Origin of the sequence: Rhizobacter sp. SG703 (genome assembly GCF_012275445.1) — a bacterium.
GTDB lineage: Bacteria > Pseudomonadota > Gammaproteobacteria > Burkholderiales > Burkholderiaceae_C > Rhizobacter.
In genome coordinates this window covers 457,200-570,897 of the sequence record NZ_JAAZQK010000003.1, presented here as the reverse complement: position 1 = coordinate 570,897, position 113,698 = coordinate 457,200, and the positions used below count along the sequence as shown (strand labels likewise).

The following is a 113,698-nucleotide window of genomic DNA, read 5'->3' as shown; positions in this document are numbered from 1 at the left end:
TCTCCCCATACAGGAGGTGAACCGGCGCGCTGGCCGCGCGGTAGCGGGAACGTGCCGCGATGAGGCTGGGCAGGCTCGCGTACACGGCTCGCGCGACGATCGGGTAGCCGGGTCGGTGCCCGACCTTCAGCAGTTCATCCAGGTAATCGTCCCGCAGCGCCGTCGTGTCGACCAGGCCGCCCTTGAGAACGGCGCGCATGATCGGTCTGGGTTCCAGTCCTGCGAGCAACGGGCCGATGCCGGGCGCAAGAACGCCGGTCACGATGAAGCGCGCCAGGACGCTGGACCTCGCGATGCCGCCGGCGTAGTCGTAGGGATTGATGGCCACGACGCGCCGAACCCGTTCGGGCAGATCGGCCGCGGTCGTGAGGGCGAGCACCGCACCCATCGACTCGCCGAGCAGGCTTACGTCGCGCAGGTCGAGTCGCGTGATCAGGCTCTTCACGGCGGCGCGCATCACGGGCTCCTGGTACGACGCGCCGGGCACGATCTCCGAATGGCCCATTCCCGGCAGGTCGAGCGCGTACACGGTGTAGCGCTGCTGGACCAGCGGAATGAGGTGGCGGAAGTGCTCCGCCTGCGTGCGCACGGTGTGCAGCAGCACCAGCGGTGCACCCGTGCCGCCTTTGAGGTAGCGCAGCCGGCCCTGGCCCGGTTCGCGCGGCTCGAGAACATGGCTGCCGAAGCCGGCAATCGAGATGCCGGAAGGGTTGTCAATCGTTGCGGACATGGGGGTCTCCTTGGGGCTGGGCCAGGCCTTCGAGCACGAACTCGAGGTGGCGGGTGAAGAGATCGGGGGCGTTCATCAGCGCGTCATCGGGCACGCACGGGCCGATGGCATGCCGGTGCAGGCACATGAAAAGAACGGGCAGCACCAGCGCGTGCACCACCAGGTCGGGATCCACCGGGCGGAACTCGCCGCGCTCGATCCCCCGGACGACGATGCGCGTCACGCAGCGGCGTGCCGGCTCCATCACCTCGCGCGACCAGAACGCCGCCAGGCTGGGGAAGCTGCGCACTTCGGTGAGCACCAGCTTGAAGATGCCACCGGCCTGGCTTTTCATCAGCGCCGAGCGCCAGCGGGTCAGGACCTCGCGCAGCAGCTCCGGGCTGGCCCGGGCATCGGAGGGCTCCTGCGCGCCGATCGCGATGCCCGATGCGAAGCGCTCCGCCAGCAGCGCCATCAGCAGGTCTTCCTTGCTGCCGAAGTAGAGGTACAGCGTGGCCTTCGAGACGCCGGCCCGCGCCGCAATGTCTTCGGCACGCGCCGCCGCGAAGCCCCTCTCGACGAACAAGGCCAGTGCCGCGTCGAGCAGTTCGCGCGGCCGCGTCTGCTTGCGCCGGTGGCACGCGGCGCCCACGCGCTCAGGCATGGGCCCCCTCCCCCGCCGGCTGCGCGCCGACCGCCTGCGGCGCAGCGGCGGCGGCCTGCGCCGGGCTGTCGCGCCGGATGCGGAACCAGGCGGCGTACAGCGCCGGCACGAAGACCAGCGTGAGCGCCGTCGCCACCACCAGGCCGCCCATGATCGAGATCGCCATCGGGCCCCAGAAGACGCTGTGCGTCAGCGGGATCATCGCCAGCACCGCGGCCGCCGCCGTCAGCACCACCGGGCGCGAGCGCCGCACCGTGGCGTCGACGATCGCGGTCCAGGGCGCCACGCCGCGTGCGATGTCCTGGTCGATCTGGTCGACCAGGATGATCGAGTTGCGCATGATCATGCCGCTCAGCGCGATCACGCCGAGCAGCGCGACGAAGCCGAACGGCGCGTGGAACAGCAGCAGCGCCGGCACCACGCCGATCAAGGCCAGCGGCGCCGTCATGAACACCATGAACAGGCGCGAGAAGCTCTGCAGCTGGATCATCAACAGCGTCAGCATCACCGCGAACATCGCCGGGAACACCGCGAACAGCGCCTTGTTGGCCTTGTCGCTCTCCTCGATGGCGCCGCCGTCCTCGATGCGGTAGCCGGTGGGCAGGCTGTCGACGATGGGCTGCAGCGACGGGCGGATCTGCGCCGTGGCGTACGGGCCCTGCACGCCGTCGACGACGTCGCTGCGCACGGTGAGCGCCATGTCGCGGTTGCGCCGCCACAGCACCGGCTCCTCGAAGCCGGGCTCGATACGCGCGATCTGCGACAGCGGCACCGTCACGCCGCTGCGCGTGAACACCTGCAGGTCGCCGAGCTGGCCGATGCCCTTGCGCTCTTCCGAGGTGGCCCGCACGACGACGTCCACGAGTTCCTCGCCGCGGCGGATCTGCGTCACGTTGGCGCCCGCCAGCGTGGTCTGCACCAGGCTCTGCACGTCGGCGCTCGTCAGGCCGAGCAGCCGGGCCTTGTCCTGGTCGACGTGCACCTGCATCGAGCGGACCTGTTCGTTCCAGTCGAGTTGCGTGTCGCGCACCAGCGCGCTCTGGCGCACCGCGTCGCGCACCCGGTAGGCGATCTCGCGCACCTGCGCCTTGTCGGGGCCGATGACGCGGAACTGCACCGGGAAGCCCACCGGCGGGCCGAACTCCAGGCGCGTGACGCGGGCCGTGACGTCGGGCAAGGCCTCGTCCTTGGCGAACAACTCCATCAGGCGGGCACGCACGCGCTCGCGCTGCTCGATGCCTGCCGTCTTGACGACGAACTGGGCGAAGCCCGGGTTCGGCAGTTCGGGCTGGATCGACAGGTAGAAGCGCGGCGTGCCGCCGCCGGTGTAGGCGGTGAAGAACTCGATGTCCGGGTCCTTCGCGAGCCGCGTCTCGAGCAACTTCACCTGACGCTCGGTGGCCGCGAACGACGCCCCTTCGCGCAGCCGCAGGTCCACCAGCAGCTCCGGCCGCGACGCGGTCGGGAAGAACTGCTGCTGCACGAGCAGCATGCCGGCGCCGGCGACGCCGAAGACCAGCACCGTGATGCCCAGCACCCACGCGCGGTGGTGCACCGCCCGATCGATGACGCCGCGCAGCCAGCGGTAGACCGGCCGGTCGTAGGGGTCGTGGTGCCCACCGCTGTGATGAGGGGCCGACAGGTTCTTCGGCAGCAGCAGCACACCGAGGTACGGCGTGAACACCACGGCCACCAGCCACGACAGGATCAGCGCCGCGCCGACCACCCAGAAGATGCCGCCCGCGTACTGGCCGGCGATCGACTTGGCGAAGCCCACCGGCATGAAGCCGGCGGCCGTGACCAGCGTGCCGGTCAGCATCGGAAACGCGGTGGAGGTGTAGGCGTAGGTGGCCGCGCGCAGGCGGTCCCAGCCCTCCTCCAGCTTCACCACCATCATCTCGACGGCGATGATGGCGTCGTCCACCAACAGGCCGAGCGCGATGATCAGCGCCCCCAGCGAGATGCGGTCGAGGTTCCAGCCGGCGGCATACATCACCCCGGCCACCAGGCCCAGCACCAGCGGCACCGAAGCGGCCACCACGATGCCGGTGCGCCAGCCGAGGAACAGGAAGGACACGGCCAGCACGATGGCCAGCGCTTCGAGGAACGAGCGCTCGAATTCCCAGACCGACTCCACCACCACGCGCGGCTGGTCGGCGTACTGCTGGACCTCGACGCCCGCCGGCAGTTGCTGCCGCACCTGCGCCATCTTCTGCTCCAGCGCCCGCCCGAAGTCCAGCACGTTGCCGTTGGGCTGCATGGTCACGCCGATGCTCAGCACCGGCACGCCGTTGTGGCGGATGGTCAGGCTCGGCGGGTCTTCATAGCCGGTGCGCACGGTGGCGATGTCGGCCAGTCGCAGCAGGCGGCCTCCCACTTCCAGCGTCACGCCGGACACGTCCGCGGCGCTGCGCAGACCGCCATCCACGCGCACCTGCACGCGGTCGTGCGCGGCATCGGCCGAACCGGCCGGGGCCACCAGGTTCTGGCGCGCCAGCGCGTCGAACACCGCCGTCGGCGCGAGGCCGAGTGCGGCCAGCCGCCGCGTCGACACCTCCACGTACACGCGCTCGGCCTGCTTGCCCAGCACGTCGACCTTGCCGACGCCGTCCACCGCCTGGATGCGCCGCTTCACGTCTTCGGTGACCGCCAGCAACTCGGCCATCGACAGATCGGGCGCGCTCAGCGCGTAGAGCACGCTGTAGCGGTCGTTGTACTCGTCGTTGAAGAACGGTCCGCGCACGCCTTCGGGAAACTCCTGGCGCACGTCGCCGATCTTCTTGCGCACCTGGTACCAGGCATTGTCCAGTTCCGCCTTGCTGCTGCCGCCCTTCATCCACAGCGTGATGCCGCCATAGCCCTGGCGCGCGAAGCTGCGCACGTACTCGAAGTGCTCCAGCTCCTGCAGCCGGCGCTCGATGCGGTTGAGCACCTGGTCCTGCACGTCCTGCGCGGTGGCGCCGGGCCACACGACGATGGCCGTCATCTGCGGCACGTCGAAGTTGGGGTCCTCCAGGCGGCCCAGCCGGCTGAACGACAGCACGCCGACGATGAGCGTCGCGATGATCAGGAACAGCACCATCGGCTGGTGCGTGACGGCCCATTCGGAGAGATTGAAGCGTTTCATGAACTGCTCTTGGCAAGAGGGGCCGACCCGGCTTCGGGCATGCGTTCGACAGCCCGCACCTTGAGGCCGGCATCGAGCTTCTGGGCACCGACGCTGACCACCCGGCTGCCGGCGGCCAGGCCGGTGACCTGCACCGACGCGTCGTCCATGCCGACCACCTGCACCGGCTGGAACACCAGGCCGGAGCCCGTGGCATCCACCAGCCAGACGCCGGCCGAGCCGCTGGCCTTCACCAGCGCGGTGACCGGCAGCGCGGCCGTCGCCGTGCCCGCGCCCGGGCTGGACAGGTTCAGCTGCATCGTGCTGCCCAGCGGCAGCGCCGCGACCTGCGCGCGCGATTCGGGAGACGCGGCATAGCGCACGCGGAAGGTCCGGCCCTGCGCACTGGCCAGCGGCGAGAGTTCGCGCAGCACCAGCCGCAGCGGCACTTTGGCGTCAGCGCCGGCGTCCTGCCACGGCGTGGCCACCGCGCTCAGGGTGCGCGCCCGGCCCACCCATTCCTCCGGCAGGTCGGCAACGATCTCGCGTTCGCCGTCACGGGCCAGCGACAGCACGGGCTGGCCTTCGGTGACCACCTGGCCGCGCTCGAAGCGCAGCGCCGTCACGACGCCGGCATAGGGTGCCACCAGCGTGGCGTAGCCCTCGCGGTTGCGCGCCAGGTCGAGCTGGCGACGCGCCTGGTCGAGGCGGGCCGCGGCCGCATCGGCGCGCGCCTTCTGGCGTTCGTGGTCGGCGCTGCCCACCGAGCCGTCGGCCAGCAGGCGGCGCATGCGCGCCTCGTCGGACGCGGCCTGCTGCGCATCGACGGACGCCGCCTGCACCTGGGCGGCTGCGGCATCTACAGCCAGCCGGTAGTCGCCCGGGTCCAGGCCGGCGAGCGCCTGGCCGGCCTTCACGGCATCGCCGACCTCGACCCACCGCTCGACCACCTTGCCGCCGGTGCGAAAACCCAGCTCGGTCTCGACGCGGGCATGGACCACGGCGGTGAAGGCACGCGCCTGTCCGGACGCGGACGGGGTGACGGTGGTCACGAAGACCGGCTTGACGGCGGCGGCAGGGGCTGGCGGGGCGCTGCAGCCGGCGAGCGTGAGCGCGGCGATGGCCGCTGCGGCGACGGCCGACACGGCGGGAAGGGTCTTGTTCACAGGGTGGTCCTCTCGGCAACGGAAGGGGTGGCAGCACCGGTCCGGGCCGGCGCGAAGCCCCCGCCCAGTGCCTTGTAGAGTTGAACGTCGGCCAGCGCCTGCTGAAGGCGGCTGTCCGACAGGGCGAGTTCGCTGGCCAGCACCGAACGCTGCACGTCCAGCAGCACCAGCAGGTCGATCTGGCCTTCGCGTTGCAGCGACTCGGCGCGCTGCAGCGAGCGGCGGCGGTGGTCGGCCGTGCGGGCCAGCGCGGCGGCGCGTTCGGTCTCTTCGGCGCGCACGAGCAGGCTGTCCTCGACCTCCTGCACCGCCACCAGCACCGCCTTCTGCCAGGCCAGCAAGGCCTCCTCGGCCCGTGCCGACTGCGCGCGGATGCCGGCATCGATGCGACCGGCATTGAAGATCGGCGTGGCAAAGGCCAGCGCGACGTTCGAGAAGTGCACCGGCGCGAGATCCATCGCGTTCAGCCGCAGGTCTTCGCGGCCGAACAGCGCGCTCACGAAGAGCTTGGGCCACCACTGGGCGCGCGCCTCGGCGCCGCGCAGCGTCTCGGCCGCGACGCGCGATTCGGCGGCGATCAGGTCGGGGCGGCGCCGCAGCAGGTCGCTCGGCTGGCCGCTGCCGATCTCGCGCAAGGCAGGCCACGCGAACGCCGTGCCCTCGCCGACGACGCGCGCGGACGGGTTGCGTCCGAGCAGCACGGCCAGCCGGGTCTGCGTGACGCCGGCCAGCATGCGCAACGGCGGCACCTGCGCATCGAGCGCATCGGCCTCGGCACGCGCGCGGTCCAGGTCGAAGGCGCTGGCCTCGCCTTCGCGCTGGCGGCTGGCCACGCGGTTGGCGGTCTCGCGCTGGGCCTCGGCCAGTGCCTGCACGATGCGCAGCCGCTCCTCGGCGCCGCGCAGCACGAAGTACTGCCGGGCCACCTCGCTGGCCACCAGCAAGCGCGCGCCGCCCACGCCGGCTTCGGCGGCTGCGGCATCGGCCTGCGCCGCGTCGCGCGCAGCCCGCACGCCGCCGGCCAGGTCGATCTCCCATGCCACGTCGACACCGGCGCGCAGCGCACGCGTGTCGGGCTGGCCGCCTTGCTTGACCGCGTCGGGCAGGCCGCTCTCGCTGCGCGAGGCCGAGGCCTGCAGGCCCACCGTCGGCCACAGGCGCGAGCCCTGGGCCTCGTGGCCGGCCCGCGCCTGGGCGACGCGTTGCAGCGCGATGGCGACATCCTGGTTGGCCGCCAGCGCCGCTTCGACCAGCGCCGTCAGCGCCGGGTCGCCGTAGCCGGCCCACCAGGCGCCGTCGAGGGCTTGGCCGGCCACGGGCTCCGGCGCGCCGTGCGCAAAGGCGGAAGTCAGCGGCACCGACGGCACCGGCAGCTGCACCGGCGCCACCGAACAGGCCGGCAGCAGGACCGCCGAGAGGACCGATGCCGCCAGCGCCACCGGGCGGATCGCCCGGGCGCCGGGGACGAGGCTGCGATGCAAGGGAGGTGTCATGGGGGCCTTCACTTACTGTACGATTGAGTACAGTAAGTGTACGCGACTATACTAGACTGTCAAGTACATTAAATAAGATGCCCAACAACGAAACCGACCCCGAAGCCGCGCCGAAGCCGCGCGGCAGGCCACGCGACCCGGAGCGCTACCGGCGCATCCTGGAAGCGGCGCGCCGCCACTTCTATGCACACGGCCTGGAGCGCGCCAGCGTGGACGCAATCGCCGCCGAGGCCGGCGTCTCGAAGATGACCGTCTACAGCCACTTCGGGTCGAAGGAGGGGCTGTTCGAGGCGGAGGTCCGCGACCGCACCGAGCGCGTGGTGGGCGGCGTCGCCGGCGCCGAAGCGCTGGACCCGCAGCAGCCGAAGAAGGCGCTGCTGGCCATCGGCGAGCAGTTCCTGGTGCTGGCGCGCGAGGACGAGGCGCTGGGCCAGTTCCGCTCGCTGTACGGCGCCGCGGGCGTGCAGCCCGAGGCCTGCCGGGCCTTCTACCGGCAGGGGGCCGACCGGCTGATCGGCGACGTGGCGGCCTACCTGCGCCGCGCCGACGCGGCCGGCACGCTGAAGGTGCGGCACCCGCGGCAGGCCGCGGACCTGTTCCTCGCGATGTTCCTCGGCGACGGCCACATCCGCGGGCTGCTGATGCTGGAGATGCCCGATGCCGCGGAGAACAAGGCGCTGCTGCGGGAGGCGGTGCGGGTGTTCATGGCGGGCTACGCGACAGGTTCCTGACCTGCGGTCTGCACAACCGTCTTCGCGTCCTCATCCCGCCGGGGCCCTTGCCGCCTCGATGAACAAGCGCTTGATCGTCGGGTAGGCCGCCCGCACCTGCCCTTGCAGCACGGCGGTCGCCGCGGCCGCATCCGCCGCGCTGACCCCCGGCGCGAAATCCAGGTCCATCGTCACCAGCACGTCGTCCGGCCCGATGTACATCGACAGGATCCGCCCGACGCCGCTGACGCCGGGGTGCGCCAGCGCCAGCTTGCGGATCGCCCGCGCCGTCTCCGGGCGGATGCCCTCGCCGATCAGCAGACCTCGCGATTCCGCGATCAACAGCACCGCCACGCCGGCCAGCAGCACGCCGATCAGCATCGACGCCACGCCGTCGAGCGCCGGCATGTCCAGCCGGTGGCTCAGCGCGATGCCGGCCGCCGCGATCAGCAGGCCGATCAGCGCGGCCGAATCCTCGGCCAGCACGGTGTAGGTGGTCGGGTCCTTGCTGCGGTGCAAGGCCTCCCAGAACGGCGTCTTGCCCGCCGCCTTCAGGAACTGCCGCAGCGCCACCAGGAAGCTCGCGCCTTCGAAGACGAAGGCCAGCGCCAGCACCCCGTAGTTCCAGCCCGCGTCCTTCAGCGGCACCGGCTCGCGCACATGCTGCACGCCCTCGTAGAACGAGAGGCCGCCGCCCAGCCCGAAGACCAGCACCGCGACGATCAGGCTCCAGAAGTACAGCTCCTTGCCATGGCCGAACGGATGCTCCTCGGTGGCCGGCCGGCGACTCAGGCGCAGGCCGACGAGCAACAGCACGCCATTGAAGCTGTCGACCCCCGAGTGGATGCCCTCCGACAGCATCGCCGAGCTGCCGGTGATGCCGGCCACGGTGAACTTGGTGATCGCGATCGCCACGTTGGCGGCGATCGCACCGTAGATCGCGACGCGGGACTCGGCCACGGGCCCTCCTTCCGCAGGTTGTTTGCAGTCGCCGGGCAATCTGCATTCCTGCAACGGTGGCCACCGTGGATTCCGTGTCCGAAACCGGCCAGCCTCCACACCGCCAGACGGCGACGATGGCGGCCCTCCCATCACCGGACGCCCCCATGCCCCACTTCCAACTGGCCGCCCTGCCCGCCGCCCCGTTTGCGCCGCTCTTCGAGCTGTCCGACCAGGCACTCGCCCAACGCGGCGCGCAGCGCTGCATCGCCACCGAAAGCACCGGCTACCCGTGCCGCATCAGCCTCGAAGACGCCGCGCAAGGCGACGAGCTGCTCCTGCTGCCGTTCGAGCACCAGCCTGCCGCCTCGCCCTACCGCGCGTCGGGGCCGATCTTCGTGCGGCGGGGCGCGTTGCAGCGCGTGCTGCCGCCCGACCACGTGCCGCCCTACCTGAGCACGCGGCTGCTGTCGGCGCGCGCGTACGACGGCGCCGACATGATCGTCGACGCCAGCGTGCGCGAAGGTGCCGAGATCGCCGAAGAGATCGAACGCTTCTTCGGCCATGCCGCGGTCGCCTACATCCACCTGCATTTCGCGAAGCGCGGCTGCTTCGCGTGCCGGGTCGACCGCGCCGTCGGTCCTTGACGAAACCGCGGTCGCCATACCGACGGCGGATCGCGTCGAGCGGCGCTCACAGCAACGGATCCAGCACCGCGCGCCACGCCGCCGCCAGCTTCCTGTAGCCCTCGCGCGTCGGGTGGATCTCGTTCTGCCAGTCGCCCGAGACGCCGTCGGCCGTCGGGTCCGCGAGCACCAGCCCGGCCGCTTGCGTGTCGACGACAACCAGCGTGTCGGCCGGATCCGCCGCCCGGTGCGCATCCACCAGCTGGCGCAGCAGCCGGTCGAGCCGCCGCATCAGTTCGGCCGACACGCTGCCCCAGTCGCCGAGCGGAATGTCGAAGGCCGCGAACGCCGGCTGCAGCCACGGCCCGCTGATCAGCCCCGCACCCGCCGCCCGCGGCACCAGCGGCGCGTAGTTGTGCAGCAGCGTCGGCGTGTGCCAGTTCTGGCCCGACGCGCGTTCGTCGATGAAGTGCGCGAAGACCTCGCCCAGGTGCTGCTCGAAGGTGTGCCAGCCGTCGCCGCTGAGGTAGCCCGCCGCATCCGCCGGCAGGGCCGCGCGCTCGTCGGCGCGCAACAGCAGGCGCCGGTCGCGCGGCGCATCGGGGCCGACCGATGCGGCATCGATCAGGTCGTTGCCGCCGCCGGACAGCAGGATCGCATCCCAGCGGAACGACGACGGGCCGCGCAGCAGCCGCAGGAACATCGTCTCCGACAAGGTGTCGGCCATGTGCGCGAGCGTCTTGCCAGGCCGGGCGCAGTTGACGATCACCGCCGCGTGCGACAGCCACAGCTCGGCCAGCACGTTGCTCGTCAGGCCCGGCGGAATCGAGCCGATCGAGAACCACGAATCGCCCTGCGCCAGGCACTGGCGGTCGAACAGGTCGAACGGGAACAGCCCGGTGTCGCCCTGCCCGTAGGCCGCAGCGGGGGCGACGACCTGGGCGCGAAAGTCGGTGCTCATGGAGGCTCCTTGCTGGCACGGCAGCCTCCTGTGTACTCCAGGCCGGGCCGCTTGAACCTCCCCCGACTCGGGGCGCTACAGGGAGCCGCCCAGGTAATCCAGCAAGGCCCGGATCTTCGGCGCCACATGCGGCCCCGCCGCATAGATCAAGTAGGCCGACCGCTGGTAGGTGTCGACGAGTTCCCACCCGGGCAGCACACGCACCAGCGTCCCGTCGGCCAGGCCCCGCGCGGCACTGAACTCGGGCACCAGCCCGATGCCTGCACCGCCCGCCACGGCCGTGGCCAGCGCCAGGCTGTTGCCGATCGAATAGCGGCCGGAGACCGTCACCGCCAGGGTTTCATCGCCACGCTGGAATGGCCAGGCCGGGCCGAAGGCACCGAACCCCAGGTGAAGGCAGCGGTGGGCCGTCAGCTCTTGCGGCTGCTGCGGCGCGCCATGCGCGGTGAGGTAAACAGGGGACGCGATCAGCACATACGGCGCAGCACACAGCCGCAGCGCGGCGAAGCCGGGCGGCGGCGCCGTCGCGATGCGCAGCGCCACGTCGACCCGTTCGTCGATCAGGTCGATCGGGCGATCGTCGAGCACCACCTGCAGGTCGACGTCCGGATACGCCTCGATGAAGCCCGCCAACCGGGGGGCCAGCCAGACCTGCCCGAAGGCGACCGGCGCTGAAACCTTCAGCAGGCCGGCGGCGCTGTTGCCATAGTGGCCGGCCAGGTCCTGCACGTTGTGCGCAGCGGCGAGCAGCTTCTCGCATTCCGCGTAGATGTGGCTGCCCATCTCGGTCAAGGCCAGCGCCCGGGTGTTGCGCACCAGCAGCCGCGCGCCGAGCGATTTCTCGAGGCGCGCCACGCTGCGGCTCACCGACGACGGCTCGACGCCCAGCACGCGGGCGGCCTGCGAGAAGCCGCCGCAACGCACCACGTGCGCGAAGGCGGCCATTTCATTGAACAACTGCATCGTCAGGGCATTCTCCGCCCGATGCAGCACAAGCGGCTTCAGCGCGGATGGCGGGTGAAGAACTCGCTCGCGATCTTCCAGCGGCCATCGACCTTCAGCAGGTGCATGACCTTCCAGCCCTTCCCGTCGTAGGCAGCATCCTTCAACGCCGTCTCGTAGTCGAGCGAGACCTGCGCCACGCTGCCGACCTGCTCGATCCGGATGTTGCTGAAGCGCTGCTTGAACCGCTTGCCGCTCTCGAAGATGGACTTCCTGAAGCCGGCATAGTCCTGCACCGTGCCCAGGTTCGCCGGCGCGGCCAGGTCGTTCCAGACCCCGGCGAACGGGATCTTCAAGTCCAGCAATTGCGATTCGAAGCGTTGTGCGTCCCCGTCCGAGACGCTGCTGGTGTAGGTCTCGAGCACGGCGTCGATGCGCTGCCGCTCGTCGGCAGAAGGGGAATTGCAGCAGTCCGGTGTCATGAAGGCGCTCGTTCGGGATGAATGAAGGGCGACGAGCACCGCGACGCACAGCAAGGCCTTGCGCCAAGGCTGGCGGCCAGAGGAGAGGGTTGCAAGACGGGTCATGCGCGTGGTGAGGTCGGCGGGCCTGATTCTTGGTGCGGGCCCGCCGGCTGGCAACATCGCCAGCGCAAAGGCGCTGTGCGCCCGGCGCAAAGGCCCGTCAGTCCTTGAAGAACGCCAGCAGGTCCGGGTTGATCACGTCGGCATGCGTCGTGCACATGCCGTGCGGCAGCCCCGGGTAGACCTTCAGCGTGCCCTTCTTCAGCAACTTGATCGCGAGCAGCGCCGAATCGGCGATCGGCACGATCTGGTCGTCGTCGCCGTGCATCACGAGCGTCGGCACGTCGATCTTCTTCAGGTCGTCGGTGAAGTCGGTCTCGGAGAAGGCCTTCACGCAGTCGTGGTGGGCCTTGATGCCGCCGGCCATGCCCTGCAGCCACCAGTGCTGGCGAATGCCTTCGGAGACCTTCGCATCCGGCCGGTTGTAGCCGTAGAACGGCAGCGTGATGTCGCGGTAGAACTCGGCCCGGTTGCCGGCCACGCCGGCGCGGATGCCGTCGAACACCTCCATCGGCAGGCCTTGCGGGTTGCTCGCGCTCTTCAGCATCACCGGCGGCACCGCGCCGATCAGCACCGCCTTGGCGACGCGCTTGCTGCCGTGGCGGCCCAGGTAGCGCGCCACCTCGCCGCCGCCGGTGGAGTGGCCGACGTGGATCGCGTGGCGCAGGTCCAGCGCGTCGGTCAGCGCGGCCAGGTCGTCGGCATAGTGGTCCATGTCGTTGCCCTCCCAGGTCTGGGTCGAGCGGCCGTGGCCCCGGCGGTCGTGCGCGATCACGCGGTAGCCCTTCGAGAGGAAGTACAGCATCTGCGTGTCCCAGTCGTCGGAGCTCAGCGGCCAGCCGTGCGAGAAGACGATCGGCTGGCCGGTACCCCAGTCCTTGTAGAAGATCTGGACGCCGTCCTTCGTGGTGATGGTGCTGCTGCCTTTGGTATGCGAAGTCATCGTGTTGTCCTTCCTGTGGGTAGAGTGCCGGCGCCGTGGATCACCGAACGGGATGGCGGACACCGGCCGCTGATTGCAGCACCCGAAGATGACAGTGGCAACGATTTCTCGAAAGAGATACACGCACCAAGGGCGTGCGCGCTGGGTGGCGCTGCTCTGAAGTCGTTCTCATGCGCGCGCCACAGCGCGCGAACGGTTTCAGGTTCTAGAGTCGCCGGCCTCATCACAGGGAGACGCGAATGACCCAGCTGAAATTCGAGACGCTCTGGCGCAACTACCCTCGGTTCAATCCTTGCGTGGATCCGAGTACCGGCAACCTGCCTGCAGGCTTCGACAACCAGTGCGCGATGCGGGTCGGCCGCGCACTTGAGCTGTCGGGCGTGTCGTTCGCATCGTTTCGCGGCAAACGTTGCCCGTTCGGTCCAAAGCAAGGTGGATTGGTGGCTGGGGCCCAGGAGCTGGCAAATTGGCTCGGTCCTTCATGTTTCGCCGGCTGCTCCACCTGCGAGTCATCCACCGGTGCCGAGGTGTTCGAGAAGATCTCCGGTCGCAGCGGCATCATCTTCCTGGCCAACTGCTGGCGGCGCCCCGGCGAGTCCGGCACGGCCCGGACCAGCGACCACATCGACCTTTGGAACGGCTCCCGCATGACTGAATATTCCAGCTGGCTGCGTGTTCACTTCGGGGTGTCGTGGGAGGGTCACTGGTCAGACTACCGGCTGGCACCGCGGACCTTGTTCTGGGCGGTTGCATGAAGAAGATGCTGGCCTCCTTCGCTTCCGGCCTGGCGGGTCTTGCCCTCTGCCTGCTGGTCGTCAGGCTGTCCGACGCCACGCAGCTGGCGCCACACTTTTCCGCCCCGGGCGGCGAAGACGATTTCTCTGTCCGCGCCAGTTGGTTCTTCTCCGCTGTCTGCCCGGCCTTCGCCACGCATGCCACGCTGGGTTTCTTCGTGGCATGGGTCGTCGCCACCGCGCTCGGCGCGTTGCTCAGCGCAAGCCGAGCCGCGTCAGTTTCTTGATCAGCCCGACGCGCGAGATCCCGAGCCGCCGCGCCGCTTCGGACTGGTTGCCGCCGACCGCCGTCATCGCGTCGCGCACCAGGCGCAGTTCCAGCTCGGTCAGCGCCGCGTCCAGCGGGCCGGCGGTGTCGCTGCCCGGCGGCGCGTGCTGCGCGCCGGCCACCTCGGCCGGGTCGCCGCTGGCCAGCCGCAGCAGGTCGGCATCGACCTCGCGCTGGTCGGGCAACAGCAGCGCGCCGGCCGATTCGACCACCGCCTTCAGCTCGCGCACGTTGCCCGGCCACTCGCGCGCCGTGAGCCAGGCCAGCGCGCCCGCCGACAGCCCGGCCTTCGGCGCCACGCGGTGCAGGAAGCGCGTCGCGAGCACCGGCACGTCGGCCGGCCGCTCGGCCAGCGACGGCGTGCGCAGCACCACGCCCTTCAGGCGGTAGAACAGGTCTTCGCGAAACGAGCCGTCGCGCACCATCGCTTCGAGGTCGCGGTGGGTCGCAGCCACCACCCGCGCCTCGGCCTTCTTCTGCACCCGCCCGCCGACCGGCACGAAGCTGCCCTCCTGCAGGAAACGCAACAGCTTCACCTGCATCGGCGGCGGCATCTCGCCGACCTCGTCGAGGAACAGCGTGCCGCCATGCGCCGCCTCCACCAACCCGGGCTGGTCGCGGTAGGCGCCGGTGAAGCTGCCTTTCATGTGGCCGAACAGCTCGCTCTCCAGCAGTTCGGCCGACAACGCGCCGCAGTGGATCGCGACGAACGGCCCGTCGCGCCGCGTGCTGCAGGCATGCAGCGCGCGCGCCACCAGCTCCTTGCCGGTGCCGGTCGGGCCGAGCACCAGCACGCTGACGCCGGTCTGCGCGACGCGTCGCACCATCGCCCGCAGCTGCGCGGTGGCCGGCGCCTGGCCGACGATGCCGAGGTCGTCGACCGCTTGCACGGTGCGCAGCGCGGCCACCTCGGCATCGAGCCGCGCCTTGCGCAGCGCGCGTGCGACGACGAAGCGCAGCATGTCGGGGTCGATCGGCTTGGTGAGGAAATCCCACGCGCCGAGTTCGGTCGCCCGCAGCGCGAGCTCGTGCTCGCCGTGGCCGGTCAGCACGACGACCGGCACGCGCGCGAAGCGCGGGATCAGTTCGAGGCCGATCTCGGGATCCATGTGCGGCGGCATCGCGAGGTCCAGCAGCACCAGCTCGGGCCGCTGCCGCGCAAAGGCGTCGAGCGCCTGTTCGCCATCGCCGGCGAGCGTCACTTCGTGGCCGAGCCCGCGCAGGAAGCCGCCGCCCAGCCGCTGGAATGCGGCCTCGTCGTCGACCAGCAGCACGCGACCGGTGTCGGTCAGGGCCTCGGAGGGCTCGGGGATTTCGGGGATCTCGCTCATGTCGTCGTCCTGGGAAAACTCAGCGTGAAGCAGGTGCGCCATGGCGCCCGCTCGGTCAGCGCGACGCTGCCGCCGTGCGCGCTCATCACGCGCGCGACGATCGCGAGGCCGAGCCCGGTGCCGCCGGGGCTGCGCGACGCGAACGGCTCGAACAACCGCTCGCGCACCTCGGCCGGCACGCCCGGGCCGTTGTCGCAGACGTGCAGCAGCAGCGCATCGCCGGTGGCCTCGGCGTCGATGTGGACCCCGGCGCCCTCCTGCTGCGCATCGGCGGCCGCGGTGCGGGCGTTCTCGACCAGGTTGGTCAGCGCCTGGTCGACGCGCCGCGCATCGGCCTCGACGATCAGCTCGCCGTCGAGCCCCGGGCCGAGGCTCAGCGCCGGCAGGCGACGCGCCGCGGTGCGCACGTGGGCTGCCAGGTCGATCGGCGCCGTGCTCAACTTCCAGGGCTTCGCGTAGTCGAGCAGGTCGCGCGTCAGGTGCGAGATGCGCGCGACCTGGTCGGCCACCTCGCGCCGGGTCTCGGCCGGTGCCAGCGCCACCGCCATCGAGATGATGTTCAACGGGTTGCGGATGTCGTGCGCGACGGTGGCCGCCAGCGAGCCCAGCTCGGCGAGCCGCGCCTGCAACTGGCGCTCGCGCTCGCGCTCGGCGATCTGGCGCGCCTGTTCGACACGGGCCGCCGCATCGGCGACGACGCTGCCGAACAGCTCGGCCACCTGGCGCGGGCCGGGCGGCGCGGCCTCCCAGCCGTGCAGCGTGGTGGTCCAGCCGGCGCCGGCCTCGCCCCGAAGGCACACCAGCGACGGCGCCTGCGCCGGCAGCGCCGGGGCTTCACCGACATGCACCTCCACCCGCGTGCCGATGCGCTGGCTCAGCAGCGCCGCGGCGCGCTCGGCCAGCGCCTGCGGCGTCTCGGGGGCCTGCAGCGCGCGCCGCCAGGCGCCCAGGTCGTCCACCGACACCTCGCCGCCGGGGTACACCAGCCGCTCGGCAAAGCGCCGCACCGGCCCGTTCAGCGCAAGGCAGCTGGCCGCGACCGCGAGCCCGCCGATCCAGCGCGACTCGATCGGCAGCAACGGCGTCAGCGCGACGATCGCCGCGCCGAGCGCCAGCAGCAGCGCCCACACCAGCGCTCGGCGCGCCCAGGCGTTCGCGACGAACACGCCGTAGCGCAGGATGCCGTAGACGAGGATCAGCGGATAGAACGGCAGCCCAAGCAGCGGGAACGGGTAGACCGGCCAGTCGAGCACCGCGATGCCGTAGCCGGTGAGGCACAGCATGCCCCACAGGCACGATGCGGTGACGGCGGCGATCTGGTTGAAGGACTGGTCGAATTGCAGACCGACGCCGGGGCGGCGCGCGCGCATCAGCGAATGCAGCAGCACCGAGACGCCGCCGATGCCGAGGATCACCCAGGCCATGCTGGCGATCCAGCCGCTGAGGTCGGCGATCGCGATCCAGCCGATGTCGCGGTGCGCGACCAGGTGGCCCGGCACCAGGATCTCGGCCGCGATGGTCGCGATGGCGCCCAGCGCATACGCCGCCGCGACGCCGGCCCGGCCGACCTCGACGCGGCAGAACACCAGGCAGAAGTGGAAGAAGAACGACGAGGTCAGCGGCGCGGTCGCGAGCAAGGCCATCGTCAGCCGTTCGACGCCGGGGCCGAACCAGTTCGGCAGCTCGTTGCCGGTGATCCAGACCGCGATGCCGGTCAGGAAGGCGGCCAGCAGCCGCGCCCCCGCGACCCGGTCGGCCCACCACAGCAGCACGCCGGCCAGCGCCAGGGTTTCGAACAACGCAAAGGCCAGGGTGGCGTGGATCAGCATGCGGGTGGGACCTGTCAACCAGGTTGACGACCGGGGGTCCGCGCACTGTATACGAAGTATGCAGGCCGAAACACAAAACCCAATCGAATCAATGGCTTGCGTTCGGCAACCGGGGTGGTCCGCTTCTCGCGATAGAGGTGTGTCAGCCACCTTCGATTGCCACCATGCTTGCCCTGCCCTCGCTGCTTGCCACCCGCCTGCATCGCGCCTCGTCCGAGGCCTCGACCTCCGCCCCTGCACCGCTCGACCTGGCCGCACTGGTCGGCGCCGACGGCTGGAGCCGCTTGCCGGCCGCGGTGCAGCGCCGCTTCGGCCGCGCCCATGCCGACACCACCTACATCGGGCACATGGAACTGGGCTGCTCGCGCATCGGCGGGCTGTATGCACGGCTGGCCCGCCTGTTCGGCGGCCCGCTGACACGCATCCGGGCGAGCGGCGTGACGACCACCGTGCGCGTCGGCGCCGACGGCCGCGGCGGCGTCGTGTGGGAACGCGGCTTCCACCGCAGCGCGATGCTCGGCGCGCGCCATGTGCGCACCGTGCGCTCGACGAAGGAGCTCGGCCCGGACGGCCGCCTGATCGAGCGCACCGACGGCGGCCTGAGCATGGCGCTCGATGTCTTCGAGGAACGCGGCTCGCTGGTCTTCCGCAGCCGTGCCTTCTCGCTGGTGTGGGGCCGGCTGCGCGTGCCGGTGCCGGCGCTGCTGACGCCGGGCACCTGCCGCGTCGTGCACACCGACCTCGGCCACGGCTTCTTCCGCTTCACGCTGTCGATGGTGCATCCGCTGTGGGGCGAGACCTTCCACCAGTCCGGCGTGTTCGCCGATCCCTGCAGCGACGTTTGAGAGGACCCGCGATGACCACGATTTTTCTGCTGCTGTCCATCCAGGCCGTGATGGGCGCGTTCGACAACCTGTGGCACCACGAACTGCAGGCGCGGCTGCCGCAGCGCGCGTCGGCGCGCCGCGAGCTCGCGCTGCATGCGGCGCGCGAGGCGATCTACGGCATCGTCTTCATCGGGCTGGGCTGGTTCGAATGGCGCGGCGGGTTCGCCGTGGTGCTGGCCGGGCTGCTGGCGACCGAGGTGGCGATCACGCTCGCCGACTTCCTGGAAGAAGACCGCACGCGGGCGCTGCCGCCATTCGAGCGCCTGCTGCACACGCTGCTGACGATCAGCTATGGCGCCTTCGTCGCGCTGATCGCGCCGGTGCTGTGGGGCTGGTCGCAGCAGCCGGGCGCGCTGGTGGTCGCACCGCACAGCGCGTGGTCGTGGGTCTCGTGGCTGTTCACGCTGTACGGCATCGGCGTGCTGGCGTGGAGCGTGCGCAATGCGCTGGCGGTGCGGCGGCTCGGCCGGGTGCAGCCGGCGCCCGCCGTCACGCCGCAGCCGTCGCACCGCATCGAGCCGGCGGTGCTCGTCACCGGCGCGACCGGTTTCGTTGGCAGCGCGCTGGTGGCCTCGTTGCGGCGCCACGGCCGCCGCGTGATCGCGTTGTCGCGCGACCTGCGGCAGGCGCGTGCCGGCTTCGGGCCGGGCGTGTGGGTGGTCGACAGCCTGGACGCGATCCCGTCGGAGACGCGCATCGACGCGGTCGTCCACCTGGCCGGCGCGCGCGTCCTCGGCCTGCCGTGGACGGCCGCACGGCGGCGCGAGCTGCTGGCCAGCCGGGTCGGTGTGACGGCCGGGCTGCTCGGGCTGATGCGCCGCTTGCAGCAGGCGCCGCGCGTGATGGTGAGTGCGTCGGCCGTCGGCTTCTACGGGGCCTCGCCCGAGGGCGCGTTCGCGCCCCTCGACGAGGCCGGCCCGGCCCGCCCCGGCGAGTTCCAGTCCGACCTGTGCGCCGCGGTCGAGCACGAGGCACGGCGTGCCGAAGCGCTGGGCGTGCGGGTCGTGCGGATGCGTTTCGGCGTGGTGCTGGGGCGCGGCGATGGCGCCTACCCGATGCTGGCGCTGGCCGCGCGGCTCGGGCTGGGGGCAGTGCTCGGCAGCGGGCGGCAGGCGGCGCCGTGGATCCACCTGGACGATGCCGTCGGGCTGATCCGGTTCGCGATGGAGCGGGACGACGTCGACGGCGCGGTGAATGCGGTCGCGCCCGAGGTGCTGTCGCAAGCGAAGTTTGCCGCGGCGATGGCGGCGTCGTTCGGGCGCCGCGTGCGGCTGTGGATGCCGGCCGCGCCGATACGCGCGCTGGCGGGGGAGATGTCGACGCTGCTGCTCGACGGGCAGAACGCGGTGCCGCGCGCGGCGCTGGCGGCGGGGTACCGGTTCAGGTTTGCGGCGCTGGGCGGCGCGCTGGCGGCATTGCGGCACGGCGACCAGGGCTTCGACAGGCTCGGCCCGAACGGGGTCGGGCCCGTCACGCCAGCGGCGCCAGCAAGGCCTTCAAATCCGCCTCGCTGAACTTCACGCTCGCCTCGCCGTCGACGCCCAGCACGCCTTCGGCCAGCGCCTCCTTGCGGTCCTGCAGTGCCAGCATGCGCTCCTCGATGCTGCCCTCGACCACCAGCTTGTAGACGAACACCGGCTGGTCCTGGCCGATGCGGTGCGCGCGCGCGGTCGCCTGCTGCTCGACGGCCGGGTTCCACCACGGGTCGAGGTGGATCACGGTGTCGGCCGCCGTCAGGTTCAGCCCGACGCCGCCGGCCTTCAGGCTCAGCAGCATCAGCGGCAGCTCGCGCTGCTGGAAGCGCCGCACCACCTCGCCACGCTCGGCCGGCGGCGTCTCGCCGGTCAGCACCAGGTGCGGCAGGTTCAGCGCGCCCAGCTCGTCGGCCACCAGCCCGAGCATCTCGGTGAACTGCGAGAACACCAGGATGCGCCGCCCCTCCTCCAGCAGCTCGGGCAGCGTCGCGCGCAGCCACTCCAGCTTCGCGCGCTCCATCGTCGGCGCCATCGCGGTGCCCTTCAGCAGGTAGGGGTCGCAGCACACCTGCCGCAGCTTCAACAGCGCATCGAGGATGCTGATCTGCGCGCCGCCGAAGCCGGTGCGCTTCAGCAGCCGCCGCACCAGCTCGTCGGCGGCCACGCGCACGCTCTCGTACAGCGCTCGCTGCTGGCCTTCGAGCTGCACGCGGTGGACGATCTCCGTCAATGGCTGCAGCTCGGTCGCGACCTCGTCCTTGCGGCGGCGCAGGATGAACGGCCGCACGCGCTGCGCGAGCAGCTGCGCGCGCAAGGTCTCGCCCTGCGTCTCGATCGGCTTGCGCCAATTCCTTTGGAAAGAGCGCGTGTCGCCCAGGAACCCCGGCATCAGGAAATCGAAATGCGCCCACAGCTCGCCGAGGTGGTTCTCCAGCGGCGTGCCAGTCACGCACAGCCGGTGGCGCGACTGCAACCGGCGCAACGCGGTGGCGGCGCGGCTGCCGGCGTTCTTCACCATCTGCGCTTCGTCGAGCACCACCAGGTGCCATGGCTGTTGCGCTAGCGTGCCGATGTCGCGCCACAGCAGCGGGTAGGTGGTCAGCACCAGGTCGTGGCCGGCCGCATCGCCGAAGCGCTTCGCGCGGTCGGTGCCGTGCAGCGTCAGCACGCGCAGCGCCGGCGCGATGCGCGCGGCCTCGGCCTGCCAGTTCGCGATCAGCGTGGTCGGCAGCACCACCAGCGCCGGCAGGTCGAGCCGCCCGGCCTGCTGCTCGACCAGCAAATGGGCCAGCACCTGGGCCGTCTTGCCCAGACCCATGTCGTCGGCCAGGATGCCGGCCAGGTGCTGCTGGCGCAGGTACTGCAGCCAGGCCAGGCCGTGCCGCTGGTACGCGCGCAGTTCGAGACCGAGCCCCGCGGGCGGGACCACCGGCGGCGGCGTGCCGGCCGCACGCAGGCGCTTCGTCAGCTCGGTCAGGCCGGCGTCGCCCTGCAGCTGCCAGCGGCCGTGCTCGCCGGCGCGCGCGGCCTGCGTGTCCATCAGGCTCAGCCGCAGCGCCTCGATGCGCTGGGCCTCCCAGCTGGACAGCTTCATCGGGCCTTCCTGCCGCTTCGGATCGGTCAGCAGGTCCAGCATCGCGCTGACGATGGCCTTCAGCGGGCCGGCCGGCGTCTCGATGCCGCGCCCGCCCTGGCCGCGGCGCAGCATCACGATCTTGTCGTCGGGAATGTCGGCCACCTGCTGCGCATCGAGCCAGCGCGGTTCGCGCTTGAACAGCTCGACCAGCAGCGGCGCCAGGTCGACCGGCTCGCCGTCGACCTCGATCCCCAGGCTCACCATGAACGAGCCCCCGCGCTTCGGCTGGCCGAGCGCCGCCATCGGCTGCTGGTGGCGCGACGGCGCATCGACCAGCTCGCGCCCCTGCTCGGCGCCGGTGACCGGGTCGATCAGCAGGCGCCAGCGCTCGACCGGCGCGCTCATGTGCGCGAAGCCCGGCGCCACCACCACCGACCAGCCGAGGCCTTGCAGGCGCGGCACCTGGTCGAGCCAGAAGTCGCCGAACTGCACTTCTTCGGGCAGCGTCCACAGCTGCGGATGGCCCTCGCCCGCTTCGGCGCTGCGCCACTGCAGCGCCTGCATCGGCAACGGGCGCAGCTGGGTGGACCACAGCAGGTCCATCGCATCGGCCTCGGCGGCCAAATCGCGTTCGAGCACCACGCGCTCGTTCCAGGCGCCGCGCAGCAGCTCGGTCGGCGCGGGCCGCTTGCCGAGCACGCTGGTCGGCGCCGGCGTTTCCCAGTGCAGGCCGGGGGCGGCTTCGTAGGTCCACTCGATGCGTGCGACGCTGAGCTTCGGGCCGCGCGGGCCGAAGCCGTTCATCGCGCGCATGCCGAGCAGGCCGTCGCCGCGGGTCAGGGTCTGCAAGGTCAGCCGGGGGCGCAGCGGGACGGCGGCGGGCGGGTCGGAGGGCAAGGGCATGCGGGGATTGTCGGGGCGACCGGGACGACCAGCTCGCATGGACCGGATGCAATGCACTTGCCGGCGATTGGAACGGCATGCATCGCCTCGGGCACTCAAGGCCACCTTCATCATCGAGTCATGGCATGTCAGTCGGTAACACCTCACCCCAGTCCCGTCGCGCATTCGCTCCGATCGACATCTCCATCCCCTGTGCGCCGCCGAAGAGCTGCGCTCACTTGATACCTTCGACTCCCTGCACTCGAGAGGCATGGCACGACACCACGCTGAATTGCCTGCACACGGACGATCATGCGGGGCTGGACTGGCTCAGCCGCCATCGGCTTGGCGACGCATCGCCATCAGGCGCAAGGGTCGTCGAGGCCCGCATGCCGTGGGCGCGGGAAATCGACCTGCACGTGCCCGCGTCGCCTGTTCTGAATCGCGAGGCGTCGATCGGACTGCTCCGATGGTTGGCCATTGCCGGGTCGAACCCGGTTGCTGTCGATCTGTCGGGTCAGCAACTGGAACCTGCAATGACGGATGCACTGGCCGACATACTGAAAAAAACCGGCCGCTTGACTTCGCTGAAGTTGATCAACTGCAGGCTCACGGCCCCACAGATCCAGAACGTCTGCGCCGCAATGGCAGACAACAAAAGCGTGCTCGCGTTGCACTTGAGCGCCAACTCCTGCTCGCAATCCGCATCGACCATCGCACTGATGCTTCAGCAAAACTCGACCCTCAAAACCCTTGCACTGGAGGCGTGCGGGCTGGAGGAACCTGGCATCGAGATCATCGGCAGGGCGGCCTCCAACAACCGAATCCTGGAAGAACTGCATCTGAGCAGCAACGATTGGGGGGACAAGGGCTGGTCGGCGATGACAACTGTCCTGGAAAGCCCCGCCTTGCTCAACCTGCGAATGAGTCTGGTGGACCTACCGCAAGAAAAAGTATTTGCCGACTTCTGCCAGGCCCTGGAGAACAACACAACCCTCAAACGCCTCACGTTCGGAGACTCGGACGAGTTGAGCCGTGCTCAAGCCGACTGCCTGAACCAGGCGTTGGAAAAGAACCTTTCTCTTGACCACCTGGAAATGTTGTATCGCCCGTTCACCTCGCTGTCCGGCTCCAGCCAAGGGTCCGCGCACAGCGGCTGGATCAACAACTGCCGGCTGCGATCGGTGTCGCTGGTAGCACTCCGCTTCACGGAACCCGAGTGCGATGCGTTGATTTCTCTGTTGAAGCACAGCGGGAGCCGCTTGACTTCCTTGGCTCTCAGGGCCTCCTACGTCACGCGAGACGTTCGTCGCTCCCTCGTCGACGCGATCACCAAAAACCGGAATCTGAAGCATCTTGAAGTCGATCGCGAGACCGTTGGTCTCTCCGGCGATGAAAGTGACGCGATTGATCGCGCATTGGCGCGGAACCGAAGACTGCACGTGGCCGCAGGCAACGCCGTGCACCAGTTGTGGAACAGGTCTGGTCTGAGCTTGCCCACCGACATGGCCATTGAATTGGGCGAAGCGTTCGCAGACTGTACGACCGGCAGCACGATGACCGCGGTCGTGGAGGCGCTGTTCATCAAGGTTTGAACACGCACCGCCTTGTCACCCGCGCCAATCGTCAACGCGGCTTGTCCAGCTGCCATTGCAAATGCGCCCGCACCGCCGGCCACTCCGCCCGCGTGATGCTGTAGACGCAGGTGTCGCGCAGCAGCCCGTTGGGCATGCGCTGGTGGCTGCGCAGGATGCCGTCGAGCTTGGCGCCCAGTCGTTCGATCGCGCGGCGGCTCTGCTGGTTGAAGAAGTTGGTGCGGAACTCGACCGCGATGGCTTCCTCGGCGAACGCGTGCGTCAGCAGCAGCAGCTTGCATTCGGTGTTGAAGCCGCTGCGCTGCACGCTCGCGGCCGTCCAGGTGGAGCCGATCTCGGCCCGCTGGTTCGCCGCGTCGATGTTCATGAAGGTCGTCATGCCGACGACACGGCCGGCGGCGTCGCGCGTGGTGAACGGGACCATCGAGCCCTTGCGCTGCAGGTCCAGCCGGCGTTCGATCTCGGCCCGCATCGCCTGCGGCGCGGGGATCGCGGTGTACCAGAGGTTCCACAGTTCGCCGTCGCGCACCGCCGCGATCAGTTCCTGCTCGTGGTCGATGGAAAGCGGCTCCAGCGAACAGTGCGAGCCTTGCAGTCGGAGAGGGGTGAGCCAGGTCATCTCGTTCGTCCTTGCGGGGTGGCGGTCCAGGGCTCTACAGTAACGGCACGGTGGCACCTTGAAAAGCGCCACGCCATTTGATTCTGATGGTGCCACGATGACCCGTTCCGTCCCGCAAGCCCTGCTCGATGCGCCGCTCGCGCGCGGGCACGGGCGAGGACCCGGCTCGCTGCAGCGCCAGCTTCACGACCGGTTGAAGCAGGCGATCCTCGGTGCCCACCTGGCACCGGGCAGTCGCCTGCCGGGCAGCCGCGCGCTGGCCGACGCCCTGGGCATCTCTCGCAACACCGTGACCGCGGTGTACGACCTGCTCGCTGCCGAAGGCTACCTGCTGCCCGACCGGCAGGGCACGCGCGTCGCGGCGCTGACCCGCCCGGCGCGCGCGGCCGCACCCCGGGGCACCGGGCCACGCGCCGCGCCGGCGGTGCCTGCGGTGACGGCGCGGCGCCTGTCGCCGATCCAGTCCGAGCCTGCACAGGCCGATGGCGATGCCGCATGGCGCCCCGGCGTGCCGGCGCTGGCGCAGTTCCCGCTGGCCGAATGGCAGCGCGCGCTCGATCGCGCGATGCGCAGCGCCGGCCCGTCGACGCTGGGCTATGGCAACCCGCTCGGCGAACCCGCGCTGCGCCATGCGATCGCCGGCCACCTGGGCGTGGCCCGCGGCGTGCGCTGCGACGCGGCGCAGGTCGTCGTCACCGAAGGCGCGATGGAGGCACTGGCGCTGTGCGCGCGGCTGCTGACGAACCCCGGCGACACCGCGTGGGTCGAGGACCCGGGCTACCGCGGCGCGCGCACCGCGATGCACGCGGCCGACCTGCGGATCGTGCCGATGCGCGTCGATGCCGAAGGGCTGTGCGTGCGCGACAGCGACTGGACCGCACGGCCGCCGCGGCTCGTCTACGCGACCCCGTCGCACCAGTACCCGACAGGCGCGGTGATGAGCGCCGCGCGCCGGCTCGAACTGATCGCCAACGCCCAGCGCCACGGCGCGTGGATCATCGAGGACGACTACGACAGCGAGTTCCGCCACGCCGGCGAGCCGATCGGCGCGATGCAGGGCCTGGTGGCGCAGGCGCCGGTGCTGTATGTCGGCACCTTCAGCAAGACGATGTTCCCGTCGCTGCGGCTCGGCTTCCTGGTGCTGCCCGACGCGCTTGCGGCGCGCCTGCAGGCGCCGCTCGCGCACCTGCTGCGCGGCGGCCACCGACACGAACAGCTGGCGCTCGCCCGTTTCATCGAGGGCGGCGCCTTCGGCCGCCACCTGGGCCGCATGCGGCGGCTGTACCGGCAGCGCCAGGCCGCGTTGCGCGAGGCCTTGTCGCGCCACCTGCGCGTACCGCATGCGATCGACGGCGGGCATTGCGGGCTGCACCTGACGGTGCGCTTGCCGCGCCGCTACCCGGACGCCGCCATCGCCGCCGCCGCGCTGCGCCACGGCATGGCACCGGCGGCCTTGTCGAGCTTTGCGCTGCAGCCATCGGCCGACGACAACGGCCTGGTGCTCGGGTATGGCAACACGCCGGCCGAGCGCTTCGAAGCGCTGGTCAAGCGGCTGTCGCAGCTCGCGCGGGCGGCGGCGTAGCGGCACCGGGAGCCGCTGCGCGTCCGAAGCGATGCAGCACATCCTGGATTTGCAAGCGGTCCATGTGACCACTGCCGGTGCGGTGGAACGCTTTCTCTACTGCAGGCCCGCATCGCCTCGCCGCCTCGCCGCGACGCTCCTTCCGTGCCGACCCGAACCTCTCCTTCCTGCTCGCTGCAACGTGCCACGCTGCTCGTCACCCTCATCGCATCGTTGTGCAAACCGGCCGCCGTTCGTGCAGAGATCCAGGTGGCGGGCAGTGGCCTGGATCCGATCTTCGTCAACTGGATCGGCGACACGACGGGGCGCAGTTGCTGGATCGGGCCGGTGCGCATCGAGCGGTTTCCATGTTCCCTCGGAAGCCAGCGAATCCCCAGTCCGGAACGGCAGGCACCTTGGATCGACGGACCCCGTCACTGGTGAGATCTACAAACCCCCCGTCCCCGGCAGAAAGATTGACAAGCCATGAACACCCGAAACCTCCTGCGTGAACGCTTCGATGAGGAGCTTTCACAGGACCAGGTCTTCCTCGACGTCAAGGTTCTGGCGAGAAGCGCATCACGCGATCCGCGCGAGTACGTCCGGTGGGGGCTCGGAAACGCTGCCGCGGTGGACACGATCGAGGCGACATCGGATGCCGCTGTTGTCGAGACCCTTGAAGATTCTCTGACCTATGCTGGATCGGTACATGCGGGTCCTTCGCAAAGGACCCGCACAGCCATGAATTTCCACTTGGTCCTGGACCAGCTCGTCGGCGAAGTGCGCAAGATCTTCGTTGCGGTTCCAGTTCCGATTGATCGCCGAGCCCGCGGACTTGGCATTGGCTGTCCGAGCGATCACACCGGCGTGCGCAACCGCAGTTCCGGTGCCGGCACCGGCTTGTACGGCTGCGCCGCGTCATTGACGCGGAACCGTTCCTCCAGTTGCTCGATGCCCGCCAGCAAGGCCTGCAGCTGTTCGGCCTCGTCGTCGTGCAACGTGCGCGCCCCCCCATCGTGGCCACGCAGCGGCGGCACGTCGACGGCCGCGTCGATCGCCTGCCGCATCGGCACGGTGTGCGCCTGGCTCGCCGCCGCCGATGCCGCGCCCTTCAACCATCCGCGCAATCCCGCCAGCAGCGCCTGCAGCCGCACCCAGCGCTGCTCGCGCCACGCCGCCGTCGCATGCTCGCCCGGGGCCTCGGCATAGCGCTCGACGAACAGCCGCCCGCTGGCCGTACCGTAGCGCCGCGCCATCCGCAGGATGCGCTTGCGCGGCATGCCGATGTGCAGCTCGCCCTCGCCCGGCCGCAGCGCGAGCCGCGCGACCCGGTTGCGCGCGGTGGCCAGGCGCATCGCGCTGCGGTCCTGCCAGTCCTTCGCGGTCAGGCCGGCCGCGAGCAGGAAGCCCGCCAGGAACCCCAGCGGCTTGTCGGCACGCTCGCGCGCCTGCACCGGCGTGCCGGGGTCGCTCGGGTCGAAGCGCTGCCAGCTGTCGCGGCTGCCCTGCAGGTGTGTCTCCGGCAACCACACGAACACGTTGCGCCGGAACGGGTTGCGCTGGCCCAGCCACAGCCCGAAAGTCGGCCAGCGCGGCACGGCCGCATCGAACAGGTGGATCGGGAAGTTCGAGCACAGCCCGCCGTCGGAGAACCAGCAGCGCTTCAGCACCCGGTCCTCGCGCGGCATCTCGTGGTCGACCGCCCACAGCGGCACCGCCGAGAACAACAGCGGAAAGCTCAGGCTCATGCGCGCGGCCACGAGGATCGGCAGGTCGCCGCGCGGCAGTTCCCACAGGCCGAGGGTCTTGATGCCCGCGGGCGGGTCGAACGCGCTGGCCGGCGCATAGGGTTGCGCCACCGCCAGCATCGCCGCGACCACGCGCTCCGGAAAGAAGCGCCGCAGATCGTCCGGCCGGAAGTACAGCCGGTCGGTCTCGTCCTGCAGCGGCAGCCGGTACGGCCGGCCGTGCGTCACGTTGGTCGTGATCATCTCCAGGTTGATCGAGCGCAGCCGGCGCTCGTCGCCGTCGCGCACCGCCACCGGACGCGCGCCCGGCGAGGCCGGTGCCGACCACAGGTCGCGGAAGGTCAGCGGCGCGTCCTCGCGCCCGAGGCCCGCGGCCAGCTGGATGCCCTTGTCCAGCCATTCGACGAGGCCGGGATCGGTCTTCGGGTCGCGACCCTGCAGGGTCGTGCCATGGCACAGGCCGAGGTCGTTCTTCACCAGGCCCGCGATCAGGTCGGACCGCAGACCGAACCACACGACAGCGCCCACGACGCAGATCGGAATTGTCAGCACGAAGCCGAGCACGCTGCCCCAGCTGAAGGGCGGTATCAGCGCGCAGTCCGCCGCGAGCAGCAGGCCCAGCAGCCCACCCCACACCGCCGGCTTGCGATAACTGCGCAACACCGGCCACCCCAGCCGCAACCAGCGCGGCACGCGGCTGCGGCGCGTCTCGCCATAGATGTCCACCGCGCCGACGAACAGGTCGAACAGCCGCTGCCCCTGAGGCGCCGGCTGGAACAGCGACAGCATCAGCGTGCGCAGCCCGCGCGGCCCGGGCTTCGCGAGGTCGCCCGGCGCGCGCCGCAACACCTCGAAGCCGTCGTCGTAGCCGTTGCGCCGGCCATACTCCGCGGCCGCCGCCAATGCGGCCGCCATCGCACCGACCGAGGTGCCGCCAATGTTCTTGAAGCGGAACGACCGCGCGATCTCGAGGATCGCCCACGGGTAGACGACGCCGCTCGCGACGCCGCCGGTCAGCACCAGGTCGCAGAAGCGGTCGTCGGGCGGGCGTTCGGTCAGCGGGTCGGGCACGTCGACGACGTCTTCGCCGGTGTCCAGCGGCGCGGTCATTCGAAGGCTTCCCGGTCCACCTCGTCGACCCAGAAGTTGCCATCGTCCTCGGTCGCGAGCTGCTGCAGGCCGTCTCGCGTCGGGTACAGCAGGTAGGCGGTGCCGCGCGTGCGCACGAAGGGCTTCAGGCCGTCGAATTCCTTCAGGCCACCCGGTGCGCCGGCGCCGCCGGGCAGGTCGAAACGCGCGTCGGGCCGTTCATGGCGCGAGACCAGCGGGTCCTTCGCCTCGCCCACGTCGCGGTTGCCCATCGGCACCCGGTCGGCCCATTCGCCCAGCAGGTGCTCGAACTGGTTCTCGATGCTGCTGCAGAAGAACAGCCCGAGCAGGCCGCGCTCGACAGGCCCCGTCTCGTCGTCGCGCCAGCGCGGCCCGTACGGCGCACCGCGCCGCATCAGCGGGCGCCGCCGCAGCCGGTGGGCGATCTCGCCGTCGCGCGGGTTCATGCGCCGCATGTGCGCGCCGAACGGGCAGCCCTTGCCGTCGAGGTCGTCGCGGTAGTCGAAGTCGTGCTTCGGCTGGCCGAGCGGCGCCTGCGTCTGCGCATCGATGCGCCGCCCGTCGGGGAACCGGCCGCACAGCTTGGCCTGCACGAGGGCGGTCGCGGCCTGCCGGCTCATGGCGCCACCGCTGGCCGCAGCCATCTGCGCGGCGCGCTGCTCGACCCAGCCGCGGAACGCCGGCTCGTCCTGCTCCATCTGCCGCAGCACGCCGAAGCTGGCCTCGCAGAAGAACGAGCGCACCGCCCGCGACTGCGTGACCAGCGTCCACGGGTTCGCACCGCTGTCGTCCGGATGGCCGAGCAGGAACTCGCCGGGGCTGTGCGCCGAGATGTCCAGCGTCCTGTTCTCGTCGTCGGCGGCGTCCGGGCTGTGCGACCAGCCCTTGATGCGCACGCGCGACAAGCCGTCGCGGTAGCCGAAGTGCACCCAGCGCTCCGTGGGCCCGCCGAGGCTGAAGTTCTCGCCGCGCAGCGGCTGCGCGGACAACCGCACGCGGAACTCGGCGGCCAGTCCCTCGACCCGTGCCAGCTGCTTCCTGGCGCTGTCGCCGCCGTCGTTGTGAAGGCTGACGACACCATGCAAGGCCTCCAGCCGGAAGTCGCGGTCCCAGCGGTCCGGTGAACTCGCGCCGGTGTCGCCGAGCCGCGTGGCCGCCTGCACCGGCGCGCCGAGGTAGAACGACGGCGCGAGCTTCTGCAGCACCAGCCGCACCTGCAGCGGCACGCCCAGCGCTTCCAGGCCACGGTAGCTGAAGCCGATGCTCAATTGCGCCTCGGGGTCGGCGTACCGGCTCGGATGATGGGACACCTCCCGGCCCAGCGCCGCAAGAAAGCGGCGCGCCTGCGACTGCGTGCCGACGAACTGCAGCAGCAGGTGCTGCACCAGCGGCTGCCGCGGCGTGCACAGCACGATGCGCTGTACATGGTCGAACTGTTCCCCGCGCGGGGTGCGCGGCGCTGTCGGCCGGGCCGTCATGGCTTCACCCCCATCACGCGCCGGATCTGCGCCGTCTCGGCACCCGGGTAGGCGCTGAAGAAATAGCCGGCGGCCACCGGCCGGTCGTTGCGGCGGATCAGGTCGATGAAGGCGCCGGGGTACTTGTTCACCGGCATCGGCGGCGGGTCTTCGATGTGCTCGAAGATGCGGTCGAACAGCTCGCCCACCGCCAGCGCGAAATGCTCGATGTACGACTCGAACAGGCCGTCGAACACCGTGTGCAGCACCAGCCGGTTGTCGTTCTCGATGAACTCGAACCAGGCGAAGTGGATGTGCCGCGATTCGCGCAGCGCCCACTCGATGCGCGGCGCACCGGCGCGGATCACGGTCTTCAACGCCTCGGCATGCACCGCGATCGGCGCCTTCACGCGCATCGACACGTTCAGCGCATGCTGGCGGTCTAGCCGGCAGCTCAGCGGGTAGCGCTTGCAGGCGAAGCCCCAGCGCCGCTCCAGCCCGACCAGCGTGCCGTCCTCCGGATCGAGCGCCTCGGCCAGCCCGCGCAGCAGCAGCACGCGGCGCACGATCTCGCTGATCAGCGGGCGCGCCAGCAGGTTGCCGATGCATGAATGCAGGCCATGCGGCGACGCTCCACCGTCCAGGCCGAAGATCAGCGGATCGGCATCGGCCGGCGGCGGATTCGCGAAGACCGTTCCCTTGGCACGCAACGCCGCAACGATGGCCAGCACGCACTCGCTGTCCCTCTTCAGCGTCGTGCCACCCGGCAGCCTGACGTCTTCGACCACCCGGCGCGGCAGGTAGGCGGCCGGCGGGTTCAGCCGCAGCGCTTCGGCGATCCACGGCCACAGTTCGTCCAGCGGGCGCTGCGCGCTGCGCGCCCGGTCGCGCAGCGGCTCGACCAGCCCGTTCCTGAAGAACTCGTGCAGCGCCGAGCAGACGGCCGCCTGCACGTTGCCGACCACGCCGGCCAGCACGCCGACGACGATCACGCCGAGTTCTTCGCCGCTCAGGTCGCCCGCGTCGCAAGCCAGGCGGCGCATCGCCGGAACGAAGCCATGCACCAGATCGGTCCGCAGGTCCACGCCGGTCGGCAGGTTGTCGGCATCGTGCTGGTACTCGTCGATCAATTCGCAGCAGCGCGCGAACAGCGCGCCCATCGACTCCCGCGCCTTGGCGAGCGGCACCGGATCGCTGACGAAATGGCGGCCCAGGATCTGGTGCGTCAGCGCCTGGTAGGCGGCCCGCATCGCCGCTTCGAGCAGCGGATGGTCGCTGGTCGCGAAGCCGAACAGCCGGCTGCAGAAGCGCAGCGCCGCCTGCTCGGCCAGTTCGGCGAGGTCGAAGAACGGCGCACGCAGCGAGATCGGCGCCGCCTCGTCGAAGGCCAGCGCAGCCAGCTGCGCCACCGTCGACGCGTCGTAGTGCAATGCGTTCTGCGCCGCGCTGCGCTGGCGCCGGCGCAGCCTCTCGTCGTCCAGCCCGAGCAGGAAGGTGCCGGAGCCGAGCTTGTCGTACGGCTCGTTGCTGAAGGCCTTGGCTTCGTTGCGCAGCACGAACGCGATGTCCCTGGCGTCCAGCACCAGGTGCACATTCCGGTGCCCGAAGATCGGGTCTCGCCCCGCCGGGCTGCCTTCGGGCTCGAAGTCGTTCACGTGGTGAATCGCGCGGCTCGGAAATTCCAGCACGCCGAACAGGCCCGGTCGGTTCAGCAGCGCTGCGAACAGCGCGTCGCGCTGCGCAGGCAGGCTCTCGTCGTCGCCGAGCCGGTCGCTGCGCCAATCGCACAGCCAGTCGAACAGCATGCGGTTGCGCGCGTAGGCGGTCTTCGAGCCGTCGAACCAGGTCGGCAAGCCCTGGTCGACCCGTCCGGGCCGGAACTTCCTGTTGGTCGTCATCACCGCCTCCCCGCGTTGCCGCGTCAACTGCTCAACTGATCGTGCTCAACCCATCGAGCGCAGCAGCTCGCGCGCCTGCCGCAGGTCATGCGTCTGCAGGCCTTCGGTGAACGACGCGAAGGCCGGCTTCAGCAGCTGCAGCGCCTCGCGCGTGCGGCCGTCTTCGTGCCACAGCCGGGCCAGGCTGGTGGCACTGCGCAGCGCGAAGCCGCGCTTGTGCTGCTGCATCGCGAGCGCGTGCGCCGCCTGCAGGCCCTGCTCGGCCGCGCGGCGCGCCGCCGGCAGCAAAGGGCCGTCGCGCCGCAGCGTCAGCTCGGCGATCAGCCGACGCACCTCGGCCTCGTAGTAGCGCTCGCCATGCGCCTGCACGATGCCCATCGCCTCGTCGAGCCGCGCCAGGGCCTGCGCCAGGTCACCGCCGCGCGCGAGGCCCTCGGCCAGCAGCGTCAGGTACAGCGGGCGCGTGACGACGGCGCCGCTGCGCGCCCACAGCGCCAGGCCCTCGCGCATCTCGGCGACGCCTTCGTCGTGCAGCCCGCGCTCGCATTGCAGCCAGCCGCGCATCACGTGCGCATGCGCCAGCCACACCGCGAAGCCGCCTTCGTCGCAGATCGCGATGGCCTGCTCGGCACAGGCCAGCGCCTGCGCCTGCTCGCCGCGGTAGCGGTGCACGTTGGCCGCGAAGCCGAAGGCCTCGCCGAGGCTGAACTTGTGGTCGAGCGTGCGTGCGAGCTGCTGCACGCGTTCGATGCGCGCCAGCGCGTCGTCCGGATGGCCGAGTTCCCACTGGCCCCAGGCCGAGTAGCACAGGCACATCACGCCCGGGTCCTGCACCGCGGCGCGGCGGTGGTGCTCGGGCCGGTACACCGCCAGGCATTCGTCCATGCGCTGCACCGCGGCCAGCCCGTGGCCCTCGTGGAACAGGATGTTGGCGGTCGCCCAGCGCACCTGCAGCCGCGCCATCGTGTCGCCGCTCTGCTCGGCCAGCGCCTCGGCACGCCGCGCGATCTCGTGGGCGCGCGGGAAATCGGCGCGCATGAAGTGGTAGCCCTCGAGCCCGAGCTGCGCCTTCAGCCGCGCGCCCGGGTCGCCGAGCTCGTCGCCCAGCTGCTCGGCCCGCGCATAGGCGCGCTCGACCGGCGGCGCGCCGTAGCCTTCGGTGGCGATGTAGCGCGACGCGAGCAGCAGCTGCAGGCGCAGCTCGATGGCGCGGCGCTCGTGCGCCGGCGGCTGGCTGTCGAGCAGCGCGAGCGCGCGCTGCAGGTGCTGGATCGCTTCGTCGTGTGCCGATCGCGAAGCCGCCAGCCGCGCCGCGACCTCCCACTGCCCGAGCGCCTCGGCGGCGAGGCCGGCCTCGGTCTGGTGGTGGGCAAGCAGCTCGGGTTGGCGCTGCGCCAGCTCGGGCCACGAGTCGCGCAGCACCGCGGCGACCGCACGGTGCACCAGCTGGCGGTCGCGCGTCCACAGCGACTGGTAGGCGATGTCGCGCACGAGCGCGTGCTTGAAGGCGCAGCGCCGTTCGCCGCTGCCGTCGGTGCCCCCGACGCTGGCCAGCAGGCCGGACTGCTCGATCGCATCGAGCTGGGCCGTCAGCTCCTGCGGCGTCATCGGGCGCCCGCCGTGCGCCAGCACCTGCTGCAGCAGCGCGACCGGGAACTCGCGGCCGAGCACCGCGCCGAACTGCGCGATCGCGCGCGCCGGGCCGAGCCGGTCGAGGCGCGCCATCAGCAGGTCCTGCAGGCTGCCCGGCACGTCGAGCGACTGCGGCAGCATCTCGTCGAGCGTCGCGCTCTGCTCGACCATCATGCGGGCCGATTCCTCGAGGAACAACGGCACGCCGTCGGAGCGGCCGGCGAGCAGCCGCACCACGCCGGCCGGCAGCAGCGATTCGCCGCAGGCCTGCTTCAGCAGCCGGCGCGATTCGTCGGGGCGCAGGCCGTGCAGCTCGAGCGTCTCGTGCACGACCGGCGGCTGCCACGGCGCGGCGGCCTCGTCAGGGCCGGTGCGCTCGGTCAGCAGCACCAGCATCGGCACGTCGGCGCTGCCGGCCAGCAGCCGGCCGAGGAACTCGCGCGTCGACGGGTCGACCCAATGCAGGTCTTCGACCACCAGGCACAGCGGCCGCGCCCGCGCGCTGCGCTGGAACCACTCGACCAGCGTCGCCAGCGTGCGTTCGCGCAGCCGCTCCGGCGTGCCGGCCAGCGGCTCGCCTGGCAGCGACAGCAGCGCGGCCACCACCGGCAGCGCCTGCGCCGGGTCCATGCCGGGCGGCATCGCGTCGGCCAGCTTGCGCCGGCGCGTCGCCTCGTCGTCGTCGTCGCGCACGCCCATCCAGTGGTGCATCGCATCGATCACCGCATGGAAGGCACTGCTCGCATGGTCGGGCAGGCAGCGGCATTCGAACGACAGCGCACCGCGGGCCTTCAGCCCGTGGCGAAACTCGCGCACAAGCCGCGACTTGCCGATGCCGGCATCGCCGCGCAGCTGCACCACGCGCAACGCGCCGGCCTGCAGCGCGTCCCAGTGGTGCAGCAGCACCGCCAGCTCGGCGTCGCGGCCGACGAAGGGGGTGAGCCGCGGCAGCGCATCGAGCCGGTGCTCCTTGCGGTCGTGCAGCACCACGCCGGCACGCTGCGCGCCCTCGATGCCCTTCAGCGCCAGCGTGCTCTCGAGCGGCTGCACCGTGAAGCGGTGCTGCACCAGCGCAAGCGTCATGTCCGACACCATCACCGTGCCGGGGGCCGCCCGGCTCTGCAGCCGCGCGGCCAGGTGGATCGACACGCCGACCGGCTGGCCCGCCATCACCGAGACGCGCCCGGTCGCGATGCCGACGCGCACCTGCACCGGCGTCGACATGCCGGCCACCGACTGCACGATCGCCAGGCCCGCCGCCACCGCCTGCTCGGCGCTGCGCTCGCTGGCCGACGGGAAGCCGAAGTACGACATCACGCCGTCGTCGCCCTGCGGGTCGTCGGCGACGCCGCCGTGGCGCTCGATCTGCGCGATGGAACGCTGGTGGAACTCGGCCAGCAGGCTGGCGTAGCGCTCGCTGCCCAGGCGGTGCAGCCAGCCGGTGGAGTCGACGAAGTCGAACGACAGCGAGGTGACCTGGCGCGCGTCGTTGCCGGCCGACGCGCGCGCATCGGGCAGCACCAGCACCGCATCGCCGTCGCCGTACAGCTGGAGCCATGCGGCGCCGCGTTCGTCATGCAGGCCGCGCGCCGCGCGCACCGCCTCGGCGATCGGCTGGGCCTGCGCCAGCCGTTCGCACAGCGTGGCGAACCAGCCCGGTCCGTCGTCGCCGTGCTCCACGGCCACCGACGGCGCGACCAGCAGGCTCGCGCCGAGCACCGCCAGCCTCTGCGCGAGCCGCGCCACCTGCGACGCGGGCGCCGGGCCGACCACGAACAGCTTCGGCGGGCGCAACCAGCTCACGCCGGCCAGCAGCTCGTGCGGCACGCCGGCGGCCAGGCAGATCACGTCGTGCTCGGCCAGCAACCCGGGGACCGCGTCAGCCGCCACGGCGTCGCGCGCCAGCGTGGTCGACACGACGGTCGGGCTGTCGAGTGCCGGCAGCGCGGGAGCCGCCGCGCCGGCCGGCCCCGCCGCATCGCCCAGCCGCAGCACCCGCAGCGGGCCGCGCCGCGGCACGCGCCGCACGGTCGCGGCGAGGTCGATGTCGGTATCGAGGTCGGCCCCGCCGGCCGCCAGCCGGTCGTCGTCGACCAGCAGGTGGCGCGCGACGCGCCAGCGTTCGCCGAGCAGGCCGTGGCCGTCGCTGGCAAGTTCCCAGTGCAGGCCGTGCAAGGCCGCATCGAGCTGCAGGTTGATGCGGCGCGGCTCGCTGCCGCGCAGCGTGGCACCGACGACGCCCGGGAACAGCTGCGCGAACAACGTGAGGCTCGCGTGCAGGTCGCCGTCAGCGGCGACTTGCGACAGCCGGCGCAAGGCCGGCAGCTCGGGCCGCGATCGGGCGTGGCGGCCCACCGACCGCCCATCGGTCACGAAGACGTCGCATGACCCGGATTCGTCCAGGCGCGCCGTCACGTGGAACGGCGGCAGATCCTGTGCTCGCGCACTGCGCATTCAAACTTCCCCCTGCGGGAAATCTAACCGCAAACGCGCCTGTCTGACACACATTGCTACACGCCATGCGCGCGACTGTGGGGGAGTTGTCGCCGAGCTGTCATCCCCAAGGTGTCGGATGGGTTGGAACCGGTACCGGAATCGGCCGGCGGCGCATAACATGAGCCGCCTCACGCCCTGCCGGGGAGGTCTGGCACTTGCTGAATCCTGAGTTGGCATCGTCCGCCCGCACGGCCCAGCCGTGGTGGCGCAGCGCGCGCCCGGCGCTGGGGCTGATCCTGGCCGGCACCCTCGCGTTCGGCCTGGCGGCCGGTGCCGGTTGCCGCGGACTGCAGCAACTGGCGGCCCGTGCCCAGGAACGCCGGACCGACGAACAAGCGCTCGCGCTGCTCGACAAGGCGATGACGCTGCTGCTGGACATCGAGACCGGCCAGCGCGGCTACCTGCTGAGCGGCAGCCTCGACAGCCTGGCGCCCTACGAACGCGGCAAGGCGACCTTCCCCGACACCTATGCCGACCTGGTGCAGCACCTGTCCGGGCCGTCGGCCCGGAGCGGGGAGTTCCGCGCTGCCCGCCAGCGCATCGACGACCTGGTGCGGCGCCGCATCGCGATCGCCGACGCCCAGGTGCTGAAGCGCCGCAGCGGCGACGCGGATGCAGCCGCCGGCGACACCGACGTCGACGGCCAGCTCGCGATGGATGCGATCCGCGCCGAGTTCGACACGCTGGGCGCCGCGCAGCGGGAACACATCGCCGCGCGCGACGCCGACGCCGCGCGGCTGCAGGCGCGCAGCGCGGCGCTGATCGTCGCGCTGGCGGCCGGCGGCGGCGCGATGATGGCCGGCGCGGTGGGGCTGCTGGCCGGCGAGCGCCGCCGCTGCGACTGCGCCGAGGACTCGCTGCGGCGCTTCAGCCGGATGCTCGAGAGCATCGTCGACGACCGCACCGAAGAAGTGCGCTCCGAGCGCGACCGGCTGCAGTCGTTCGCGAAGCAGCTGGACGACGGCATCGAGGCCGAGCGCCGGCGGCTGGCACGCGAGGTGCACGACCAGTTCGGCCAGGTCGTCTCCGGCACCAGGCAGGTGGTTCAGCAGATGGCGCGCGACCACCCCGGGCTGCCGCCGGACCAGCTGGCCCGGCTGACCGGCCTGCTCGACGAATCGATCGGCACCGCGCGGCGCATCGCGGGCGCGCTGCGGCCGCCGCTGCTCGACGACCTGGGCTTCGGCGCGGCCGTGTCGCACTTCGCCGAACGGCTGAGCCTGCCGGGGCAGTTGGAGATCGGCGCCGAGATCGACGACGACGAGCAGCTGGAGAGCGACCGCGCGAACCAGCTGTTCCGCATCGTCCAGGAGGCGACGACCAACGCGCTGCGGCATGCGCAGGCCACGCGCGTCTCGATCACCGGCTGCGAGTTCCGCGGCCTCTACGTGCTGCGCATCGCCGACAACGGCATCGGCCCGCAGCCGGTGCGCGCCGATGCGAGCGGCCTGCGCAACATGCGCGAACGCGCGGCGATGGTCGGCGGTGCGTTCGAGTTCGGACCGGGGCCGGACGGCGGCTGCGAGGTCGTCGCCCGCATCCCGCTGCACCAGCCCGCCCGCACCGAGGAGCACGCCTGGCCGACATGAAGGGGCCGATCGTCGACACCCCTCGGCACGGCGTCAGAAGCTTTCCTTGACCTCGACGACGAACTGCGCCTTCTTGATCGAGCTGTCGCCGTCCAGCGGGAACGCGACGTCGATGTGGATCACATTGCCGAGCGAGGTGCGGCTGTTGCCCAGCCGCAGCCCGAAGCCGACGTCCTTCAGCAGCTTGTGCGACGAATCCGGCACCGCGCCCTGGCCCCAGGTGCGGCCCATGTCGTAGAACACCGCGCCGCCGACGTTGAAGAGCCGGAACGGATACCAGTTCGTGAACACCCGCTGCTCGGTCGTGAACAGCCAGCGGCCGTCGCCGCTCTGGTAGCGCAGCGGGTAGCCGCGCAGGCCGTTGTCGCCGCCCAGCAGCACCTGCTGGCCGTCGTCGAGCCGCACGCCGCGCTGCGCCGACAGCCCCATGAAGAAGGTGCGGCGGGCCGATTGCTTCAGGTAGTAGCGGCTCTCGGCCTTGACCAGCGTGTTCTGCAATTGCCCGTCCTCGACGTAGCCGACCGCCGAACCGGCGAGCAGCAGCGTCTGCCGCGGCGTCAGCGCATGCCCCACGGTGGCGTTGCCCGCGAAGACCGTCGCGCGGCGGTCCGCGCCGAGGCCGGGCAGCGAATAGCCGAGCTTGCCCATGATGTGCCAGCCGAGCGAGACGTCCTCGGTCTTGCCGATCTGGTCCTGGTTGCGCACCTCGCTGAAGGCGTCCTGGATCAGCTCGAAGCCGATCCACGGGTACACCAGCTTGCGTTCGGTGCCGGGCGGCACCGGCTCGTTCGGCGGCACCGCGAGCGTCGCGCGGTGCTCCTCGAGCGACAGCCCGGCGGTCCAGCGCGTCACCCAGCCGTCCTGCAGCCCGGCCGACCAGCCGCCGAAGGCCGACAGCGCCCGGTCGCGAACGTCGAGCTGGCGGATCACGTCGCCGCGGTCGTAGACGGAGTCGACGCGTTCCTCGTCGCGCACCTGCGCGCCGGCGGTCCACGGCGTGTCGAGCGCATAGAACGGCCGCTTGACGATCAGCTCATGCACGTGGCCGTCGCTGTTGTCGGAGTACTGCCCCTGCAGGTCCCACCAGCTGTCGAGCACGTGGTTGTCGTGGTAGCTGAGCGTCTTGCTGGTGCGGTCGACCTCGGACTTGAACGAGAAGCCGAGTTCCTTGCCGAGCCCGAGCAGGTTGGCATCCTCCAGGCTGAAGCCGCTGCTGTTCTTGCCGCCCGAGCGGCCGAGCGACACACCGGGGTTCAGCGTCCAGACGTCCTGCGTCACCACCTCGAGGTCGACGATGCCGTCGTGCAGCGCGACCGGCCGGATGTGCGCATCGCGGAAGTACGACTCGCTGCGCAGGATGCGCTCCGACTCGCGCAGCAGCCGCGGATCGTAGGGCTCGCCGGGCTTGAACAGCAGGTGCGATGCGACCACCGATTCATGCGTCAGCAGGTGCAGCTTGTTGGCCCAGCGGAACAGCAGCTTGTCTTCCTCCGGCAGGCGCGTGTCGAACAGGTTGAGCCGCTGGAAGCGGACCTCGCCGATGCGCGCACCGGCCGCAACCAGCGCCGCGTCGTCGGGCACCTCGGCGGGACGCGGCTTATCGAGTTCGGGCACCTTCGGACGCGGCGGGCCGTCGTCCGCCGCGGGCTCGGAGGCGGCTGCCGCCGGCGGATCGGCGGCGCGCGGCTCACCCGGGGTCGCGTCCTGGGCAGCCATGCAGGTCGGCACGAGGGCCGTCCCCAGCGCGAAGGTCCAGCCTGCCGCACACGAGCTCACACGCCATCCCATCGATTTCCTTTCGGTTGAACTGCTCGCCCGCGTCGTCCCGACCGTGCAGGCATGGTAGCCATCCTCAGGCAGGCGGCGTGCCCGCTCGATCCGACAGGCGCGCTGCTTCGTCGCCGGACGGCGCCGCCCCTCTGCAAGGCACACCGATTGCCACCTTCCGGTACCGCGCCTTTGGGTCTTCGGGCCAAAGAGCGGGACGCGACCGGCGGGGCCGGCGGGTCACCTCTTCCAACACCTGCAAAGGAGTCACACCATGACAAAGCTGTCCACCACCCTGACCCTCGTGTCCGCTGCTGCCCTGGCGGCCGTGGTTTCGCTGTCGTCGGCCCAGTCGAGCTCGAGCAACACCTCGGCGCCCAGCTCGGCCAGTGCCGACCAGAACCAGCCGAACGGCCCGACGACGTCGACCACTGAAAGCACGACGCCGACGAACCAGAACATGACCGCCCAGCCGACCAACATGGACACGCAGGTCAGCCCGAACAACTCGAACAACGCCAACCCGCCGACGACACTGGAGAACAAGACGACGCTGGACAACAGCGATTCGTCCAGCACGATCGCCAGCGATCCGCTGGCACCGCGTGCCGATCGCAACTGATCGTGCCCACGTCGGCCTGAAGGCCCGGCAGACACGCGTCTGCCGGGCCTTTTTCACGTCCGGTCCACTGTGTCGAAGGAGGTCGGTGGGTCAGTGGAAGACCGTCGCCTGCGCAACGCGCGTCGCGGAAGGCTGCACGGCAGGGACGCCGAACACCTCGGCCAGCGAGCGGCGGTCGGGCACGAGGTACACCATCGCGCGGCCGCGGCTGAACATCGGGCTGATCACGCCGTCGTAAAACGACGGCGGCAGGTTGATGCAGCCGTAGCTGATGCGGTTGTCGTCGACGCCCGGCGATGCGAGGCGTTGCGCGCGCCGCTCGCGCGGGTTGGTGGTGCGCACGCGGTGCATCGACACCGCGGCGTCGTAGTCGACCCAGACGATGTCCTCGCCGTTCGCGTTGTGGCCGGGCCGGCCGACGAAGCGCCCGGCCGGCGTGATGCGTTCGGACGGCTTGATGTCGGCGATCGCGCGCTCGCCGATGCCCGGCACCGAATCGTCGCCGCGTGCCGCGCCCAGCAGCGCGGGTGCCGAGCCGAGCAGGCGCCCGGCCGCATCGAACGCGAACACCTGCGCGCGCGGCTTGTCGATCAGCACGAACGGCAGGCCGCGGTTGTCGGCGCGGCTGACGACCCAGTCGCCGAGGCGCCGCACGTCGGCCGAGGCCGCCACGTTGCCGAAATTCAGCGACCTCGCCATGTGCACCGGCGCCGCGTGCCGCGCGTTGTGCGCCAACCGCTCCGGATGGCCCGGCGACAGCGGCTGCGCAATCAGGCTCAGCGCGATCGTCGCGACCCCCATCAGGCCCGCGTTCACCCACTCCAGCACCGGCGTTGGCTTCATGCCGATCGAAAGGCAATCGGCATGCCCGTAGTCGGCTGTGGGATAGCACGGGCTGGTGCACGGCGGGCTTCAACGCGCTCGGAACTGCGTCGACTTTGTCGCGCTTTTCGGCCGGCGGCCTGGCAGCGGCGTCCCTACGATGACGCATCTTCACGACAACGACCGACACCCCGGCCATGCGATTTGCAGGTAAAGCAGTGCGATCGGCAATCTTTGCCGGTCTGTGGGTCTGGGGCAGCATCGCCTGTGCGGCAGCTTCGACATCCGACACCTCCTCGGCGTCGCCCGACGCGCGGCTCGCCATTCATTGGATCGTCGAGCACCACGACAACCAGGACAAGCCGTTCGCGGTCGTCGACAAGAAGGCCGGCCAGTTGCACATCCACGCGGCAGACGGGCACCTGATCGGCAGCAGCCCGGCGCTGCTGGGCCTCGCGCCTGGCGACACCGCGATCCCCGACATCGCACGGCGCGCGCCCGCGAGCCTGCGCCCGTTCGAGCGCACGACGCCCGCCGGCCGCTTCGAATCGCAGCCGGGGCGCAACCTGCATGGCGAGGACATCGTCTGGCTCGACTATGCGGCCTCGCTCGCGATCCACCGGCTGCGCCCGGCCGCCGCGAGCGAGCGCCGTGCGCAGCGGCTCGCATCGGCCTCGCCGGCCGACAACCGGATCTCGCTCGGTTGCGTGGTCGTGCCGGTGGCCTTCTACGAACAGGTCGTGGCGCCGGTGCTCGGCCATGCGCGCGCGGTCGTCTACGTGCTGCCGGAAGACCAGCCGGTGCGCGGCTTCTTCGAGGCGCAGGGGCTCTGATCTAGCCTTTCAGATCGACCCCGATCTGGCGACGCATCTCGTCCGCCAGGGCATGGAGCGACTCGGCACGCCGGGTTCCGACGACGCCGTAGCCCAGGCCCTGGTCGGCCCAGGCATAGCCGGCGAAGCGCCCGTCGATGTGTTCCATCATCGGCGTGTTCTTCTCGACCGCCATCGGCCGCACCAGCAGCGCGAGACGCGTGCCCTGCGGGTCGTCGTACATGAAGAGCCCGGCCGGGCCGTGCTCCGTCGCGACGAGGCGCCCGCCGATGAAGCGGTAGCCGGACGCCGCGAGGTCCGGCACCGCGACCTGGCGGCCGAGCCGTGCCGAGACCCAGCTCACCAGTTCCGCGCGCTGGGTCGGCCCCATCTCGACCGGCCGCTGCAGGTCCGAGGCATACACGTCGTAGCTGGCGGTCGCCTCCCGCGCCACCGCGACGATCCCCGCATCGGCCGATGGCCTCCCGCCGCGCAGCGACCACCCGGCCCCGCCGCCGACGCCCAGCGCGAGCAGCACCGCAGCGGCCATGCCCCACGGCCGGCGCTCCCGTGCGCGCCGTTCGCCGACGAGCCGTTGGAGGTTCAGCGCCGGGGGAACCGGTTCATCCGAGATCGGCGCGAGCAGTGCGCGCAGTTCCTGCCGATGCGCGGCATGCGCCGCCACGTCGCGCGCAGCGTCGGGATGGAGGTCGAGATAGGCCTGCACCTCGCGACGGCGGGACGCATCGAGTGCATCGTCGACAAAGGCGTGCAGGTCTTCTTCGAGGATCGGCCGGGCGGCCGAGGGGTCGTTGCTCATTTGAGCCTCCGCAAGGTGGGGGCGGTGTCGGTCGAAGCCTGCGCCGGCGCAGGCTCTCCGTCGAGCAGGCGATGCAGCCGTTGGCGCGCGCGTGCCAGGCGCGACATCACGGTGCCGACCGGGATCGACAGCGCGTTGGCGACCTCGGCATAGGTCAGGTCCTCGACCGACACCAGCAGCAGCACGCTGCGCTGGTCTTCCGGCAGCTGGCCCAGTGCGCGCATCAGCTCGTGATGCCGGATGCGGTGCTCCTGCGGGGCGGGCGTGCTCATCTCGGCTTCGGCCACGTCCTCGATCGCCACCTGCACGCCGCGCCGCGACTGCTGCCGGAACCGCTGCATGGCGAGGTTGTGAAGGATGGCGAACACCCATTGGCGCGTGTTGCCGGCATCCTGCCGTTGGCTCCAGTGGCTGATGACCCGTTCGAGGCAGTCCTGGACGAGGTCGTCGGACAGGTCTCGATCGCGCAGCAAGGCCCGCGCGTAGCGACGCAGCGCGGGGATCATCGGCTCGACGAGCAGGATCAGGTCGTTCATGGGTGGGGCTGACGGGACCTGCTAAGGCGCCTGCACCTGCACCGGGTCGCCCGGCTTGCCGGCCACCTGCGGCGCGATCACCAGGTAGCGCCGCGGGTCGTTCGCACCGTCGGCACCCTGCACCTGCTGGCGGATCGGCCCGATCGCATTGACGACGGCGGCACCGGCCGGGTTGGTCATGAAGTTCGCCAGCGGCTGCAGCGTGCCGCTGCCGTCGGGCCGGTCGGCAAGCGCCAGCACATACGGACGCCGCGGTTCGAGCCCGCTCGCCGAGGCCTGCAGCACCTGCAGCAGCCCCTGGTCGAACAGCGACACGCTGGTCGGCGCGCTCGGGCTCGCGCTCGCCACCGTCTTGCCGTCCTGCGGCGCAACCAGCGACAGGTGCGCGACCTGGCCGGCGAGGCCGATCGGTTGCAGGCCCCGGGTTCCATCGCCCGATCCGACCGGCACCGCATTCGGCACATAGGCGATCGCCTGCGGCGCCTGCCCGATCGGCACCTGCGCGACGACGGTGTTCGTCGCGGTGTCGATCGCCGCGAGCGCGTCGGCATTCTCCAGCCCGACATAGACGCGCTTGCCGTCGCCGGACGGCCAGAGGCCGTGCGGCAGCGCGCCCACCGGGATCGACGCCACCGGCGAGAAGTCGTCGGTGCGGAACACCTTCACCACATTCGACCCGCCGATCGTCAGGTACGCGAACGTGCCCTTCGCGGTGCGCGCGAAGTTCACATGGTTCGTCAGCGGCCCGGTGTCGAACGACTTCAGCACCGCGAACGGCGGCTTCGCGTCGAACACCATCGTGCGGCCGATGTCCTTGAGCGTGAGCCACACCTGCCTGCCGTCCGGTGTCGCGGCGATGTTGGGGCAGAACGGGCTGTCCTGCTTGACGCGGCCGACAATCTGGTGCGTCGCGACCGCGACGACGACGGTCTCCGGATTGAACGAAGAGCAGATGTAGCCGTAGCGGCCGTCCGGCGAGAAGATCTGCATCCCCGGGCCGGCGGGCGTGATGATGCGGGTCTTCTCCTCGAAGCTGTCGGCATCGATCACCGACACGTAGTTCTCGCCGCGAACGGTGACCCACAGTTCCTTGCCGTCGGGCGTGTAGAAGGCCTCGTGCGGCGAGCGGCCCAGGTAAGTGGTGTGCCTGACCGCGTTGCTCGCGGTGTCGATGAAGCTCACCGAGTTCGACCCGATCGACACCACTGCGAGCGTGCGGTGGTCGGGCGAGAAGCCCATGCCGTGCACCAGCACCTGGCCGCGGTACAACGGACTGAAGTTCCCCGGCGACGGATCGCCCAGGCGGATGACGCCGAGCAACTGGTTGTCGACCGGGTCGGTGACGGACACGGTGTTGGAGAACTGCTCGGCCGCGTAGACGCGGTCACGGTGGCTGATCGCGATGTCGGCGTCGGAGGCGGCCCCCGGGGCCTGGCCCGCGCAGGCGACGGCGGTCGCGGCGCAGAGGGCGCTGCCCGACAGGAAGCGGCGAAGATGGCTTGGTTTCATGGTTGCAGGCGTGGTGGGTGAGGTGAGATCGGATTCGCGCCTAGCGGGCCGCCGCCTGGGTCGGCGCCGGGGTCGAAGGCGGCAGCGGCTGGCCCAGCGCGAGGCGCATCGCGGCGATCTCCTGCTGCTGTTCCACGATGATTCCCTGCGCGATGCGGCGCAGCTGCTCGTTGCTGCCGTAGCGCAACTGGGCCTGCGCCATGTCGATCGCGCCCTGGTGGTGCGGGATCATCATCGCGGCGAAATCGCGGTCGATGTCGCCGGTCGGGGGGACGGCCATCCCCGCCATCATCTTCGCCATCGCGGCATCGTTGGCCGCCGCGAAGCCGGCCTGCGTCGATCCGCCCGTCGAGCAGATCGTCATGAAGGCAGAGGCCGCCGCCGTGCGCAGCGGACCGGTCGAAGCGTCCAGCGCCACGAACGCAGCGGCGGCGCCCGCCAGCGCGGCGACGGACAGGCTCGACCAGCCGTGTCGGCGTGGGTCCTGCAGAAGTGTCAATGGCATCGGGTGTCCTGGGCATGAAGGCATGTGCCGTCATGGGGTGGACGCCGCCCGCCTCGATTTATTCCATCCGTCTTCGCGCGCCCCACAGCGCCGCGCCCATCAACAGCATCCCCACCGACTGCCAGGCCGTCAGGCTGCGGCCGTAGACCAGCCAGTCCACGCCGACCGCGGCGAACGGGTAGACGAACTGCAGCAGCGCGATGCGGCCGGTCGGCAAGCGCGCCATGCCGGCGTACAGCAGCACATACGCCAGGCCGGTGTGGATCACACCCAGCCCGGCCAGCCAGCCCCAGGCCGCGGGTTGCGCGGGCCAGCCCTGCGACAGCGGCCACCAGGCCGTCAGCACGACGCCGACCGCGCACTGCCAGGTCGCCAACGCGAACGACGACGCCCCGCGCGCCAGCTTCGCGATCAGCGTGACCGCCGCGTAGCTGAGCGAGCCGCCGAGGCACATCGCCAGGCCGGCGAGGTAGCGCGCCGAAGCGGCATCGCCTTGCCGATGGCCGTCTGGTCCGGCCAGCCCGCTGGCCAGCGCCAACCCCAGCAAGGCCAGCGCGACGGCCGCCCAGCGCCGTGCGCCGATGCGCTCGTGCAGCCACCATGCGCCGAAGCCCATCACCCACAGCGGCTGCACGTGGAACACCACCGTCGCGACGCCGATCGACGTGCGCTCGATGGCCGCGAAGAACAGCGCCCAGTTGGACACCATCAACACACCGCAGGCGAGGGCCGCCGCCAGCGCGCGCGGCGCGAGCCGCAGTTCGTGCAGTCGACCGGTCGCCGCGCCCCAGGCAAGCAGCGCGAGGCCGCCGAACGCACAGCGGAAGCACACCGCCATCAGCGGATGCTGGCCGGCCTCTTCGACGAACACGCCGAGCGTGCCGAGCAGCAGGCCGCCGGCGGTCATCAGCAGCACGCCGCGCTCGGTCGACGAAGCGGTGGGCGCGGCCCGCATGGCGGTGGAGGAATTCATCGCGCGAATCGTCGGCGCGGCTCGCCATCCCGTAAAGCGCATAGTTCAGCTGGCTACCATTCGATTTCCGGCACGATCCTGAAGGAGCCAGCGCATGACCTCCCCCGACCTGCAGCTCGACTGGCTGCGCGCCTTCGTCGCCGTCGTCGATGCCGGCTCGCTGACGGCGGCTGCGCCGCAGGTGCACCGCTCGCAGTCGGCGCTGAGCATGCAGATCCGCAAGCTCGAAGACGCCGTCGGCCGGCCGGTGCTGACCCGCGGCCCGCGCCACCTGGCGCTGACGCCCACCGGCCACGAACTGCTCGGCTACGCGCGCCGGCTGCTGGAGCTGCATGCCGAAGCGCTAGGCGCGCTGAGCGACAGCCGCGTCAGCGGCCATGTGCGGCTGGGCGTGCCCGACGACTATGCGGTGGCCTACCTGGCGCCGGTGCTGCGCACCTTCGCGAGTCGCCACGGGCTGGTCGAGATCACGCTGTCGTGCGCGCAGTCGACGGTGCTGATCCCGCAGGTGCAGCGCGGCGAGATCGACGTCGCGATCGTCACGCGCGACCGGCCGCAGCGCGGCACGCTGCTGTTCCGCGAGCCGATGGTGTGGGTCGGCGCGGCGCAGCACGAGGCCTGGCGGCGCGAGCCGCTGCCGCTCGCGATGTACGAGGCCGGCAGCCTGGCGCGCCAGGCGGTGCTCGCCGCGCTGGCGGCGCAGCGGCGCCGGCACCGCACCGTGACCCACAGCCAGAGCCTGGTCGGGCAGCTGGCGGCCGTCGAGGGCGGGCTGGCGGTCGCGGCACTCACGCGCTGCAGCGTGCCGGCGGGCCTGCAGGTCCTCGACGCGCGGCACCAGCTGCCGCCGCTGCCGGACATGGAGGTCGCGGTGCTGCGCAGCAAGGCCAGCCACGGCGACGCGGCCGCGGACGCGATGCAGGCCCAGATCGTGAATACCTTGCGCCGTTCACCCGCCTGAGGGATGGACGGGCGGCGCGAACGCAGCAGAATCCCTCCCCACCCAAGAACAACCGGAGGGGAAACGTGAAGAGATCGACCACAGCCCGTGTCGCGCAGGGCCTGTTGAGCGCCATGGCGTCGATGAGCTGGATCGCAGCCGCAGCGCTGGTGGCGGCACCGGCCGCGTCGGCGCAATCGATGTACCGATGCAAGTCGGGCAACTCGACCTATGTGTCCGACCGGCCGTGCACCAGCGGCGCCGGCTCGACGCTCGGCACCGTCGGCGCGGTCCAGAACAATCCCTCTCCCCCACCGTCGGGCACCTACGTTCCACGCCCGGCGAAGACCGCCGAGCATGTGGCCTACCTGAGCTCGGCCTGCGCCGACATCGCCGAGGCGATCCGCACCGGCCCGTCGCGCGGCGTGCGCGGCGACGTGATCAGCGGCCTGCACGAGGAATACCGGCAAAAGTGCTCGGAGGACGATGCGGCGGCACGCCAGCGGGTCGCGGAAGACCGGCGCAACGAGCGCGACGCCCGGCGGACGGCGCAGTCGGCCAGCCAGCAACAGCAGCAGCAGGCGCGCATCGCGAGCGACCAGTGCAACGAGCTGCTGCGCATCCTGGCGGCGAAACGCCGGCAGACCGCGACGATGAGCGACGGCGAGCGTGCCGACCTGCAGCGCTCGGAAACGAGCTACGCGGAGCGCTGCAAGCAGTGACGCGGCCGGGCCGGGCCGCGCCGGTGCCCGTCAGGCCGCCAGCGGCTGGGGCGCCGGGGCCGCGGCACCGGTGACGGCGTCGCGGTTCAGCTCGCCGCCGAGCGCCTCGATCAGCGCCGGGATCAGCTGCTGCAGTTCGCCGGTGACCAGCGCGACGTCGGCGTCGAAGTGGTCTTCATCCTTGGTGGCGGTCGATGCGCCTTCGAGCACCACGTCGAGCAGCTTCAGCTTCTTGATGGTCATCGCATCGCTGAGCACGAAGGACACCCGCGAGGACCAGGTCATCGCGAGCTGGGTCGGCAGCTTGCCTTGCACGATGTGCTGGCCGACCTCGTCGATGTCGAGCGTGTGGCGGGCGTACTTGACGGTGGCCTTCTCGCTGTCGGGCTGCTTCAGCTCGCATTCGCGGTCGATCGTGAAGCCGGCCGGCGCTTCCTTGCTGGTCAGCCATTCGGCCATCGCGGTGGCCGGCGAGATCGCACTCTGCGCGAGGCTGAGCCGGATGCCGCCGCCGAGCAGCTCGACCAGCATCGTGACGACGCGGTCGGCCTTGGCCATGCTGGCCGCGTCGATCACGACGAAGCCCGCGCGCACGTCGATCCAGACCAGCGTCGCGGAGCGCTTCGGGAAGGCGCGCGGCAGCAGGTCCTGCACGATCTCCTCTTTCAGCTCCTTGGCGAGCTTGCCTTTCGGGCGGCGGCCGGTCTCGGCCTCGATGCGGTCGAGCCGGGCTTCGAGCTCGGCCTTCACGACCGACGACGGCACCGCCTTGCGCTCGACCCCGAGGCGCAGCACCAGCTGGCCGCCGACGTTCTCGATCAGCGCGCCCTCCTTGTCGCCACGCGGCTGCAGCCAGCCGGCGGATTCGGGCTGCGTCGCGCCGCAGGCGGTGAAGCGGCTGCTGGCCAGCCGGTCTTCGACCTCATCCAGCGGGGGCGGGGTCCATTGGTCGATGCGGTAGAGGAGCGCGTTCTTGAACATGGGCACAACGGGAGTGGGGCCCGGATTGTAGGAGCCTGCGGGATCAGCTCGAATCCGTCAGGAAAACGGCACGAACAGCGTCGACGCCTTGTTGATCGCAGCAGGCCTGCACGGCGGCCTGCACGGTGGCGTACGCCGTCTTCTTCCCCGCCACCTCGAGTTGCCACCCTGGCGGATCTTCGAGCGTCCTTTCGAGCAAGGCCCACGGTCGGGTCGAGCGCGGGGAAAGCTCGCCGAGCACCAGGCGTGCGCCCTCCCCCATCGCAGCTTCCAGCGACTCGTATTGGCTGGGCCCGCCGCCGTCTCCGTGGTGCGGGGCAATGCCGTCGCGGGAGATCACGCGGTCGTGCAGCCGCATTCCCCGGTTGTGCTCCGACATCTCGAACGAGATCCGCAAGGCTTTCAGCGTCGGGGCGACACCCGCTTCGCCGATGAAGCGTTCATCCACGCCGCGGCCGGCCTCGCTGGCCAGCCAACGCAGCGCCGAGGCCGGCGCCAGGCTTCGAACCTCGATCGGCAACGGCTCGTTCCAGTCGCCGCGCGTCACCCACGCCGCCAGTGCGTCCGCGCGGAGGACGCCCGTCCTGCGGCCACCCAGGTCGCAAGAGAATCCGCCCCGCCCGTCGCTCGTCCACGCGTGGCCGCGGAACTTGTCGTGTGTCGCGCAATGCCGGGCCAGTGCAGCGGCGGTGCGGCGTCGCTGCCGCGGGGTACCGACGGCGAACCGGCGTGCCCATTCGCCGTGCAGTTTCGCGAACAACGTCTCGCCCTCGATCAGTGGCTCCGCGGGTGGCGGCATCGCGCACCCTGCCGCCAGATGCCGCAGCCCCGCAGAGAGTTCCTCGGTGGTGCAAGCCCTGGAGACTTCCGCACCATCGTCTGCGGCGGTGGCCGGATGAGCGAGGATGCGCGAGAGCGCTTGATGCCCCGGTATCCATCGGCGCTGCGCGAACTCGCGAAACGCCGTCAAGTCGCGCAGCACCGGGCTGTCGTCCCGCCACCCGAAGGCGTCGCCGTTGCCCGTCTCCTCGGCGATCGCGCTCGCCAGCGCGCTCATGTGGTCCATGAAGAGTGCCGGCGGCACGCTGCGGAACAGGCGCTCGGCCACGGCCTGCATCTGCGCACCCGTCAACGCGGACGGCGCGGCGAGATGGCCGTTGCGCTCCAGCCATTCGTTCATCGCGTGCAGGTCGACCTGCTCGCCCATCAGGTGTCGATCGAGAAGGCACGCGAATTTAACGGCGTCGGGTTCGCTGCTCGCGCCCAGGCGCGCAATCCAGCAGGCGGCATGGAAACTCGGCAACAGGGCGCCGACCGGCAGCTTCGGCGGCGTCGCCGGCAAGCCGAAGGCGGCGGCGTACTGCGCACGCCGCGCCGTCAGCTCATGCCATTCGATGTCGCGCGGATGCACGCCTTGCGTGCGCAGTTCGTCGGAACCTGCCCGGATCATCCGCTCGATGTCGTGGAGCAGGGCCGCATCGATGTCCGCGATGGCGAGGAACGCCTGGATGCGTGCCTCGACCTCGGCATCGGGATGCCCCGTGGCAGGCCGGCGGGCCAGCAGTCCGGCGAATTCATCCAGGGCCGCCACCACCTGCGTCTCGGGGGTGACCTGGTGGACGTACCTGCCGGCAAAGCCGTCCCGGCCGCCGGTCCAGTAGCCTGTGGTTCCCGCGACTGACAAGGTTTCCTGTTCCTTGAAGAGGCGGGTGCGGTCTGCAGCCGACGTGGTGGCGGCCAGGATGGTCGCGTCGTACAGCTCGCGGCGCGATCGCCCCCGCATCGCCTCTCGCGTCGCCGCTTTCGCAACATAGCTGGCCAGGTACCCGCCCGTCACGACGCCACCCACCAGCCCGGCGGTCAGGCCGATCGGCCATGCCACGGTCGCTGCCGCCACGGCGGCGACGACCATCGCGGCGGTAGCCAGCGGTGCCGTCACGGCGGCATTGGCCGCGCCCTTCGCTACCCGCGCCATCCCGAAGCGCTTCTCGTAGCGCGCCTGCTTCATCAGGCGCCGCTGCCGCTTCAGCGCGCCTTTCAGCACATGGAGCAGAGCCTGGCGATCCGCAGGGCAGGCAACGGGCCCCTGTGCCGCTGCCAGGTCGTCGATCTGCTGCTGGATCTGCTGGCACCTGACCCGGCAACGGCGGTACTCCTTCTTGCGAAAGCCGATCTCTCCGAGCCCGACCCCGATGTCGATGCCGGCGCACGCGAGCGACACCGGCAGAGCCGCCGCGCCCAGCGCCGTGCTGGCCGTTCCGAGACCCAGCGACGCGAGATCCGCACCCGACTGGATCTTCATGCCCATGCCGGCCACGCCCATCAAGGCATTGAGGCTGGAAAAGCCGGCGTCCCGCACCATGGCCTCGCAGGAACGCTGCAGCGCCTTGCGCGCCGCCTTGTCGAACAACGCGCAGCGCGAGAGGGCCTCCTGGCATCGGCGAAAACCGAACACCACCTCGGGGCTCGACTGCGTTTCCGCCGCGCGGTTCGCAAGATACTTGGTGAAGTGCCGGTGGAACACGACGACCTCGACCTTCCAGCGGTCCTGCTCGTCGACCGCGTCGAGGAACGTGTTGAACATGTCCAAGCCGTCGAACAGGCAGCAACCGGCGGCCACCGCCCCCCCGAGTCCGAGCACTTCCAGGCCACCCGCCGGCAGTTCGAAGCCCGGGCCGTTCGGCAAGGTCGCGGCATTCGCGCCGGTCCGGAACAGGGCGCTCTGCATCCACACCAGCGCCGAGGACCCCGTGACGGTGGACACCAGCGTCCTTGCATCTCCGCCGCTTCGGAACGCCTTGCTGCCGTGGGTGCGTGGCCGGTTCAGGCGGCCGCGAATCGCGAATTCGGCGCGTCGCCAGGCCTTGGAAGGCAGGTTCCGTGCCCTTGCATAGCGGCTCGGTCGAGACGTCGGCCCCGCCGGCAGGTAGGTCCCATCGGCCGCCTTCACCACCAGTCCCTTGGCGAGCAGCCTTGCAGCAAGGCGCTCGACCTTGGCCGAGACCTCGCCCTCGGCCAGCGCCTGCAGCGCACCCACCGTTTCCTTCGCACGCACTTCCAGCTCATGCGGCGCCAGGGGGATCGGCGGCTGCTGCGCAACCTTCGGGGAAGGCTGGCGAGGCTGGAAAACCTTCGAACGGATGGAGCCACCGCACATGAGCAAGTCCCCTCGCGCAAACAGCCCCAATCGACTCGATCCGATCGTTGTCACACCGAGGGGGCGATGCATGCTGAGTGGCCCGCCCCGGGAATTCGTTCGCTGTCCAGATGAACCGGACGGAAACCCGCATCAGGCCAGTATCAGGCCGGCGTCACGCTCACCGACACATCGAGCTGCTGCTCGCCACCGCCGAGGATCACGCCGCGCAGCGGCACCACGTCGGCAAAGTCGGCGCCCCACGCGAGCGTGATGTAGCGCTCGTCGGCCAGCTGGTTGTTGGTGGGGTCGAACTCGACCCAGCCGTGCGCCGGCGAATACGCCGCCACCCAGGCGTGCGACGCGTCGACGCCGAGCAGCCGCGGCTGTCCCGGCGGCGGGTCGGTGAGCAGGTAGCCCGACACGTAGCGGGCCGGCAGCCCGTGCCCGCGCAGGCAGGCGATCATCAGGTGCGCGAAGTCCTGGCAGACGCCGCGCCGCTGGTACAGCACCTCGTCGACCGAGGTGCTCACCGTGGTCGCGCCGGCCTCGAACTCGAAGTCGCCATGGATCGCCTGCGTCAGCGCCGACAGCGCGTCGAACCAGTCGCGGCCCGGCGCGAGCGCGCTGCGCGCATACAGCCGCGCGCCTTCGGACAGCGGCACCAGCACCGTCGGCTCGCACATGCGGGCCGGCTCCAGCGCGCCGAGCGTCGGCGTGTTGCGGACCGCATCTCGCACCGATTCCCAGCCCTGTGCCGCCGACGCCCACAGCGGCCGCGTGCCGACCTCGACGCTGCAGGCCATGCGCACCCGCAGCAGCCGGTGCGCGCCGTGCAGCCCGAAATGCGTGACGCTGTTGCCGAAGCTGTCGGGCGCGTCGTGGCGCTCGTCGGGCGGCGGGTCGATCTGCAGCGAATGCGACAGCAGCTTCTGCCACGGCAGGTCGCGCGGCGCGAGCCGGGCCAGCTGCCACGACTGCGACACCGGCGCCGCGTAGGCGTATCGGGTCTCGTGCTCGACGGTATAGCGGTTCATGTCTGCCCCTCGTCGGATGGGTACATCCGCCGATCCCCCGACGGGATGCCGGCCGGCTTGGGAGCGGCCCGGCGCTCGTCCGGCTCTCGCATGCGGCCGCTCACGCTACGCCACCAGGGACAGCACGCTGCGCGACGCGGCGTGCGAGAAGAACTTCAGCGTCAGCTCGTCCGACACCGTGTGGGCGGCACGCTGCAGTTGGTCGATGACGGCGGCCAGCGCCTCGCTCTCGGGGTGCAGGTCGTGCGCGCCGAGCGCCAGCAGCGCCGCCTGCGCAGGGCCGAGCAGGTCGCTCGCGAAACGGCCGTGCGTGCGTTCGAGCTTGTCGACGTACTCCACCAGCCCCTTCACCTGGAACGCGACCGAGCGCGGGTTGGTGTCGTCGCGCAGCAGCAGGTCGAGCACCGGCAGCCATTCCGGCGCCACCAGGTAGCGCGAGCGGAAGGTCACGGTGGAATCGGCCAGCTCCAGCAGCCAGTCGAGCCCGCTGCTGCGGCCCTCGCGGGTGGCGACCTTCAGCGTCTGGCACAGCGTCGACAGGCGCTCGATGCGCCGCCCGATCGACAGGAAGCGCCACGAGGTGCTGCGCGTCATGCCGTCGAGCACGAAGCCCGACAGCGTCATCATCGACGTGACCGCGCGGTCGAGCCAGGCCAGCGCCAGCGCCAGCGAGCCGCCGCGTTGGAACACCGGGTCGGCGATCAGCTGGTTCAGCGTGCGCCAGTTGTCGGCCGACATGCGGTCGCGCAGGCTGAACGCGACGCGCAGCAGCTGGCGAAGCCGCACGCTCAAGCCCTCGTCCGGATGGGTCGCGGCGCGCAGCAACTCGGTGCCGACGTCGTCCGATGCATCGATCAGGCCCATGCGGCGCGCGAGCGCGAGTGTCGGCGTCAGGCCGTCTTCCGGGTCGTCGGCCCGTGCATCGACATTGCCGAGCACGCCGGCCACCGCGACGCGCAGCAGCCGTGCCGACGCGTCGCAGCGCTCGCCATAGCGGCCGAACCAGAACAGGTTCTCGGCGGTGCGCGACGGCACGTTGCCCTTGGTCGTGGCCAGGTCGGTCGGCGTCACGGTGCGCGTCAGCAGCGAGAACGACGCGTTGACGGGCCGGTCGGACAGCACCCAGGTGTCTTTCGAGCGCCCGCCGCGCTGCATGCCGATCACGCGGTCGTCTTCATTGCCGGCCACGCGGGTCAGGCCGCCGGGCATCACGCGGTAGCCGTTCGGCGTCGCGACCGCGAACACCCGCAGCCCGACGGTGCGCGCGCTCAGGTGCTCGCTGTGGCGCGCTGCGGCACCTTGCGCGCGCTGCTCGCGCTCCAGCACCGGCGCCTGCGACACATGCACCCATTCCTGCGCCACGTAGCGCTGCGGGCGCGCCGCCACTCGGGCGCGCAGCAGCACGCGCTCGTCGGCCGACAGGTCGGCGCCGAACACCGCCGGCTCGCCGGCCGAGCGGTCGAGCGGCTTGATGATCAGGTGATCGATGCGCTTCCAGGCGTCGTCGAAGGCCGCCGGCTCGCCCAGCCACCAGGTGGCGACCGACGGCAGCAGCAGCGGTTCGCCGAGCAGTTGCTCGCTGAGCTTCGGCAGGTAGCCGAGCAGCGCGCCGGATTCGAGCACGCCGGAGCCGAGCGCATTCGCCAGCAGCACGGTGCCGCGGCGTGCGCAGTCGGTGAGACCCGCCACGCCGAGTGCCGAATCGGAGCGCAGCTCGAGCGGATCGCAGTAGTCGTCGTCCTGGCGGCGCAGCAGCGCATGCACCCGCTTCAGGCCGTCGACCGTCTTCATCCAGACGCGGCCGTCGCGCACCGTCAGGTCGCTGCCTTCGACGAGTGCGAAGCCGAGGTAGCGCGCCAGCAGCGCATGTTCGAAGTAGGTCTCGTTGTACGGCCCCGGCGTCAGCAGCCCGATCAGCGGCGGGCCATCGCCCTTCGGGGCCAGCCGCAGCAGCGACTCGCGCAGGTTCGAGAAGAACGAGGCCAGGTGCTGCACGTGCAGGTCGCGGAACATCTGCGGGAACACCCGCGACACGACGAGCCGGTTCTCCAGCGCGTAGCCGGCGCCCGAAGGCGCCTGCGTGCGGTCGTTGACGACCCACCAGCGGCCGTCGGGCGAGCGGGCCAGGTCGGCCGCGTACTGGAACAGGTGCACGCCGCCGGCCGGGCGGATGCCCTGCACCTGGTGCAGGAAGCCGCTGTGGCCGAACACCACCGACGGCGGCACGCTGCCGTTGCGCAGCAGCTCCTGCGGGCCGTAGAGGTCGGTCAGCACGCGGTTCAGCAGCTCGGCGCGCTGCGCGATGCCGGCCTCGATCTCGTCCCATTCGGCCGGCGAGATCAGCAGTGGCAGCGGGTCGACCTCCCACGGCCGGTCGGCGCCCTGCGGGTCGGCATAGACGTTGTAGGTGATGCCGTTCTCGCGGATCTCGCGTTCCATCAGCGACAGCGTGTCGCCGATGTCGGGGCCCTGGCGTTGCGCGAGGGTCTTCAGGAAGGCTTCCCAGTGGGGGCGCGGCTCGCCGGCCGCGCCGAGCAGTTCGTCGTAACGGCCTTCGTGGACGGCGTAGCCCTCAAGCAGTGTTCTGAGCATGTATCGACTTCAAGCCAGTCGCCAGTTTGTCATGGAACCGCCCCCAGGGCGCCACCCAGCGGCCCGGCAAGCCGGCCTGCTCAGCGCGGCCCGGGGTGTCAACCGGGGATCAACTCCCATTTGTTCGCTTGTCACATCCCACAAGGCAGGGCGGTGCCCAAAGGCGCGTGGGGGGAGGCCGTGGAGCGCCAATAAGGAAGGGGCGCCGGAGCTGGCTGGCTTCATGGCCCGCGTGCGCAGCACGCTTCGTGAACTGACTGTCGCCGACTGTCTGACCACAGCGAACGAAGTGAGCGGAGGGAGTTTCGGCGACGGGCCATGAAGCCAGTCAGCGGAGGGAAGTCTTCGCCCCGCCAGGGGCGAAGACCGCTCCTGACGACGCGCCACGGCCTCCCCCCACGCGCCTTTGCAAGCGCACCTACAACGGTGCCCGCCGCAAATCCAGCGTGAACGGGAAGTCCGGATTCCGCTCCTCCTTCGGCACCGCCATCGCCCCCGGCGTGTGCCCGACGCGGAAGAAGCGCGCCAGTCGCCGCGCTTCGGCTTCGTAGGCATTGACCGGCGCGGTGTCGTAGTTGCGCCCGCCCGGGTGGGCCACGTGGTACTGGCAGCCGCCCAGCGAGCGGCTCATCCAGCTGTCGACCAGGTCGATCGTCAGCGGCGCATGCACCGCAATCGTCGGGTGCAGCGCCGACGGCGGGTTCCAGGCCCGGTAACGGACCGCGCCGACGAACTCGCCGACCTTGCCGGTCGACTGCATCGGGATCGCGCGGCCGTTGCAGGTCAGCACGTGGCGGTCGCCGACCAGCCCGGTGGCCCGCACCTGCAGCCGCTCCACCGACGAATCGACGAAGCGCACCGTACCTCCCGGCGCGCCCTCCTCGCCCATCACATGCCAGGGTTCCAGCGCAAGCCGCAGCTCGACCTCGGTGCCCATCGCGCTGAAATCGCCCAACCGCGGGAAGCGGAAGTTCAGGTGCGGCGCGAACCATTCCGGCTTCAGCCCGTAGCCGAACTGGTTCAGCTCGTCGATCACGTCGCACAGGTCCTGCCAGATGAAGTGCGGCAGCATGAAGCGGTCGTGCAGCTCGGTGCCCCAGCGCTTCAGGCGCGGCGGCTGGTAGGGCCGCTGCCAGAAGCGCGACACCAGCGCGCGCATCAGCAGCTGCTGCGTCAGGCTCATGCGCGCATGCGGCGGCATCTCGAACGCCCGCATCTCCAGCAGCCCGAGCCGGCCGGTCGGACCGTCGGGCGAGTACAGCTTGTCGATGCAGAACTCGGCGCGGTGGGTGTTGCCGGTCACGTCGATCAGCAGGTTGCGCATCAGCCGGTCGACCAGCCACGGCGGGCACGGGCCCTGGCCTTGCGCGGTGACGCGCTGCAGCTCGGCGAACGCGATCTCGATCTCGTAGACCGAATCGTTGCGCGCCTCGTCGACGCGCGGCGCCTGGCTGGTCGGCCCGATGAACAGCCCCGAGAACAGGTAGCTCAGCGCCGGGTGGTTGTGCCAGTAGCCGACCATGCTGGCCAGCAGATCGGGTCGGCGCAGGAACGGCGAATCGGCAACCGTGGCGCCGCCCAGCACGAAGTGGTTGCCGCCGCCGGTGCCGGTGTGGCGTCCGTCGACCATGAACTTCTCGGTCGACAAGCGCGTCTCGTGCGCCGCCTGGTACAGGTGCGTGGTCTGCTCGACCAGCTCGCCCCAGCTGTGTGCCGGGTGGATGTTGACCTCGATCACGCCGGGGTCGGGCGTGACGCGCAGCGTCGCCAGCCGCGGGTCCTTCGGCGGCTCGTAGCCTTCGAGGATCACCGGCAGTTTCATCTCGACCGCGGTGTCCTCGACCGCGGCGACCAGCTCCAGGTAGTCCTCCAGCGCGCTCGCCGGCGGCATGAAGATGTAGAGCCGGCCGCCGCGCGGCTCGGCGCTGATCGCGGTGCGGGTGACCCAGCCGGCCGATTCCTTCGGCGCCGGCTGGCGCGCCGCCACCTCGGGCGACAGGCCGCGCGCGACCGCCGGGCCCGGGCCGAGCGCGGCCCGCGAGCGGCCGGCAAAGCCGCCGGCACCGGTCTCGCTGCGCTCCCAGGCAGGCGTGGCACCGCTGGCGCCACCGCCGGCAGGTTCATGGGCGCCCTGCGCATGGCGCAGCCGGCGATAGGCCGGCAGCGGCGCGAACGGCTGCGTCTGGTCCGGCGGATGCACCCACGGCAGGTCGGTGTCCTTGGCCCACGGCTGCGAATCGAGCGGCAACCGGTAGCCCATCGCCGAATCGCCGGGGATCAGGTAGCAGCGTTCGGCGCGCAGGAACCACGGGCCGGTCTGCCACCGGCCTGTTGCGTTGCGGCCCGGGTTGCGCGCGATCGGCAACACATGCCCGACCACCTGGTCCAGCCCCTGGCCGAACACCTTGCGCAGGCGCTCGCGCTCCAGCGCATCGGACAGCTTCGCGTCGAACGGGTCGACGTTGACCGGCAGCTTGCGTTCGCGCCACAAGTAGTACCAGACATCTTCATACGCCGGGAACACGTACTTGCCGTCCAGCCCGAGGCGTTGCGCGACGCCTTCGAGGAACTTCTGCGCCTGCACGTCGGTGACGCCATAGTCCTGGTGCTCGTCGGCGAACAGCTCGGGATGCGTCCACACCGGCTCGCGGTCCTTGCGCCAGAACAGGTTCAGCGACCAGCGCGGCAACTGCTCGCCCGGGTACCACTTGCCCTGCCCGTAGTGCAGCAGCCCGCCGTCGCCATACTGGCGGCGCAGCTTGTCCATCAGGTCGGCACTGAGCAACCGCTTGGTCGGCCCCATCGCATCGGTGTTCCATTCGGCGCCGTCGCGGTCGTCGACCGACACGAAGGTCGGCTCGCCGCCCTGCGTCAGCCGCACGTCGTGGCGGCGCAGGTCGTCGTCGACGCGGTGGCCCATCGCCTCGATCTCGCGCCACTGCGCGTCGTCGTAGGGCAGCGTCACGCGCGGCGCTTCCCAGATGCGCGTGACCTGCATCCGGTGCTCGAACTCGGTCTCGCATTCGTCGAGCGCGCCGCTGACCGGCGCGGCCGACGACGGCTCCGGCGAGCAGGCGAGCGGGATGTGGCCCTCGCCGGCCAGCAGGCCCGAGGTCGGATCGAAGCCGATCCAGCCGGCGCCCGGCAGGTAGACCTCGCACCAGGCGTGCAGGTCGGTGAAATCGACCTCGGTTCCGCTAGGGCCGTCGAGCGATTTGACGTCGCTCTTCAGCTGGATCAGGTAGCCCGACACGAAGCGCGACGCGAAGCCCAGGTGGCGCAGCAGCTGCACCAGCAGCCAGCCGGAATCGCGGCACGAGCCGCTCGCGCTGACCAGCGTCTGCTCCGGCGTCTGCACGCCCGGCTCCATGCGGATCAGGTAGCCGATGTCCTTCTGCAGCCGCTGGTTCAGCGCGACCAGGAAGTTGGTCGTCTGCATCTTCTCGCGCGGGATGCTGGCCAGGTACTTCTCGAAGGCCGGCGTCAGCGGCATCTTGTGGCGGTACGGCTCGAGTTCGGTCGCGAGCGACTTGTCGTACTCGAACGGAAAATGCTCGGCCGCCGGCTCGAGGAAGAAATCGAACGGGTTCAGCACCGACATCTCGACCACCAGGTCGACCTCGATGCGGAACGACGTGGTCTTGTCGGGCACCACCAGGCGCGCGAGGTAGTTGGCCTGCGGGTCCTGCTGCCAGTTGATGAAGTGCGTGGCCGGCTCGATGCGCATCGAGTAGCTCAGCACCCGGGTGCGCGAATGCGGGGCCGGCCGCAGCCGGATCACCTGCGGGCCCAGGTGGATCGGCCGGTCGTACCGGTAGTGGGTCACGTGGTTGAGCGCGACATGGATGGACATTCAGGGCTCCTGGGCGGTGAGCACAGCGGTTGCGGGATCGGCTTCGGACGGTGCGTGGTCGGGCAGGACGCGGATGCCCACCTCGACGCGCATCGTCTCGTCGCCGCCGCCTTCGCGCACGCCGCGGATCGGCGAGCAGGCGGCGTAGTCGGGGCCGACGGCCAGGCGCACGTGGCGCTCGTCCATCAGGCAGCGGTGGGTGATGTCGACGCTGAGCCAGCGCCGCGCGTCCGGGTCGACGCAGACGTCGACCCACGCGTGGCTCGCCAGATCGGGCGCGTCGGGCGCGTGGAAATAGCCGCTGACATAGCGGGCCGGCACGCCGGCCGCACGGCAGGCGGCGATGAAGACATGGGCCTGGTCCTGGCACACGCCGGCGCCGAGCGCGAGCGCTTCGGCCGCGGTGGTGCGCGTGCTGGTGCGGCCGCCTTCGTAGGCGATGCGGTCGGCCACGGCGAGCGCCAGCGCGAGTGCGCGCGCCTCGTCGACCGGGCCGTCGAGGTGCTCGAGGCCGAGCGCGGCGAGCGGCCCGGCCGCATGGGTGAGCGGCGTGGCGCGCAGGTAGAACGCCGGCGGGATGCGGTCGTCGACCAGCAGCGGCGACGCATGCGTGCGCACGACCCCCGCGGCCCGCACCGCGCCACGGTAGGCACGCTGGCGCAGGCTCCAGGTGTGGGCCAGGTTGCCGAAGGCATCGCGCTGCGCGAACAGCTGGCCCGGCGCGGACAGGCTCCAGTCGAGCACCGTCTGGTGCGCGTTCGCCTGCGGCGTGAGGCACAGCGACTGCAGCGCGTACTGCAGCGGCGCGCTGTAGTCGTAGTGCGTGACGTGCCGGATGTCGAGCTTCATCCGGCGGCCCGCGCCCGCGGCGTCATGCCGCCACCGGCACCAGGAAGTCGCGGCTGATGCCCACCCCCAGCGTGCCGACGCGTTCGAGGAACTGCGTGAGGAACGCGTGCAGGCCGGTCGCGAGGATCTCGTCGATGCGGCCGAAGCGCAGGTCGGCCTGCAGTCGGCCGGCGCGGCGCAGCGTGTCCGACGACTGCTCGTTGGCCACCTGGCGCAGGTTGTTGACGACCTCGTCCATGCAGGCCGCCAGCGAGCGCGGCATGTCGGCGCGCAGGATCAGCAGCTCGGCCACCTTCTCCGGCTTGATCACGTTGCGATACGCCTTGCGGTAGACCTCGAAGCCGGACACCGAGCGCAGGATCGCCGACCAGTGGTAGAAGTCGTACTCCTGGTCCTTCGCGTTGCCGTTGCCATTCGCCGCGCCGGTGCCGAAGAACTCGCTCTCGACCGCATGGAACTTCACGTCGAGCATGCGGGCGGTGTTGTCGGCGCGCTCCAGGAAGCTGCCGATGCGCAGGAAGTGGAAGGCCTCGTCCTGCAGCATCGTGCCCACCGTGACGCCGCGCGACAGGTGCGAGCGGAACTTGACCCATTCGAAGCCTTCGCCCGGGTCCTTCTGGAAGGTCTTGTGGCGCAGCATGCGCTGGAACTCGAGCCAGGTCTGGTTCTGCGTCTCCCAGACCTCGGTGGTCAGCGTGCCGCGCACCGCGCGGGCGTTCTCGCGCGCGGCCATTAGGCAGCTGTAGATGCTCGACGGGTTGCGCTCGTCGCTGACCATGTAGTCCATCACCTTGCGGGCATCGATCTCGCCGTAGCGCGACGCGTAGTCGGGGCTCAGCTCGGAGATGCTCAGCAGGCCCTTCCAGCCGTTGACCACCGCATCGGCCGACTGCGGCAGCAGCGAGGTCTGGTAGTTGACGTCCAGCATGCGGGCGGTGTTCTCGGCCCGCTCCATGTAGCGGGCCATCCAGAAGAGGTGGTCAGCGGTTCTCGACAGCATGTGCGTGTTCTCCCTTGTCGACGATGTCCATCAGGCCTCGAGCACCCAGGTGTCCTTGGTCCCGCCGCCCTGCGACGAGTTGACGACCAGCGAGCCTTCCTTCAGCGCGACGCGCGTCAGCCCGCCCGGCACCATCTGCACAGTCTTGCCGCTCAGCACGAACGGGCGCAGGTCGATGTGGCGCGGCGCGATGCCGCTGTCGACGAAAGTCGGGCAGGTCGACAGGCTGAGCGTGGGCTGCGCGATGTAGCCGGCCGGGTTGGCTTCGAGCGCCTTGCGGAAGTCGGCGATCTCGTCTTTGCTCGCGGCCGGGCCGACCAGCATGCCGTAGCCGCCGGCGCCGTGCACCTCTTTCACCACCAGCTCGCCGAGGTGCGCGAGAACGTACTTCAGGTCCTCGGCATCGCGGCACTGCCAGGTCGGCACGTTGTTCAGGATCGGCTTCTCGCCGAGGTAGAACTCGATCATCTTCGGCACGTACGGGTAGACCGACTTGTCGTCGGCCACGCCGGTGCCGATGGCGTTCGACAGCGTCACGTTGCCGGCGCGGTAGACGCTGAGCAGCCCGGCGCAGCCGAGCGTCGAATCGGGGCGGAAGGCCAGCGGGTCGAGGAAGTCGTCGTCGACCCGGCGGTAGATCACGTCGACCCGCTTCGGCCCCTGCGTCGTGCGCATGTAGACGAAGTTGTCCTTGACGAACAGGTCCTGCCCCTCGACCAGCTCGACGCCCATCTGCTGCGCGAGGAAGGCATGCTCGAAGTACGCGCTGTTGTACATGCCGGGCGTCAGCACGACGACGGTCGGGTCGTTGACCGCGGCCGGCGCCACCGCGCGCAGGGTTTCGAGCAGCAGGTCGGGGTAGTGGGCGACCGGCGCGACGCGGTGCTGGCTGAACAGGTCGGGGAACAGCCGCATCATCATCTTGCGGTTCTCGAGCATGTAGCTCACGCCGCTGGGCACCCGCAGGTTGTCTTCGAGCACGTAGTACGAGCCGCTGCCGTCGGGGTTGGCGGCGCGCACGATGTCGATGCCGGAGATGTGCGAGTAGACGCTGCCCGGCACGTCGACGCCCATCATCTCGGGGCGGAACTGCGCGTTCTTGAAGATCTGGTCGCCGGGGACGATGCCGGCCTTGATGATCTCCTGGCCGTGGTAGACGTCGTGGATGAAGCGGTTCAGCGCGGTCACCCGCTGGCGCAGCCCGGCTTCCATGCTGGTCCATTCGGCGGCCGGGATCACGCGCGGGATCAGGTCGAACGGGATCAGGCGCTCGGTGCCGGAGCCGTCTTCGTCCTTCGCGCCGTACACCGCGAAGGTGATGCCGACGCGGCGGAAGATCATCTCGGCTTCTTCGCGGCGCGAGCGCATCACGTCGCCCGGCTGCTGGGCCAGCCAGCGGTCGTACACCCGGTAGTGGTCACGCACCGTGGTGCTGCTGGCCTGCATCTCGTCGAAGCTTGCTCTCATCGGTTCGGTCTCCTCGGGGATCAGGTTAGCAAAATTCAGGCCATTCGCCGGCCATCACGGCGCTTCGATGCGATGGTGCCAGTAGCGGCGGGCGCGGTCACGCTCGCAAACGCCAGCAGCGGGCGGCTGGTCGCTGCGCCAGCGCCACGCGCCGCACGAGGTGGTGGCGGCGACCAGCACATCGCGCTCGTGCAGGCGCGCCAGCACCTCGGGCACCGGGTGGCCGAAGCGGTTGCGGTAGCCGGCCTGTATCAGCGCGACCTGCGGCTGCACCGCGTCGAGGAAATCCGCGCTCGACGAGGTGCGGCTGCCGTGGTGCGCGACCAGCAGCAGATCGCTGCGCAACGCGTCGCGGCTGCGTTCGACCAGCGCGCCTTCCTGCTCGCGCTCGATGTCGCCGGTGAGCAGTGCGCTGCGCCCGCCGGCGCTGACGCGCAGCACGCACGAGACGGCGTTGGGCTTGCGGGCGCGCCCGTAGTCGTCGGCAAAGGGGTGCAGCATCTGGAAATGCACGCCGTCCCAGTCCCACCACTGGCCGGCGACGCAGCGGGTGGTCGGGACGCCGGAACCCAGCAGCGGGTGCCCGTCCTCGAGCGAGCTGTCGAGCTCGCCGACCGGCAGGCCGGCGATCACCGCCGCGGCGCCGCCGGTGTGGTCGGCATCGCGGTGGCTCAGCACCAGCCGGTCGATGCGGTCTTCGCCGCGCGAGCGCAGCAGCGGCAGCAGCACGCGCTGGCCGGCGTCGGCGTCGCGCGAATACTGCGGGCCGGCGTCGTAGACCAGCAGGTGCCGCTGCGTGCGCACCAGCACCGCGGTGCCCTGCCCCACGTCGAGCGCCAGCAGCTCGAAGCGGCCCGCCGGCGGCAGCTCGCGCGGCGGCAACAGCAAGGGCAGCGCGAGCGGCACCGCCAGCAGGCGCAGCCGCCACGGCAGCGGCAGCACCAGCAGCACCGCCGACAACAGCCCGGCAGCGGCCGCCCACCAGGGCGCGGCAGGCACGCTCCACACCGCCCACGGCGCCTGCGCCAGCAGCATCAGCAGCGCGACCAACTGCTGCTCGACCCACGCGCCGAGCGTCCACAGCCACGGCCAGGCGGCACCCAGCAGCGCGAGCGGCGTGATCACCAGCGTGACGAGCGGGATCGCGACCAGGTTGGCCGCGAATCCGACCAGCGAGATCTGCTGGAAGAACACCAGCGTCAGCGGTGCGAGGCCAATCGTCGCGATCGCCTGCGTGCGCAGGCCGGCGCGCAGGCTGCGCGACACGGCGGCGAGCCGGCCCGGCGTCTCGCCCCGCGCAGGCAGGCCGTGCGACGGCTCGGAGGCCATCAGCAGCCCGACCGCCATGAACGACAGCCAGAAGCCGGGCTGCAGCAAGGCCCACGGATCGAACGCGGTGACGACCACCGCCGCGGCCAGCAACACCAGCGGCCACGGCCAGCGGCGCGCACCGGCCTGCAGCAGCGTGACGACCGCCAGCATCCACACCGTGCGCTGGGCCGGCACGCCCCAACCGGCAAACAGCGCATAGCCTGCTGCGGCTGCGAGGCCGATCCAGCGTGCGGCCAGCGGCGCTGGCAGCCACAGCATCGCGCGCACCGAGCGCCGCCAGAGCGCGCCCGCGAGCCGCGCAGCCAGCCACGCAAACATCGTGATGTGCAGCCCGCTGATGCTGACGAGGTGGGCGATGCCGGTGCTGCGGAACAGCTGCCAGTCGGCACGCTCGATCGCCGACTGGTCGCCGACCGCGAGCGCCGCCAGCACGCCGGCCGCCTGCGGGTCGTCGACCTGCGCGTACAGCCGGTCGCGCACGCGCTGGCGCAGGCGCTCGATCGGGTGCGCGGCGGCGGGGTCCAGCAATTCGGCGTGGCCGTCGAGCACGTAGCCGGTGGCGCGCACGCCTTGCTCGAACATCATCAGCTCGACGTCGAAGCCGCCCGGGTTCAGGCTGCCGTGCGGCTGGCGCAGCCGCGCGGTGAAGCGCCAGGCCTGGCCGGCGCGCAACTCGGCCTGCGGGCCGCTCAACGGGCCGTCGTCGTGCCAGCCCTTGTACCAGCCGAGCGAGACGAGCGGCGGCACGGCAACCGGCTCACCGCGCCAGCGGGCTTCATCGACTTCGAAGCGGAACTGCAGGCCGGACGGCGTGTGGTCGGGCAGACTCGCGACGACGCCGGTGAGTTGCAGGTCCTGGCCTTCGAGCGCGGTGGGAAGTTGTGCGGCCAGCCGCAGGCCGGCGCGCCCATCGGATGCCGCGAAGCCCGCGACGAAGGCGGCCAGCACCGCCAGCGCCACGAGACGCCGCCGGTGCCCGACCAGCAGCAGGGTGCCGACAGCAGCGGCCAGCAGCCCCACCGCGACCCAGGCCGGGCGAACGGTCGCCTGGTGGATCTGCCATGCGCAACCCAGCAGCCATGCTGCCGTGGTCCCCGCGAGGTACAGCCCGCCCTGTCCGCCCATCGGGCGAGTGTAGGGGCGAGCCGCTCCGCGGCTAGTTGCCCAGGATCACCTTGAAGATCTTCTCGTTGCTGTTGTTCGCGATGCTGTCCTTGTCGCCGGTGTTGGTGGTGCTCATCCACAGGTTGCCGTCGATCGTCGGCTCGACGGTGCGGATGCGGCCGTAGGTGCCGCGGAACAGCTCCTGCACGTTGGTCAGGCTGTCGCCGCTGATCACCTCGCGGTAGACGCGGGTGCCGCGCTCGCAGGCCACGTACAACACGTTGCGCACGATCGCGATGCCGCTGCACGACCCGTCGGCGGTCGGGTAGGTGTGCTTCGGTGCGATGTAGCCCGAGGTGCCGCAACCGCTGCCGCTGCGCGACGAGGTGCCTTCGCAATCCGGCCAGCCGTAGTTGCCGCCCTTCTGGATCAGGTTGGTCTCGTCCATCGTGCCGTCGCCGAACTCCTGCTCCCACAGCCGGCCCTGCGCATCGAAGGCCAGGCCCTGCGGGTTGCGGTGGCCGTAGCTCCACACGTAGTTGCCGAACGGGTTGTCGCTCGGGCGCGTGCCGTCAGCGTTCAGGCGCAGCACCTTGCCGTTCAGGCCGCTGGTGTTCTGCGCGTTCGCGCCGTTCTGCGCGTCGCCGGTGGCGGCATACAGCTTGCCGTCGGGGCCGAAGCGCAGGCGTCCGCCGTTGTGGAACTTGTTGCGCAGGATGCCGCTGAGCAACACCTCGATGGTCGAGGTGTCCAGCGTGCCGTTGACGTACTTCAACCGGATGATGCGGTTGTCGGTGGCCGTGGTGTGCATCACGTAGAGCCACGGGTCGGTGGCCGGGAAGGCCGGCGTCACTGCCAGCCCCATCAGGCCGCCCTCGCCGTCGGTGCCCGATACGTTCGGGATCTTGCCGACGGTGACCTTGGCGCCGGTGGCCGGGTTCAGCCGCACGATGTCCTGCGCATCGCGGCGGCTGTACAGGATGTTGCCGTCGGGCAGCGTGACCAGCCCCCACGGGATGTCGGTGTCGGTCGCCACCTGGCTCACCGAGCAGACCGGGTTGCTGCAGGCGCCGCCGGTCGTCAGGCTGACGCCGGTGCTGCGTGCCGACACGTTGCCCTGCGCATCGCGCGCGGCCACCGTGTAGCGGTAGGTGGTGTTGGCGGCGAGGCCGCTGTCGGTGTAGCTCAGGTTCGACGTGGAGCCGACCTTGGCATCGTCGCGGTAGATGTCGTAGGCGCTGACCGCGACGTTGTCGGTGGCGGCCTTCCAGGTCAGCGTGGCGGCGGTGCCGGCCACCGAGCCGGCGAGGCCGGTGGGCGCGGTGGGCGGCTCGGTGTCGGCGCTGCACTGCGGCACCGTGATCGGCAGCGTGGCGCTGGCCTGCGAGACGTTGCCGGCCGCATCGCGGGCGTTCACGTACAGCCCCCACTTGGCGCCAGGGTTCAACGTGAGCGACGTGCTGAGCGTGCTGCCGCCGACCGAGGCCATTGCCTGGCCGTCGTGGTAGATGTCGTAGAACGCCACGCCGACGTTGTCGGTCGAGGCCGACCACGACAGCGTGACCGAACGGCACTGCAGGTTGGTGGCCTGCAGGTTGCCGGGGATCGACGGTGCCACGCTGTCGTTGCTGCCGCCGTCGCTGCGCGTCCACACCTGGTTGCCGTTGCCGTGGCAGGCCCACAGCTGCACCGGCGCTTTCTGCGCGGTGCTGGCGTTCGCGACATCGAGGCACAGGCCGGATTGCGAGCCCGAGATGGTGCCGTTGGCGTTGTAGCGCCACTGCTGGTTGGCCTGGCCGTTGCAGGTGTACGAGGTGACCAGCGTGCCGTTCGTCGTGCCCTGCCCCTTGGCATCGAGGCAGCGGGTGCCGCCGAAGGTGCGCAGTTCGCCCGACGCGGTGAATTCCCACTGCTGGTTGGCACCGCCATGGCAGTCGTAGATCTGGATCGCCGCGCCCGCGGTGGTGCTGTTGCCGGACACATCCATGCAGCGGCCGCTCGCCTTGCCGACCAGCGTGGTGGTGGCGGCCGCGGCCGAGCCGGGCAACGCTGCAAGGGCCGACAACACGGCCAGCGGTGTGCACAGGGCCAGGCGCCGCAGCGCGCCCGCGTTCAGGGTCTTGAATGCCGTGTCGATTGCCATGGATGAGCCTCCTTGCGTTGTATGTGGAACATTTGTTCCACATACAACATACTTGGAATTTCAATTCCATGGTGTAAACAGGCGTTCCGATGCGTTGCGTCGGATACGTGTTCGAGGACAGCATGTGCCTCGAATGCGGAATGGCGTTCAAAGGGGCTTCCGCTGTACCGTGCGCTTCAGCGCCAGCAACAAGGAGCCCTCTCATGAAACGCGTCACCGGCATCGGCGGCATCTTCTTCAAATCCAGGGACCCGAAGGCACTTGGCGAGTGGTACCGGAAGCACCTCGGACTGGAGGTCGAGGAATGGGGTGGTGCGATGTTCCGGTGGGTCACCGACGAGAACCCGACGGGCACCGGCACCACGATGTGGACGCCCTTCAACGAAGAGGCTTCGCACTTCGCCCCGAGCACCGCGAGCTTCATGGTCAACTTCCGGGTGCACGACCTTCACGCGCTCCTCGCGGCATTGCGATCCGAAGGCTGCGCGGTGGACGACAAGGTCGACGAGTCGGAATTCGGCAAGTTCGGCTGGGTCCAGGACCCGGAAGGCCGTCGCATCGAGCTCTGGCAACCGCCAGAAGGCCGATGAAGTCGCCGAACGGCGGCATGGCAGCGCGAACGACACAACCCCGCGCGGCAGTCCGCCACACCCCCAGGTGTAGGATCCCCGCTCCCTCATCCCACCCGGTACGCCGGCCCTCGCCATGTCCGTCTACGACCGCCTGAAATCCCTCGGCATCGAACTCCCGCCGGTGTCCGCGCCCGCGGCCGCCTACGTGCCTTTCGTGCGCACCGGCAACCTGGTGTTCCTGTCCGGCCACATCGCCAAGCGCGACGGCAAGCCGTGGGTCGGCCAACTCGGCCGCGACACCGACACCGCCACCGGCAAGCTCGCCGCCCGCGCGATCGCGATCGACCTGCTGGGCACGCTGCAGGCCGCCGTCGGCGGCGACCTGACCCGGGTGGAACGCATCGTCAAGGTGATGAGCCTCGTCAACAGCACCGGCGATTTCACCGAGCAGCACCTGGTGACCAACGGCTGCTCCGAGCTGCTCGCCGAGGTGTTCGGCGCCGACAAGGGTGCGCATGCCCGCAGCGCGTTCGGCGTGGCCCAGGTGCCGATGGGCGCCTGCGTCGAGATCGAACTCATCGCGCAGGTGGCCTGACCGATGGCTACCTTCAAGCTCGGCGCGACGCAGCGCCTGTATGCCGTCGCGGTGCTGTGCCTGGCCGCCGTCGGCGTCGCGCTGTTTTCGCAGTACATGTTCGACATGCGCCCCTGCCCGTGGTGCATCCTGCAGCGGCTGCTGTTCGTGCTGGTCGCGGTGCTGTGCATCGTCGCCGCCTGGCTGCGCGGCGGGGCGCGCGTCGCACTCGGCGGCATCTCGGTGCTGCTGGCCGCCTGCGGCATCGCGGCAGCGCTGTGGCAGAACCTGGTGGCCGCGAAGTCGAGCTCGTGCAACCTGACCTTCGCCGACAAGATCATCAGCGGCATCGGCATCGACAAGCTGCTGCCGTCGGTGTTCCAGGTGACCGGCAGCTGCGCCGAGGCCGCGGTCTCGATCCTCGGCGTGCCGTACGAGTTCTGGAGCCTCGCGGTGTTCGGCGTGGCCGGGCTGCTGGTGCTGTCGGCGCTGCGCGGGCGCTGATCACCCTGGCCGCGGGTCAATCGCCGATGGCGCCCGCGGCCATCGAGGGCTAAGCTCACCGGATCGTCAGCTACCGGAGCACGATCATGATGTGGCACTGGAACTCGTGGTGGGAACCGCGCCAGGACAATCCGACCGTCGCCGAGCCGCCCGCCTGGCACGGGCCCTGGGGCGTCGAGCAGGTGGCCGCGTGGCAGGCGCGCAGCTGGGAGCACATGGTGAGCGCGAGCCGCTCGGTGTGGAGCTTCTGGCTCGGCGCGTTGCCGGTGCCCACGTGGCCGGTGATCGGGCAGGTCACGCCGCCTTCGGCGCCGCATGAGGTGCAACCGGAGACGCCGGCCAAGCCGGTGACGCAGTCGGCACGCAAAACCGCGCCGCGCAAGCGGACTGCACTGCCCGATGGACGGCATGCGCAGCAGGCGCGCAAGCGCTGACAAGTCGGCCAGATCATTGACGGCTGGACAGGGGCTGCATGTCTCGATGCCCATCAAGGACGATTTCACGGAAGACGCCACTCAATGGCACGCCCTTCCGATTGAAACGTCCACACCATGGATCTCCCGCTTTCGACCCGTCCTGTTAGTCCTGCTGATACCCCCCACCACGCGACCGCCGCCCAGAAGCCGGTCTGGTCCGTCCGGTCCGCCTGCCCACCGCCGCTCAAACGACGTGAAGCACACGACGCATGTCCGCTGCCTTCCGCCGTCGACCGGTTCCTGACCGGCCATCTTCCTGCGGGACAACCACGCCTGTGGCGGGAGGTGGCCAAGTACCTCGTCCGGCATCGCCTCGGTGAGCATCTGGAATGGCTGAGTCGCCGCTCGGTAGATCGACTCGACAAGTGTCGGGACCATGCTGAACTGAACCTGCGCGGCCTGCGCCTGACAGTCGACGACCTGGCCTTCCTGGCAACCTGGGTGGTGCGCGGGCGGGAGAAGGTCACACTGAAGATTGATCTCTCGAACAACCGCCTGGGCAGCGAGCACATGGAGTCCGTGGTCCAGCTGTTGCAAGATCCCTCCGTTGTCTCGCTGGATCTTTCGGGCTGCGGCTTGAACAAGACTCGCATCGGAATCGTCTGCGAAACGATGCGGACCAATTCGACGCTGATCTCGCTGGTGCTGAGCTCGAACAGTTGCGCCGGTTCGGGCGAGGCGATCGGGTGGATGCTGAGGCGCAACACATCGCTGGTCTTCCTGGAGTTGTCGGATTGCAACCTGGGTCCGGACAGCTTTACCCATATCGCCGATGGCCTGGAAAACAATCCATCGCTGGAGCATCTCGACCTCAGCCTCAACAGACGACACCGCGAACCAGGCAGGCACTCCCGGTATGACACGGTGGACGCCGGGATTGCCCAGCTGGCCCTGAGTCTGAGATTCATGCCGACAGCACTGCGCAGCCTGGACCTCTCCGGGCTGACGCTGCAAGACGGCGACGCTTGTCTCGCCCAGGTCGTGTCCATGCTGAAAGGCAAGGCCCGCATCGAGACCTTGCGCCTCGCGCACTGGAACCCCTCGCAGACGGGTCTTCAACAACTCGGCGAGCTGCTCATCAGCACCAAGACGCTTCGGCACCTTGATCTGTCGCATGTTGGACGCGGCCCCGATCAGTCGGGCCTGCATGAAGGCCTGCGCCAGAACACCAGCCTGGTCACCCTGAAGCTTCAAGGCTGGGCCTTGAAGGCCCCTCTCGCGAAAGCGCTGGAAGGGATGCTTTCCAACGAACGCTGCCGTCTGGAGCAGTTGGAGATCGGTGCGCAGAGTAATCCGCCGTCCAGGTCAGCGCTCGAACCCCTGGCCCGCGCGATGCGAGAGAACAAGTCGCTCGCAGTCTTCCGCACCTTCAATGCCGAACCGAAGCCCGGCTCAACCGAACTGCTGACCCAGATTGAGCAGCGTGTGGAAGAGAACTGGCGCTTCCTTCAGACATTGCCGGGGTCCGCCGAGCTGGCAATGGCGAAGATCTTCGCCATGCGCCTGAGATCGACGCTGGAAGAAGGCAAAGAAAGGACGGAGTTCATGCCAACCGAGCTGATCAAGGAGACGATCCACTGCAGCTCACGGATCGATGGCAATTCGACGATCAGACAACTCGCCCACAGCTTCGACACCTGAGGCCGCAGGCCGTCCCGCCCGCCTGCCCATCTCACCCACCCGCCAGCACCCGCTGCGCCTTCATCCCCGCCTCCAGCACCTTCCCCTTGCGCGCCCGCTTGCCGCCACAGACGGCGAGCGACGCGCCCTTCAGGTCTTCTTCCTCCGGCTTGCCGCCGCGGCCCAAGGCCCGGCAGCGCCTTCAGCGAGGATGCCCGAACAAGATCGCCTGCGCGGGGGCAGATGGGCAAGGTCCGCAGCGCTTGGGACCTCTGGTTGACGGGCTGTCGGAACCAAATCGTGACGAGCAGCGACTCAGGGCGAGTCGCATCACCTTTGAATGAATCACGCCATGAGCATCTCGTCCGACTTGAAGGCTTGCCGTCCAACAACCCCGCGCTCATCGAGCAAGCCCGAGGTCTGTGCAATCACCTCGTCAAACCCACCTGCCTTCATTGCGCAGAAGCTGCAGCCTCACACCCAAGACAGCTGGCGCCAAGCGGCCAAGATGTCGTTGCAGGCCGTTGGAACAAAAGACGGAGCAGCTTCGCTCGAATGGCTCAGTCACCATTCCGCTCAAGGGCACTTCGCCGACGCCGACCCGATGGGCGAAGCGGAGTTGAATCTGTGGAACATGGGCCTGACCCGCGACGATCTTCGCAAGCTCTGCGCGTGGCTGCAGTCGCGGAAGTTCCAGGCTCCCATCAAGCTCGTTCTGAGCGCAAACGACTTCAGCAACGGGTGCGCCGAAGAACTCGCTGAATTGCTGAAGGATCCCTCGTGCGTCATCGCACTGGATCTATCGAGATGCGAGCTTGCCAAGCAAGACATCGCATTGCTCTGCACTGCCCTGCGCGAGAACACCGGGCTGCAGAAACTGCTGTTGAGCTACAACCACTTTCAAGGTTGCGGCGCGGCCATTGGAGAACTGCTGAAGGCGAACAAGACGTTGCAGTCGCTCGGCCTTCAAGGCTCCCAGGAAGGAGGCCTCATGCAGATGGAATGCCACTGCATCTGCTCGATTGCCAAGGCGCTTGAAGAGAATTCGTCGCTGCAAGCGTTGGACCTTGGCATCAACGTCATCAATTTCGAGGGAGCTGTGGCAATTGCGAGCATGTTGAAAAGCAACAAGACGTTGATCGATCTCAACCTCCGCTTCAGCACCTTGGACCGTGGCTTCAGAACACTTTGCAAGGCGCTGAAATCGAACACGACACTCGAACGCCTCAATCTCAGCGGGCAAGCCCTCGACGACAAAAGGCAGGCCGCACTGGCGAGCTTGCTGAAGGCGAACCGGAGTCTTCGACACCTCGACGTGTCCAACGGCATCGGCGCCAAGGACACGACCTGCAGCGCACCGTTCTACGAGGCCTTGTCTTCGAACATCACCCTGCGCTCGCTGAAAATCACAATCCGGAGTCGACAGGTCGTCGGCGCACTGGCGACCCTGTTGCGCAATCCGAAAAGTCACCTCGAGTCGATTGACCTCCGAGGCCCACGCCTCGATGCCGAGGCGGTGGACATTCTGACGAAGGCAGTGCAGAACAACCAGACCCTGATCACCTTCCACGCGGGCCACGCCAAGCCGGAGGCCCTGTCTCCCATCCACGTCGTCACCGCGAGGAACAAAGAGCTGCGGGAGAGGTTGCACGACAAGGCAGGGGACGCGCTGATCGATCTTCTTCAAGAGCAATGCAAGGCGGGCACGGTGCCCTACCTTCCCCGTGACCTGAGGCACGCGTTCGCGAAAGCGTTCAAGGACATGGACGACATGCCCACGGTGCTCGCCCTTCTCGAAGCCACGGCGCATCCAGCCATGCCGGGTTGATTGGCGGCGAGCAGCGCAGGACGCGCCTGCCCCTGCCACCGCCTCACCCCGCCAGCACCCGCTGCGCCTTCATCCCCGCCTCCAGCACCTTCCCCTTGCGCGCCCGCTTGCCGCCATAGACGGCGAGCGACGCGCCCTTCAGGTCTTCTTCCTTCGGCTTGCCGCCGCGACCCAGGCCCAGCACCTTCAGCGCGGCCGCACAGGTCGCGGTGGACACCAGCGGATCCTTCGCGTCGACCTCCATCAGCGTCAGCCCTCGCCCGCCGTTGGCCTGCAGCTTCAGCTCGTCGAGCGGGAACACCAGCAGCCTGCCACTCAGGCTCAGGCAGGCCACCTGCGTGTGCGCCGCCGCCAGCGGCACCGGCGGCAGCAGCTTGTCGCCGTCGTCCAGCGTCAGGAAGCTCTTGCCGCCGCGCTGCCGGCTGGCCATGTCGGACACCTGCGCCAGCAGCCCGAAGCCGCCGGTGTTCGACAGCAGCAGCTTCGTGTCGGCACTGGCCGCGAAGTAATGCAGCGGCTGCGTGCCGCTCTCCAGGTCGACCAGCGTCGTGATCGGCTGGCCGTCGCCGCGCCCGCCGGGCAGCAGGCTGATCGCGATCGAGTACACCCGCCCGTTGCTGCCGAACACCAGCAAGGTGTCGACGCTGCGGCACGGGAAGGTGCCGTACAGCCCGTCGCCGGCCTTGAAGGCCAGCGCCGCCGGATCGACCTCGTGCCCCTTCAGCGCACGCGCCCAGCCCTTCAGGCTGACGACCACCGTCACCGGCTCGTCGAGCACCTTCACTTCGACCACGGTGCGCTTCTGCGCCTGGATCAACGTGCGGCGGTCGTCGCCGTACTGCTTCGCGTCGGCCTCGATCTCCTTGACCATCGTGCGGCGCAGCGATGCCGGGCTGCCGAGGATCTCCTGCAGCTTGTCGCGCTCGGCGCGCTGCTCCTTCAACTCCTGCTCGATCTTGATCGCTTCCAGCCGCGCCAGCTGGCGCAGCCGGATCTCGAGGATGTCGTCGGCCTGCCGGTCGCTGAGCTGGAAGCGCTCGATCAGCGCGGCCTTCGGTTCGTCCGACTGCCGGATGATGCGGATCACCTCGTCGATGTTCAGCAGCACCGTCTGCCGGCCTTCCAGCACGTGGATGCGCTCGAGCACCTTGTCCAGCCGGTGCTGCGTGCGCCGCTGCACCGTCTGCTGGCGGAAGGCGATCCACTCCTGCAGCATCAGCCGCAGCGTCTTCTGCGTCGGTCGGCCGTCGGCACCGATCATCGTCAGGTTGATCGGCGCCGACGTCTCCAGGCTGGTGTGGGCCAGCAAGGTGTTGATCAGGTCCTGCTGCTCGATGCGGCTGGTCTTCGGCTCGATGACGATGCGCACCGGCGCATCCTTGTTCGATTCGTCGCGCACCGTGTCGAGCACCGCCAGCACGGTGGCCTTGACCTGCACCTGGTCGGCGGTCAGCGCCTTCTTGCCGGTCTTGACCTTCGGGTTGATCAGTTCCTCGATCTCTTCGAGCACCTTCTGCACGCTGGTGCCGTGCGGCAGCTCGTTGATGACCAGCTGCCACTGGCCGCGCGCCAGGTCTTCGATCTTCCAGCGCGCGCGCACCTTCAGGCTGCCGCGGCCGGTGGTGTAGGCCGAGCGGATGTCCTCGGGCGCGCTGATGATCTGGCCGCCGCCCGGGTAGTCGGGGCCGGGCACCAGCGCGAACAGCTCGTCGTCGGCCAGGTTCTCGTTCCTGATCAGCGCGACGGTGGCCGCGGCGATCTCGCGCAGGTTGTGCGACGGCAGCTCGGTGGCCAGGCCGACCGCGATGCCGCTCGCGCCGTTCAGCAGCACGAACGGCAGGCGCGCCGGCAGCAGCCTCGGCTCGCGCTCGACGCCGTCGTAGTTGGGCGCGAAGTCGACCGTGCCTTCGTCCAGCTCGTCGAGCAGCAGCCGCGAGATCGGCGCGAGGCGCGCTTCGGTGTAGCGCATCGCCGCCGCGTTGTCGCCGTCGCGCGAGCCGAAGTTGCCCTGGCCGTCGACCAGCGGATAGCGCTGCGAGAAATCCTGCGCCATGCGCACCATCGCGTCGTAGGCCGCCTGGTCGCCGTGCGGGTGGAACTTGCCGATCACGTCGCCGACGACGCGCGCGCTCTTGACCGGGCGGGCGCCCGCCGTGCCGCTGAAGGCCAGGCCCAGGCGCTGCATCGCGAACAGGATGCGCCGCTGCACCGGCTTCTGGCCGTCGCAGACGTCGGGCAGCGCGCGGCCCTTGACGACGCTGAGCGCGTATTCGAGGTACGCGCGTTCGGCGTAGTGGGCGAGCGTGATGGCGTCGTCGGGGTTGCCGGTGTCGAAGAGATCAGAGGTCATGGGAGTCAGTTCGTGGCCCGGATGCCCATCCGGGAGTTGTCATTCATGTTTCGCCGCCGCGCCCGGATTGCGTGGCGCTTCATCCGGGCTGCCATGCAGCTGCAGTTCGCGCGGCATGCGCGCCTGCAGCAGCGCCCAGTAGAGCTCCAGCACCAGGTGCACGTGCGCCTGGGTTTCGGGGATCGGCGGCATCTCGCCGCCGGCCTTGCGCACCGCCGATTCGCCGGCATTCCACGCCGCGAGCGCGACGTCGATGCGGCCGAAGCGGCGCGTCAGGTTCGACAGCATGCGCGCGCCGGTCAGGATGTTGGTGCGCGGGTCGAGCAGCTTGTCGCGCAGCGCCGCGGGGCGCTCGTTCGCGGCAAAGCCGCCGTAGTGCTGCGCGGCAATCGGCGTCAGCTGCATCAGGCCGACGGCACCGCGCGGCGACACCGCCTTCGCGTTGAAGCCGGACTCGACCGCGATGATGGCCTTCAGCAGCTCGATGTCGACGCCGTGCGCGGCCGCCGCCTCGCGCAGCAGCGGCTGCAGCGACTTGACCTCGGGCGCGAACTCCAGCCAGGTCAGCAGGCCACCGGCACCATCGGTCTTGCCGGGCACGCGCAGCGGCGCCGCGTCGCCCATCACCAGGTGGTAGCGCGCATCGACCTGCGACGGCGCAAGGTGCGCGGTGCCGCTGCCGTCGACGAACCCCCACAGCTCGGCGTGCGCGAGCGGAGGCATGGCGAGCATCAGCGCGCTCGCGGCGCCGGCCAAGGCCGTCCTCACGGGCCGGCCTTCCGCGCGCGCTGCTCGTCTTCGAGCAGCGACATCACGACCAGCGCGTCCCAGCCGCGCTCGTCGCGCACGCTGTCGCGCAGCCGGCCTTCCTCGACGAAGCCTTCGCTGCGGTACAGCGCCTGCGCGCGCAGGTTGCGGCCCTTCACGTCGAGCCAGAAGCGGTGCGCGCCGAGCGAATCGAAGGCCATGTCGGCCAGCAGCCGCACGCAGGCCCGGCCGAGGCCGCGGCCCTTGTCCTGCAGCACGATGCGCTTCAGCTCGACCGAGCGGTGCGGGTTGCGGCAACCCTGCAGGATGACGAAGCCGACGGCCTGCGTGCCCTCGCCGGCCTCGACGATGAAATGCCGGAAGTCGGGAAAGCGGATCGCGCCCTCGTGCTGCGTGCGGTCCCACGGCGTGATGAACGGCAGGTTCGCGGGGTCGCGCTCGACCGTCAGCACGAAGTCGAGGTCGCTCAGCATGGTGGGGCGCAGGCGCACCGAGGACACGATCGGACTCACACGTCGATCTCGACGTCGTCGCCGCGCAGTTCCATCAGCTCGCGGCGGGCCTGCGCCTCGCCCTTGCCCATCAGCTTGGTCAGCGATTCGGTGGTGGATGTGAAGTCGAGCACGCCGAAGGCCACCTGCAGCAGGCGGCGGGTGTCGGGGTTCAGCGTGGTGTCCCACAGCTGCTCGGCGTTCATCTCGCCCAGGCCCTTGAAGCGGCCGATGCTCCAGCTGTTGTCGCGCGCGCCTTCCTTGCGCAGCTTGTCCAGCGTGGCCGCCAGCTCGCCTTCGTCCAGCACGTAGAGCTTGGCGGCCGGCTTCTTGCCGCGCGCCGGTGCGTCGACGCGGAACAGCGGCGGCTTCGCGATGTAGATGTGGCCGCGCTCGATCAGCTTCGGGAAATGCCGGAAGAACAAGGTCAGCAGCAGGACCTGGATGTGCGAGCCGTCGACGTCCGCATCGCTCAGGATGCAGATCTTGCCGTAGCGCAGCCCCGACAGGTCGGGCTCGTCGGTCGCGCTGTGCGGGTCGACGCCGATCGCCACCGCGATGTCGTGGATCTCGTTGTTCGCGAACAGCCGGTCGCGCTCGACCTCCCAGGCGTTCAGCACCTTGCCGCGCAGCGGCAGCACCGCCTGCGTCTCCTTGTTGCGGCCCATCTTCGCGCTGCCGCCGGCCGAGTCGCCCTCGACCAGGAACAGCTCGTTGAGCGACAGGTCGCGGCTCTCGCAATCGGTCAGCTTGCCCGGCAGCACCGCGACGCCCGAGCCCTTGCGCTTCTCGACCTTCTGGCTCGCGCGCTGGCGCGTCTGCGCCTGCTTGATCACCAGCTCGGCCAGCTTGCGGCCCAGCTCGACATGCTGGTTCAGCCACAGCTCCAGCGCCGGCTTCACGTAGGTGGACACCAGCCGCAGCGCATCGCGGCTGTTCAGCCGCTCCTTGATCTGGCCCTGGAACTGCGGGTCCAGCACCTTGGCCGACAGCACGAAGCTGGCGCGCGAGAACACGTCTTCCGGCATCAGCTTGACGCCCTTGGGCAGCAGGCTGTGCAGGTCGATGAAGCCCTTGACCGCGCCGAACAACCCGTCCTTCAGGCCGGATTCGTGCGTGCCGCCGTTCACCGTGGGAATCAGGTTGACGTAGCTCTCGCGCATCGGCGAGCCGTCTTCGGTGAACGCGACGCACCAGGCGGCGCCCTCGCCCTCGGCGAAGTTTTCCGTCTCGCGCGAATCGGCATGGCGCTCGCCTTCGAACAGCGGGATCACCGGGTCGGCCGTCAGCGTCTGCATCAGGTAGTCGCGCAGCCCGCCCTGGTAAGTCCAGGTCAGCACCTCGCCGCTCTTCTCGATCGTCAGCGAGACGATGACGCCGGGCATCAGCACCGCCTTGCTGCGCAGCAGGTGGGTCAGCTCGGCCTTCGGGAAATCGACGCTCTCGAAGTACTTCGGGTCGGGCCAGGCGCGCACCGTGGTGCCGGTCCTGCGGTCGCCCGACGCGGCCGAGTACACCCCCTTGCGGATGACCAGCGGCTCGATCACGTCGCCGCCCGAGAACGCCAGCTTCGCCACCTGGCCTTCGCGGTACACCGTCGCTTCGAGCCGCTTCGCGAGCGCGTTCGTCACGCTCACGCCCACGCCGTGCAGGCCGCCCGAGAAGCTGTAGGCGCCGCCGGAGCCCTTGTCGAACTTGCCTCCGGCGTGCAGCCGGGTGTAGACGATCTCGACCACCGGCACCTGCTCTTCGGGGTGCAGGCCGAACGGAATGCCGCGGCCGTCGTCGTGCACCGTGACCGAGCCGTCGGTGTGCAGCACCACGTCGATGCGCTTGCCGTGGCCGGCCAGCGCCTCGTCGGCCGCGTTGTCGATGACCTCCTGGATGATGTGCAGCGGGTTGTCGGTGCGGGTGTACATGCCCGGCCGCTGCTTCACGGGCTCGAGTCCCTTCAGGACACGGATCGATGACTCGCCGTAGGAATTGCTGGGTTTGGTCGCCATGGGGCGGGATTCTAGAAGCCCACCGCGTTACAACTCGCAATCGACCGTGGTGCGGGCGACACGGACCGGTCGCCGCGGCGCGTTACCCTGGCGCCCGATTTCCAAATCCCCCCCACCCGATCTCATCCCATGCGCCTTCTCCCCACCCTCCTGATCGCCGTGCTCGGCGCCACCGCGTCGATGGCCCAGGCCGCCGACCTGAACACGCTGCAACTGCTGTCGCAGTCGGAGTTCCGCCTGCTGTCCGAAGACCTGGGCGCCATCCTGTCGTTCAAGCCGCTGATCCCGTCCGAGCCGCTCGGGCTGACCGGCTTCGACGTCGGCGTCGGCGTGTCGGGCACCGTGCTGGAGAACCGCGGCGTCTGGGAGAAGGCGGCCGGCGGCGGCAGCGTGCCGTCGACCATCGTCGTGCCGTCGCTGCGCGCCCACAAGGGGCTGCCGTTCGACATCGACGTCGGCCTCTCGGTCTCGCGCGTGCCGACGGCCGGCATCACCGTCACCGGCGGCGAGCTGCGCTGGGCGCCGCTGGCCGGCAACGCGGTGCTGCCGGCGATCGCGCTGCGCGCCAGCGCGTCGGCGATGTCCGGCGTCGACCAGCTCAAGCTGCGCACGCTCGGCTTCGACGTCTCGGTCTCGAAGGGCTTCCTGTTCGCGACGCCGTACGCCGGGCTCGGCACCGTCAACGTCAGGAGCAAGCCCGAGGCGTCGTCGTTGAAGGGAGATGAGGACTTCAACCTCGCGAAGGTGTTTGCCGGCGTGAACCTGAACTTCGGGCTCGCGAACCTGGCGTTCGAGGCGGACAAGACCGGCAAGGCCACGTCCTACAGCGCGAAGTACGGCTTCAGGTTCTGACAGGGCCCCCCAGGTCGCCGTCGCTCCTGCTCCCGAGGGGCGCCACCCAGCGGCCCGGCAAAGCGCTTGCGCTCCAGCGCAGGCTCATATCGCGTCAGCGATGTGATGCCGGAGCCAAAGCCGGTTCCGCGGGCGTTGCTCGATCGGATGCTCGGGCAATCCGCTACATTCGCGCGATGTCCCCTGCTGACTCTCGTGCCCCGCTCTCGATGAAACAGGTGCTGCTGTGCGGCGCCATGATCGTCACGCTGTCGATGGGCATCCGCCACGGCTTCGGCCTGTGGCTGCAGCCGATCACGATGGACCGCGGCTGGACGCGCGAGACCTTCGCGTTCGCGCTCGCGGTGCAGAACCTCGCGTGGGGCATCGCCGGGCCGTTCGCCGGCGCGCTCGCCGACCGCTTCGGCGCCTTCAAGGTGCTGATCGCCGGCAGCCTGCTGTACGCCGGCGGACTGGTGCTGATGGGGCTGTCCACCTCGGGCCTGGCCTTCACCGGCAGCGCCGGGCTGCTGCTCGGCATGGCCCAATCGGGCACGACCTACGCGGTGGTCTACGGCGTGATCGGTCGCAACGTCGCCGCCGACAAGCGCAGCTGGGCGATGGGCGTGGCCGCGGCAGCCGGCTCGTTCGGCCAGTTCCTGATGGTGCCGACCGAGAACTGGCTGATCGGCCACCTCGGCTGGCAGCAGGCGCTGTTCGTGCTGGGCTGCGTGGCGCTGGCCATCATCCCGCTGGCGGCCGGCCTGAAAGAGCCGAAGTTCATCGTCAACCCGCTGCAGCAGAGCCTGGGTGCCGCGCTGCGCGAAGCCTTCGCGTACCCGAGCTTCCTGCTGCTGATGGCCGGCTACTTCGTCTGCGGCTTCCAGGTCGTGTTCATCGGCGTGCACATGCCGAGCTACCTGAAAGACCACGGGCTGTCGCAGGACGTGGCCACCGGCGCGCTCGCGCTGATCGGCCTGTTCAACGTGATCGGCACCTACACCGCCGGCACGCTCGGCCAGCGGCTGCCCAAGCGCTACATCCTGTCGACCATCTATGCGCTGCGCTCGGTCGCGATCGTCGTCTTCCTGAACGTGCCGCTGTCGCCGACGAGCGTCTACGTGTTCGCGTCGGTGATGGGCGTGCTGTGGCTGTCGACGGTGCCGCCGACCAACGCGGTCGTCGCGCAGATCTTCGGCGTGCGCTACTTGTCCATGCTGGGCGGCTTCGTGTTCCTGAGCCACCAGGTCGGCTCGTTCCTCGGCGTGTGGCTGGGCGGCAAGCTGTACGACAGCACCGGCAGCTACGACGTGGTCTGGTGGATCGCGGTCGGGCTGGGCGTGTTCGCCGCGCTGGTCAACCTGCCGGTGCGCGAATCGGCGATCGTGCGGGCGGCCCCGCAGCCGGCATGAAGCGGACCGCGGCCCGGCTGGCGATCGGCGTCGCGGCGGCGGCGGTGCTGCTGCTGGTGTTCGCGGCCTACCTGCGCCCCGAGATGGCCTTCGCGCTCGCCAACCAGCTCTGGAGCTGCTTCTGATGTATGTCGTCGTGATCACCGGCGCGTCGGACGGCATCGGCGCCGAACTCGCCCGGCAGTGGGCCGCGCGCGGCAAGGCCAACATCGCGCTGGTGCTGGCGGCGCGCAACGTCGACAAGCTGCAGGCGGTTGCCGCCGACTGCCGCGTGCATGGCGCGCAGGCGCTGGTGCAGCGCTGCGACGTCAGCGTGCAGGCCGACTGCCGCGCGCTGGTCGATGCGACGATGGACCGCTTCGGCCGGCTCGACACACTGGTCAACAACGCCGGCATGTCGGCCCAGGCGCTGCTGCGCGACGTCGCCGACCTCGGCTGGTACGAGGACCTGATGCGGGTGAACCTGTGGGGCAGCGTCTGGTGCACGCATGCCGCGCTGCCGCACCTGAAGACGAGCTACGGCCGCATCGTCGCGGTGTCCAGCCTGGCCGGCCTGGTCGGCGTGCCGGGCCGCACCGCCTACGCCGCCACCAAGTTCGCGATGACCGGCTTCTTCGAATCGCTGCGGCCGGAGATCGGCCGCCAGGGCATCAGCGTGACCATCGCCTACCCGGGCGTGGTCGCGACCGAGATCCGCCGCCGCGGCTACGACGCCGGCGGCCACCCGGCCGGCCGCAGCGGGCTGGACGAATCGGCGGCGATGCCGGTCGAGACCTGCGCCCGGCTGATCATCGAAGGCGCCGAGGCGCGCCGGCGCGACATCGTGATGACGGCGCAGGGCAGGCTCGGCCGCTGGCTGAAGCTGCTCGCGCCGCGGCTGATCGACCGGCTGGCGCTGAAGGCGCTGAACCAGCACGCCCGGCCGCAATGAGCGCGACGCCGCCTCTGCAGGCCGCACCGGCACCCTCGGCGTGGGTGCAGCGCTGGTCGCACCTGATCGCGCCGGGCGCCAGCGTGCTCGACGTGGCCTGCGGCAGCGGCCGCCACGTGCGCTGGTTCGCCGGCCGCGGCTGCCACGTGACGGCGCTCGACCGCGACGCGGCCGCCACCGAGGCGCTGCATCCGATCGCCGACGTGGTGCTGGCCGACATCGAGGCCGGCCCGTGGTCGCTGCCGGACCGCCGTTTCGATGCGGTCGTCGTCACGAACTACCTGTGGCGCCCGCTACTGCCGACGCTGTGCGAGGCGCTGGCCGAAGGCGGCGTGCTGATCTACGAAACCTTCGCGCACGGCCAGCAAGGCGTGGGGCGGCCGTCGAATCCGGAGTTCCTGCTGCGCCCGGGCGAGCTGCTCGACGCGGCACGCGGGCTTCGGATCGTCGCGTTCGAGGACGGCTTCCTCGGATCGCCCGCCCGCTTCGTGCAGCGCATCGCCGCGGTGAGGGCCGCCGCCGACCCCGGCGGACCGGGTGAAATCCCGCGTTATCTGCTGGACGCAGGGCACCCCCCGCAGGGTGAGTAAAATCCGCGGATTCCGAGGATCCCGCATGAAACCCATTGTTGGCAGCATCGTCGCGCTGATCACGCCGATGCACGAGGACGGCAGCGTCGACTATGACGCGCTGCGCCGCCTGATCGACTGGCACATCGACGAAGGCACCGACTGCATCGGCGTCGTCGGCACGACCGGCGAAAGCCCCACGGTCTCGGTCGAGGAGCACTGGGAGATCATCCGCGTCGCGGTCGAACATGCGCGCGGCCGCGTGCCGATCATGGCCGGCACCGGCGCCAACTCCACCCGCGAGGCCATCGAGCATTCGCGCTATGCCCGCAAGGCAGGCGCCGACTGCACGCTGTCGGTCGTGCCGTACTACAACAAGCCGTCGCAGGAAGGCATCTACCAGCACTTCAAGGCCATCGCCGAGGCGGTGGACATCCCGATGGTGCTGTACAACGTCCCCGGCCGCACGGTGGCGGACATGCTGCCCGAGACCACGCTTCGGCTGGCGCAGATCCCCGGCATCGTCGGCATCAAGGAAGCCACCGGCAACATCGAGCGCGCCGGCTGGCTGGTGCGCAACGCGCCCGAAGGCTTCTCCATCTATTCGGGCGACGACCCGACCGCGGTCGCGCTGATGCTGCTGGGCGGCCACGGCAACGTCAGCGTCACCGCCAACGTCGCACCGCGCGCGATGCACGAGCTGTGCAAGGCGGCGCTGGCTGGCCAGGCGCGCGAGGCCACCGCCCTCCACCTGAAGCTGCTGCCGCTGCACAAGAACCTGTTCGTCGAGCCGAGCCCGGCGCCCACCAAATGGGCCTTGTCGCGACTGGGACGCTGCGGCGCGACGCTGCGGCTGCCGATCGTCGGGCTGACGCCCGCCGGCCAGGCCACGGTGGAACAAGCGATGCGCGAATCGGGTCTGCTGTGAGCGGCCCGCGCCGCCTGCGCTGACCCGCCGACCATTCGCCCGCCCGCTGTTCCAGCCTTCCCACCCTTCATCCTTCCACCGGCCCGGCCGGCGCCCCTTGCGGCACTGTCCTCGGAGATGCACAACGTGACCCGTTTTCCCCTGAACCCTCTCGCCAAGGCCATTGCCGCCGCCCTCGCCCTGGGGCTCGCCGCCGCCGGTTGCACCACGATCGAGACGGCCGTGACCGGTGAGAAGGTCGACTACAAGAGCGCGACCGCGAAGGCGACGCCACTCGACGTGCCGCCCGACCTGACCCAGCTGCAGAACGACTCGCGCTACAACGTGCAGAGCGGCGGCACCATCAGCGCCACCACCTTCCAGAATCCGCAGCTGGCCGCAGGCTCGGGCCAGGCCGCCGGCCCGGCGACGCAGGCCGTGGCGCCGAACGCGCTCGGCCAGGCCCGGCTGGAACGCCAGGGCGACCAGCGCTGGGTCGTCACCACGCAGACACCCGAACAGGTGTGGCCGCAGCTGCAGGCGTTCTGGAAAGAGCGCGGCCTGACGATCTCGCTCGACCAGCCCGAGGCCGGCGTGATGGAAACCGAATGGGCCGAGAACCGCGCGAAGCTGCCGGACGACCTGCTGCGCCGCACGCTGGGCCGGGTGATCGACGGCTTGTATTCCACCGGCGAGCGCGACAAGTACCGCACCCGCGTCGAGCGCGGCGCCAACGGCACCGAGATCCACATCGCGCACCGCGGGCTGCGCGAGGTCTACGTCGGCCAGCAAAAGGAGTCGACGACCTGGGAACCGCGCCCGAACGACCCCGACCTCGAAAGCGAAATGCTGTCGCGCCTGCTGGTGAAGCTCGGCGCGAAGGATGAGCAGGCCAAGCTGGCTTCGCAGCAAGCCGCATCGGCGCCGGCTTCGGCCACGCCGCATGCACGTGAGCTGACCGGCCAGGCCGCAGCGACGCTGCAGGTCGACGACGCCTTCGACCGCGCCTGGCGCCGGGTCGGGCTCGCGCTCGACCGCAGCGGCTTCACCGTCGAAGACCGCGACCGCACGCAGGGCGTCTACTTCGTGCGCTATGTCGACCCGGCGATGGCCGGCAAGGAAGAGCCCGGCTTCTTCGGCCGCCTGTTCGGCACCGGCGAGAAGGGCAATTTCGCGCCGGTGAAGTACCGCGTGCGCGTGGTCGGCCAGGGCGATGCCAGCCTGATCTCGGTGCTCGACAGCAAGGGCGAGCCGGAGAACGGCGACGCCGGCAAGCGCATCGTCGGCCTGCTGGTCGACGAACTGAAGTAAGCCCCCGGCCGACGGCAGCGAGGCACCCCGCATGCTGCGCTTCTGCAGCCTCGGCAGCGGCAGCACCGGCAACGCGACGCTCGTCGAGGCCACGAGCGGCTCCAGCACCACGCGGCTGCTGATCGACAGCGGCTTCTCGCTGCGCGAGCTGACGCTGCGGCTGTCGCGCACCGGGCTCGCCGTCGACGACATCGACGCGGTGTTCGTGACCCACGAGCACGGCGACCACGTCGGCTGTGCGCTGACGCTCGCGCGCCGGCACCATGTTCCGCTGTGGACCAGCCAGGGCACCTGGCGCGCGATCGGCGACCCGGCGGCGCAGGAGTGGCTGAACGTGGCCCGCGACGGCGAGCCGATCGCCATCGGCGACCTGCAGCTGCAGCCCTACACGGTGCCGCACGACGCCAACGAACCGCTGCAGCTGCGCGTGACCGACGGCAACGCCTGCCTGGGCGTGCTGACCGACATCGGTTCGTCGACGGCGCATGTCGTCGCACACCTGCAGCACTGCGACGCGCTGCTGCTGGAATGCAACCACGACGTCGAGATGCTCGCGAACTCGAGCTACCCGGCCTCGCTGAAGCGGCGCGTCGGCGGCCGGCTCGGACACCTGTCGAACGAGACGGCGGCCGAGATCCTCGCGGCCTGCCTGCACGGCGGCCTGCGCCACCTGGTGGCCGCGCACCTGAGCCGGCAGAACAACCGGCCCGAGCTGGCGGTGCAGGCGTTGCTCGGTGTGACCGGCGGCAACGCGGACGACATCACCGTGGCCGACCCGGCACTCGGCTTCGGCTGGCTGTCGTTGCGCTGAAAGCACCGACGTGAAAAAGCCGCCCGAAGGCGGCTCTTTCATCATCGCTGGAAAGCGATTACTTGGCGGCGGAAGCAGCGCCCGAAGCGGCCATCGCGGCGCCCGAAGCAGCGTCCATGGCAGCCGAAGCGGCCATTGCGGCACCCGAAGCAGCGGCATCAGCCACCGGGGCGGGAGCGGGAGCCGGAGCAGCAACCGGAGCGGGCGCCGGAGCGGCCTCTTCCGGCTTCTTGCCGCAAGCGGCCAGAGCAACAGCAGCAACCAGGGAAGCCAACAGAAGCGACTTTTTCATACTTATCCTCAATGAAAGGTTCAGACAATTACCGGTAATTGTGGGAACCCTCCGATCATTCGATCCACGGCAGATCCCCAACGCATTCAGACCCAGGAAAGCTCGAGCGTTTCCAAGGCCCAGCCCACGATTATACGCAGACGCAGTGCATACCCTATAGACCCAGCGTTGTCGCAGGAAAGGCCTCGACCGAGCGTTGCAAAAGTGCATCAAGGTGTTCGTGGGCACGCACCGAATCGCCCTCGTCGGTGGACCAGCTCGCGCGGTACTGAGCGCGGTTCAGCAGCTTCAGCGTGACCAGCCCGGGCGCCAGCAGCAGCGTCGGGATGTCGCGCTCGTCGTCGCTGTCGGGCGAGCGGCATTCGACGATGTGCGACCACTGGCGCCGCCACTGCGCAAAGCGCGCATGGCGTCGCGACACCTCGTCGAAGTGCCCGCCCAGCATCGTCAGCTTGCGGTGCGCGAACGCCCAGCGCGTCAGATGATCGAGCACCGCGGGCTCGCCTAGCGGCCAGTCGGCAAAATCGGGATCGCTCAGCAGGAGCTCGCGGCAGCCCTGCGCGGCCGCGAGCGCGAAGCCGTCGCGCAGGGCCTGCAGGAACTCGCTGCGCGACGTGATGATGCGGTGTCCATTGCCTGGTGCATCGCCGCTGCCTTCCACCTCTTCCATCGTGTGCTCCTTGGCGTGGCTCAGGTCTCGTGCACGGCGCGCACCCAGCCGGCATGCGCCCACTGCCCGAGCAGCTCGAAGGCATCGTCGCTCAGCCGGGCGACATCGGCAAGCGCCAGGCAGCGCTCGTCCGCCAGCAGGCGCATCAGCCGCGCATCGCGGCCCGCCGCGCGAAACGAATCACCGTTGATGAAGACATGCCGATCGTCGTACATCATCCGCGTACGGCGGTCCAGGCGCACCGCCTGCGGTGCGTCCAGCGGCTCGCCGGCATCGAACCAGACCGACGGCTTCGGCTCGCTCAGCAGTTCGCCGAGCGCGCAGGCGAGCGCCGCCGGGTCGCGCAGCAGCCGTTGCACCGCGTCGGCGGCGAACGCCTGCAGCCGCGGCGGCACCTGGCCCGGCGCGTCGGTGGCGGGCTGCGACGGGTCGCGGTACAGCGGGTCCTCGCCGTCCGGGTCGACCGCTTCGATCACACGCTGCAGCACCTCGGTCGCCAGCTCGTCGCGGCCGGCGGCACGAAAGCCGATCGAGCAGGTCATGCACTCGCCCTCGGCGACGCCGTCGTGTCCCCAGCCGGGCGGCAGGTACAGCATGTCGCCGGGCTCGAGCAGCCACTCCTGGTCGGGCACGAAGCGGCTGAGGATCTTCAACGGCACATCCGGTTCGAGCGACGCATCGTCGACCGGCCCGATGCGCCAGCGCCGCCGGCCCTGCACCTGCAGCAGGAACACGTCGTAGGAATCGACATGCGGCCCGACCCCGCCGCCGTCGCTCGCCCACGAGACCATCAGGTCGTCGAGCCGCGCGTCCGGCACGAAGCGGAACCACGACAGCAGCTCGCGTGCGGCATCGAGGTGCAGGTCCAGCCCCTGCACCAGCAGCGTCCAGCCGCGGCGCGACACCGCCGGCAGCGCGCGCCGCGCCTGCGGACCGCGCTTCATCGTCCAGCCGCGCTGACCGTGCACGATCAGGCGCGATTCGACATCCTCGCGCGCCGCCAGCTCGAACAGCTGCGCCCGCGGCACGATCGGCGCGATGCCGGGCACCGCCTGGCGGATCAGCAGCGGGCGCTTCTGCCAGTGGCGGCGCATGAAGGCGGCGGGCGACAGGCCGCCCAGCAGGTTGGCGGGACGGGTGCTGCCGGGCGCGAAAACGCCGGGCGTGGGAGGGGTTGCGGTCGGTGCGGGCATCCGACGATTGTGCGATGCCTGTGCGATCATTCCCGGATGCTCATCACGAACCCCTGCGTCGTCGCCCTCACGTGGCGGCTGGAAGACGCCCAAGGCCAGCTGATCGACGAACTGGACGCCCCGGTCGAGTTCTTCGTCGGTGGCGACGACCTGCTCGCGAAGGTCGAAGAAGCGCTGATCGGCCAGGAAGCCGGCTACGAAACCAAGCTGCACCTCGAGCCCGAGCAGGCCTTCGGCGATTACCAGCCCGAGCTGGTGTTTTTCGAAGAGCGCTCGATCTTCCCGGAGCAGGTCGACGTCGGCATGCAGTTCGACGGCCCACCCGAAGGCGCGACGACAGAAGGCCTGTCGCCCGAGGCCGTCTACACCGTGACCGAGGTCTACCCGACCCACGTGGTGCTGGACGGCAACCACCCGCTGGCCGGCATCGCGCTGCGCCTCGACCTGAAGGTGCGCGATGTGCGCGAGGCCACCGAAGAAGAGATCGCGGCCGGCACCGTCGGCTCGCCGGCGTTGAGCATCATGACGACGGCGCCGTCGAATTCACACCTGCACTGAACGCTACACCTGGGCGGCGCCCTCCGGCGCCGTCACCGGCCCCTTGCCGCTGAAGCGGTCGAGGTACAGGTAGATCACCGGCGTGATGTAGAGCGTGATCGCCTGCGAGAACACCAGCCCGCCGACCACCGCCAGCCCGAGCGGCTGGCGCAGCTCGGCACCGGCGCCCAGCCCCATCGCGATCGGCAGCGCCCCCATCAACGCCGCCAGCGTCGTCATCATGATCGGCCGGAAGCGCAGCACGCAGGCCTCGCGGATCGCCTGCTCGGGCGCCATGCCCTGCGTGCGCTGCTGGTCGAGCGCGAAGTCGATCATCATGATCGCGTTCTTCTTGACGATGCCGATCAGCAGCAGGATGCCGATGGTCGCGATCAGCGTCAGGTCGAGGTTGAAGAGCTTCAGCGTCAGCAGCGCGCCGACCGCCGCCGACGGCAGCCCGGCCAGGATCGTCAGCGGGTGGATGTAGCTTTCGTACAGCACGCCCAGCAGCACGTAGATGACCAGCAGCGCGCCGACGATCAGGATCGCCTGGCTGCCCTGCGAGCTCTTGAACACCGCCGCATCGCCGCCGTAGCTGGTGATGATGGACGACGGCAGCTCGATCTCCTCGCGGTAGTGCTCGATCTTGCCGGTCGCGTCGCCGAGCGCCGCGCCGGGCGCGAGGTTGAACGACACCGTCACCGCCTGCAGCTGGCCGACGTGGTTGATCGAGGTCGGCCCGACGGTGCGCGCGACGGTCGCGAAGCTCGACATCGGTACCAGCGTGCCGCTGGTCGAGCGCACGTAGATGTTGTTGAACGCGCTCTCGTCCTGCTTGGCGCCGGGCGCCACCTCCATGATCACCTGGTAGCTGTCGACGCTGGTGTAGATGGTCGACACCTGCCGCTCGCCGAACGCGCTGAACAGCGCCGAGCGCAGCGCGTCGATCGACACCCCGAGCGTGTTGGCGCGGTCGCGGTCGATGCTCAGCGAGGCCTGCAGCCCGCGCAGCTGCGAATCGCTGGTGACGTCGCGGAACAGCGGGTCGGCACGCAGCTTCGTTTGCAGCTTCTGCGCCCAGTCGTTGAGCTCGTCGGCCTTCACGCTCTGCAGGATGTATTGGTATTGCGCCTTGCTCTGGCGGCCGCCGAGCTGCAGGTTCTGGATCGGGCGCATGAAGACGGTGATGCCGGCCACGTCGCGCAGCTTGCGGCGCAGCCCCTCGACCACCTTCGTCATGTCGTCGCGCTGCGCATGCGGCTTCAGGTTGACGAACATGCGGCCGGTGTTCTGCGCGCCGCCACCGCCGTTGAACGAGCTGACGGTCTGCACGTTCGGGTCGTCGCGGATGATGGTCGCGACGCGGTCCTGCAGCCGCACCATCTCCGGGAACGAGGTGTCCTCGGACGCCTCGGTCTGCACGCTGAGCTGGCCGATGTCCTCCTGCGGGAAGAAGCCTTTCGGGATGCTTGCGAACAGCCAGCCGGTCGCGATGAAGGTGACCAGCGCGACCGTCACGACCGCCACCCGGTGCCGCAGCGCGACGTCGAGCGAGCGCGAGTACGCGCCGAGCAGCAGGTCGAAGCCGCGTTCGAACGAGCGCACCAGCGCGCCCGGCGCCTTCTTGTGCGCATCGTCGGTCAGGAAGCGGCTGGCCAGCATCGGCACCAGCGTCAGCGAGACGAAGGCCGACGCGATGATCGCCAGCGACACGATCACCGCGAACTCGTGGAACAGCAGCCCGATCACGCCCGGCATGAAGAAGATCGGGATGAACACCGCGATCAGCGAGGTGGAGATCGAGATGATGGTGAAGCCGACCTCGCGCGAGCCGCGCAGCGCCGCGCCGAACGGCGCCTCGCCATGCTCGACGTGCCGCATGATGTTCTCGAGCATCACGATCGCGTCGTCGACCACCAGGCCGACCGCCAGCGTCAGCCCGAGCAGCGAGATGTTGTCGAGCGTGTAGCCGAAGCCCCACAGCAGCGCGATCGCGCCGACCAGCGACACCGGCAGCGACAGCGTCGGGATCGCGGTCGCGACGAAGCGGCGCAGGAACAGGAAGATCACCAGCACCACCAGCACGATGGTGCCGAGCATCGTCAGCGTCACGTCGTGCAGCGATTCGCGCACCGACACCGAGCGGTCGTTGACCAGGTTCATGCGCACCGACTGCGGCAGCTGCGCCTGGAAGCCCGGCAGCGCAGCGCGCACCGCGTCGACGACCTTGACGGTGTTGGCGTCGGGCTGGCGCAGGATGGCCAGCGTGATCGACGGCTCGCCGTTGTAGCTGGCGAAGGTCTTCACCGTCTCGTAGCTGTCCTCGACCGACGCGACCTCCTTCAGCCGCACCGGGTTGCCGTTGCGGTTGCTGACGATCAGCTCGGCGAACTCGGCGGCGTTGCGCAGCTGGCGGTTCGCCTGCAGCGTCAGCGTCTGCTTCGGGCCTTCCAGCGTGCCGACCGGCGTGTTGGCGTTGGCCGCGCCGAGCGCGGCGTTCAGCTCGTCGAGGCTGATGTTGCGCGCGGCCAGCGCATCGGGCTGCACCCGCACCCGCACCGCATAGCGCTTCTGGCCGTAGATGTTGACCTGCGCGACGCCGGCCAGCGTCGACAGCGACGGCGAGATCAGGTGCTCGGCGAAATCGTTCAGGTCCGACAGGTTCAGCGACGGCGAGGTCAGCGCGATCAGCAGCACCGGCGCATCGGCCGGGTTGACCTTGCGGTACGACGGCGGGCTGGTCATGTCCTGCGGCAGCTGGCGCTGCGCGCGCAGCAGCGCGGCCTGCACGTCGACCGCGGCGGCGTCGATGTCGCGGCCTTCGTCGAACTCCAGCGTCACCGTGGTGCTGCCCAGCGTGTTGGCCGAGCTGATCACGCTGAGGCCGGGGATGGTCTGGAACTGCTTCTCCAGCTGCAGCGCGACCGAGGTGGCCATCGTCTCGGGGCTCGCGCCCGGCAGCGCCGCCGACACATTGATCACCGGCGTGTTGTAGCTCGGCAGCGCAGCCACCGGGATGCGCGTGTACGCGATCACGCCGGCGACGACGATGGCGGCGTTCAGCAGCACCGTCATCACCGGGCGGCGGATGAACAGCTCGGACAGGTTCATGGTGTCACCCCCGATGTCGGCGAGGTGGCTGACGTGGCGGAAGCGCCGGCCGCGGCCCCCTTCCCCGCGGCGCCGCTGGCGGCCCGTTCGGCCACCGGTGCGCCCGGGCGCAGGTTCTGGCGGCCGTCGACCACGACACGCTCGCCGGGTTTCACGCCGGTGACGACCGCCTCGGTGCCGGCCGCCTGCACGACGACGATCGGGCGCGCGACGGCCTTGTTGCCGTCGTCGACCACGTAGACGATGTTGCCGCGCGGGCCCTGGATCAGCGAGGCCTGCGGCACCACGGTCGCGTCCTTCAGCGTCTCGACCACCAGCCGCACGCTGACGAAGGCGCCGGGCCACAGCGTCTGCTGCTTGTTGTCGAACACCGCCTTCACCTTGACGGTGCCGGACGATGCGTCGATGTTGTTGTCGACGAACTGCAGCTTGCCGGTCAGCGTGCCGCGTCCCTCGGGCAGCACGGCGGTGACGACGCCGCGCCCCGACTGCAGGTTGCGCAGCGCCTCGCCGAGGTTGCGCTGCGGCAGGTTGAAGCCGACCGCGATCGGGTCGATCTGCGTCAGCGTGACCAGCGTGCTGGTGGCCGGCTGCACCGAGCTGCCGGGGAACACGTTGATCGCGCCGGCGCGGCCGGCCCCGGGGGCGACGATGCGGTTGTAGCCGAGCGCCACCTTCGCGGCGGCCAGCGCCGCGCGGTCGGACGACACCACCGCCTGCTGGCCCTCGACCAGCGTCTGGCTGCTGTCGACCGCGCTCTGCGAGACGAAGTTCTGCGCCAGCAGGTCCTTGCTGCGCGTCAGCTGGCGCTGCGCGTCGGCCAGCGACGCCAGGTCCTTCTCGAGCTGGGCCTGCGCCTTCGCGACGTTGACCTCGTCGGTGCGCGCATCCAGCGTGAACAGCAGCTCGCCGGCCTTCACGAACTGGCCTTCCTTGATGTGCACCTGCGTGATGGTGCTGGCGACCTGCGGGCGGATGTCGACGCTGTTCAGCGCGGTGACGCTGCCGGTGGCTTCGAGCGTGACCTCGTAGTCGCGCCGCTGCGCCCGCACGGTGCTGACGCTGACCGGCGCGCCCGACGCGGCGGCCGACGGCGCGGCCGCACCGCCCGGGCCTTCACCCTTGCCGCGCGAGGCCAGGCCGTAGCCGACGCCCGCCACCACGACCACCGCGGCCACCACCCATCCCACCAAGCTCTTGTTCATGAACAGCCCATCGTCAAAGTCGTCAAAGTCGTCAGCGTCATCGTCGAATCAGTCGGCCAGGTCGGCGCGGCCCGGGGCCGAGGCATCGAAACGAAGCGGCGGCACCCGGCTGGCGGCCCACGCGGCCAGCACGCAGACGGCGCCGGCGCAGGCGAAGCCGATCTCGAACGCGATGCGCAGGTCCTGCTGCGCATGCGGATCCTGCGCCGCATGCAGCGCGTCGCTGCTCCCCATCAACCCGAAGATCAGCGCGCCGAATGCGCTCGCGCCGATCGAGGACCCGAGCGTGCGCGCCAGCGACATCGTGGCCGCCGCGGCCCCCAGCCGCGCCGGGCCGGAAGCCGTCTGCGTCACGATCTGCATCACCGACATCACGCTGCCCAGGCCGAGCCCGGTGGCGAAGCCGAGCGCGATCAGCATGCGCTTGTCGGGCGGCAGCAGCGCCATGCCGAGCAGGCCGGCGGCGGCCAGCAGCAGGCCGCCGACCGGGATCGCCGTCGGGCGGCCGGTCCAGACGATCAGCCGCGACGTCAGCGTCGCGCCGCCGACGATGCCGGCCGTCAGCGGCAGCAGCAGCAGGCCGGCCTCGGCGGCGTCGGCATGCAGCGACAGCTGCAGGTAGATCGGCAGGTAGAACACCATCGCGAACATCGCCGACGCGAAGCCGACAACGGTGAGCACCGCGTAGCGCACCGGCGGCAGCCGCACCAGCTCGATCGGCAGGAAGGGTCGCGCGGACAGGCGCTCGACACGCAGCAGCAGCGCCCACAGGCCCGCGGTGGCCGCCAGCAGGGTGGCGCTGGTGGCCGAGAGCCAGTCGAAGCGGTGCCCGGCCGACGACAGCCAGAACAGGCTCAGCCCCATCGCCAGCGCGAACAGCAGCATGCCCTGCAGGTCGGGCGGGCCCTTGCGCTCGTGCAGCACGTCGTCGGCGCGCAGCGCATGCAGCCGCCACAGCGCCAGCGCGCACAGCGGCAGGTTGACCAGGAACAGCCAGCGCCAGCTGGCGTGGTGCACCACCAGCCCGCCGATCACCGGTCCGCCGACGCTGGCCAGCGTGAAGACGATCGCGAACCAGCCCTGGCTGCGCGCGCGCCGCTGCGGCGAGACGACCTCGCCGATCAGCGCCTGCGACAGCGTCATCAGCCCGCCGCCGCCCAGCCCCTGCAGCGTGCGTGCGGCGACCAGCCACCACAGGCCGGTCGCCAGGCCGCAGCCGAGCGAGCCGAGCGCGAACACGGCGGTGGCCAGCGACAGCAGCTTGCGGCGGCCGAACTGGTCGCCGAGCTGGCCGTACAGCGGCACGACGATCACCGACGCCAGCAGGTACGAGACGGCCAGCCACGAGGTGTCGCGCAGCCCGCCGAATTCGCGGCTGATCACCGGCGTCGCGGTGGCGAGCAGGGTCTGGTCGACGGCGGCCAGGAACATCGGCAGCATCACCGCGCCGAACAGGCGGCGGAAGCGCCGGCGCGCCGCGGCCACGGCCTCGATGCGCGCGGCGGACGGGGGCGCGGTGGGTGCGGTCTCAGTCATGGACGAACCTGGCCTTCAGGATGGCCAGCCCCTGCATCACGACCGCCAGGTCCGCCGGGCTGGCGTCGGACAGCGTCTTCGCGAGGTCGGCGCGGGCGCCGCGGCGGATGCCGTCGAGCAGCGACTTGCCTTCGGCGCTGAGCCGCAGCTCGGTGCGGCGGCGGTCGGCCTGCGCGGTGGTGGGCGACACGTAGTCGGCACGGACCAGCCGGTCGACCATCGACGACGCGGTGGCCAGCGTGACGCCGAGGAAGCCGGCCACGTCGCTGATCGAGCAGGCGGCATGCCGGCCGATGAAGCCCAGGCAGCGGAACTGCGGCACCGACAGCCCGGCATCCAGGTTGCCGCGCATGCCCATGCGGATCGCGTTCATCACGTCGGGGACGACGCTCAATACCTCGGCGGCGACGCGGCTGGCGTCGGGCAGCGGAGCGGTCGGTTCTGGCTTGGCGGGCTTGGCAGGAGAGGCCACGGCGGGGCGATGCCTTCGCAGGACGGGTCGAGATGCTTAGCCTATCAAAGCATTTCGACGAGTTTATTGCGGGTCGGTAAACGCGCCGCCGGCCGCCGCGAAGATTTCGCGGCGCCGTGGAGAATCAGTGCTTGCCGGTCGAGCCGAAGCCGCCTGCCCCGCGATCCGACGCGCCGAATTCGTCCACCACCCGGAAGCTCGCCTGCACCACCGGCACGATCACCAGCTGCGCGATGCGCTCCATCGGCGCGATCGTGAAGGCCGCCTGGCCGCGGTTCCAGCAGCTCACCATCAGCGGGCCCTGGTAGTCGGAATCGATCAGCCCGACCAGGTTGCCGAGCACGATGCCGTGCTTGTGGCCCAGCCCGGAGCGCGGCAGGATGATCGCCGCCAGCCCGGGGTCGGCAACGTGGATCGCCAGGCCGGTGGGAATCAGCTGCGTCTGGCCGGGCTCGAGCACCAGCGGCGCGTCGAGGCAGGCGCGCAGGTCGAGGCCGGCGCTGCCGGGGGTCGCGTACGTGGGCAGCTGCTCGGCCATGCGCGGGTCGAGCACCTTCAGATCGATCGGGGTCATGCGGGTCGGGGGTTGGAAACGGAAGAGGAGGAAGCCAGCCGCACCGCGATCTCCTGCACCAGCGTGCGCGCGAGCGTCAGCTTGTCGGCATGCGGCAACTGGCGTTCACCCCGGGCGTCGACCAGCAGCAGCGCGTTGTCGTCGCGCCCGAAGGTGGCCGGCCCGAGGTTGCCGACGACCAGCGGCACGTTCTTGCGCTCGAGCTTCTCGCGGGCGTGCTTCGCCAGGTCGTGGCTCTCGGCCGCGAAGCCGACGCAGAACGGCCGGTCCGGCAGCTTCGCGACGGCGGCCAGGATGTCGGCGTTCTCGGTCAACTCGAAGGTCGGCGCGACCTTGCTGCCGTTCTTCTTGATCTTGTGGTCCGACAGCGAGGCCGGGCGCCAGTCGGCCACCGCCGCGGTCGCGACGAACACGCCGTGCTGCGCCGCGAGCGGCAGCACCGTGTCGAACATCTGCTGCGCGGTCTGCACGTCGATGCGTCGCACGCCGCGCGGCGTCGGCAGGTGCACCGGGCCCGCCACCAGCGTGACCTCGGCCCCGGCCTCGTGCGCAGCGCGGGCGATCGCGAAACCCATCTTGCCGCTGGAACGGTTGGTGATGCCGCGCACCGGATCGATCGGCTCGAAGGTCGGCCCGGCGGTGATCAGCAGGCGCTGCCCGCGCAGGTGCTTCGGCGCGAAGAACGACACCACGTCCTCCAGCAGCTCCAGCGGTTCGAGCATGCGGCCGTCGCCGATCTCGCCGCAGGCCTGGTCACCGTTGCCGGGGCCGAGCACGGTGGCGCCGTCGGCGCGCAGCTGCGCCAGGTTGCGCTGCGTCGCCGGGTGCGCCCACATCTCGCGGTTCATCGCCGGCGCCACCAGCAGCGGGCAGCGCTCGATCGGCCGCGCGAGGCACAGCAGGCTCAGCAGGTCGTCGGCGCGACCCTGCACCAGCCGCGCGATGAAATCGGCGCTGGCTGGCGCGATCAGCACCGCATCGGCCTCGCGCGTCAGGTTGATGTGGGCCATGTTGTTGGCCTCGCGCGCATCCCACTGGCTGGTGAACACCGGCCGCGTCGACAGCGCCTGCATCGTGACCGGCGTGATGAACTGTTCGGCCGCCTCGGTCATCACCACCTGCACCGATGCGCCGGCCTTCACCAGCGCGCGCGTCAGCTCCGCGGCCTTGTAGCAGGCGATGCCGCCGGTCAGGCCGAGCACGATGCGCTTGCCTTGCAGATCGGTCGATGAAGCAGTCTGCACAGGCGCGCTCACAGCGGAGTCCAGAAGCGGGACATGTCGGACAGGTTGAACAGCACGCGCACCGCCTTGCCATACACCTCGGAATGCGGCAGGAAGCCCCAGCGGCGGGAGTCTTCGGAGTTGTCGCGGTTGTCGCCCAGCATCATGTACTGGCCCGGCGGCACCGTGCAGTGCCAGGCGCCGCGCCGTTCGTTCACGCAGTGCCGGCCGAGCTCGGGCTGTTGCAGGTCGACCTGCATGCTGCCCATCACGAACGGGTTGATCTTGATGAGGTGGTCGCGCCCGGGCAGCGATTCGTTCTGCAGCCACTGGCCGCGGTCTTCCTCGCGCACGCCGGTCTCGCTGCCATCGCTGACCGGCTCGACCTGGAACGGCGCGCCGTTGATGCTGACCGCGCCGTCCTGGAAGCGCACCACGTCGCCGGGCATGCCGATCAGCCGCTTCACGTAGAACTCGGAGACGTTGCGCGGGAAGCGGAACACGACGACGTCGCCGCGCTGCGGCTTGCCGAACTCGATCGCGGTGTTGGTGAACGGCAGGCGCGGGCCATAGGCCAGGTGGTTGACGAGCAGGTAGTCGCCGACCCGCAGCGTCGGCTCCATCGAGCCGGACGGCACCTTCGGCCAGTCGGCCACCGCGACGCGGCAGGTGAACATCAGCGCCACCACGAAGAACAGCTCAGCGCCGAAGCTGACCCACAGCGGCTTGCGCGTCGGCGCGGGCAAGCGCGCGAGGCGGCGGCGCCACGCGAACCAGCAGGCGCCGGTGGCGAGGCTCAGCAGGCAAAGCACTTCGTTGATGGAAAAACCGATCTGCATCGAATGCGCTTCCAGGTGAGGTTCACGAGCAACGGCCCGGCCCGGATTATGGCTGCGCCGCGGAGTGGGTCCAGGCGTCGCATTCCTACACCTCGACGGCTGTAAGTCCTACGGCCTTCGGTCGACAAACTTCGGGGGCATCCGGCAAGATGCCCCCCACCCCCGAGGAGACCTGCATGGACCCGTTGTTGGCATTGAGAGATTCCCGCCGTGATACGCCCCCCGGCGGCGCTGGCCGCCGCCCCGCACTGGTCGGCCTGCCGAGCCGCGGTGCACCGTTGCAGCCGCAGTTCATGCAGAACAAGCTGCCGCCCGAGACGGCGACGCTGGCCGAGGTGACGGCCGGGTTGCTGAAGGCACGGGCCGAAGTGGCACCCAAGTATTTTTACGACAGCCTGGGCTCGCACCTGTTCGAGGCGATCACCGAGTTGCCGGAGTACTACCCGACGCGCACCGAGGCCGCCATCTTCGAGCGGCACGCCGGCGAGATGGCCGACGCGATCGGCCGCGGCATGACGCTGATCGACCTGGGCGCCGGCAACTGCGCGAAGGCGGTGCGGCTGTTCCCCGAGTTCAAGCCGTCGCGCTATGTCGCGATCGACATCTCGGTCGACTTCCTGCGCGAAGCACTGGCCGGCGTGCAGCGTGCCCACCCGGCGCTGAACGTCACCGGCCTCGGCATGGACTTCGCGAATGCGCTGGTGCTGCCGACCGAGCTGCTGCGCGACCGGCCGGTGTTCTTCTACCCCGGCTCGAGCATCGGCAACTTCACGCCGGAGCAGGCGTCGCGGCTGCTGGCCGGCGCTCGCGAACAGGCGCGCGGCGGCGGCATGCTGATCGGCATCGACCTGGTGAAGCCGGCACACCTGCTGGAAGCTGCCTACGACGATGCGCTCGGCGTCACCGCGGCGTTCAACCGCAACCTGCTGCCGCACCTGAACCGGCGCATCGGCACCGACTTCCAACTGCCCGACTGGCAGCACGTGGCCCGTTTCGACACCGAGCTGTCGCGCGTCGAGATGCACCTGCAGGCCGTGCGCGAGCTCGATGTGCGCTGGGCCGGGCACACGCGGCACTTCGGGGCCGGCGAGCGCATCCACACCGAAAGCTCGTACAAGTACACGGTGCCGGATTTCGAGGCGCTGCTGCGCGAATCGGGCTTCCGCCAGATGCAGCACTGGACCGACCCGCAGGGCTGGTTCGCAGTGTTCTGGGCGCAGGGCTGAGGAGGACGACCCGTCGTTCGACGGGTACGTCGACCGATCCCCGAGGGTGATGCGTGCCGGCTTGGGCCACGAAGGGGCCCTTCGTGGCCCGTGGCGGCCCGGCGCCCAGGCCGCAAACGCATGTCAACGCTACGGCGTCGCGTCGGCCCGCAGGTTCAGCGAGCGCACGTAGGCGACGATGTCGCGCATCTGCTCTTCGGTCAGCTCGGCGCCCCACGGCGGCATGAACGGCGAGCGACCCATCGCCTGCCCGCCCAGCTTGACGATCAGGCCGAGGTAGGCGTCGTTCTTGTCCGTGACCCGCAGGTTGGCCGGTCGCGGGTCGTAGAGGCGGGCCGCCCGGCCATTGCCGTCGGCGTTGATGCCGTGGCAGGTGACGCAGTAGTTCGCGAACACCAGCCCGCCGCGAAACACCGCCGCCTCGCGGCTGTCGCGCGGCAGCGTGGGGCCGTCGGCCGGCACCGACGCCGCGCGGCTCAACGGGATCGGCGCGTTCCGCTTCGGGTGGGCGGCGTCCTGCGCATGCACGCCACCGACCCAGCTCAGCAGGCACGCCAGGACCAGCACCCCGATCCACAGCGCCCGGCTGTCGTGGGGCCTCACTTGCCGACCTCGATCACCATGCGCATGTCCGGGTGGACCGCGCACTCGACCTCGATCGTGCCGGGCTTGTCGAACGTGATCGTCTTCGAGCCGCCCTGCCCGAACGAGCCGAGGTCGAAGCTCTTCGCATCGGACAGCGAGAACACGTTGTGCGCGAACGGATCCTCGTTGACGAACTTGACGGTGTCGCCCACCTTCACCTGGAGCTTCTTGACGGAGAACGCCTTGCCCTTCTGCACCAGCACATGCTCGGCCGCCTGCGCCGGCAGGGCGGCGAACAGGCAGGCGGCCGTCGCGACGACGGCGCCGGCGGCTGCCCTCCTGGAATGGAACTGCGGGAACTGCATGGAAGACTCCTCGGCGTTCAGTTGGCAGGCAACCGGGGCAGCGTGAACGGCCTGGCCGGCGTGGTCAGCGCCTCCATGAAGGAGACGATGTCGCGCATCTCGTCGTTCGACAGCGACAGCGGCTTCACGCTCGCCGACACGTTGGTGCGGACCGCACCGCCGCGGTTGTAGTGCGCAACGACCTCCAGCAGCGTCGTCGCGGACCCGTCGTGGAAGTACGGCGCGGTCAGCGCCACGTCGCGCAGCGTCGGCGTCTTGAACGCTCCCTTCAGCGACGGCACCGGCTTGATCGCGAAGCGGCCGACGTCGGGGTTCTCCTGGCCGTACGAGGCCAGGCCGATGTTGTGGAAGCCGTTGTCGGTGAAGTTGGGCGCCTGGTGGCAGCCGGCGCAATTGCCCTTGTTCGGGTCGGTGAACAGCCGGAAGCCTTTCACCTGCGAGGCCGTCATTGCAAGGCGATCGCCGCGCAGCCAGCGGTCGAACGGCGAATCGTTGCTGACCACCGTGCGCTCGAACGCCGCGATCGCCTTCGAGGTCGTCGTCTTGTCGATCGGCTCGCCCGGGTAGGCCGCGGCGAATGCGGCCCGGTAGGCCGGGTTGACGGCCAGCCACGCGAACAGCGCGTCGAGGTTCATCGCCATCTCGTCCATCGATTCCATCGGTCCCATCGCCTGGTGCTCCAGCGTCGCGCGGCGGCCGTCCCACATCTGGATGGTGTTGTAGCCAGCGTTGACGATGGTCGGCGACGCCCGGCCAAGCACCTTGCTGCGGAAGCCCTTCGCCGTGCCCAGGCCGTCGGACCAGCCATACAGCGGGCTGTGGCAACCGGCGCACGACAGGTTGCGCTCCGACGACAGGCGGGCGTCGAAGAACAGCATCTTGCCGAGTTCGACGCGGGCGGCACTCGGCACGTTGTCGTCGGGGTGCGGCGGCAGGTCGGGCAGCAGCCACTGCCGGTCTTGCGGCGTCGCCATCTGCGGGTCGTCGACCGCCTCGGCAGCGCCCCATCCCAGGGTCGACAGACACAGGGCCAGGGCCCACGGACGCATCCAGCTCATGATGAATTCCTTTCTTTGGGGGAACAACGTGCGACGGAAATGTGAACCGGTTTTCGTCGCCGTGCGCGCCAAACGGACCCCTGCTTTGTCAACAACTGCCAACTGGCCGTCCAGCGCGGCGACGGTTCCGTCAGTTGTCATTCGTTGACAAATGAAGCGTTCACCAAAGCGTCGCGGGCGGCGATATTTGTCAACAGTCGGCAACACAAATGTTCCGACGCGTGATCCCCTGGAACAGGAAGCAGTACCCATGTCATCCGCGACACCCGCCACCGCCGACGGCCTGCCAGCGTCGGTCCGCCCTGCCGAGCAGCGCGCCGTGTCGAGGCATGCCGCGCCACCGGGCGGGGTGCTGGAGTTCTTCCGCTACCACGGCGTCTGGGCGCCCGGTGTCCGCCTGTTCCGCCACCTGTCCTTCAACGCCAAGGCCTTGATGATCTCGGCGGTGTTCATGGTGCCGATCACGATGCTCGGCACCGTCTACCTGCGCGACATGGCCGCCGCGTCGGTCGCCACCGAGCGCGAGCTGCACGGCCTGCGCTACCTGCGCGACGCGCTGCCGCTGGTTCAATTCACGCAGGCCCAGCGCCTGCGCGCGATGCAGGCGGCCGGGCTCGACGCGGCCGGCAGCTGGTCGAAGGACCAGGAGGACTACCGGCAACTGCATGCACGGCTGCAGGCTAAGCACCGGGCCATGGCCGACGTCTTCGACGCGGCCGCACCGTTCCAGGCCCTGGCCGCCGACCTGCCGGCCGCGCCGGCGCGCGGCGCCGACGCGACCGAACTGTACGAACGCTACACGCAGCTGGTCGCCGACCAGCAGGCGCTGGTGCGGATCGTGATGGAGCAGTCCGGCCTGTCGCAGGACCCCGACCTGACCACCGGCCGCATCGTCGCCGGTGCCGTGGCCGCCGTGCCGGAACTGGCCGACCGGATCGGACAGGCGCTGTCGCTGGGCAGCCAGGCCCTGGCGGCCGGCGAGATTTCCGCGCCGCAGCAACGTCTGCTGTCGGACGCGTTGCCGGTGATGGAGTACCTCGAGGCCCAGGTGTCCGACCACCTCGACAAGGCCTTCAGGCTGAGCGAGCCGTTGCGCGCCGAACTCGGCGTCGACAAGGCCATGCCCGGCGCCTCCGAGCTGCGCGGGCTGTCGCGCCGCTACCTGCTGGGCCCTGCGGTCAAGGGCGACGCGGCACGCTTCAAGGCGGCCGGCACGCGCGCGTTCGACGGCTACTGGGCCTTGAACGGGCAGGCACTGTCGGCCACCGAACGGATGCTCCAGCAACGGTTGCACGACACCGGCGTGCGCCGCAACACCGTGATCTCGATGCTGCTGGGCAGCCTGCTGCTCGCCGCCTACCTGTTCTGGTCGTTCCGCCTGGCCACCCAGGGCGGGCTCGAGGTGATCGCCCGCCACATGGCGCGCATGCAGCATGGCGACCTGACCGGCGCGCCGACGGCCTGGGGCACCGACGAAGCGGCGCGCCTCATCACCGCCGCAAAGGCACTGCAGCAGTCGTTCTCGGGCATCGTCGGCGACGTGCGCCGCGTGAGCGGCCACGTGCTCGACGCCAGCGCCCGCCTCGAAGGCCATGCCCGCCAGCTGGTGGCCGGCAACGTCGAATCGCTCGGCCACATGCAGCAATGCGCGAGCGCGATGCAGCGGATCTCGCGCGCCGCGGGGCACACCCGCACGGTGGTCGACACCGCGGCCCGCCTGTGCGATGCGAACGTGCAGGCCGCGCATGCCGGCCAGCATGCGGTGCAAAGCCAGGTGCAGACGATGGCCGAGCTGCGGGAACTGTCGACCACGATCGCCGACGTGACGCGCGTCGTCGACACGATCGCGTTCCAGACCAACCTGCTGGCGTTGAATGCGGCCGTCGAGGCGGCCCGCGCCGGACAGGCCGGCAAGGGCTTCGCGGTGGTGGCGGCCGAGGTGCGCACGCTGGCCGATCGTTCGGCGTCGGCCGCACGCGAGATCCGCGGCCTGATCGACACCAATGTGCAGCGGGTCGAGAGCAGCACGCGCATCAGCAGCGACGCGAGCCTGAAGATGAACGAGCTGGTCGCCAACGCGCAACAGCTGACGGGCTTGCTCGGATCGATCTCGAACGCCGCCGACGAGCAGAATCGTTGCATCGGCAACGTCGACGCCGCGCTGGTGTCGTTGGAACAAGGCGCGCAGCAGAGCACCGGCCGGATCGACCGGACGGCCGAGGCGGTGCGCTCGCTGCGCACCTCGTCCGACGCGCTGCGCTCGCATGTCGAAACCTTCCGCATCGATGCGCACGCTGCCGATGCCCCTGCCGGAGCCACCCTGTGAGCGCCATGACACTGCACGAGCCGCCGCGAACCCAGACACCGCCGCACGACGCCGATGACGCGTCGCCGGGCGCGCAGACGATCCTGGTGGTCGACGACCTGCCGGCGAACCTGGAAGCTGCCGCCCGCTTCCTGACGCACCACGGCTACCGCGTCGCCGTCGCGCAGGACGGCGAGGACGCGATCGAACGCGCCGCGCTGGTCCATCCGGACCTGATCCTGCTCGACGTGATGATGCCCGGGCTCGACGGCTTCGAGACCTGCCGCCGGCTGAAGGCCTCCCCGGCGTCGAGCCACATCCCGGTGATCTTCATGACGGCGCTCGCGGAGACGCCCGACAAGCTCACCGGCTTCTCGGTCGGTGCAGTCGACTACGTGACCAAGCCGCTCGACGTCGCGGAGGTCATCGCCCGCATGCGGCTGCACCTGACGCTGCACCAGCTGCAGCGCCGCGTCGAGGCCCGCAACGCCAGTCTGCGCGAGGAGATCGCGGCCCACGAGCTGACGCAGGCGGCCTTGCGACGCTCGAACATCGAGCTGGAGCAACTCGCCTATGTGGCCTCCCACGACCTGCAGGAGCCGCTGCGGATGATCGCGAGCTACCTGCAGCTGGTCGAGGAGCGCTACCAGGACCGGCTCGACGACGACGGCCGCGAGTTCATCGGCTATGCGGTGGACGGCGCGAAACGGCTGCAGAAGCTGATCAACGACCTGCTCCACTACTCGCGCCTGGTCAGCAAGGAACGGCCTCTGCAGCAGACGCCGTGCACCGAGGTGCTCGAACTCGCGCTGCGCAACCTGCACGTCGCCGTCGAGGAGAGCCAGGCCGTCGTGACGCATGACGAACTGCCGGTGGTGGCGGCCGACCAGACCCAGCTGGTGCAGCTGTTCCAGAACCTGATCGGCAACGCGATCAAGTTCCGCAGCGGTCCGGGCCCGAAGGTGCATGTCGGCGTCCGGCACGACGGCGATGCCTGGCATTTCACCGTCAGCGACGACGGCATCGGCATTGCCCCGGCCCACTTCGAGCGGGTCTTCGTGCTGTTCCAGCGGCTGCACAGCCGCTCGCGGTACGACGGCACCGGCATCGGGCTGACGCTGTGCAAGAAGATCGTCGAACGCCACGGCGGGCGCATCTGGGTGAGCTCGCTGCCAGGCGAGGGAACGACCTTCCATTTCACGCTCTCGCCGCATGTCGGCAGCCTGGCGCAGCCGTGATGCGATGGCCACGGCGATACGGGCTTCCCCATGGCAAGATGGCCCCCCACGATGGCCTTCGATGCTGCCTTGCCGGGACGCCTGCTGAACCACGCCACCTTCCTCGACACCGCGGCGCAGATCCTGCGACGCGGCTTGGCCGCCGTCCTGTGCAGCCTTCCTCTGGGCAGCCTGACGGCACAGGTCGATACCGCCCGCATCGACGTGATCCGCGTCGCATTCACCCTCAACTTCGCGCGCTACACGGCCTGGCCTGAAGGCGCCCCGGCCGATTCGTTCCGGCTCTGCGTGTCTGCCGGCGATTCGCTGTACGAGGCGTTCTCGTCGGCGGACAACACGATGGTGCGCGGGCGGCCCGTGCGGCTGCGCCGCATCGCCGCCGGCGCAACCGACGCCGCCCGCTGCGACCTGCTGTACGTCTCGGGCACGGCCGAAAACCGCAGCGCGCTGCTGCAATCCGTCGCATCGCTGCCGGTGCTGACCGTCGGCGACGACCCGATGTTCCTGGGCAGCGGCGGGACGATCCGGCTGTTCACCGGCGACCAGCGCATGCAGTTCGACATCAACCTCGCGCAGGCCGAGCGTGCCCGGCTGGTGCTGTCGCCGCAACTGCTGCGGCTCGCCCGCTCCGTCAACCAAGACAAGGCGCCGTGATGCAACGACTGCATATCGCCTCGAGAAACTGGCTCGTCCGGGCGACTCGCTGGTTCGGTCGCCAGCACCTGCCGCTGCGCCGCAAGACGGTCCTGCTGCTCGCGGTGAGCCTGGCCTGCGGGCTGCTCGCCCTCGGCAGCTGGCAGGTCGGGCGGCAGATCGCCGAGCAGCAGCTCGCGGCGCGCCAGCAGATGCAGGCGCTGGCCGCCGTGATGGCCGAGGGCACGGCCGCCGCGCTGGCCTTCGGCAACGCGGCAGCGGCCGGCGAGACGCTGTCGGCACTGCGCGGCCAGACCGCCGCCACCCGCGCCGATCTCTACGATGCACGCGGGCGGCTGTTCGCCTCGTATGCCGCGCCGCAGCCGCAGCCCGGCCCGGAAGGCATGACGCTGACCGTCTCGCTGGACGTCATGCTCGACGGCGTGCGCACCGGCGAGCTGCGCCTGTTCGGCGTCGCACCGACGGCGGTGTCGCAGTGGCAGCGGCAGTCGCTGCCGCTGCTCAGCGCGCTGGGCGCCTCGCTCGCGATCGGGCTGATCTTCGCGACCGTGCTGCTCCATGCGAGCCTGTCGCAGATCGAAGACCTCGCCCGCGTCGCGCGCGACATCCATCAGGGGCTGCCGCCGCGCCGTGTGTTGCGGCGCAGCCGGGACGAACTGGGCGACCTCGTCGAGCAGTTCAACGCGATGCTGGGGCAGTTGCAGCTCAACCAGACCAACCTCGAGATCACCGTGCGCGAGCGCACCGCCGAGCTGCGCGCCGCGAAGGAATCGGCCGAGGTCGCCAACCGGGCCAAGAGCAGCTTCCTGGCCAACATGAGCCACGAACTGCGTACGCCGCTGAACGCAATCATGAGCTACGCGCAGCTGTTCCAGATCGATCCGCGGCTCGACAGGGAACAGCTGCAGGGCGTGCGGACCATCCAGCAGAGCGCGGAGCACCTGCTGCTGCTGATCAACGACCTGCTCGACCTGTCGCGCATCGAGGCCGGTCGCCTCGAACTCTTCCCCGAGCCGGTGATGCTGAAGACCTTCCTCAGCGCGATCACCGACATCATCCGCATCCGGGTCCAGGAAAAGGCGTTGAGGTTCCGTTTCGAGGACCACAGCAGCGAGAGCACCACCGTCTCGGTGGACAGCACGCGGCTGCGCCAGATCCTGCTGAACCTGCTGAGCAACGCGGTCAAGTTCACCGATGCCGGCGAAGTCGCCCTGGTGATCCACGAGACGCACCGCAGCATGAAGGAAGTCCGCCTGCGCTTCGAGATCCACGACACCGGCATCGGCATCGATCCGGACAAGCTGGGCGCCATCTTCCGGCCCTTCGAGCAGGCCGCCGACGTGCAGCGCCGCTTCGGCGGCACCGGGCTGGGCCTGGCGATCAGCCGCCAGCTGGTGGCGCTGATGGGCAGCGACATCATCGTCAGCAGCCGGATCGGGCATGGCAGCCACTTTTGCTTCGAGCTCGACCTGCCGCTCGAACAGACCGCCCTCACCACGACAGCCGCGCTGGACCGCATGGCCCAGACCATCGCCGGCTACCGCGGACCGCCGCGCAAGCTGCTGGTCATCGACGACACCGAAGCCAATCGCAGGCCGCTGATCACGTTCCTGAGCGCCAAGGGATTCGAGATGCTCGAAGCGCCCGACGGCGCCGCGGGGCTGCAGGTCGCGCTCGAACACCGACCCGACCTGATCCTGATGGACAGCGTGATGCCGGTGATGGACGGTTTCGAGACCACCCAGCGCATTCGCGAAATGCCGATGCTGCGCGACGTGCGCATCATCGCGATCTCGGCCAGCGCCTCGGCGTCGGACCACCAGCACACGCTGGACGTCGGCGCCGATGCCTTCCTGCCCAAGCCGTTCACGCTGACGGCCCTGATCAACGCCATCGGCCGCCTGCTGCAGCTGGAGTGGCTTGAAATCGACAGCGCGCAGCGTGCCTCGCCGGAGGATGCGAGCGGCGACGCCGCATCCGGCGAAGTGCCCGATCGCGCTCGACTCGAAGTGCTGCTGCGGCTGGCCGAGTTCGGCAACATGCAGGATCTTGCCGCGCAAGCCGCCGAGCTGGCAGCCAGCTCCGACGCGTGCCGCCCTTTCGCGCTGCGCCTGCAGCGCCTGGCAGAGCAGTTCCAGTCCAAGGCTGCACTGCAGCTGGTGCGCAGCGCGATGCGCGACGACACCTGATCGACCGCTCGCCGGCGGTGTCGCCGGCCCAGCCAAAACGACACCGGTCACTTGTCAATTGTTGACAAAGGGCTCATCGAGCTCGCGGTCAAATCGATCGATAGTTCAACCAGACCCTTGTGCCTTTTCAGTGACCGATTGCAGTTGGCATTTGTTGACTTTGACCTGAACCAGACGCGGCATTCGTCCATAGCCAAACGCAGCCGGGATCGAGATCATTCACCGCACCGAAGACCGCAACCCTGAAGGCCGCTGAACCCCAGTGTCCTTCGCACCGAACGGGAAAGACCATGGATTTTTCTCCGAACCCCTTGGCCAGCATGCCGACGCTGCTGCCCGCCAGCCTGCTTCTCCTTCCGACCCTGGTCGCCATCTGGTGGCAGACCCGCCGGTGCTTCGATCGCCGACTGTCGCTGCTGCGCCGCCAGTTCGACGCCCAACGCGCCGCCACCAGCGAGTTCCTCCAGCACGCCAACAGCCAGATCGACCTGCTGCAGAGCGAACTCGCACTGGCCCGCCGCCGTGAAGACATTCTTCGCGCCCGGCAAGCCAGCAAGGCGCACGACCCCGCGAGCCTGCGCGGCAAGATCTCCGGACCGTCCATCACCTTGCTGTCGGTGCTGCGCGAGCAAGCCACAGGCACATCGCACAAGCGTTCAGAGACAAGCGGCGCAGGATGTGCAGACAACATGCACGAAGCACCCATGCTGCCTGCACATGGCAGTTCCAACATCGGCATCAGGGCTCACGCCTGAACCTACAAGTTGACGCCCCCGCACGGTGGCATCACGCCAAGATCCAGGGACCGGACTCTCATCTTTCAACATCGAGGCAGATATGACCAGCAGTAGTGGAATAGCAAGGATTCTGATCGTCGATGACCACGAGATCGTCAGAGACGCCGTGAGCCTGTTGCTGAACAAGCTCGAGCGGCCGGTGATCACGTTGGCCGCGGGCGATTTCCAGACAGCGCGCAACATCCTTTCGAACGAAACCGTGGACCTGGTGCTGCTCGGCATCTCGTCACCCATCGGTCCGAGCCTGAACGGCGTGGTGTTCCTGCGCAGGCTGCCGGCATGCCCGCCGATCGCGGTGTTCTCGACGCACACCACCCGGCGCTTCGTGTCGAGCGCGGTGGCGGTGGGCGTCTCGGGCTTCATTCCCAAATCGCGCTCGGCGGTCGACATCCTGCAAGCGGTGACCTCGCTGCTCGGCGGCAACAAGTACATGCCGACCGAGGACGAGATGACGCATGTCGCCGGCGCCTCCGACATCGAGGCCAGCGAGCACACCTACGCCGAAGAGAACCTCGCCGCGGCCTACGACCTCGCGCCGCGCGAAGCGGCCGTGCTGAAATGCGTCTGCCAGGGCATGCCCAACAAGCGCATCTCGACCGAACTGAACATTTCGCCGAACACGGTGCGCAACTACCTGTCGCGCATCTTCAAGGTGATGAACGTTCGCAACCGGACCGAGGCCGTCGCCCGCACGCAGAACATCCTTCGCTGAGAACCCCTGGGGCTCTACGCCGATGGTGTCGCGCCGGCCTCCTGGATCCACGCCAGGTTCAGCAGCGCGCCCATCTGGTCCATCAGGGCCTGCAGGTTGATCGGCTTCGTCAGGAACGCATTGGCGCCGGCCGCCAGGCTGCGTTCCTTGTCCTCGATCGAAGCGCTCGCCGAGATCGCGATCACGAACACCTGACTCCGGGTCCGGCGCAGCCGGTCCAGGGTTTCCAGCCCGCCGACGTGGGGCATCAGAATGTCGAGCAGGATCAGGTCGGGGGCGCTGCTTTCCAGCCGCGCCAGGGCCTCGGCGCCATCGCCGGCTTCGCAGAGTTCGAAGCCGAGGCTGTCCAGCATGTCGAACAGCAAAGCGCGGTTGGTCGCCACGTCGTCGACCACCATGATCTTTCGGCGCGGCCCGGCGTAGCCGATCACGCAGCCGCGGGCCGATTCGGCGGCAGGCGTTTCTCCAGCCACGGCATCCATCGCCAGGTCGAACCAGAATCGCGTGCCTTCTCCCTTCGCACTCTGAACGTGAATCTCGCTGCCCATCAGGCGCACGAACTGCCGGCTGATCGCCAGGCCCAGCCCGGTGCCACGATTTCGATCCTCCAGCCCACCCACCTGCTCGAACGGCTGGAACAGCCGTGACAGCTGCGCGGCGTCCATGCCTGCGCCGGTGTCCTGCACCTCGAAGCGCAGCGCATGCGCCCCGCTCGGCCCCACACGCAGCGTCACCGCGCCGCGCTCGGTGAACTTGACGGCGTTGTCGAGCAGGTTCAGCAGCACCTGCCGCAGCCGCTTCTCGTCCGCACGCAGCGTCGCGGGCAGGCCGCTCGACAAGTCGGCACCGAGCTGCAAGGCCGGCTTCTGCCTTGCCCTGACCCCCATCAGCTCGACCAGGCCATCGAGGTAGCGAGCCAGATCGAACACCGTCGGGCACAGCTCGAACTTGCCGGCCTCGATCTTCGCCAGGTCGAGGATGTCGTTGATCAGCGTCAGCAGGTGCTCGCCGCTCTGGCGGATCGCGTTCACGCCCGCCTGCTGACGCTGCGTCAGGTTCTTGTCGCGCTGCAACAGTTGCGCAAAGCCCAGCACGCCGTTGAGCGGCGTTCGCAGATCGTGGCTCATCGCCGCCAGGAACGCGCTCTTGGCCCGGTTGGCCACCTCCGCGCGGTCACGGGCGATCACCAGTTCGGCGGTGTGGGCCCGGACCAGGTCCTCGGCCTGCCGGCGTCCGATCGCATAGCGAATCGCCCTCGACAGCAACTCCGCGGTGACCTCGCCCTTGACCAGGTAATCCTGCGCACCGGACTGGATCGCCTCCAATGCGACCGCCTCGTCGCTGAGTCCGCTCATCACCACCAGCGCCGGCACCTTCACCGGCCGTGCCAGCAACTGCCGCATCGTCTCGATGCCCCAGGTGCCAGGCAGGCCGAGGTCGAGCAGCACCACGTCGAAAGAGCGCTCCGCCAGCGCCTGGGCGCCGGCATCCAGGGTTTCGCACCAGCTCAGCGTGAAGTCATCGGTGCGCGACAGCGAAAGCATGTCCTTGATCAGGCGAGCGTCGCCGGGGCTGTCCTCGATCAGCAGCACCCGAAGGCTGCTCATGTCGCGCCTCCACGCCCGGTCAGGCACACGGTCTGCAACCAGAAGCGCTCGATGTTGCGGATGACCTGGTTGAACTCGTGCAGGTCGGCGGGCTTGGTGATGAAGCAGTTCGCCTGCAGGTCGTAGGCGTGGGCCACGTCGTCGTCCGATTGCGAAGTGCTCAGCACGATCACCGGGATGGACCGCAACGCCGCATCGGACTTGATGGCCGCGAGGACATCGCGGCCGCCCATCAGCGGCAGGTTCAGGTCGAGCAGGATCAGGTCCGGCCGCGGTGCGGCGTCGTAGGGGGCGTCGCGGCGCAGGAACTGCATCGCGGAGATGCCGTCTTCGGCATGGTGCAGGCGCAGGTCGTTCCCGTTGCGGCGCAGTGCTTCGCGTGTCAGGCGAACATCGCCCGGGTTGTCCTCGACCATCAGGACATCAACGGCCTTGAACGCGCGCTGCAACAACATCGCCGCACCCTCCGGATGCGATCGACTATACGCGTGCCGACTGTCGAAACATCCCCCTGGAGCCGGTGGGATGCCGAGGGGGAAACCCTTGAGTGCGCCGCGCCTCAGCGGTCGGTGCGCAGCCGGCTCGCGGAGTTCACTGTCGTGGTGTTGCCCAGCAGGAAGAGGGTATAGACCTTCCCGCTCGACAGCAGCTGCTTGTCCACCTGCCAGAGCAAGGTCGATCCGCTGCTGGCAACGATCGCGGCCAGGCTTTCGCTGGCGGCCACCGTCGCCGGCATCGAGGCCGCGCCGAATGTCACGTCATCGCCGATCACCTCGCCGTCGAGCGTCAGCGTCGCGCTGCCCGGCAGGCCGTTGACGCCGTTGACCAGCCGCAGCTTGACCGGCTGCGAGACACTGGTCGACGGCGTATTGTCGTCAGTGATCACCGAGAGCGTTGGCGATGCCACGTCGCCCGTCAACAGCAGGGTCAGGTCGCCGCCCGACGGCGCGGTCGCGGTCCCGATGTTGACGGCGGCACCATTGACCGTGACAGCCAAGGTGCCGGCCTTCACCGCCCTGTAATTGCTGATCGTGCCCGCCGAAAGGTTGCTGCCGACGGTGGTGCCGTTGACCACGACATTGACCATGTCGGTCGCCACCGACGTGTTGGCAACCACCCGCACGCGGGTCGACAGGTTGGCGCTCGGCGTCACGGCGCCCTGCTGGTTGACGACCAGTCCGTTCACCAGCACGCCTCCACTGCTGCGGGTCAGCACCAGCGTGGAGATCTGCTTGTCGCCGAGCGTCAAGGCCGGGATGTCCATCCGCACGTCAGTCTTGTTGCCGGTAGACGTCACGCACACATGGTACGTGCCGGCGGCGAACGCGGTGTAGCCGGTTGGCGCCAACGGGGTCGAGGTCGACAGCGCGCTGGCGGCGGCAACGGCGGTGGTACCCAGCGCATTGCACTCGGCGTGGCCGACATACACGTCGACAGCACCGGCTTCGAGACCGGCCGTGTTCATGAAGCGCAGCTTGGCCTGGCCCGAATTCGGATCGCCTTCATCCTCCGTCAGGTAGCTGACCTGCAGTGCCGAGCCGCTCGCATAGGCGAGCAGTGCGTAATGGGAGCCGGCCGACACCGAGGCACCCACGCTCGCGGCCGTGACGCCGGAGCCGGTCTGGGAAATCTTGAAGGTGTAGTCGTCCTCATCGAGGTTGGCATAGCCGCTGGCGGACCCGGCGGCCACGCTGTTGACCATGCCCGAGTCGTCACGGTAGGCATCCAGCAGCGCGAAGTCGGTGGTGGCGTTGACCAGGCGCACCGAGCCCTGGTCTTCTTCGCTGTTGCCGCCGCAGGCTTGCAGCAACGGAAGCACGAGGGCGGCGATCAACAGGGCACGGGTCGGTCTTTTCACGGGGCAGGATCCTTGAATGGAGTCGGACGATTATGCGGGCACCTCTGTAAAGGCCTGATGTCGCGCGTGTACGGCTGTGTGACTGGAGCGGACCCACTGTTGCAGTTGCAGCTCGAGCAGGTCGGGGTCGTTGACGGTGCGCACCCGCTGATAGGCGTCTTCCGCCTCGGGGTATCGGCGGCGCAGGTAGTTCAGCCACTGCTTCAGCCGGCCGGCCCGATGGCGCGGTTCGACATGCCCGCACACGAGCTCCCAGAAGTGCGTCATCAGCGGCAGCAACTGCGCCCAGCCGAGCGAGGTGCCAGGGCGCGCGATGGCGCACGCCAGGCCCGGATTCGCGACCATCCCGCGGCCGAGCATCAACGCATCGCAGCCCGACACCTCGCGGCAGCGCTGCGCATCGTCGACAGTCCAGATCTCGCCGTTTGCGATCACCGGGATCGCCACCGCCGCCCGCACCGCAGGCACCCGGTCCCAGTAGGCCGGAGGCCGGTAGCCATGCGCCTTGGTGCGGGCATGCACGACCAGTTCGGCCGCGCCGGCGCCTGCGATGGCCTGCGCACACTCCACGGCCCGCAGGTCGTCGTCGAAGCCGAGGCGCATCTTGGCCGTCACCGGCACCGCGCGCGGTACCGCCCGACGCACCGCCGCGACGATGCGCCCCAGCAGCTCAGGATCCTGCAACAGCGCGGCCCCGCCGCCATGGCGGTTCACGACCTTCGCGGGGCACCCGAAGTTGAGATCGATGCCGGCCGGGCCGAGCGAGGCCAGTCGCGCAGCGTTCTCGGCCAGGCACACCGGGTCGGAGCCAAGCAGCTGCGCACTGACCGGCACGCCGCTGGGCGTGCGCCCGCCATGGCGCAGCTCCGGAACGATGCGCAGGAAGACGCGCTCCGGCAGCAAGGTGCCGGTGACGCGGATGAATTCGGAAACGCAACGGTCGATGCCGCCGACGCGCGTGAGCACGTCGCGCAGCGTGAAGTCGAGCAAGCCTTCCATCGGGGCGAGCAGGATGGTCATCGGATCGGGAGGGGGCAGGCCATCCACGAGTGTACGTATGTCCAGAAATGAAGCGACCGGCCGGCCCCAGCCGCATACTGCGTGCCGAGGGAGACCACCCATGGCACCACATCGCATGTCGGCAGACGTCCCGGGGCTGGGCACCGCTGGCGAGCCCAGGCCGATACCGCCGCTGGACGCCGCCCACGCCGAGCACGTCGCGGCCGAACTGTTGCGCATGGTGTTGCTCCACACGCGGGCTGGCACCCTGCTCGCGACCGCGTTCGCGGTGCTGTTGGCCATCTACTGGGCGGGCTCGACCCCGATCGACTGGGTGCGTGGCTGGATGGCCGTCAAGCTCGGCGTGTCGGCATTGCGGATCTTGTCAGCCCACAAGCATGCACGCGCCGGCCTGCCGGCCACCCGCGGCTGGCGACAACTGACCTACGGGCTGCTCGCCCTCGATGGCGCCATCTGGGGCCTGGCCGGGCTGTGGCTGATGCACCAGCCGGTGCAGGTCTCGTCCTTCGTCGCCGCGGCGTTGGCCTGCGTGACCTGCGTGGCCACTTTCGGGCTGCAGGCGAGGCTGCTGGCCACGGCCGCCTATGTCGGGCCGATCATGGTGCCGACGGCACTCGGGCTCGCGTTGCGGGCCGATCAGGTCGGCGTGGTCGGCAGCCTCGGGTTGCTGATGCTGTTCGGACTGCAACTGTTCACGGCCCGCGGGGCTGAACGGCGGCTCACCGCCAGCATCCTGCTGCGGCTCGAGGCCCAGGCGCTGGCCCACGAGAAGGCGGCTGCGCTCGAACTTGCGCAACGGCAGATCGAGGTCAAGACCCAGTTCCTCGCCAACATCAGCCATGAGCTGCGCACACCGCTGCACGGCATCCTCGGCGTCGCGCGGCTGCTCCACCTCGAAGCCGGCGAGCCGGCGGTGCAGCACCGCCTCGAACTGATCGAATCATCGGGCACGCACCTGCTCCGGCTGATCAACGACCTGATCGACGTCTCGCGCATCGAGACCGGGCACTTTCCGATCCGCCATGAGGTGTTCGACATCGTCACGCAGGCAGGCCTGGTGGCCGACGTGTTCGCATTGCGCGCCACCGACAAGGGCCTCGATTTCTCGATGTCGCATGCATTCCCGCGCCCGAGCTGGGTGATCGGCGACGCCGCCCGCTTCAGGCAGGTGCTGCACAACCTGCTGGGCAATGCCGTCAAGTTCACCGAGAAGGGCCGGGTGGAAATGAACCTGACCCGCGGCAGCGCACCGGACATGGTCGAGGTCGAAGTGATCGACACCGGCCCCGGCATCGCACCGGCCGACCAGGACCACCTCTTCGACGCGCCCTCTGCACTGGATTCCGAGACCGATCCGCCGGC

The 113,698-nt window shown here is 69.9% G+C and carries 94 protein-coding genes (2 of these 94 only partly in view); 37 read left to right on the top strand and 57 right to left on the bottom strand.

Features of this window, described 5'->3' with window-relative positions:
- The 5 genes in view from FHT26_RS08170 to FHT26_RS08150 are tightly spaced (each overlapping or abutting the next) and all read right to left on the bottom strand, a layout consistent with a single transcriptional unit that may run on beyond the window.
- Nucleotides 1–730, bottom strand: the 5' portion of a protein-coding gene (locus FHT26_RS08170) for an alpha/beta fold hydrolase (protein WP_168559636.1). 143 nt of this gene lie to the left of the window's left edge; 730 of the gene's 873 nt are visible here — the first part of the coding sequence; it begins with the start codon at nt 728–730; its stop codon lies off the left edge, out of view.
- Entirely contained in the window at nt 714–1,373 is a 660-nt protein-coding gene (locus FHT26_RS08165) for a TetR/AcrR family transcriptional regulator (RefSeq protein WP_168559635.1), read from the bottom strand. Before FHT26_RS08165 ends, FHT26_RS08170 begins: the two co-directional genes overlap by 17 nt.
- Nucleotides 1,366–4,500 (bottom strand): efflux RND transporter permease subunit, encoded by a 3,135-nt coding sequence (locus FHT26_RS08160; protein ID WP_168559634.1) that lies wholly within the window; start codon nt 4,498–4,500, stop codon nt 1,366–1,368. Before FHT26_RS08160 ends, FHT26_RS08165 begins: the two co-directional genes overlap by 8 nt.
- Nucleotides 4,497–5,645 carry an efflux RND transporter periplasmic adaptor subunit gene (locus FHT26_RS08155; protein ID WP_168559633.1) on the bottom strand — a complete coding sequence of 383 codons (1,149 nt, stop codon included), beginning with the start codon at nt 5,643–5,645 and terminating at the stop codon, nt 4,497–4,499. The genes FHT26_RS08160 and FHT26_RS08155 overlap by 4 nt, the downstream gene beginning before the upstream one ends.
- A complete protein-coding gene (locus FHT26_RS08150) occupies nt 5,642–7,138 on the bottom strand; it encodes an efflux transporter outer membrane subunit (protein ID WP_168559632.1) in 1,497 nt (498 codons plus the stop codon). Before FHT26_RS08150 ends, FHT26_RS08155 begins: the two co-directional genes overlap by 4 nt.
- Nucleotides 7,139–7,215: 77 nt before the next feature.
- Between FHT26_RS08150 and FHT26_RS08145 the strand changes: the two genes are divergently transcribed.
- A complete protein-coding gene (locus FHT26_RS08145) occupies nt 7,216–7,869 on the top strand; it encodes a TetR/AcrR family transcriptional regulator (RefSeq protein ID WP_168559631.1) in 654 nt (217 codons plus the stop codon).
- Nucleotides 7,870–7,899: 30 nt separating this feature from the next.
- Here the strand turns inward: FHT26_RS08145 and FHT26_RS08140 are convergent, their stop codons facing one another.
- Nucleotides 7,900–8,808: a cation diffusion facilitator family transporter gene (locus FHT26_RS08140; RefSeq protein WP_349238109.1), complete on the bottom strand. Its 909-nt coding sequence runs from the start codon at nt 8,806–8,808 to the stop codon at nt 7,900–7,902.
- A 146-nt stretch (nt 8,809–8,954) separates the two neighbouring features.
- Between FHT26_RS08140 and FHT26_RS08135 the strand changes: the two genes are divergently transcribed.
- A complete protein-coding gene (locus FHT26_RS08135) occupies nt 8,955–9,434 on the top strand; it encodes a DUF1203 domain-containing protein (RefSeq protein WP_168559629.1) in 480 nt (159 codons plus the stop codon).
- Between the two features lie 46 nt (nt 9,435–9,480).
- Here the strand turns inward: FHT26_RS08135 and FHT26_RS08130 are convergent, their stop codons facing one another.
- The 4 genes from FHT26_RS08130 to FHT26_RS08115 all read right to left on the bottom strand — a co-directional run bounded on the left by FHT26_RS08130 (nt 9,481) and on the right by FHT26_RS08115 (nt 12,843).
- A complete protein-coding gene (locus FHT26_RS08130) occupies nt 9,481–10,374 on the bottom strand; it encodes an SGNH/GDSL hydrolase family protein (protein ID WP_168559628.1) in 894 nt (297 codons plus the stop codon).
- A gap of 75 nt (nt 10,375–10,449) precedes the next feature.
- Complete coding sequence (locus tag FHT26_RS08125) at nt 10,450–11,337, bottom strand: LysR family transcriptional regulator (RefSeq protein WP_246867769.1); 888 nt, start codon at nt 11,335–11,337, stop codon at nt 10,450–10,452.
- Nucleotides 11,338–11,375: 38 nt separating this feature from the next.
- Nucleotides 11,376–11,798, bottom strand: coding sequence for a nuclear transport factor 2 family protein (locus FHT26_RS08120; protein ID WP_168559627.1), 423 nt, complete (start codon nt 11,796–11,798; stop codon nt 11,376–11,378).
- Between the two features lie 202 nt (nt 11,799–12,000).
- On the bottom strand, nt 12,001–12,843 hold the full coding sequence (locus tag FHT26_RS08115) for an alpha/beta fold hydrolase (protein WP_168559626.1): 843 nt from the start codon (nt 12,841–12,843) through the stop codon (nt 12,001–12,003).
- 239 nt (nt 12,844–13,082) lie between these two features.
- Between FHT26_RS08115 and FHT26_RS08110 the strand changes: the two genes are divergently transcribed.
- Complete coding sequence (locus FHT26_RS08110) at nt 13,083–13,598, top strand: T6SS effector amidase Tae4 family protein (RefSeq protein ID WP_168559625.1); 516 nt, start codon at nt 13,083–13,085, stop codon at nt 13,596–13,598.
- Complete coding sequence (locus FHT26_RS08105; protein WP_168559624.1) at nt 13,595–13,864, top strand: hypothetical protein; 270 nt, start codon at nt 13,595–13,597, stop codon at nt 13,862–13,864. The genes FHT26_RS08110 and FHT26_RS08105 overlap by 4 nt, the downstream gene beginning before the upstream one ends.
- Here the strand turns inward: FHT26_RS08105 and FHT26_RS08100 are convergent.
- Together FHT26_RS08100 and FHT26_RS08095 are read right to left on the bottom strand one after the other, a co-directional pair.
- Complete coding sequence (locus FHT26_RS08100; protein WP_168559623.1) at nt 13,833–15,236, bottom strand: sigma-54-dependent transcriptional regulator; 1,404 nt, start codon at nt 15,234–15,236, stop codon at nt 13,833–13,835. The two genes, FHT26_RS08105 and FHT26_RS08100, sit on opposite strands and share 32 nt — an antisense overlap.
- The gene (locus tag FHT26_RS08095) at nt 15,233–17,065 is read right to left on the bottom strand and encodes an ATP-binding protein (protein ID WP_168559622.1); all 1,833 of its coding nucleotides are present in this window, start codon (nt 17,063–17,065) and stop codon (nt 15,233–15,235) included. Before FHT26_RS08095 ends, FHT26_RS08100 begins: the two co-directional genes overlap by 4 nt.
- A gap of 164 nt (nt 17,066–17,229) precedes the next feature.
- Here FHT26_RS08095 and FHT26_RS08090 point away from each other — a divergent pair, with 164 nt between their 5' ends.
- Nucleotides 17,230–17,910: a DUF4166 domain-containing protein gene (locus tag FHT26_RS08090; RefSeq protein ID WP_168559621.1), complete on the top strand. Its 681-nt coding sequence runs from the start codon at nt 17,230–17,232 to the stop codon at nt 17,908–17,910.
- Nucleotides 17,911–17,921: 11 nt separating this feature from the next.
- Nucleotides 17,922–19,466: a TIGR01777 family oxidoreductase gene (locus tag FHT26_RS08085; RefSeq protein WP_168559620.1), complete on the top strand. Its 1,545-nt coding sequence runs from the start codon at nt 17,922–17,924 to the stop codon at nt 19,464–19,466.
- Here FHT26_RS08085 and FHT26_RS08080 read toward each other — a convergent pair.
- Nucleotides 19,423–21,906: a DEAD/DEAH box helicase gene (locus FHT26_RS08080; protein ID WP_246867768.1), complete on the bottom strand. Its 2,484-nt coding sequence runs from the start codon at nt 21,904–21,906 to the stop codon at nt 19,423–19,425. The two genes, FHT26_RS08085 and FHT26_RS08080, sit on opposite strands and share 44 nt — an antisense overlap.
- 125 nt (nt 21,907–22,031) lie before the next feature.
- On the opposite strand from FHT26_RS08080, the gene FHT26_RS08075 reads away from it, so the two are divergent.
- Nucleotides 22,032–23,480 (top strand): leucine-rich repeat domain-containing protein, encoded by a 1,449-nt coding sequence (locus tag FHT26_RS08075; protein WP_168559618.1) that lies wholly within the window; start codon nt 22,032–22,034, stop codon nt 23,478–23,480.
- Between the two features lie 31 nt (nt 23,481–23,511).
- Here the strand turns inward: FHT26_RS08075 and FHT26_RS08070 are convergent, their stop codons facing one another.
- Nucleotides 23,512–24,099: a GNAT family N-acetyltransferase gene (locus FHT26_RS08070; RefSeq protein ID WP_168559617.1), complete on the bottom strand. Its 588-nt coding sequence runs from the start codon at nt 24,097–24,099 to the stop codon at nt 23,512–23,514.
- A 97-nt stretch (nt 24,100–24,196) separates the two neighbouring features.
- On the opposite strand from FHT26_RS08070, the gene pdxR reads away from it, so the two are divergent.
- Nucleotides 24,197–25,681, top strand: coding sequence for a MocR-like pyridoxine biosynthesis transcription factor PdxR (pdxR, locus tag FHT26_RS08065; protein ID WP_168559616.1), 1,485 nt, complete (start codon nt 24,197–24,199; stop codon nt 25,679–25,681).
- 144 nt (nt 25,682–25,825) lie between these two features.
- Entirely contained in the window at nt 25,826–26,104 is a 279-nt protein-coding gene (locus FHT26_RS08060; protein ID WP_168559615.1) for a hypothetical protein, read from the top strand.
- 413 nt (nt 26,105–26,517) lie between these two features.
- Here FHT26_RS08060 and FHT26_RS08055 read toward each other — a convergent pair whose 3' ends face one another.
- Genes FHT26_RS08055 through FHT26_RS08040 form a run of 4 tightly spaced genes read right to left on the bottom strand, consistent with a single transcriptional unit; the run spans nt 26,518 to nt 35,959 of the window.
- A complete protein-coding gene (locus tag FHT26_RS08055) occupies nt 26,518–28,518 on the bottom strand; it encodes a patatin-like phospholipase domain-containing protein (protein WP_168559614.1) in 2,001 nt (666 codons plus the stop codon).
- Nucleotides 28,515–29,996 carry a hypothetical protein gene (locus FHT26_RS08050; protein WP_168559613.1) on the bottom strand — a complete coding sequence of 494 codons (1,482 nt, stop codon included), beginning with the start codon at nt 29,994–29,996 and terminating at the stop codon, nt 28,515–28,517. Before FHT26_RS08050 ends, FHT26_RS08055 begins: the two co-directional genes overlap by 4 nt.
- Nucleotides 29,993–31,873 (bottom strand): cytochrome P450 family protein, encoded by a 1,881-nt coding sequence (locus tag FHT26_RS08045; RefSeq protein WP_168559612.1) that lies wholly within the window; start codon nt 31,871–31,873, stop codon nt 29,993–29,995. Before FHT26_RS08045 ends, FHT26_RS08050 begins: the two co-directional genes overlap by 4 nt.
- Before the next feature lie 45 nt (nt 31,874–31,918).
- Complete coding sequence (locus tag FHT26_RS08040) at nt 31,919–35,959, bottom strand: ATP-binding protein (protein ID WP_168559611.1); 4,041 nt, start codon at nt 35,957–35,959, stop codon at nt 31,919–31,921.
- A 212-nt stretch (nt 35,960–36,171) separates the two neighbouring features.
- Here FHT26_RS08040 and FHT26_RS08035 point away from each other — a divergent pair, with 212 nt between their 5' ends.
- Nucleotides 36,172–37,590, top strand: coding sequence for a CHASE3 domain-containing protein (locus tag FHT26_RS08035; RefSeq protein ID WP_168559610.1), 1,419 nt, complete (start codon nt 36,172–36,174; stop codon nt 37,588–37,590).
- Nucleotides 37,591–37,623: 33 nt separating this feature from the next.
- Here FHT26_RS08035 and FHT26_RS08030 read toward each other — a convergent pair whose 3' ends face one another.
- A complete protein-coding gene (locus tag FHT26_RS08030; RefSeq protein ID WP_168559609.1) occupies nt 37,624–39,378 on the bottom strand; it encodes a BamA/TamA family outer membrane protein in 1,755 nt (584 codons plus the stop codon).
- 246 nt (nt 39,379–39,624) lie between these two features.
- Nucleotides 39,625–39,819 carry a hypothetical protein gene (locus FHT26_RS08025; protein WP_168559608.1) on the bottom strand — a complete coding sequence of 65 codons (195 nt, stop codon included), beginning with the start codon at nt 39,817–39,819 and terminating at the stop codon, nt 39,625–39,627.
- Between FHT26_RS08025 and FHT26_RS08020 the strand changes: the two genes are divergently transcribed.
- On the top strand, nt 39,818–39,979 hold the full coding sequence (locus FHT26_RS08020) for a hypothetical protein (protein WP_168559607.1): 162 nt from the start codon (nt 39,818–39,820) through the stop codon (nt 39,977–39,979). The two genes, FHT26_RS08025 and FHT26_RS08020, sit on opposite strands and share 2 nt — an antisense overlap.
- Before the next feature lie 90 nt (nt 39,980–40,069).
- On the opposite strand, the gene FHT26_RS08015 is transcribed toward FHT26_RS08020, so the two are convergent.
- Entirely contained in the window at nt 40,070–40,822 is a 753-nt protein-coding gene (locus tag FHT26_RS08015) for a hypothetical protein (RefSeq protein ID WP_246867767.1), read from the bottom strand.
- A gap of 197 nt (nt 40,823–41,019) precedes the next feature.
- On the opposite strand from FHT26_RS08015, the gene FHT26_RS08010 reads away from it, so the two are divergent.
- The gene (locus FHT26_RS08010; protein ID WP_349238108.1) at nt 41,020–41,634 is read left to right on the top strand and encodes a L,D-transpeptidase; all 615 of its coding nucleotides are present in this window, start codon (nt 41,020–41,022) and stop codon (nt 41,632–41,634) included.
- 1 nt (nt 41,635) lies between these two features.
- On the opposite strand, the gene FHT26_RS08005 is transcribed toward FHT26_RS08010, so the two are convergent.
- The 5 genes from FHT26_RS08005 to FHT26_RS07985 are packed head-to-tail and all read right to left on the bottom strand — an operon-like array spanning nt 41,636 to nt 45,956.
- The gene (locus tag FHT26_RS08005; RefSeq protein ID WP_168559605.1) at nt 41,636–42,433 is read right to left on the bottom strand and encodes an anti-sigma factor family protein; all 798 of its coding nucleotides are present in this window, start codon (nt 42,431–42,433) and stop codon (nt 41,636–41,638) included.
- A complete protein-coding gene (locus tag FHT26_RS08000; protein ID WP_168559604.1) occupies nt 42,430–42,969 on the bottom strand; it encodes a sigma-70 family RNA polymerase sigma factor in 540 nt (179 codons plus the stop codon). The genes FHT26_RS08005 and FHT26_RS08000 overlap by 4 nt, the downstream gene beginning before the upstream one ends.
- 21 nt (nt 42,970–42,990) lie before the next feature.
- A complete protein-coding gene (locus FHT26_RS07995; protein ID WP_168559603.1) occupies nt 42,991–44,478 on the bottom strand; it encodes a YncE family protein in 1,488 nt (495 codons plus the stop codon).
- A 40-nt stretch (nt 44,479–44,518) separates the two neighbouring features.
- Nucleotides 44,519–44,983, bottom strand: a complete 465-nt coding sequence (locus FHT26_RS07990; RefSeq protein ID WP_210427286.1) for a DUF305 domain-containing protein — start codon at nt 44,981–44,983, stop codon at nt 44,519–44,521.
- 58 nt (nt 44,984–45,041) lie between these two features.
- Entirely contained in the window at nt 45,042–45,956 is a 915-nt protein-coding gene (locus FHT26_RS07985; RefSeq protein ID WP_168559602.1) for a DMT family transporter, read from the bottom strand.
- A 94-nt stretch (nt 45,957–46,050) separates the two neighbouring features.
- Here FHT26_RS07985 and FHT26_RS07980 point away from each other — a divergent pair, with 94 nt between their 5' ends.
- Both FHT26_RS07980 and FHT26_RS07975 read left to right on the top strand, forming a co-directional pair.
- Nucleotides 46,051–46,917: a LysR family transcriptional regulator gene (locus tag FHT26_RS07980; RefSeq protein ID WP_168559601.1), complete on the top strand. Its 867-nt coding sequence runs from the start codon at nt 46,051–46,053 to the stop codon at nt 46,915–46,917.
- A 65-nt stretch (nt 46,918–46,982) separates the two neighbouring features.
- Complete coding sequence (locus tag FHT26_RS07975; protein WP_168559600.1) at nt 46,983–47,618, top strand: hypothetical protein; 636 nt, start codon at nt 46,983–46,985, stop codon at nt 47,616–47,618.
- A 30-nt stretch (nt 47,619–47,648) separates the two neighbouring features.
- On the opposite strand, the gene FHT26_RS07970 is transcribed toward FHT26_RS07975, so the two are convergent.
- The 10 genes from FHT26_RS07970 to FHT26_RS07925 all read right to left on the bottom strand — a co-directional run bounded on the left by FHT26_RS07970 (nt 47,649) and on the right by FHT26_RS07925 (nt 67,112).
- Entirely contained in the window at nt 47,649–48,599 is a 951-nt protein-coding gene (locus FHT26_RS07970) for a recombination-associated protein RdgC (RefSeq protein ID WP_168559599.1), read from the bottom strand.
- 43 nt (nt 48,600–48,642) lie between these two features.
- Nucleotides 48,643–51,756, bottom strand: a complete 3,114-nt coding sequence (locus FHT26_RS07965) for a hypothetical protein (protein WP_168559598.1) — start codon at nt 51,754–51,756, stop codon at nt 48,643–48,645.
- 143 nt (nt 51,757–51,899) lie between these two features.
- Nucleotides 51,900–52,772 carry a transglutaminase family protein gene (locus tag FHT26_RS07960; RefSeq protein ID WP_168559597.1) on the bottom strand — a complete coding sequence of 291 codons (873 nt, stop codon included), beginning with the start codon at nt 52,770–52,772 and terminating at the stop codon, nt 51,900–51,902.
- 105 nt (nt 52,773–52,877) lie between these two features.
- Nucleotides 52,878–55,364 (bottom strand): circularly permuted type 2 ATP-grasp protein, encoded by a 2,487-nt coding sequence (locus FHT26_RS07955; RefSeq protein ID WP_168559596.1) that lies wholly within the window; start codon nt 55,362–55,364, stop codon nt 52,878–52,880.
- 418 nt (nt 55,365–55,782) lie between these two features.
- On the bottom strand, nt 55,783–59,217 hold the full coding sequence (locus tag FHT26_RS07950) for a transglutaminase family protein (protein ID WP_168559595.1): 3,435 nt from the start codon (nt 59,215–59,217) through the stop codon (nt 55,783–55,785).
- Nucleotides 59,218–60,066 carry a transglutaminase family protein gene (locus FHT26_RS07945; RefSeq protein ID WP_168559594.1) on the bottom strand — a complete coding sequence of 283 codons (849 nt, stop codon included), beginning with the start codon at nt 60,064–60,066 and terminating at the stop codon, nt 59,218–59,220.
- Between the two features lie 22 nt (nt 60,067–60,088).
- Complete coding sequence (locus FHT26_RS07940) at nt 60,089–61,066, bottom strand: alpha-E domain-containing protein (RefSeq protein WP_056811278.1); 978 nt, start codon at nt 61,064–61,066, stop codon at nt 60,089–60,091.
- A gap of 30 nt (nt 61,067–61,096) precedes the next feature.
- Entirely contained in the window at nt 61,097–62,533 is a 1,437-nt protein-coding gene (locus FHT26_RS07935; RefSeq protein ID WP_168559593.1) for a circularly permuted type 2 ATP-grasp protein, read from the bottom strand.
- Nucleotides 62,534–62,587: 54 nt separating this feature from the next.
- Complete coding sequence (locus FHT26_RS07930; RefSeq protein WP_168559592.1) at nt 62,588–64,990, bottom strand: DNA internalization-related competence protein ComEC/Rec2; 2,403 nt, start codon at nt 64,988–64,990, stop codon at nt 62,588–62,590.
- Between the two features lie 31 nt (nt 64,991–65,021).
- Nucleotides 65,022–67,112 carry a PQQ-dependent sugar dehydrogenase gene (locus tag FHT26_RS07925; RefSeq protein ID WP_168559591.1) on the bottom strand — a complete coding sequence of 697 codons (2,091 nt, stop codon included), beginning with the start codon at nt 67,110–67,112 and terminating at the stop codon, nt 65,022–65,024.
- A gap of 203 nt (nt 67,113–67,315) precedes the next feature.
- Here FHT26_RS07925 and FHT26_RS07920 point away from each other — a divergent pair, with 203 nt between their 5' ends.
- The 5 genes from FHT26_RS07920 (at nt 67,316) to FHT26_RS07900 (ending at nt 70,879) form a co-directional block, all read left to right on the top strand.
- Nucleotides 67,316–67,702: a VOC family protein gene (locus FHT26_RS07920; protein WP_168559590.1), complete on the top strand. Its 387-nt coding sequence runs from the start codon at nt 67,316–67,318 to the stop codon at nt 67,700–67,702.
- A gap of 115 nt (nt 67,703–67,817) precedes the next feature.
- A complete protein-coding gene (locus FHT26_RS07915; RefSeq protein WP_168559589.1) occupies nt 67,818–68,279 on the top strand; it encodes a RidA family protein in 462 nt (153 codons plus the stop codon).
- Nucleotides 68,280–68,282: 3 nt separating this feature from the next.
- On the top strand, nt 68,283–68,762 hold the full coding sequence (locus tag FHT26_RS07910) for a disulfide bond formation protein B (protein ID WP_168559588.1): 480 nt from the start codon (nt 68,283–68,285) through the stop codon (nt 68,760–68,762).
- An 86-nt stretch (nt 68,763–68,848) separates the two neighbouring features.
- On the top strand, nt 68,849–69,196 hold the full coding sequence (locus tag FHT26_RS07905; RefSeq protein ID WP_168559587.1) for a hypothetical protein: 348 nt from the start codon (nt 68,849–68,851) through the stop codon (nt 69,194–69,196).
- Between the two features lie 117 nt (nt 69,197–69,313).
- Nucleotides 69,314–70,879, top strand: coding sequence for a leucine-rich repeat domain-containing protein (locus FHT26_RS07900; RefSeq protein ID WP_168559586.1), 1,566 nt, complete (start codon nt 69,314–69,316; stop codon nt 70,877–70,879).
- Nucleotides 70,880–70,910: 31 nt separating this feature from the next.
- Here FHT26_RS07900 and FHT26_RS30315 read toward each other — a convergent pair whose 3' ends face one another.
- A complete protein-coding gene (locus FHT26_RS30315) occupies nt 70,911–71,045 on the bottom strand; it encodes a hypothetical protein (RefSeq protein WP_282597148.1) in 135 nt (44 codons plus the stop codon).
- 165 nt (nt 71,046–71,210) lie between these two features.
- Between FHT26_RS30315 and FHT26_RS07895 the strand changes: the two genes are divergently transcribed.
- Nucleotides 71,211–72,686: a leucine-rich repeat domain-containing protein gene (locus tag FHT26_RS07895; RefSeq protein WP_168559585.1), complete on the top strand. Its 1,476-nt coding sequence runs from the start codon at nt 71,211–71,213 to the stop codon at nt 72,684–72,686.
- A 43-nt stretch (nt 72,687–72,729) separates the two neighbouring features.
- Here the strand turns inward: FHT26_RS07895 and parC are convergent, their stop codons facing one another.
- Genes parC through FHT26_RS07875 form a run of 4 tightly spaced genes read right to left on the bottom strand, consistent with a single transcriptional unit; the run spans nt 72,730 to nt 78,298 of the window.
- Nucleotides 72,730–75,036, bottom strand: coding sequence for a DNA topoisomerase IV subunit A (gene parC, locus FHT26_RS07890; protein WP_168559584.1), 2,307 nt, complete (start codon nt 75,034–75,036; stop codon nt 72,730–72,732).
- A gap of 39 nt (nt 75,037–75,075) precedes the next feature.
- Nucleotides 75,076–75,804 (bottom strand): lytic transglycosylase domain-containing protein, encoded by a 729-nt coding sequence (locus FHT26_RS07885; protein WP_349238107.1) that lies wholly within the window; start codon nt 75,802–75,804, stop codon nt 75,076–75,078.
- Nucleotides 75,801–76,295, bottom strand: a complete 495-nt coding sequence (locus FHT26_RS07880; protein WP_349238110.1) for a GNAT family N-acetyltransferase — start codon at nt 76,293–76,295, stop codon at nt 75,801–75,803. Before FHT26_RS07880 ends, FHT26_RS07885 begins: the two co-directional genes overlap by 4 nt.
- Nucleotides 76,296–76,312: 17 nt before the next feature.
- On the bottom strand, nt 76,313–78,298 hold the full coding sequence (locus FHT26_RS07875; RefSeq protein WP_168559582.1) for a DNA topoisomerase IV subunit B: 1,986 nt from the start codon (nt 78,296–78,298) through the stop codon (nt 76,313–76,315).
- Nucleotides 78,299–78,427: 129 nt separating this feature from the next.
- On the opposite strand from FHT26_RS07875, the gene FHT26_RS07870 reads away from it, so the two are divergent.
- The 8 genes from FHT26_RS07870 to FHT26_RS07840 all read left to right on the top strand — a co-directional run bounded on the left by FHT26_RS07870 (nt 78,428) and on the right by FHT26_RS07840 (nt 85,070).
- Nucleotides 78,428–79,150 (top strand): hypothetical protein, encoded by a 723-nt coding sequence (locus FHT26_RS07870; RefSeq protein ID WP_168559581.1) that lies wholly within the window; start codon nt 78,428–78,430, stop codon nt 79,148–79,150.
- A gap of 209 nt (nt 79,151–79,359) precedes the next feature.
- Nucleotides 79,360–80,541, top strand: a complete 1,182-nt coding sequence (locus tag FHT26_RS07865; RefSeq protein ID WP_168559580.1) for an MFS transporter — start codon at nt 79,360–79,362, stop codon at nt 80,539–80,541.
- Nucleotides 80,538–80,666 carry a hypothetical protein gene (locus tag FHT26_RS30310; protein ID WP_282597147.1) on the top strand — a complete coding sequence of 43 codons (129 nt, stop codon included), beginning with the start codon at nt 80,538–80,540 and terminating at the stop codon, nt 80,664–80,666. The genes FHT26_RS07865 and FHT26_RS30310 overlap by 4 nt, the downstream gene beginning before the upstream one ends.
- Nucleotides 80,666–81,472 carry an SDR family oxidoreductase gene (locus tag FHT26_RS07860; protein ID WP_168559579.1) on the top strand — a complete coding sequence of 269 codons (807 nt, stop codon included), beginning with the start codon at nt 80,666–80,668 and terminating at the stop codon, nt 81,470–81,472. Before FHT26_RS30310 ends, FHT26_RS07860 begins: the two co-directional genes overlap by 1 nt.
- Nucleotides 81,469–82,062, top strand: a complete 594-nt coding sequence (locus tag FHT26_RS07855) for a class I SAM-dependent methyltransferase (protein ID WP_168559578.1) — start codon at nt 81,469–81,471, stop codon at nt 82,060–82,062. The genes FHT26_RS07860 and FHT26_RS07855 overlap by 4 nt, the downstream gene beginning before the upstream one ends.
- Nucleotides 82,063–82,087: 25 nt before the next feature.
- On the top strand, nt 82,088–82,969 hold the full coding sequence (dapA, locus tag FHT26_RS07850; RefSeq protein WP_168559577.1) for a 4-hydroxy-tetrahydrodipicolinate synthase: 882 nt from the start codon (nt 82,088–82,090) through the stop codon (nt 82,967–82,969).
- 117 nt (nt 82,970–83,086) lie between these two features.
- The gene (gene bamC, locus FHT26_RS07845) at nt 83,087–84,259 is read left to right on the top strand and encodes an NlpB/DapX family lipoprotein (protein WP_168559576.1); all 1,173 of its coding nucleotides are present in this window, start codon (nt 83,087–83,089) and stop codon (nt 84,257–84,259) included.
- Nucleotides 84,260–84,293: 34 nt separating this feature from the next.
- Entirely contained in the window at nt 84,294–85,070 is a 777-nt protein-coding gene (locus FHT26_RS07840) for an MBL fold metallo-hydrolase (protein ID WP_210427304.1), read from the top strand.
- Nucleotides 85,071–85,516: 446 nt separating this feature from the next.
- Here the strand turns inward: FHT26_RS07840 and FHT26_RS07835 are convergent, their stop codons facing one another.
- The gene (locus FHT26_RS07835) at nt 85,517–86,032 is read right to left on the bottom strand and encodes a hypothetical protein (RefSeq protein ID WP_168559574.1); all 516 of its coding nucleotides are present in this window, start codon (nt 86,030–86,032) and stop codon (nt 85,517–85,519) included.
- 20 nt (nt 86,033–86,052) lie between these two features.
- Complete coding sequence (locus FHT26_RS07830) at nt 86,053–87,225, bottom strand: cupin domain-containing protein (protein ID WP_168559573.1); 1,173 nt, start codon at nt 87,223–87,225, stop codon at nt 86,053–86,055.
- A 36-nt stretch (nt 87,226–87,261) separates the two neighbouring features.
- Between FHT26_RS07830 and FHT26_RS07825 the strand changes: the two genes are divergently transcribed.
- A complete protein-coding gene (locus FHT26_RS07825) occupies nt 87,262–87,783 on the top strand; it encodes an FKBP-type peptidyl-prolyl cis-trans isomerase (protein WP_168559572.1) in 522 nt (173 codons plus the stop codon).
- Between the two features lie 3 nt (nt 87,784–87,786).
- Here FHT26_RS07825 and FHT26_RS07820 read toward each other — a convergent pair whose 3' ends face one another.
- The 7 genes from FHT26_RS07820 to lepB all read right to left on the bottom strand — a co-directional run bounded on the left by FHT26_RS07820 (nt 87,787) and on the right by lepB (nt 96,722).
- Entirely contained in the window at nt 87,787–90,873 is a 3,087-nt protein-coding gene (locus tag FHT26_RS07820; protein ID WP_168559571.1) for an efflux RND transporter permease subunit, read from the bottom strand.
- On the bottom strand, nt 90,870–92,078 hold the full coding sequence (locus tag FHT26_RS07815; RefSeq protein ID WP_168559570.1) for an efflux RND transporter periplasmic adaptor subunit: 1,209 nt from the start codon (nt 92,076–92,078) through the stop codon (nt 90,870–90,872). Before FHT26_RS07815 ends, FHT26_RS07820 begins: the two co-directional genes overlap by 4 nt.
- Nucleotides 92,079–92,126: 48 nt before the next feature.
- On the bottom strand, nt 92,127–93,614 hold the full coding sequence (locus FHT26_RS07810; protein WP_168559569.1) for an MFS transporter: 1,488 nt from the start codon (nt 93,612–93,614) through the stop codon (nt 92,127–92,129).
- Entirely contained in the window at nt 93,607–94,086 is a 480-nt protein-coding gene (locus FHT26_RS07805) for a MarR family transcriptional regulator (RefSeq protein WP_168559568.1), read from the bottom strand. The genes FHT26_RS07810 and FHT26_RS07805 overlap by 8 nt, the downstream gene beginning before the upstream one ends.
- Nucleotides 94,087–94,210: 124 nt before the next feature.
- Entirely contained in the window at nt 94,211–94,660 is a 450-nt protein-coding gene (gene dut / locus FHT26_RS07800; RefSeq protein ID WP_168559567.1) for a dUTP diphosphatase, read from the bottom strand.
- The gene (gene coaBC, locus FHT26_RS07795; RefSeq protein ID WP_349238106.1) at nt 94,657–95,916 is read right to left on the bottom strand and encodes a bifunctional phosphopantothenoylcysteine decarboxylase/phosphopantothenate--cysteine ligase CoaBC; all 1,260 of its coding nucleotides are present in this window, start codon (nt 95,914–95,916) and stop codon (nt 94,657–94,659) included. Before coaBC ends, dut begins: the two co-directional genes overlap by 4 nt.
- Nucleotides 95,913–96,722, bottom strand: a complete 810-nt coding sequence (gene lepB / locus FHT26_RS07790; protein WP_168559566.1) for a signal peptidase I — start codon at nt 96,720–96,722, stop codon at nt 95,913–95,915. Before lepB ends, coaBC begins: the two co-directional genes overlap by 4 nt.
- A gap of 176 nt (nt 96,723–96,898) precedes the next feature.
- Here lepB and egtD point away from each other — a divergent pair, with 176 nt between their 5' ends.
- A complete protein-coding gene (gene egtD, locus FHT26_RS07785; protein ID WP_246867766.1) occupies nt 96,899–97,948 on the top strand; it encodes an L-histidine N(alpha)-methyltransferase in 1,050 nt (349 codons plus the stop codon).
- A gap of 129 nt (nt 97,949–98,077) precedes the next feature.
- Here egtD and FHT26_RS29500 read toward each other — a convergent pair whose 3' ends face one another.
- From FHT26_RS29500 to FHT26_RS07770, 3 genes are read right to left on the bottom strand one after another with little or no spacing between them, the layout of a single operon-like run.
- A complete protein-coding gene (locus tag FHT26_RS29500; RefSeq protein ID WP_210427285.1) occupies nt 98,078–98,551 on the bottom strand; it encodes a c-type cytochrome in 474 nt (157 codons plus the stop codon).
- Nucleotides 98,548–98,898: a cupredoxin domain-containing protein gene (locus tag FHT26_RS07775; protein WP_168559565.1), complete on the bottom strand. Its 351-nt coding sequence runs from the start codon at nt 98,896–98,898 to the stop codon at nt 98,548–98,550. The genes FHT26_RS29500 and FHT26_RS07775 overlap by 4 nt, the downstream gene beginning before the upstream one ends.
- 17 nt (nt 98,899–98,915) lie before the next feature.
- Nucleotides 98,916–99,956, bottom strand: coding sequence for a cytochrome-c peroxidase (locus FHT26_RS07770; protein WP_168559564.1), 1,041 nt, complete (start codon nt 99,954–99,956; stop codon nt 98,916–98,918).
- A gap of 250 nt (nt 99,957–100,206) precedes the next feature.
- On the opposite strand from FHT26_RS07770, the gene FHT26_RS07765 reads away from it, so the two are divergent.
- From FHT26_RS07765 to FHT26_RS07740, 6 genes are all read left to right on the top strand, one after another.
- The gene (locus FHT26_RS07765) at nt 100,207–102,282 is read left to right on the top strand and encodes a methyl-accepting chemotaxis protein (protein WP_168559563.1); all 2,076 of its coding nucleotides are present in this window, start codon (nt 100,207–100,209) and stop codon (nt 102,280–102,282) included.
- Between the two features lie 5 nt (nt 102,283–102,287).
- Nucleotides 102,288–103,499, top strand: coding sequence for a sensor histidine kinase (locus FHT26_RS07760; RefSeq protein WP_168559674.1), 1,212 nt, complete (start codon nt 102,288–102,290; stop codon nt 103,497–103,499).
- Nucleotides 103,500–103,550: 51 nt separating this feature from the next.
- Nucleotides 103,551–104,153, top strand: coding sequence for a YfiR family protein (locus FHT26_RS07755; protein ID WP_168559562.1), 603 nt, complete (start codon nt 103,551–103,553; stop codon nt 104,151–104,153).
- Entirely contained in the window at nt 104,153–106,342 is a 2,190-nt protein-coding gene (locus FHT26_RS07750; protein WP_168559561.1) for an ATP-binding protein, read from the top strand. Before FHT26_RS07755 ends, FHT26_RS07750 begins: the two co-directional genes overlap by 1 nt.
- Nucleotides 106,343–106,632: 290 nt before the next feature.
- Nucleotides 106,633–107,097 carry a hypothetical protein gene (locus FHT26_RS07745; protein WP_168559560.1) on the top strand — a complete coding sequence of 155 codons (465 nt, stop codon included), beginning with the start codon at nt 106,633–106,635 and terminating at the stop codon, nt 107,095–107,097.
- An 82-nt stretch (nt 107,098–107,179) separates the two neighbouring features.
- On the top strand, nt 107,180–107,851 hold the full coding sequence (locus tag FHT26_RS07740; protein WP_282597146.1) for a response regulator transcription factor: 672 nt from the start codon (nt 107,180–107,182) through the stop codon (nt 107,849–107,851).
- Between the two features lie 14 nt (nt 107,852–107,865).
- Here the strand turns inward: FHT26_RS07740 and FHT26_RS07735 are convergent, their stop codons facing one another.
- The 4 genes from FHT26_RS07735 to FHT26_RS07720 all read right to left on the bottom strand — a co-directional run bounded on the left by FHT26_RS07735 (nt 107,866) and on the right by FHT26_RS07720 (nt 112,336).
- Nucleotides 107,866–109,458, bottom strand: a complete 1,593-nt coding sequence (locus tag FHT26_RS07735; RefSeq protein WP_168559558.1) for a hybrid sensor histidine kinase/response regulator — start codon at nt 109,456–109,458, stop codon at nt 107,866–107,868.
- Nucleotides 109,455–109,913: a response regulator gene (locus FHT26_RS07730; protein WP_168559557.1), complete on the bottom strand. Its 459-nt coding sequence runs from the start codon at nt 109,911–109,913 to the stop codon at nt 109,455–109,457. Before FHT26_RS07730 ends, FHT26_RS07735 begins: the two co-directional genes overlap by 4 nt.
- Nucleotides 109,914–110,017: 104 nt before the next feature.
- Nucleotides 110,018–111,316, bottom strand: a complete 1,299-nt coding sequence (locus tag FHT26_RS07725; protein WP_168559556.1) for a DUF4397 domain-containing protein — start codon at nt 111,314–111,316, stop codon at nt 110,018–110,020.
- Nucleotides 111,317–111,346: 30 nt separating this feature from the next.
- Nucleotides 111,347–112,336 (bottom strand): tRNA dihydrouridine synthase, encoded by a 990-nt coding sequence (locus FHT26_RS07720; protein ID WP_168559555.1) that lies wholly within the window; start codon nt 112,334–112,336, stop codon nt 111,347–111,349.
- On the opposite strand from FHT26_RS07720, the gene FHT26_RS07715 reads away from it, so the two are divergent.
- Nucleotides 112,293–113,698: the 5' portion of a response regulator gene (locus tag FHT26_RS07715; RefSeq protein WP_168559554.1), read on the top strand. The gene runs 667 nt beyond the window's last position; 1,406 of the gene's 2,073 nt are visible here — the first part of the coding sequence; its start codon is at nt 112,293–112,295; its stop codon lies off the right edge, out of view. The two genes, FHT26_RS07720 and FHT26_RS07715, sit on opposite strands and share 44 nt — an antisense overlap.

What these genes read in the sequence shown, in the direction of transcription:
- FHT26_RS08165 (WP_168559635.1), bottom strand. Translation starts at nt 1,373, where the DNA reads ATGCCTGAGCGCGTGGGCGCCGCGTGCCACCGGCGCAAGCAGACGCGG.
- FHT26_RS08160 (WP_168559634.1), bottom strand. Translation starts at nt 4,500, where the DNA reads ATGAAACGCTTCAATCTCTCCGAATGGGCCGTCACGCACCAGCCGATG.
- FHT26_RS08150 (WP_168559632.1), bottom strand. Translation starts at nt 7,138, where the DNA reads ATGACACCTCCCTTGCATCGCAGCCTCGTCCCCGGCGCCCGGGCGATC.
- FHT26_RS08145 (WP_168559631.1), top strand. Translation starts at nt 7,216, where the DNA reads ATGCCCAACAACGAAACCGACCCCGAAGCCGCGCCGAAGCCGCGCGGC.
- FHT26_RS08135 (WP_168559629.1), top strand. Translation starts at nt 8,955, where the DNA reads ATGCCCCACTTCCAACTGGCCGCCCTGCCCGCCGCCCCGTTTGCGCCG.
- FHT26_RS08130 (WP_168559628.1), bottom strand. Translation starts at nt 10,374, where the DNA reads ATGAGCACCGACTTTCGCGCCCAGGTCGTCGCCCCCGCTGCGGCCTAC.
- FHT26_RS08125 (WP_246867769.1), bottom strand. Translation starts at nt 11,337, where the DNA reads ATGCAGTTGTTCAATGAAATGGCCGCCTTCGCGCACGTGGTGCGTTGC.
- FHT26_RS08120 (WP_168559627.1), bottom strand. Translation starts at nt 11,798, where the DNA reads ATGACACCGGACTGCTGCAATTCCCCTTCTGCCGACGAGCGGCAGCGC.
- FHT26_RS08115 (WP_168559626.1), bottom strand. Translation starts at nt 12,843, where the DNA reads ATGACTTCGCATACCAAAGGCAGCAGCACCATCACCACGAAGGACGGC.
- FHT26_RS08110 (WP_168559625.1), top strand. Translation starts at nt 13,083, where the DNA reads ATGACCCAGCTGAAATTCGAGACGCTCTGGCGCAACTACCCTCGGTTC.
- FHT26_RS08105 (WP_168559624.1), top strand. Translation starts at nt 13,595, where the DNA reads ATGAAGAAGATGCTGGCCTCCTTCGCTTCCGGCCTGGCGGGTCTTGCC.
- FHT26_RS08100 (WP_168559623.1), bottom strand. Translation starts at nt 15,236, where the DNA reads ATGAGCGAGATCCCCGAAATCCCCGAGCCCTCCGAGGCCCTGACCGAC.
- FHT26_RS08095 (WP_168559622.1), bottom strand. Translation starts at nt 17,065, where the DNA reads ATGCTGATCCACGCCACCCTGGCCTTTGCGTTGTTCGAAACCCTGGCG.
- FHT26_RS08090 (WP_168559621.1), top strand. Translation starts at nt 17,230, where the DNA reads ATGCTTGCCCTGCCCTCGCTGCTTGCCACCCGCCTGCATCGCGCCTCG.
- FHT26_RS08085 (WP_168559620.1), top strand. Translation starts at nt 17,922, where the DNA reads ATGACCACGATTTTTCTGCTGCTGTCCATCCAGGCCGTGATGGGCGCG.
- FHT26_RS08080 (WP_246867768.1), bottom strand. Translation starts at nt 21,906, where the DNA reads ATGCCCTTGCCCTCCGACCCGCCCGCCGCCGTCCCGCTGCGCCCCCGG.
- FHT26_RS08075 (WP_168559618.1), top strand. Translation starts at nt 22,032, where the DNA reads ATGTCAGTCGGTAACACCTCACCCCAGTCCCGTCGCGCATTCGCTCCG.
- FHT26_RS08070 (WP_168559617.1), bottom strand. Translation starts at nt 24,099, where the DNA reads ATGACCTGGCTCACCCCTCTCCGACTGCAAGGCTCGCACTGTTCGCTG.
- pdxR (WP_168559616.1), top strand. Translation starts at nt 24,197, where the DNA reads ATGACCCGTTCCGTCCCGCAAGCCCTGCTCGATGCGCCGCTCGCGCGC.
- FHT26_RS08055 (WP_168559614.1), bottom strand. Translation starts at nt 28,518, where the DNA reads ATGACCGCGCCGCTGGACACCGGCGAAGACGTCGTCGACGTGCCCGAC.
- FHT26_RS08050 (WP_168559613.1), bottom strand. Translation starts at nt 29,996, where the DNA reads ATGACGGCCCGGCCGACAGCGCCGCGCACCCCGCGCGGGGAACAGTTC.
- FHT26_RS08045 (WP_168559612.1), bottom strand. Translation starts at nt 31,873, where the DNA reads ATGACGACCAACAGGAAGTTCCGGCCCGGACGGGTCGACCAGGGCTTG.
- FHT26_RS08040 (WP_168559611.1), bottom strand. Translation starts at nt 35,959, where the DNA reads ATGCGCAGTGCGCGAGCACAGGATCTGCCGCCGTTCCACGTGACGGCG.
- FHT26_RS08030 (WP_168559609.1), bottom strand. Translation starts at nt 39,378, where the DNA reads ATGGGATGGCGTGTGAGCTCGTGTGCGGCAGGCTGGACCTTCGCGCTG.
- FHT26_RS08020 (WP_168559607.1), top strand. Translation starts at nt 39,818, where the DNA reads ATGACCGCCCAGCCGACCAACATGGACACGCAGGTCAGCCCGAACAAC.
- FHT26_RS08025 (WP_168559608.1), bottom strand. Translation starts at nt 39,819, where the DNA reads ATGTTCTGGTTCGTCGGCGTCGTGCTTTCAGTGGTCGACGTCGTCGGG.
- FHT26_RS08015 (WP_246867767.1), bottom strand. Translation starts at nt 40,822, where the DNA reads ATGAAGCCAACGCCGGTGCTGGAGTGGGTGAACGCGGGCCTGATGGGG.
- FHT26_RS08005 (WP_168559605.1), bottom strand. Translation starts at nt 42,433, where the DNA reads ATGAGCAACGACCCCTCGGCCGCCCGGCCGATCCTCGAAGAAGACCTG.
- FHT26_RS08000 (WP_168559604.1), bottom strand. Translation starts at nt 42,969, where the DNA reads ATGAACGACCTGATCCTGCTCGTCGAGCCGATGATCCCCGCGCTGCGT.
- FHT26_RS07995 (WP_168559603.1), bottom strand. Translation starts at nt 44,478, where the DNA reads ATGAAACCAAGCCATCTTCGCCGCTTCCTGTCGGGCAGCGCCCTCTGC.
- FHT26_RS07990 (WP_210427286.1), bottom strand. Translation starts at nt 44,983, where the DNA reads ATGCCATTGACACTTCTGCAGGACCCACGCCGACACGGCTGGTCGAGC.
- FHT26_RS07985 (WP_168559602.1), bottom strand. Translation starts at nt 45,956, where the DNA reads ATGAATTCCTCCACCGCCATGCGGGCCGCGCCCACCGCTTCGTCGACC.
- FHT26_RS07980 (WP_168559601.1), top strand. Translation starts at nt 46,051, where the DNA reads ATGACCTCCCCCGACCTGCAGCTCGACTGGCTGCGCGCCTTCGTCGCC.
- FHT26_RS07970 (WP_168559599.1), bottom strand. Translation starts at nt 48,599, where the DNA reads ATGTTCAAGAACGCGCTCCTCTACCGCATCGACCAATGGACCCCGCCC.
- FHT26_RS07965 (WP_168559598.1), bottom strand. Translation starts at nt 51,756, where the DNA reads ATGTGCGGTGGCTCCATCCGTTCGAAGGTTTTCCAGCCTCGCCAGCCT.
- FHT26_RS07960 (WP_168559597.1), bottom strand. Translation starts at nt 52,772, where the DNA reads ATGAACCGCTATACCGTCGAGCACGAGACCCGATACGCCTACGCGGCG.
- FHT26_RS07955 (WP_168559596.1), bottom strand. Translation starts at nt 55,364, where the DNA reads ATGCTCAGAACACTGCTTGAGGGCTACGCCGTCCACGAAGGCCGTTAC.
- FHT26_RS07950 (WP_168559595.1), bottom strand. Translation starts at nt 59,217, where the DNA reads ATGTCCATCCATGTCGCGCTCAACCACGTGACCCACTACCGGTACGAC.
- FHT26_RS07945 (WP_168559594.1), bottom strand. Translation starts at nt 60,066, where the DNA reads ATGAAGCTCGACATCCGGCACGTCACGCACTACGACTACAGCGCGCCG.
- FHT26_RS07940 (WP_056811278.1), bottom strand. Translation starts at nt 61,066, where the DNA reads ATGCTGTCGAGAACCGCTGACCACCTCTTCTGGATGGCCCGCTACATG.
- FHT26_RS07935 (WP_168559593.1), bottom strand. Translation starts at nt 62,533, where the DNA reads ATGAGAGCAAGCTTCGACGAGATGCAGGCCAGCAGCACCACGGTGCGT.
- FHT26_RS07930 (WP_168559592.1), bottom strand. Translation starts at nt 64,990, where the DNA reads ATGGGCGGACAGGGCGGGCTGTACCTCGCGGGGACCACGGCAGCATGG.
- FHT26_RS07925 (WP_168559591.1), bottom strand. Translation starts at nt 67,112, where the DNA reads ATGGCAATCGACACGGCATTCAAGACCCTGAACGCGGGCGCGCTGCGG.
- FHT26_RS07920 (WP_168559590.1), top strand. Translation starts at nt 67,316, where the DNA reads ATGAAACGCGTCACCGGCATCGGCGGCATCTTCTTCAAATCCAGGGAC.
- FHT26_RS07915 (WP_168559589.1), top strand. Translation starts at nt 67,818, where the DNA reads ATGTCCGTCTACGACCGCCTGAAATCCCTCGGCATCGAACTCCCGCCG.
- FHT26_RS07910 (WP_168559588.1), top strand. Translation starts at nt 68,283, where the DNA reads ATGGCTACCTTCAAGCTCGGCGCGACGCAGCGCCTGTATGCCGTCGCG.
- FHT26_RS07905 (WP_168559587.1), top strand. Translation starts at nt 68,849, where the DNA reads ATGATGTGGCACTGGAACTCGTGGTGGGAACCGCGCCAGGACAATCCG.
- FHT26_RS07900 (WP_168559586.1), top strand. Translation starts at nt 69,314, where the DNA reads ATGGATCTCCCGCTTTCGACCCGTCCTGTTAGTCCTGCTGATACCCCC.
- FHT26_RS07895 (WP_168559585.1), top strand. Translation starts at nt 71,211, where the DNA reads ATGAGCATCTCGTCCGACTTGAAGGCTTGCCGTCCAACAACCCCGCGC.
- parC (WP_168559584.1), bottom strand. Translation starts at nt 75,036, where the DNA reads ATGACCTCTGATCTCTTCGACACCGGCAACCCCGACGACGCCATCACG.
- FHT26_RS07875 (WP_168559582.1), bottom strand. Translation starts at nt 78,298, where the DNA reads ATGGCGACCAAACCCAGCAATTCCTACGGCGAGTCATCGATCCGTGTC.
- FHT26_RS07870 (WP_168559581.1), top strand. Translation starts at nt 78,428, where the DNA reads ATGCGCCTTCTCCCCACCCTCCTGATCGCCGTGCTCGGCGCCACCGCG.
- FHT26_RS07865 (WP_168559580.1), top strand. Translation starts at nt 79,360, where the DNA reads ATGAAACAGGTGCTGCTGTGCGGCGCCATGATCGTCACGCTGTCGATG.
- FHT26_RS30310 (WP_282597147.1), top strand. Translation starts at nt 80,538, where the DNA reads ATGAAGCGGACCGCGGCCCGGCTGGCGATCGGCGTCGCGGCGGCGGCG.
- FHT26_RS07860 (WP_168559579.1), top strand. Translation starts at nt 80,666, where the DNA reads ATGTATGTCGTCGTGATCACCGGCGCGTCGGACGGCATCGGCGCCGAA.
- FHT26_RS07855 (WP_168559578.1), top strand. Translation starts at nt 81,469, where the DNA reads ATGAGCGCGACGCCGCCTCTGCAGGCCGCACCGGCACCCTCGGCGTGG.
- dapA (WP_168559577.1), top strand. Translation starts at nt 82,088, where the DNA reads ATGAAACCCATTGTTGGCAGCATCGTCGCGCTGATCACGCCGATGCAC.
- bamC (WP_168559576.1), top strand. Translation starts at nt 83,087, where the DNA reads ATGCACAACGTGACCCGTTTTCCCCTGAACCCTCTCGCCAAGGCCATT.
- FHT26_RS07835 (WP_168559574.1), bottom strand. Translation starts at nt 86,032, where the DNA reads ATGGAAGAGGTGGAAGGCAGCGGCGATGCACCAGGCAATGGACACCGC.
- FHT26_RS07830 (WP_168559573.1), bottom strand. Translation starts at nt 87,225, where the DNA reads ATGCCCGCACCGACCGCAACCCCTCCCACGCCCGGCGTTTTCGCGCCC.
- FHT26_RS07825 (WP_168559572.1), top strand. Translation starts at nt 87,262, where the DNA reads ATGCTCATCACGAACCCCTGCGTCGTCGCCCTCACGTGGCGGCTGGAA.
- FHT26_RS07820 (WP_168559571.1), bottom strand. Translation starts at nt 90,873, where the DNA reads ATGAACCTGTCCGAGCTGTTCATCCGCCGCCCGGTGATGACGGTGCTG.
- FHT26_RS07815 (WP_168559570.1), bottom strand. Translation starts at nt 92,078, where the DNA reads ATGAACAAGAGCTTGGTGGGATGGGTGGTGGCCGCGGTGGTCGTGGTG.
- FHT26_RS07810 (WP_168559569.1), bottom strand. Translation starts at nt 93,614, where the DNA reads ATGACTGAGACCGCACCCACCGCGCCCCCGTCCGCCGCGCGCATCGAG.
- dut (WP_168559567.1), bottom strand. Translation starts at nt 94,660, where the DNA reads ATGACCCCGATCGATCTGAAGGTGCTCGACCCGCGCATGGCCGAGCAG.
- lepB (WP_168559566.1), bottom strand. Translation starts at nt 96,722, where the DNA reads ATGCAGATCGGTTTTTCCATCAACGAAGTGCTTTGCCTGCTGAGCCTC.
- egtD (WP_246867766.1), top strand. Translation starts at nt 96,899, where the DNA reads ATGGACCCGTTGTTGGCATTGAGAGATTCCCGCCGTGATACGCCCCCC.
- FHT26_RS07775 (WP_168559565.1), bottom strand. Translation starts at nt 98,898, where the DNA reads ATGCAGTTCCCGCAGTTCCATTCCAGGAGGGCAGCCGCCGGCGCCGTC.
- FHT26_RS07770 (WP_168559564.1), bottom strand. Translation starts at nt 99,956, where the DNA reads ATGAGCTGGATGCGTCCGTGGGCCCTGGCCCTGTGTCTGTCGACCCTG.
- FHT26_RS07765 (WP_168559563.1), top strand. Translation starts at nt 100,207, where the DNA reads ATGTCATCCGCGACACCCGCCACCGCCGACGGCCTGCCAGCGTCGGTC.
- FHT26_RS07760 (WP_168559674.1), top strand. Translation starts at nt 102,288, where the DNA reads ATGACACTGCACGAGCCGCCGCGAACCCAGACACCGCCGCACGACGCC.
- FHT26_RS07755 (WP_168559562.1), top strand. Translation starts at nt 103,551, where the DNA reads ATGGCCTTCGATGCTGCCTTGCCGGGACGCCTGCTGAACCACGCCACC.
- FHT26_RS07750 (WP_168559561.1), top strand. Translation starts at nt 104,153, where the DNA reads ATGCAACGACTGCATATCGCCTCGAGAAACTGGCTCGTCCGGGCGACT.
- FHT26_RS07745 (WP_168559560.1), top strand. Translation starts at nt 106,633, where the DNA reads ATGGATTTTTCTCCGAACCCCTTGGCCAGCATGCCGACGCTGCTGCCC.
- FHT26_RS07740 (WP_282597146.1), top strand. Translation starts at nt 107,180, where the DNA reads ATGACCAGCAGTAGTGGAATAGCAAGGATTCTGATCGTCGATGACCAC.
- FHT26_RS07735 (WP_168559558.1), bottom strand. Translation starts at nt 109,458, where the DNA reads ATGAGCAGCCTTCGGGTGCTGCTGATCGAGGACAGCCCCGGCGACGCT.
- FHT26_RS07730 (WP_168559557.1), bottom strand. Translation starts at nt 109,913, where the DNA reads ATGTTGTTGCAGCGCGCGTTCAAGGCCGTTGATGTCCTGATGGTCGAG.
- FHT26_RS07720 (WP_168559555.1), bottom strand. Translation starts at nt 112,336, where the DNA reads ATGACCATCCTGCTCGCCCCGATGGAAGGCTTGCTCGACTTCACGCTG.